At 59.5% G+C, this 115,343-nt stretch carries 106 protein-coding genes and 2 riboswitches (2 of these 108 only partly in view); of the genes, 37 read left to right on the plus strand and 69 right to left on the minus strand.

The features are described from left to right. From gcvT to apbC, 11 genes are all read right to left on the minus strand, one after another. Positions 1-371 carry the beginning of a glycine cleavage system aminomethyltransferase GcvT gene (gene gcvT, locus CAL20_RS22315; protein ID WP_094823289.1) on the minus strand. Its footprint begins 730 nt before the window's first position, so only the first 371 of its 1,101 coding nucleotides appear in the window; the start codon lies at positions 369-371; its stop codon lies beyond the left edge, outside the window. A gap of 83 nt (positions 372-454) precedes the next feature. Further along, positions 455-568: riboswitch (glycine riboswitch) on the minus strand. A 36-nt stretch (positions 569-604) separates the two neighbouring features. Continuing rightward, a riboswitch (glycine riboswitch) is annotated at positions 605-707 on the minus strand. A gap of 823 nt (positions 708-1,530) precedes the next feature. Beyond that, positions 1,531-2,424, minus strand: a complete 894-nt coding sequence (locus tag CAL20_RS22320) for a ZIP family metal transporter (RefSeq protein WP_094823721.1) — start codon at positions 2,422-2,424, stop codon at positions 1,531-1,533. Between the two features lie 37 nt (positions 2,425-2,461). Continuing rightward, positions 2,462-3,076 (minus strand): superoxide dismutase, encoded by a 615-nt coding sequence (locus CAL20_RS22325; protein ID WP_094823290.1) that lies wholly within the window; start codon positions 3,074-3,076, stop codon positions 2,462-2,464. Between the two features lie 117 nt (positions 3,077-3,193). Then, positions 3,194-3,670: a DUF2753 family protein gene (locus tag CAL20_RS22330; RefSeq protein ID WP_094823291.1), complete on the minus strand. Its 477-nt coding sequence runs from the start codon at positions 3,668-3,670 to the stop codon at positions 3,194-3,196. Between the two features lie 196 nt (positions 3,671-3,866). Then, the gene (locus CAL20_RS22335; protein WP_373558318.1) at positions 3,867-5,087 is read right to left on the minus strand and encodes an NAD(P)/FAD-dependent oxidoreductase; all 1,221 of its coding nucleotides are present in this window, start codon (positions 5,085-5,087) and stop codon (positions 3,867-3,869) included. Positions 5,088-5,217: 130 nt separating this feature from the next. Continuing rightward, positions 5,218-7,479: an arginine/lysine/ornithine decarboxylase gene (locus CAL20_RS22340; RefSeq protein ID WP_094823293.1), complete on the minus strand. Its 2,262-nt coding sequence runs from the start codon at positions 7,477-7,479 to the stop codon at positions 5,218-5,220. A gap of 124 nt (positions 7,480-7,603) precedes the next feature. Continuing rightward, positions 7,604-8,050, minus strand: coding sequence for a hypothetical protein (locus tag CAL20_RS22345; RefSeq protein ID WP_094839042.1), 447 nt, complete (start codon positions 8,048-8,050; stop codon positions 7,604-7,606). A 113-nt stretch (positions 8,051-8,163) separates the two neighbouring features. Next, entirely contained in the window at positions 8,164-8,727 is a 564-nt protein-coding gene (gene dcd, locus CAL20_RS22350; protein WP_094823295.1) for a dCTP deaminase, read from the minus strand. Positions 8,728-8,769: 42 nt separating this feature from the next. Beyond that, complete coding sequence (locus CAL20_RS22355) at positions 8,770-12,618, minus strand: translocation/assembly module TamB domain-containing protein (protein ID WP_094839043.1); 3,849 nt, start codon at positions 12,616-12,618, stop codon at positions 8,770-8,772. Further along, positions 12,615-14,486 carry an autotransporter assembly complex protein TamA gene (locus CAL20_RS22360; protein ID WP_094839044.1) on the minus strand — a complete coding sequence of 624 codons (1,872 nt, stop codon included), beginning with the start codon at positions 14,484-14,486 and terminating at the stop codon, positions 12,615-12,617. The genes CAL20_RS22355 and CAL20_RS22360 overlap by 4 nt, the downstream gene beginning before the upstream one ends. Positions 14,487-14,489: 3 nt before the next feature. Further along, a complete protein-coding gene (apbC, locus tag CAL20_RS22365) occupies positions 14,490-15,596 on the minus strand; it encodes an iron-sulfur cluster carrier protein ApbC (RefSeq protein ID WP_094839045.1) in 1,107 nt (368 codons plus the stop codon). A 98-nt stretch (positions 15,597-15,694) separates the two neighbouring features. Here apbC and CAL20_RS22370 point away from each other — a divergent pair, with 98 nt between their 5' ends. After that, positions 15,695-15,997 carry a hypothetical protein gene (locus CAL20_RS22370; protein ID WP_094839283.1) on the plus strand — a complete coding sequence of 101 codons (303 nt, stop codon included), beginning with the start codon at positions 15,695-15,697 and terminating at the stop codon, positions 15,995-15,997. 218 nt (positions 15,998-16,215) lie between these two features. Further along, on the plus strand, positions 16,216-18,291 hold the full coding sequence (metG, locus tag CAL20_RS22375) for a methionine--tRNA ligase (protein WP_094823299.1): 2,076 nt from the start codon (positions 16,216-16,218) through the stop codon (positions 18,289-18,291). Between the two features lie 140 nt (positions 18,292-18,431). Here metG and CAL20_RS22380 read toward each other — a convergent pair whose 3' ends face one another. Continuing rightward, positions 18,432-19,187 (minus strand): sulfurtransferase, encoded by a 756-nt coding sequence (locus CAL20_RS22380; RefSeq protein WP_094823300.1) that lies wholly within the window; start codon positions 19,185-19,187, stop codon positions 18,432-18,434. Between the two features lie 87 nt (positions 19,188-19,274). Then, positions 19,275-19,802 (minus strand): META domain-containing protein, encoded by a 528-nt coding sequence (locus CAL20_RS22385; RefSeq protein ID WP_094823301.1) that lies wholly within the window; start codon positions 19,800-19,802, stop codon positions 19,275-19,277. A gap of 282 nt (positions 19,803-20,084) precedes the next feature. Here CAL20_RS22385 and CAL20_RS22390 point away from each other — a divergent pair, with 282 nt between their 5' ends. Further along, entirely contained in the window at positions 20,085-20,915 is an 831-nt protein-coding gene (locus tag CAL20_RS22390; protein ID WP_094839046.1) for a winged helix-turn-helix domain-containing protein, read from the plus strand. A 78-nt stretch (positions 20,916-20,993) separates the two neighbouring features. Here the strand turns inward: CAL20_RS22390 and CAL20_RS22395 are convergent, their stop codons facing one another. The 6 genes from CAL20_RS22395 to tssJ are packed head-to-tail and all read right to left on the minus strand — an operon-like array spanning position 20,994 to position 30,280. Next, on the minus strand, positions 20,994-22,739 hold the full coding sequence (locus CAL20_RS22395; RefSeq protein WP_094839047.1) for a PEGA domain-containing protein: 1,746 nt from the start codon (positions 22,737-22,739) through the stop codon (positions 20,994-20,996). A 29-nt stretch (positions 22,740-22,768) separates the two neighbouring features. Beyond that, entirely contained in the window at positions 22,769-23,473 is a 705-nt protein-coding gene (tagF, locus tag CAL20_RS22400) for a type VI secretion system-associated protein TagF (RefSeq protein ID WP_094823304.1), read from the minus strand. Between the two features lie 12 nt (positions 23,474-23,485). Then, positions 23,486-27,094: a type VI secretion system membrane subunit TssM gene (gene tssM / locus CAL20_RS22405; RefSeq protein WP_094823305.1), complete on the minus strand. Its 3,609-nt coding sequence runs from the start codon at positions 27,092-27,094 to the stop codon at positions 23,486-23,488. Next, positions 27,091-28,374 (minus strand): DotU family type VI secretion system protein, encoded by a 1,284-nt coding sequence (locus CAL20_RS22410; RefSeq protein ID WP_094823306.1) that lies wholly within the window; start codon positions 28,372-28,374, stop codon positions 27,091-27,093. The genes tssM and CAL20_RS22410 overlap by 4 nt, the downstream gene beginning before the upstream one ends. Positions 28,375-28,394: 20 nt before the next feature. Continuing rightward, positions 28,395-29,729, minus strand: a complete 1,335-nt coding sequence (tssK, locus tag CAL20_RS22415) for a type VI secretion system baseplate subunit TssK (RefSeq protein ID WP_094839048.1) — start codon at positions 29,727-29,729, stop codon at positions 28,395-28,397. Positions 29,730-29,785: 56 nt separating this feature from the next. Beyond that, on the minus strand, positions 29,786-30,280 hold the full coding sequence (gene tssJ, locus CAL20_RS22420; protein ID WP_094823723.1) for a type VI secretion system lipoprotein TssJ: 495 nt from the start codon (positions 30,278-30,280) through the stop codon (positions 29,786-29,788). 261 nt (positions 30,281-30,541) lie between these two features. Here tssJ and CAL20_RS25800 point away from each other — a divergent pair, with 261 nt between their 5' ends. Continuing rightward, the gene (locus CAL20_RS25800; RefSeq protein ID WP_256981704.1) at positions 30,542-31,912 is read left to right on the plus strand and encodes an FHA domain-containing protein; all 1,371 of its coding nucleotides are present in this window, start codon (positions 30,542-30,544) and stop codon (positions 31,910-31,912) included. 24 nt (positions 31,913-31,936) lie between these two features. Here the strand turns inward: CAL20_RS25800 and tssH are convergent, their stop codons facing one another. The 12 genes from tssH to tssA all read right to left on the minus strand — a co-directional run bounded on the left by tssH (position 31,937) and on the right by tssA (position 44,779). Further along, positions 31,937-34,711 (minus strand): type VI secretion system ATPase TssH, encoded by a 2,775-nt coding sequence (gene tssH, locus CAL20_RS22430; protein ID WP_094839284.1) that lies wholly within the window; start codon positions 34,709-34,711, stop codon positions 31,937-31,939. Between the two features lie 98 nt (positions 34,712-34,809). After that, the gene (locus CAL20_RS22435; RefSeq protein ID WP_179266723.1) at positions 34,810-35,196 is read right to left on the minus strand and encodes a DUF2195 family protein; all 387 of its coding nucleotides are present in this window, start codon (positions 35,194-35,196) and stop codon (positions 34,810-34,812) included. Further along, positions 35,186-35,710, minus strand: coding sequence for a DUF2778 domain-containing protein (locus CAL20_RS22440; protein ID WP_094823309.1), 525 nt, complete (start codon positions 35,708-35,710; stop codon positions 35,186-35,188). The genes CAL20_RS22435 and CAL20_RS22440 overlap by 11 nt, the downstream gene beginning before the upstream one ends. Continuing rightward, positions 35,707-36,792, minus strand: coding sequence for a type VI secretion system baseplate subunit TssG (gene tssG / locus CAL20_RS22445; protein ID WP_094839285.1), 1,086 nt, complete (start codon positions 36,790-36,792; stop codon positions 35,707-35,709). The genes CAL20_RS22440 and tssG overlap by 4 nt, the downstream gene beginning before the upstream one ends. A 105-nt stretch (positions 36,793-36,897) precedes the next feature. Then, on the minus strand, positions 36,898-37,554 hold the full coding sequence (locus CAL20_RS22450) for a DUF3540 domain-containing protein (RefSeq protein WP_094823310.1): 657 nt from the start codon (positions 37,552-37,554) through the stop codon (positions 36,898-36,900). Positions 37,555-37,586: 32 nt separating this feature from the next. Next, the gene (gene tssF, locus CAL20_RS22455) at positions 37,587-39,491 is read right to left on the minus strand and encodes a type VI secretion system baseplate subunit TssF (RefSeq protein ID WP_094823311.1); all 1,905 of its coding nucleotides are present in this window, start codon (positions 39,489-39,491) and stop codon (positions 37,587-37,589) included. Then, positions 39,491-40,054: a type VI secretion system baseplate subunit TssE gene (gene tssE / locus CAL20_RS22460; protein WP_094823312.1), complete on the minus strand. Its 564-nt coding sequence runs from the start codon at positions 40,052-40,054 to the stop codon at positions 39,491-39,493. Before tssE ends, tssF begins: the two co-directional genes overlap by 1 nt. Further along, positions 40,054-40,869 (minus strand): type VI secretion system accessory protein TagJ, encoded by an 816-nt coding sequence (locus CAL20_RS22465; protein WP_094823313.1) that lies wholly within the window; start codon positions 40,867-40,869, stop codon positions 40,054-40,056. Before CAL20_RS22465 ends, tssE begins: the two co-directional genes overlap by 1 nt. Positions 40,870-41,041: 172 nt before the next feature. Then, a complete protein-coding gene (locus CAL20_RS22470) occupies positions 41,042-41,527 on the minus strand; it encodes an Hcp family type VI secretion system effector (protein ID WP_176456594.1) in 486 nt (161 codons plus the stop codon). A 57-nt stretch (positions 41,528-41,584) separates the two neighbouring features. After that, on the minus strand, positions 41,585-43,087 hold the full coding sequence (tssC, locus tag CAL20_RS22475) for a type VI secretion system contractile sheath large subunit (protein WP_094823314.1): 1,503 nt from the start codon (positions 43,085-43,087) through the stop codon (positions 41,585-41,587). Positions 43,088-43,105: 18 nt separating this feature from the next. Next, positions 43,106-43,663, minus strand: coding sequence for a type VI secretion system contractile sheath small subunit (tssB, locus tag CAL20_RS22480; protein WP_094823315.1), 558 nt, complete (start codon positions 43,661-43,663; stop codon positions 43,106-43,108). 45 nt (positions 43,664-43,708) lie between these two features. Continuing rightward, complete coding sequence (gene tssA, locus CAL20_RS22485) at positions 43,709-44,779, minus strand: type VI secretion system protein TssA (protein WP_094839050.1); 1,071 nt, start codon at positions 44,777-44,779, stop codon at positions 43,709-43,711. A gap of 481 nt (positions 44,780-45,260) precedes the next feature. On the opposite strand from tssA, the gene CAL20_RS22490 reads away from it, so the two are divergent. Beyond that, the gene (locus CAL20_RS22490; RefSeq protein ID WP_094839051.1) at positions 45,261-46,247 is read left to right on the plus strand and encodes a tripartite tricarboxylate transporter substrate-binding protein; all 987 of its coding nucleotides are present in this window, start codon (positions 45,261-45,263) and stop codon (positions 46,245-46,247) included. 60 nt (positions 46,248-46,307) lie between these two features. Here the strand turns inward: CAL20_RS22490 and CAL20_RS22495 are convergent, their stop codons facing one another. The 4 genes from CAL20_RS22495 to CAL20_RS22510 all read right to left on the minus strand — a co-directional run bounded on the left by CAL20_RS22495 (position 46,308) and on the right by CAL20_RS22510 (position 51,150). Then, entirely contained in the window at positions 46,308-48,638 is a 2,331-nt protein-coding gene (locus CAL20_RS22495; RefSeq protein WP_094839286.1) for a xanthine dehydrogenase family protein molybdopterin-binding subunit, read from the minus strand. Positions 48,639-48,655: 17 nt separating this feature from the next. Continuing rightward, complete coding sequence (locus CAL20_RS22500; protein WP_094839052.1) at positions 48,656-49,135, minus strand: (2Fe-2S)-binding protein; 480 nt, start codon at positions 49,133-49,135, stop codon at positions 48,656-48,658. Positions 49,136-49,290: 155 nt separating this feature from the next. Further along, positions 49,291-49,710 carry a WG repeat-containing protein gene (locus CAL20_RS22505; protein ID WP_094839287.1) on the minus strand — a complete coding sequence of 140 codons (420 nt, stop codon included), beginning with the start codon at positions 49,708-49,710 and terminating at the stop codon, positions 49,291-49,293. 111 nt (positions 49,711-49,821) lie between these two features. Further along, positions 49,822-51,150, minus strand: a complete 1,329-nt coding sequence (locus CAL20_RS22510; RefSeq protein ID WP_094839053.1) for an aspartate aminotransferase family protein — start codon at positions 51,148-51,150, stop codon at positions 49,822-49,824. Between the two features lie 229 nt (positions 51,151-51,379). On the opposite strand from CAL20_RS22510, the gene CAL20_RS22515 reads away from it, so the two are divergent. The 8 genes from CAL20_RS22515 (at position 51,380) to CAL20_RS22550 (ending at position 59,676) form a co-directional block, all read left to right on the plus strand. After that, a complete protein-coding gene (locus CAL20_RS22515; protein WP_094839288.1) occupies positions 51,380-52,273 on the plus strand; it encodes a MurR/RpiR family transcriptional regulator in 894 nt (297 codons plus the stop codon). Between the two features lie 219 nt (positions 52,274-52,492). Beyond that, positions 52,493-54,016 (plus strand): amidohydrolase family protein, encoded by a 1,524-nt coding sequence (locus CAL20_RS22520; RefSeq protein ID WP_094823320.1) that lies wholly within the window; start codon positions 52,493-52,495, stop codon positions 54,014-54,016. A gap of 51 nt (positions 54,017-54,067) precedes the next feature. After that, a complete protein-coding gene (locus CAL20_RS22525; protein WP_094823321.1) occupies positions 54,068-55,162 on the plus strand; it encodes an ABC transporter substrate-binding protein in 1,095 nt (364 codons plus the stop codon). Positions 55,163-55,172: 10 nt separating this feature from the next. Then, positions 55,173-56,018: an ABC transporter permease gene (locus tag CAL20_RS22530; RefSeq protein WP_094823322.1), complete on the plus strand. Its 846-nt coding sequence runs from the start codon at positions 55,173-55,175 to the stop codon at positions 56,016-56,018. After that, positions 56,015-56,830 carry an ABC transporter permease gene (locus tag CAL20_RS22535; RefSeq protein ID WP_094839054.1) on the plus strand — a complete coding sequence of 272 codons (816 nt, stop codon included), beginning with the start codon at positions 56,015-56,017 and terminating at the stop codon, positions 56,828-56,830. The genes CAL20_RS22530 and CAL20_RS22535 overlap by 4 nt, the downstream gene beginning before the upstream one ends. A gap of 14 nt (positions 56,831-56,844) precedes the next feature. Continuing rightward, positions 56,845-57,717, plus strand: coding sequence for an ABC transporter ATP-binding protein (locus CAL20_RS22540; RefSeq protein WP_094839055.1), 873 nt, complete (start codon positions 56,845-56,847; stop codon positions 57,715-57,717). Positions 57,718-57,760: 43 nt separating this feature from the next. Continuing rightward, positions 57,761-59,119, plus strand: coding sequence for an LLM class flavin-dependent oxidoreductase (locus CAL20_RS22545; RefSeq protein ID WP_094839056.1), 1,359 nt, complete (start codon positions 57,761-57,763; stop codon positions 59,117-59,119). A gap of 134 nt (positions 59,120-59,253) precedes the next feature. Beyond that, complete coding sequence (locus tag CAL20_RS22550; RefSeq protein ID WP_094839057.1) at positions 59,254-59,676, plus strand: organic hydroperoxide resistance protein; 423 nt, start codon at positions 59,254-59,256, stop codon at positions 59,674-59,676. A gap of 59 nt (positions 59,677-59,735) precedes the next feature. On the opposite strand, the gene CAL20_RS22555 is transcribed toward CAL20_RS22550, so the two are convergent. The 4 genes from CAL20_RS22555 to CAL20_RS22570 all read right to left on the minus strand — a co-directional run bounded on the left by CAL20_RS22555 (position 59,736) and on the right by CAL20_RS22570 (position 62,417). Beyond that, on the minus strand, positions 59,736-60,272 hold the full coding sequence (locus CAL20_RS22555; protein WP_094823327.1) for a chromate transporter: 537 nt from the start codon (positions 60,270-60,272) through the stop codon (positions 59,736-59,738). A 1-nt stretch (position 60,273) separates the two neighbouring features. Then, the gene (locus tag CAL20_RS22560) at positions 60,274-60,846 is read right to left on the minus strand and encodes a chromate transporter (RefSeq protein ID WP_094839058.1); all 573 of its coding nucleotides are present in this window, start codon (positions 60,844-60,846) and stop codon (positions 60,274-60,276) included. A gap of 105 nt (positions 60,847-60,951) precedes the next feature. Then, positions 60,952-61,752 carry an ABC transporter permease gene (locus CAL20_RS22565; protein ID WP_094823329.1) on the minus strand — a complete coding sequence of 267 codons (801 nt, stop codon included), beginning with the start codon at positions 61,750-61,752 and terminating at the stop codon, positions 60,952-60,954. Then, entirely contained in the window at positions 61,749-62,417 is a 669-nt protein-coding gene (locus tag CAL20_RS22570; RefSeq protein ID WP_094839059.1) for an ABC transporter ATP-binding protein, read from the minus strand. The genes CAL20_RS22565 and CAL20_RS22570 overlap by 4 nt, the downstream gene beginning before the upstream one ends. Before the next feature lie 102 nt (positions 62,418-62,519). On the opposite strand from CAL20_RS22570, the gene CAL20_RS22575 reads away from it, so the two are divergent. Beyond that, on the plus strand, positions 62,520-63,422 hold the full coding sequence (locus tag CAL20_RS22575) for a LysR substrate-binding domain-containing protein (RefSeq protein ID WP_094839060.1): 903 nt from the start codon (positions 62,520-62,522) through the stop codon (positions 63,420-63,422). Positions 63,423-63,431: 9 nt separating this feature from the next. Here the strand turns inward: CAL20_RS22575 and CAL20_RS22580 are convergent, their stop codons facing one another. Together CAL20_RS22580 and CAL20_RS22585 are read right to left on the minus strand one after the other, a co-directional pair. Beyond that, positions 63,432-64,427 carry a Bug family tripartite tricarboxylate transporter substrate binding protein gene (locus CAL20_RS22580; RefSeq protein ID WP_094839061.1) on the minus strand — a complete coding sequence of 332 codons (996 nt, stop codon included), beginning with the start codon at positions 64,425-64,427 and terminating at the stop codon, positions 63,432-63,434. 141 nt (positions 64,428-64,568) lie between these two features. Then, a complete protein-coding gene (locus CAL20_RS22585; protein WP_094839062.1) occupies positions 64,569-65,480 on the minus strand; it encodes a dihydrodipicolinate synthase family protein in 912 nt (303 codons plus the stop codon). A 142-nt stretch (positions 65,481-65,622) separates the two neighbouring features. Between CAL20_RS22585 and CAL20_RS22590 the strand changes: the two genes are divergently transcribed. The 5 genes from CAL20_RS22590 to CAL20_RS22610 all read left to right on the plus strand — a co-directional run bounded on the left by CAL20_RS22590 (position 65,623) and on the right by CAL20_RS22610 (position 69,712). Beyond that, positions 65,623-66,099, plus strand: coding sequence for a hypothetical protein (locus tag CAL20_RS22590; RefSeq protein WP_256981706.1), 477 nt, complete (start codon positions 65,623-65,625; stop codon positions 66,097-66,099). Positions 66,100-66,251: 152 nt separating this feature from the next. Continuing rightward, on the plus strand, positions 66,252-66,923 hold the full coding sequence (locus CAL20_RS22595) for a DedA family protein (protein ID WP_094839063.1): 672 nt from the start codon (positions 66,252-66,254) through the stop codon (positions 66,921-66,923). 173 nt (positions 66,924-67,096) lie between these two features. Next, positions 67,097-67,975: an RNA polymerase sigma-70 factor gene (locus CAL20_RS22600; RefSeq protein ID WP_094839064.1), complete on the plus strand. Its 879-nt coding sequence runs from the start codon at positions 67,097-67,099 to the stop codon at positions 67,973-67,975. Between the two features lie 136 nt (positions 67,976-68,111). Then, positions 68,112-68,546 carry a cupin domain-containing protein gene (locus CAL20_RS22605; protein ID WP_094839065.1) on the plus strand — a complete coding sequence of 145 codons (435 nt, stop codon included), beginning with the start codon at positions 68,112-68,114 and terminating at the stop codon, positions 68,544-68,546. 131 nt (positions 68,547-68,677) lie between these two features. Next, entirely contained in the window at positions 68,678-69,712 is a 1,035-nt protein-coding gene (locus tag CAL20_RS22610) for a LysR family transcriptional regulator (RefSeq protein ID WP_094839066.1), read from the plus strand. Here the strand turns inward: CAL20_RS22610 and CAL20_RS22615 are convergent. The 3 genes from CAL20_RS22615 to CAL20_RS22625 form a co-directional block, all read right to left on the minus strand. Further along, positions 69,709-70,209, minus strand: a complete 501-nt coding sequence (locus CAL20_RS22615; protein ID WP_094839067.1) for an Ohr family peroxiredoxin — start codon at positions 70,207-70,209, stop codon at positions 69,709-69,711. The two genes, CAL20_RS22610 and CAL20_RS22615, sit on opposite strands and share 4 nt — an antisense overlap. Positions 70,210-70,282: 73 nt before the next feature. After that, positions 70,283-71,038, minus strand: coding sequence for an SDR family oxidoreductase (locus CAL20_RS22620; RefSeq protein ID WP_094839068.1), 756 nt, complete (start codon positions 71,036-71,038; stop codon positions 70,283-70,285). Positions 71,039-71,048: 10 nt separating this feature from the next. Further along, complete coding sequence (locus CAL20_RS22625; RefSeq protein WP_094823731.1) at positions 71,049-71,528, minus strand: carboxymuconolactone decarboxylase family protein; 480 nt, start codon at positions 71,526-71,528, stop codon at positions 71,049-71,051. 363 nt (positions 71,529-71,891) lie between these two features. Here CAL20_RS22625 and CAL20_RS22630 point away from each other — a divergent pair, with 363 nt between their 5' ends. Continuing rightward, on the plus strand, positions 71,892-72,635 hold the full coding sequence (locus tag CAL20_RS22630; protein WP_094839069.1) for an SDR family oxidoreductase: 744 nt from the start codon (positions 71,892-71,894) through the stop codon (positions 72,633-72,635). Between the two features lie 43 nt (positions 72,636-72,678). Here CAL20_RS22630 and CAL20_RS22635 read toward each other — a convergent pair whose 3' ends face one another. From CAL20_RS22635 to hydA, 10 genes are all read right to left on the minus strand, one after another. After that, positions 72,679-73,950, minus strand: a complete 1,272-nt coding sequence (locus CAL20_RS22635; RefSeq protein WP_094823341.1) for an MFS transporter — start codon at positions 73,948-73,950, stop codon at positions 72,679-72,681. Positions 73,951-74,012: 62 nt separating this feature from the next. Continuing rightward, positions 74,013-74,960 (minus strand): N-carbamoyl-D-amino-acid hydrolase, encoded by a 948-nt coding sequence (locus CAL20_RS22640; protein ID WP_094823342.1) that lies wholly within the window; start codon positions 74,958-74,960, stop codon positions 74,013-74,015. 89 nt (positions 74,961-75,049) lie between these two features. Further along, a complete protein-coding gene (locus CAL20_RS22645) occupies positions 75,050-76,477 on the minus strand; it encodes an FAD-binding oxidoreductase (RefSeq protein ID WP_094839070.1) in 1,428 nt (475 codons plus the stop codon). Positions 76,478-76,481: 4 nt separating this feature from the next. Next, positions 76,482-77,141, minus strand: a complete 660-nt coding sequence (locus tag CAL20_RS22650) for an aspartate/glutamate racemase family protein (RefSeq protein ID WP_094839071.1) — start codon at positions 77,139-77,141, stop codon at positions 76,482-76,484. 30 nt (positions 77,142-77,171) lie between these two features. Further along, entirely contained in the window at positions 77,172-78,107 is a 936-nt protein-coding gene (locus CAL20_RS22655) for a dihydrodipicolinate synthase family protein (RefSeq protein ID WP_094839072.1), read from the minus strand. A 104-nt stretch (positions 78,108-78,211) separates the two neighbouring features. After that, on the minus strand, positions 78,212-78,880 hold the full coding sequence (locus CAL20_RS22660) for an amino acid ABC transporter permease (protein WP_094823346.1): 669 nt from the start codon (positions 78,878-78,880) through the stop codon (positions 78,212-78,214). A gap of 15 nt (positions 78,881-78,895) precedes the next feature. After that, a complete protein-coding gene (locus CAL20_RS22665) occupies positions 78,896-79,573 on the minus strand; it encodes an amino acid ABC transporter permease (protein ID WP_094823347.1) in 678 nt (225 codons plus the stop codon). Beyond that, entirely contained in the window at positions 79,573-80,325 is a 753-nt protein-coding gene (locus tag CAL20_RS22670) for an amino acid ABC transporter ATP-binding protein (protein WP_094823348.1), read from the minus strand. The genes CAL20_RS22665 and CAL20_RS22670 overlap by 1 nt, the downstream gene beginning before the upstream one ends. A 29-nt stretch (positions 80,326-80,354) precedes the next feature. Next, the gene (locus CAL20_RS22675; RefSeq protein ID WP_094823349.1) at positions 80,355-81,209 is read right to left on the minus strand and encodes a transporter substrate-binding domain-containing protein; all 855 of its coding nucleotides are present in this window, start codon (positions 81,207-81,209) and stop codon (positions 80,355-80,357) included. Positions 81,210-81,261: 52 nt separating this feature from the next. After that, a complete protein-coding gene (hydA, locus tag CAL20_RS22680; protein WP_094839073.1) occupies positions 81,262-82,761 on the minus strand; it encodes a dihydropyrimidinase in 1,500 nt (499 codons plus the stop codon). Positions 82,762-83,014: 253 nt separating this feature from the next. On the opposite strand from hydA, the gene CAL20_RS22685 reads away from it, so the two are divergent. Then, positions 83,015-83,956: a LysR family transcriptional regulator gene (locus CAL20_RS22685; protein WP_094823351.1), complete on the plus strand. Its 942-nt coding sequence runs from the start codon at positions 83,015-83,017 to the stop codon at positions 83,954-83,956. Between the two features lie 75 nt (positions 83,957-84,031). Here the strand turns inward: CAL20_RS22685 and CAL20_RS22690 are convergent, their stop codons facing one another. From CAL20_RS22690 to CAL20_RS22735, 10 genes are read right to left on the minus strand one after another with little or no spacing between them, the layout of a single operon-like run. Further along, on the minus strand, positions 84,032-84,994 hold the full coding sequence (locus tag CAL20_RS22690) for a tripartite tricarboxylate transporter substrate binding protein (protein WP_094839074.1): 963 nt from the start codon (positions 84,992-84,994) through the stop codon (positions 84,032-84,034). A 49-nt stretch (positions 84,995-85,043) separates the two neighbouring features. Then, positions 85,044-85,811, minus strand: a complete 768-nt coding sequence (locus CAL20_RS22695) for an SDR family oxidoreductase (protein ID WP_094823732.1) — start codon at positions 85,809-85,811, stop codon at positions 85,044-85,046. Between the two features lie 17 nt (positions 85,812-85,828). Further along, positions 85,829-86,848, minus strand: a complete 1,020-nt coding sequence (locus CAL20_RS22700; RefSeq protein WP_094823353.1) for a cyclase family protein — start codon at positions 86,846-86,848, stop codon at positions 85,829-85,831. 43 nt (positions 86,849-86,891) lie between these two features. Further along, entirely contained in the window at positions 86,892-87,929 is a 1,038-nt protein-coding gene (locus tag CAL20_RS22705) for a zinc-dependent alcohol dehydrogenase (RefSeq protein WP_094823354.1), read from the minus strand. Positions 87,930-87,988: 59 nt separating this feature from the next. Continuing rightward, a complete protein-coding gene (locus CAL20_RS22710) occupies positions 87,989-89,242 on the minus strand; it encodes an ABC transporter substrate-binding protein (RefSeq protein ID WP_094823355.1) in 1,254 nt (417 codons plus the stop codon). A 41-nt stretch (positions 89,243-89,283) separates the two neighbouring features. Then, positions 89,284-89,994 (minus strand): ABC transporter ATP-binding protein, encoded by a 711-nt coding sequence (locus CAL20_RS22715; protein WP_094823356.1) that lies wholly within the window; start codon positions 89,992-89,994, stop codon positions 89,284-89,286. Continuing rightward, complete coding sequence (locus CAL20_RS22720) at positions 89,981-90,700, minus strand: ABC transporter ATP-binding protein (protein WP_094839075.1); 720 nt, start codon at positions 90,698-90,700, stop codon at positions 89,981-89,983. Before CAL20_RS22720 ends, CAL20_RS22715 begins: the two co-directional genes overlap by 14 nt. After that, the gene (locus CAL20_RS22725; protein ID WP_094839076.1) at positions 90,687-91,688 is read right to left on the minus strand and encodes a branched-chain amino acid ABC transporter permease; all 1,002 of its coding nucleotides are present in this window, start codon (positions 91,686-91,688) and stop codon (positions 90,687-90,689) included. The genes CAL20_RS22720 and CAL20_RS22725 overlap by 14 nt, the downstream gene beginning before the upstream one ends. After that, entirely contained in the window at positions 91,685-92,569 is an 885-nt protein-coding gene (locus CAL20_RS22730) for a branched-chain amino acid ABC transporter permease (RefSeq protein ID WP_094823359.1), read from the minus strand. The genes CAL20_RS22725 and CAL20_RS22730 overlap by 4 nt, the downstream gene beginning before the upstream one ends. A gap of 40 nt (positions 92,570-92,609) precedes the next feature. Then, positions 92,610-94,343, minus strand: a complete 1,734-nt coding sequence (locus CAL20_RS22735) for an acetolactate synthase catalytic subunit (RefSeq protein ID WP_094839077.1) — start codon at positions 94,341-94,343, stop codon at positions 92,610-92,612. A 147-nt stretch (positions 94,344-94,490) separates the two neighbouring features. On the opposite strand from CAL20_RS22735, the gene CAL20_RS22740 reads away from it, so the two are divergent. After that, positions 94,491-95,210 carry a GntR family transcriptional regulator gene (locus tag CAL20_RS22740; protein ID WP_094823361.1) on the plus strand — a complete coding sequence of 240 codons (720 nt, stop codon included), beginning with the start codon at positions 94,491-94,493 and terminating at the stop codon, positions 95,208-95,210. A 9-nt stretch (positions 95,211-95,219) separates the two neighbouring features. On the opposite strand, the gene CAL20_RS22745 is transcribed toward CAL20_RS22740, so the two are convergent. Both CAL20_RS22745 and CAL20_RS22750 read right to left on the minus strand, forming a co-directional pair. Then, positions 95,220-95,564 (minus strand): DUF1971 domain-containing protein, encoded by a 345-nt coding sequence (locus tag CAL20_RS22745; protein ID WP_094823362.1) that lies wholly within the window; start codon positions 95,562-95,564, stop codon positions 95,220-95,222. A gap of 37 nt (positions 95,565-95,601) precedes the next feature. Next, the gene (locus CAL20_RS22750; RefSeq protein WP_254924367.1) at positions 95,602-96,354 is read right to left on the minus strand and encodes a GntR family transcriptional regulator; all 753 of its coding nucleotides are present in this window, start codon (positions 96,352-96,354) and stop codon (positions 95,602-95,604) included. A gap of 106 nt (positions 96,355-96,460) precedes the next feature. On the opposite strand from CAL20_RS22750, the gene CAL20_RS22755 reads away from it, so the two are divergent. Genes CAL20_RS22755 through CAL20_RS22765 form a run of 3 tightly spaced genes read left to right on the plus strand, consistent with a single transcriptional unit; the run spans position 96,461 to position 100,354 of the window. Beyond that, entirely contained in the window at positions 96,461-97,816 is a 1,356-nt protein-coding gene (locus CAL20_RS22755; protein WP_094823363.1) for a class-II fumarase/aspartase family protein, read from the plus strand. 39 nt (positions 97,817-97,855) lie between these two features. Continuing rightward, positions 97,856-98,836 (plus strand): Bug family tripartite tricarboxylate transporter substrate binding protein, encoded by a 981-nt coding sequence (locus tag CAL20_RS22760; RefSeq protein WP_094839078.1) that lies wholly within the window; start codon positions 97,856-97,858, stop codon positions 98,834-98,836. A gap of 12 nt (positions 98,837-98,848) precedes the next feature. After that, positions 98,849-100,354 (plus strand): fumarate hydratase, encoded by a 1,506-nt coding sequence (locus tag CAL20_RS22765; protein ID WP_094839079.1) that lies wholly within the window; start codon positions 98,849-98,851, stop codon positions 100,352-100,354. 47 nt (positions 100,355-100,401) lie between these two features. On the opposite strand, the gene CAL20_RS22770 is transcribed toward CAL20_RS22765, so the two are convergent. Further along, a complete protein-coding gene (locus CAL20_RS22770) occupies positions 100,402-101,340 on the minus strand; it encodes a LysR family transcriptional regulator (RefSeq protein ID WP_094839290.1) in 939 nt (312 codons plus the stop codon). Between the two features lie 115 nt (positions 101,341-101,455). Between CAL20_RS22770 and CAL20_RS22775 the strand changes: the two genes are divergently transcribed. From CAL20_RS22775 to CAL20_RS22790, 4 genes are all read left to right on the plus strand, one after another. Continuing rightward, positions 101,456-102,394 (plus strand): dihydrodipicolinate synthase family protein, encoded by a 939-nt coding sequence (locus tag CAL20_RS22775; RefSeq protein ID WP_094823366.1) that lies wholly within the window; start codon positions 101,456-101,458, stop codon positions 102,392-102,394. A 39-nt stretch (positions 102,395-102,433) separates the two neighbouring features. After that, positions 102,434-103,399 carry a Bug family tripartite tricarboxylate transporter substrate binding protein gene (locus CAL20_RS22780; protein WP_094839080.1) on the plus strand — a complete coding sequence of 322 codons (966 nt, stop codon included), beginning with the start codon at positions 102,434-102,436 and terminating at the stop codon, positions 103,397-103,399. 7 nt (positions 103,400-103,406) lie between these two features. Continuing rightward, positions 103,407-104,111 (plus strand): SDR family NAD(P)-dependent oxidoreductase, encoded by a 705-nt coding sequence (locus CAL20_RS22785; protein ID WP_094839291.1) that lies wholly within the window; start codon positions 103,407-103,409, stop codon positions 104,109-104,111. Positions 104,112-104,504: 393 nt separating this feature from the next. After that, positions 104,505-106,349: an ABC transporter ATP-binding protein gene (locus tag CAL20_RS22790; RefSeq protein ID WP_373558319.1), complete on the plus strand. Its 1,845-nt coding sequence runs from the start codon at positions 104,505-104,507 to the stop codon at positions 106,347-106,349. Here CAL20_RS22790 and CAL20_RS22795 read toward each other — a convergent pair. Next, positions 106,325-107,023 carry a GntR family transcriptional regulator gene (locus CAL20_RS22795; protein WP_094839082.1) on the minus strand — a complete coding sequence of 233 codons (699 nt, stop codon included), beginning with the start codon at positions 107,021-107,023 and terminating at the stop codon, positions 106,325-106,327. The genes CAL20_RS22790 and CAL20_RS22795 overlap by 25 nt on opposite strands. A gap of 154 nt (positions 107,024-107,177) precedes the next feature. Between CAL20_RS22795 and CAL20_RS22800 the strand changes: the two genes are divergently transcribed. The 6 genes from CAL20_RS22800 to CAL20_RS22825 all read left to right on the plus strand — a co-directional run bounded on the left by CAL20_RS22800 (position 107,178) and on the right by CAL20_RS22825 (position 113,319). Further along, positions 107,178-107,924, plus strand: coding sequence for an SDR family NAD(P)-dependent oxidoreductase (locus CAL20_RS22800; RefSeq protein WP_094839083.1), 747 nt, complete (start codon positions 107,178-107,180; stop codon positions 107,922-107,924). A 10-nt stretch (positions 107,925-107,934) separates the two neighbouring features. Continuing rightward, the gene (locus CAL20_RS22805; protein ID WP_094839084.1) at positions 107,935-109,128 is read left to right on the plus strand and encodes an acyl-CoA dehydrogenase family protein; all 1,194 of its coding nucleotides are present in this window, start codon (positions 107,935-107,937) and stop codon (positions 109,126-109,128) included. Next, a complete protein-coding gene (locus tag CAL20_RS22810; protein WP_094839085.1) occupies positions 109,121-110,188 on the plus strand; it encodes a phosphotransferase in 1,068 nt (355 codons plus the stop codon). The genes CAL20_RS22805 and CAL20_RS22810 overlap by 8 nt, the downstream gene beginning before the upstream one ends. Before the next feature lie 183 nt (positions 110,189-110,371). Continuing rightward, positions 110,372-110,689 carry an NIPSNAP family protein gene (locus CAL20_RS22815; RefSeq protein WP_094823373.1) on the plus strand — a complete coding sequence of 106 codons (318 nt, stop codon included), beginning with the start codon at positions 110,372-110,374 and terminating at the stop codon, positions 110,687-110,689. A gap of 63 nt (positions 110,690-110,752) precedes the next feature. Beyond that, on the plus strand, positions 110,753-112,444 hold the full coding sequence (locus tag CAL20_RS22820; RefSeq protein WP_094839086.1) for an L-lactate permease: 1,692 nt from the start codon (positions 110,753-110,755) through the stop codon (positions 112,442-112,444). A gap of 65 nt (positions 112,445-112,509) precedes the next feature. Beyond that, positions 112,510-113,319, plus strand: coding sequence for an SDR family NAD(P)-dependent oxidoreductase (locus CAL20_RS22825; protein ID WP_094839087.1), 810 nt, complete (start codon positions 112,510-112,512; stop codon positions 113,317-113,319). Positions 113,320-113,430: 111 nt separating this feature from the next. Here CAL20_RS22825 and CAL20_RS22830 read toward each other — a convergent pair whose 3' ends face one another. Then, entirely contained in the window at positions 113,431-114,009 is a 579-nt protein-coding gene (locus tag CAL20_RS22830; protein ID WP_094839088.1) for a TetR/AcrR family transcriptional regulator, read from the minus strand. A gap of 110 nt (positions 114,010-114,119) precedes the next feature. Between CAL20_RS22830 and CAL20_RS22835 the strand changes: the two genes are divergently transcribed. Further along, positions 114,120-114,827, plus strand: a complete 708-nt coding sequence (locus CAL20_RS22835) for a glutathione S-transferase family protein (protein ID WP_094839089.1) — start codon at positions 114,120-114,122, stop codon at positions 114,825-114,827. 30 nt (positions 114,828-114,857) lie between these two features. After that, a protein-coding gene (yghU, locus tag CAL20_RS22840) for a glutathione-dependent disulfide-bond oxidoreductase (protein WP_094839090.1) crosses the window boundary here: on the plus strand, positions 114,858-115,343 show its 5' portion. It continues 393 nt past the right edge of the window; 486 of the gene's 879 nt are visible here — the first part of the coding sequence; its start codon is at positions 114,858-114,860; its stop codon lies off the right edge, out of view.

Genomic DNA, 115,343 nt, shown 5'->3' on the forward strand with positions numbered 1-115,343 from the left:
TCTTTGTCAGCCGTGCCGGCATTGACCACCACACGCCACTGATCCGCGGCAAAGAAATAGACGATCAAATCGTCCACAATGCCGCCCTGGGGGTTCAGCATGCAGGTATAGAGCGCTTTGCCCGGCACCGTCAGTTTGGCGACATCGTTGGCCACCAGACGCTGCAGAAATTCGGTCGCCTGGGGACCGGCGACATCGGCATTCAACATGTGCGACACGTCAAACATGCCCGCGTCGCGGCGCACGGCGTGGTGTTCTTCCAGTTGCGATCCGTACGCCAACGGCATATCCCAGCCGCCAAAATCGACCATGCGCGCGCCAGCGGCGACATGGGTCTCGGCCAAGGGGGTACGTTGAAGAACAGCAGACATGAACAGGCTCCAGGGTGGCGGCATCGCCTCGAGGTTACGGAATGCCGGTCTGGATGCGGAAAGCGCCAGAAACCAGCTGGATTTTCCGCCCCTCTGTCCTTTTGCCTGAGAGTTGCCCCGCGTTGTGCGGGTTTGCACCTTCGGCGCCTGGGCTACGCACGGAATCCGCGGCGCCAGGTCTCTCCAGAGTGCTGTGTCAGCGACCTGCCTTGGCCCAAGGCCAGAGAGGAAACTGATGCGTCGCGGTATGGGTTACCTGAGCGATTCCGGGCGAATTGCGCCTTCGGCGGCGACCCTATACCTTGGTGGTGGGCCGCTCTCTCCCGCGACGAACATGACAGCGGAGTGAAGCATACCGCGAAAAGCGGGGTGCCGACTAGCGGCGGCGTGCCGGTTTTCCATACTCGAGACAGTTGGATATCAAAAAGCCTCCGAGGGGGGCAGTAAGCCGTAAGGCGCGGCGTGGGGCTTTTTTGCCGCCGGGCCGCCCCGAGGCAAAAACGCCCCCTTGGGGGGCAGCAAGCCGAAGGCGCGGCGTGGGGGCTTTTTTTACGCCACGGTTGTAGTCTGTGGCATGCGTAGTGTGGAGTTCTTTTGGCGCAGGAGGTCGGCGTGTAAAAGCCCCACCGGGCCTATCGCCGCGACTCGGCCCATGACCAGGGGCCTCGGCCCGCTTCGCGGGCTAAATCGCGGCTCAACGGCCCGGTGGGGCTTTTACACGCCAACCTCCTGCTCGCAATGTCTTCCGGTGACGGATGTCATGCGCTTTGCTGCATCAACTCTGTTGTGTTGAGTTCACGATGGCCGAATGGCACTAGCTCAACCCACCGCATTGCCAAAGTCGGTTTCGAAAAACACGGATGGCAATCAGCCCTCGTTGCATTCCCTCATCATGAGTCCCTGTCGCGTGCCTGGGCGTGGTGCCGGGCCGTTGAGCACGGATTCAGTCCGCGCAGCGGACCGAGGCCCCTGGTCACGGGCCGAGTCCGTGCGATAGGCCCGGCGCCACGCCCAGGCACGCGACAGGGACGCCTTCAAAAAGACAATCTAAGAGCAGCAAACGCCCACAACACCAACAGCGATAAAAAAATGCCACTCAGCGCTTCACTGACCAGCATTTCCCGTTTGGGCGAGGCGAGCTGCATTTGGCGCAGCTGATTTACCCCAGCGCAGTATCCAGCAACATCATCAGGACAAAACCGATCATCAGGCCCCCGGTCGCAAAAACCTCGTGGCCCTTGCGGTGGGATTCCGGAATGATTTCATGACTGATGACAAACAACATGGCGCCCGCCGCAAAGCCCAGCCCCCAGGGCAGCAGCTCCGCGGACCAGCCGACCACGAGGGCTCCTACGACCGCTCCCAAGGGCTCCACGAGCCCCGACAGCATGCCGAGCGCCACGGAAAACGCCCGGCTATAGCCCGCCGACAGCAACGCCAGCGCCACCACCAGCCCTTCGGGCACGTCCTGGATCGCGATCCCGGTCGCGAGCGCGCTGCCTTGTACCGGGTCATTACCCACATATCCAACGCCGATAGCCAGGCCCTCGGGCAGGTTATGCAGCGCAATGGCAAACACAAACAGCCAGGTGCGGCGCAAACGGTGCACCTCGATGCCTTCTTTGCCTTTGATGAAATGTTCGTGGGGCAAGAGACGATCCATCGTCAACAACACCGCCGCACCCAATAGAATCGCGCCGCCGACGATGAAACCCGAGCCCCAGGGCCCATGCCCCAACTGGCCGGCGGCTTCCAGACCTGGCGCCACCAGGGAAAAGGCGCAGGCCGCCAACATGACGCCCGCGCCAAATCCAAACATCGTGTCCTGGACCTTGTCGGACAGGGTTTGCGAGAACATCACCGGGACCGTCCCCAGCGCCGTCGCGCCCGCTGCCAGCAATCCGCCCGCCAATGCATTGGCGACATGCGGCGCACGCGGCAACAGATATTCCCACAACGCGTAGGCGCCCAGACACGCGACCAGAACAGCCAGTGTCCAGATACTGACGCTGGTCAGTTGCGGGCGAATACGGTGACGGCTGAATGTGTTCATCAAAACCCTGCGCAAAGGATGCAGCACAAACCGGTACTCAGGCCACGGCGGCCTCGTAGCGGCGGGCCACTTCGGCCCAGTCAATCACATTGAAAAACGCACCGATGTATTCCGGGCGGCGGTTCTGGTATTTCAGATAATACGCGTGTTCCCAGACATCGAGGCCCAACACCGGAGTATTACCCTGCATCAGGGGGCTGTCCTGGTTCGCCGAGCTTTCCACCACCAGCTTGCCTTGCGGCGTGACGCTCAGCCAGGCCCAGCCACTGCCGAAACGAGTCAAGGCCGCCTTGGTAAAGGCGTCACGGAACGCCTCGACGCCACCCAGATCAGCGTCGATCGCGGCCGCCACGCGGCCCTGGGGCTGGCCGCCGCCTTTGGGAGACATGACCGTCCAGAACAAACTGTGGTTGGCGTGGCCGCCCCCGTTATTGCGGACGGCGCCGCGCACGGCCTCGGGCAGGCTGTCGATACGGGCGATCAGTTTCTCGACCGGCTCATCCGTCGGCAGGCCGGCGCCTTCCAATGCGGCATTCAGGTTGTTGATATAGGTCTGGTGATGCTTGGTGTAGTGAATCTCCATCGTCTGCGCATCGATGTGCGGTTCGAGCGCATCATAGGCATAGGGTAGATCGGGCAAGGTATAGGGCATGGCAAATCTCCTGTTCGAGCTCCCGAAGGAGCGGTTCGGATGCCGAGATCAATCGGCCGTAGTGAAATACGTAGCGCCTCTGGCAACAACTGGAGGCGCTGGATATTTCCTTGAGATTCAATGCTGCGGCTGCGTCTGGTCGCGCCACACCAGCGCGGCGGCACGGCGGGCGCGATCATGATCCGGGTGACGCTGCAAAAACTGCAGCAGCTCCGCATAGGTCACACGCCCATGGCGCCAGGCTGCCTCGCGCCAGCACTCCGGCAAGACATAGTCCAACGCGATTTCATGCAGCAATTCATGTGCCCGACAGGCGTGGGCGGCGGCCAACTCAAACTGGCCGGTCTGCTCGTATAGCGTCAACAGGTTGTGATGCGACACCACGAGCGCGGCCAATGCGGCTTCAACATCGTCCGACTGCCCCGGCAAGGTATCGGCCAGGCTCAATGCCGCACGGTATTGCGTCAGCGCCGCAGCGTAGTCGCCCCGCTCATAGGCACGATTGCCGCGCAACGTCGCCCGTTGCCAAACGCCAAGGCAAGACGTCGTCGCAGGAGGCGGCACAGTGGCGGGCCTGGGTTGAATTTGGACCATCGAGACTCTCCGTCAGGATGAAATTATCAATAAAGATAACTCAAATGATAGTCATTTTTATTTAATAAAACAACGCGACGCATCCTGCTCGCGCTCACGGCGCTCAGATTCGAACCGACCTTGGCCGGACGGATTTCGAAGTCGGAAAAAGATTTGGGTGATGCAGGGCGGCACAGCACCTATGCCGGCCGCGCCCTCACAACGCGCGGCCGCACGCCACGCCAGAGGCCCAGGCCCATTGGAAGTTATAGCCGCCCAGCCAGCCGGTCACATCGACCGCCTCGCCTATGAAGTACAGGCCCGGCACGGCGCGCGCCTGCATGGACTTTTGATCCAGCCCGCGCGTATCGACGCCGCCGCGCATGACTTCGGCCTTTTTATATCCGGCGGTGCCGCTGGGCACGAGACGCCATTGATGGATGCCGTCGGCCAGGGACCGCAGAGTTTTATCGGGAATGTCAGCTAAACGCTGTTCGGCCAATTCGCTCCTGCCGGCAGTGCTGACCGTTTGCCGCCCTGCCTGTCTGGTTTGCCCGGCGGCCTGATGTCCTGATTGTCCCGCTAAACCCAGCCATTGATCGGCCAGGCGCCTGGGCCATAGTCCGCCCAGGACCGTATGCAATTGCTGCCGGTTACCCGGCTTGGCTGCGATCAGTTCGGCAGCCAGGTCACGGCCCGGGGCGAGATCGATCACGATGGCCTCGCCGGGTTGCCAAAAGCTGGAGATCTGCAAAATCGCCGGTCCCGACAAACCGCGATGCGTGAACAGCAGGTCCTCCAGGAATTCTCCACGTGCACGGCCGGCGCCTGTGACCAGGGATACCTCCAGCGCCACCCCGGACAATTCGGCAAAAGGCTTCCACTGCGCAGCATCAAACGTCAGCGGCACCAACGCGGGACGCGGCTCGACGACTTTCAAGCCGAATTGCCGCGCAATCTTCAGGCCAAAATCCGTGGCGCCCAATTGAGGGATGGCCATTCCGCCGCTCGCAATCACCAATTTGGCAGCGCGGATCTCGCCCTGGCTGGTGCGCAAGGTATAGCCCGCCTCGGAGCGGCTGATCTCGTTCACGCTGCAGGGCATGCGCCAATGCACGCGTCCTGTCTGACATTCCGCACGCAGCATCTCGATAATCGATTCGCTGCTGTCATCGCAGAACAACTGCCCGCGATGCTTTTCGTGCCACGCCACGCGGTGGCTGCGCAACAGCGCCAGAAAGTCCTGCGGGGTATAGCCCGCTAATGCCGACCGGCAAAAATGCGGGTTATCGGACAGGAAATTTGCTGGCCCTGCCCCCAGGTTGGTGAAATTGCAGCGGCCGCCGCCCGAGATGCGGATTTTTTCCGCCAGGCGCTCGGCATGATCGATCAATACCACGCGCAACCCACGCTGCCCCGCCACCGCGGCGCACATCATGCCCGCAGCGCCCGCGCCGATGATGGCTACGTCGAACACAGGCGGCTCCCCAGCGATGGACAGTGGTCCACGCCGACATTACGGAGCCTGCCGTGCTCCGAGTCCAGCACGGCAGTCACTAACACGGCGCTCACTCTTCGATCAGGCAATCCACGTAATACCGCTTGCTGCCATCGGGCGCGGTCTCTTCGGCCAGGCCGTGGATATAGGTTTCGAATCCCGGGAAACGCTCGTTGAAGTCACGAGCGAACTGCAGGTACTGCACGATGGTGCGGTTAAAGCGTTCGCCCGGGATCAGCAACGGAATGCCCGGCGGGTACGGCGTCAGCAACACGCCGGTTACGCGCCCTTCGAGCTGCGAGACTTCTACGCGCTCGACTTCGCGGTGCGCCATGCGCGCGAATGCATCCGAGGGCTTGAGCGCCGGCACCATGTCGCTGAGATACATCTCCGTCGTCAAACGCGCCACATCGTTGGCTCGATACGCCTCGTGAATCTGCTGGCACAGATCACGCAAGCCCATGCGCTCGTAGCGGCGATGATCGCGGCAGAACTCGGGCAGGATGCGCCACAACGGCTGGTTGCGGTCGTAGTCGTCCTTGAACTGCTGCAACGCGGTCAGCAGCGTGTTCCAGCGGCCTTTCGTGATGCCGATGGTGAACAGAATAAAGAACGAATACAGGCCGGTCTTTTCTACGACCACGCCGTGTTCGGCCAGGTATTTGGACACCAGCGCGGCCGGAATACCCGTCTCGCCAAAGCTGCCCGACATGTCCAGGCCCGGGGTGACCAAGGTCGCCTTGATCGGGTCCAGCATGTTGAAGCCGTCAGCCAACTCGCCAAAGCCGTGCCAGTGATCGTTGGCCTCCAGCACCCAATCCTCGCGATTGCCGATGCCTTCGGACACGAGGCGATTCGGTCCCCAGACCTTGAACCACCAATCGTTCTTGCCGAACTCGGACTCCACCTTGCGCATCGCGCGACGGAAATCCATCGCTTCGCGGATGCTTTCTTCGACCAGCGCGGTGCCGCCCGGGGGCTCCATCATCGCCGCCGCCACATCGCACGACGCGATGATCGCGTACTGCGGCGAGGTCGACGTGTGCATCAGATAGGCTTCGTTGAAGATATTGCGGTCCAGTTTGCGCGCCTCGGATTCCTGCACAATGATCTGCGATGCCTGGGAAATACCGGCCAGCAATTTGTGCGTCGAGTGCGTGGCGAACACCATCGGGCCATGTGGACGCGGACGGCCTTGACCGATAGCGTGCATGTCCTGGTAATACTCATGAAACGCGGCATGCGGCAGCCACGCCTCATCGAAATGCAAGGTGTCGACGTAATCGCCGAGCTTTTCCTTGATCATCTCGACGTTGTAGATCACGCCGTCGTAAGTGCTTTGCGTCAAGGTCATGATGCGAGGCTTTTTATTGACAGCCTCGCGTGCAAACGGGTTCGCCTCGATTTTCTTTTTAATGTTCTCGGGGTCGAATTCCTCCAGCGGAATCGGCCCGATAATGCCCAGGTGGTTACGCGTAGGACGCAGAAACACCGGGATTGCGCCCGTCATGGTGATGGCGTGCAGAATCGACTTGTGACAGTTGCGGTCCACGACTACCACGTCACCGGCAGCTACGTTGGCATGCCACACGACTTTGTTGGATGTGGACGTGCCGTTGGTCACGAAAAAGCAGTGATCCGCGTGGAAAATCCGCGCGGCGTTTAACTCCGACTCAGCCACCGGCCCAGTGTGATCCAGCAACTGTCCCAATTCGTCCACGGCGTTGCACACATCGGCACGCAGCATGTTTTCACCGAAGAACTGGTGGAACATCTGGCCCACCGGGCTCTTCAAGAACGCCACGCCGCCCGAGTGCCCCGGGCAGTGCCACGAATACGAACCGTCTTGCGCGTAATTGACCAGCTCGCGGAAAAACGGCGGCGGCAGGCCATCGACGTAGCTGCGGGCTTCACGGATGATGTGACGCGCCACGAACTCAGGCGTGTCCTCGAACATGTGAATAAAGCCATGCAGCTCGCGCAGGATATCGTTGGGGATGTGCTCGGACGTGCGCGTCTCACCGTATAGGTAAATCGGGATGTCGGCATTGCGGAAACGCAACTCGCCGATAAAGCTGCGCAGATTCTTGATCGCGCTGGCCACATCCTCGGGCGAAGCGACGTCGAACTCCTCGTCGTCGATCGACAAGATAAACGCGCTCGCCCGGCTCTGCTGTTGCGCAAAGGAACTCAGATCACCATAGCTGGTGACCCCGATCACCTCGACGCCCTCGGCCTCGATCGCCGTCGCCAATGCACGAATTCCCAGACCCGAGGCGTTCTCGGAACGGTAGTCTTCGTCGATGATAAAAATAGGGAAGCGGAATTTCATGCGGGCGCTCCTGAGGCAAGGCCAAAACGGACGCGAGTGTACAGCGATAAGGAGGCAGCAGGTTGACATCCCGTCAACCTGGCAGGGAGATTTACATCTGGATAGCGCCGATCGAGCAATGACACTAGCTGATCGTCACCGAGGCACGCGTATTCACCGCGCTGACATACCGTTGAAAAAAGGCCGGCAGCGCTTCGGTGTGGCCATCGCGAATCCGCCGTTCGACCTTGGAGATTGCGCACAGGCAAACGTCGAATTCGGGCTCGCCCGTCACCAGAACCACGGGATCCTCGTCGTCGCATACCTCATACAGACCGCCAAAGTGCCGCCGAGCCACCTCGTACAGATAGGCGGCAGCGCCAACGGTTTGCATCGGAGTCAGAGTGAGGCGCCCGTGGTGAGCGTCGGCCAGCACCGAATCCAAGGCATCGATGCTTTGGAGGGAGTAGTCCAGGGCGGACTGATCAGACACTGCCGTCAAAAAGTCCTCGGCTGCTGCATTGACGCGCTCGACAAACTCATCTTGCGCGTCTTCGTCCACATGTTGGGGGTTTTTGAGGAAACCGAACATCGTAGGCTCCTGCGCCGGCAACCCGCGCGATAAGGAAACCCCATTATATTCCGGCCACCCGCGTAAAGTTGCAAAAAAGCAACACAAAACTGCCCCGCAAATCCGGCGCGCCGTCAGGTGCGCGGCAAGGTCACCCCACGTTGGCCCTGGTATTTTCCGCCACGGTCACGGTACGAGGTCTCGCAGATCTCATCGCTTTCCAGGAACAACATCTGAGCGCAGCCTTCTCCAGCGTAGATTTTGGCCGGCAGCGGCGTGGTGTTGGAAAACTCGAGCGTGACGTGACCTTCCCATTCCGGCTCGAGCGGCGTGACGTTGACGATGATGCCGCAGCGAGCATACGTGCTCTTGCCCAGGCAAATGGTCAGCACGCTACGCGGGATGCGGAAAAACTCCACCGTACGCGCCAGAGCGAACGAATTGGGCGGGATGATGCACACGTCGCCCGTGAAATCCACAAAGGATTTCTCGTCGAAATTTTTGGGGTCGACGATGGTGGAATTGATATTGGTAAAGATCTTGAATTCGTTCGCGCAGCGCACGTCGTAGCCATAGCTACTGGTGCCATAGCTCACAATACGGCCGCCATTGGCCGTGCGAACCTGGCCGGGCTCGTAAGGTTCGATCATGCCGGCCTCGGCCGCGCGTCGGATCCAGCGGTCGCTTTTAATGCTCATGGTAATAACTTGCTCAGGTTGGTTAGCAGGTATTTTATCGCCTCAATCGGCAAAGAACGTCCGGTACACCAATGCCAGCCCGTTGACTGCCCCACCCTTCAGGTCCAGCGACCAGCGGCGAGACAATTGATAGCTGGCACGCCCCACGGTTTCCGACCCGGCCATCGCTTGTTCGACGCTCAGCGTGATTCCATTGGCAAAGCGCTTACTCGCCACCAGGAATTGCGTCGCCAAATCGCTGTCGCTGTCTGCGTTGACCGCACTGGCCACGGTACGGTCGGGCAGCAAACTGCCCGAGCTGCCGATATCGCCAGAGCGAATACTCACGTCGTCCAAGCCGAACTGCTTGTAAAACGGCTGTCCACCGCCCAGCAACGCCGCACCTACCGACAACATCAGGGCAGCGTCATTGCCGCTCTCGTCCGGCCCGCGGCCCAGCACCAGCCAGGACAATTTCTCAACATCGCTGACATCCGGATACGACACCAGATCGATCCTGGGACGCTGCGCGGTGCCTCCTACTTTGACGCCGGCCTCGACCTGATCGCCGACACGCAACGCCTCGATATCCAGCAGCGGATTATCCAATCGTCCCTGGAACGTGAGGGTGCCGCGCCGCAGGCGCAGTTTTTGGCCATATGCCTCGATGCCACCGCCTCGCGTGCGCAATGCGCCGATACCCGTCAGGCGGCCGTCGGCCATGTGGATCTGAATCGAACCCAATAAGCCCGCATCCAGCCCCATACCCGTAATGTAGAAACGCGGTCCCATATCGAATTTCAGCGTCATGGACATCTGCATCGGCGAATCCGACGCCTGGTCCGTCTCACCGGCCTTAATGACATGGACATCCTCATCCAGGCTCGGAACGCCCTGCAGGATCTCCAGGCTGAACCAGCCCGCGTCCGCAGTCAGATCGCCGGTAATCGCTATGCGGGGCAATTGCGCATCGACATCGACAGTCCCCGACACCATGGCATACCGGTCAGAACGCTGCAACGCAGGAAACCGATGCAGTTTCAGATGAATCGCGCCTTGCATCGTCTGCAGATCCCACTGCCCCGAGGCCTCGGCATAGCCGTTCTTGGCGTCTGGATTCTGAGTCACCCATTCCTTCGTGCGCCACTCGTCCGGCATTACGCGCAGCGAAGCCGGGAATTTCAACGAGTCCAACACCAGACGCGTGCCGTCCAGGCGTGCATTCAGCGTGCCGTCGATGAGCCGCACGCCATCATCGATGCGGACAATGCGCAACGCTTCACCGCGTATCGTTCCCGCCGTACTCCACTTGCCATTGAGCGTACCTTGCGCGTCGAGCTTCGCCTGGACTTTGCCACGGACCTCCATTGTGTCGCCGACAAACAAGTCTACCCACGTCAGATCGGCAATGTCCGCATCGAGATTGGCGCGAATCGGACGTTTGGCATCCAAGGCCATTGCACCGCCCGCGCTGCTCACCAGCACCGCCGAGGCGGAACCAGATATCGTGCCCATTTTCTGAGTACGCACATCCAGCGTGGCATCCAGGCGGCTGGCGTTGCCGCCAGTCGGCGTTGCTTTGACATCGATTGCGAGATTGGTCAGTCCCAAAGGAATCGGAGGATCCCCAGGAATGCGTAGATCCCCATCACGGCGGGCGACACGCGCGGTGCCCGACAATGCCCCTGCGAATTTCAGATCCCAAGCAGCATCCAGCGCAATGCGGCGCTGCCCCTCCGATGGGCGGGCATTGACACGCTGCTGGCGGGCTTCGGCCGCTGTGGGATCCAGCGCCCGCATGATCTGGCGCAACATGGACGCGGTAATCACGAGATTATCCGCACGGCCAGCCGTCTGCCACCGGCCTGGGGCGCCACGCGACCCTTGATGCGAAAGCACGGCACGCTGTTTGTCTGGCAAGGTCATGGTGAGCTGCGTCGCCCCCACGTCCCATTGCCAATGAGGGGCCTTGGCATCGGGCAAGAACGACAACGTCACGGGCTGCAACGCCGCCGCGAATTTCATCGATTCCGCCGTCAAGCGCTCTATCTTGCCGCGCCAGCCAATGAGGTCGGCAGCAACGTTTTCCGCGGGTCCAGAGTGTGTGTTCGTCTGCGCCGCAGGTGCAGTTCCTGAAGCGTGTGTGGGGCGTCCCGGCCCCCAACCGCCGCTAAAAGCAAGATCTGCCTGCATCGGTGCTCGGCCCAATGTATCGGCGCGGGAATCTCCGGGCGTATAGCGGGCCGAAAGCTGTCCCTGGTGCTGATCCAGCCTTCCGGCCAGCTTGGCCTTCAGCGATGCGCCACCGGGCAGATCCGGCCAGAACGCATCCAACCGCGGCGTATCGGCGTCCAACGTCAACGTGCCCTCGCCCCGGCTCAATCCGCCCTGTGCTTTCACTCGATTCGGGCCCACCGTGAGATCCAGCAGCAGATCGCGAAGCTCAAAGCCGGCCAGGGGATCATCGGAATGCGACGCGGACGCTTGCGGTGCTGGTGTCGATGTTGATGTTGATGTCGATGTCGATGTCGATGTCGATGTCGATCCAGATGTTGCCTCAGACGCCACACTCCGCAGCGCGTCAATGCGGCCTGTCAGACTCCCGGCCAATACCTGCTTATTCCAACGGCTGTCCTTGGAAATCGTGGCCTGTACATAGGCGTGCTTCAGGTCATAGACATTTTCGAGCTGTGCATCGATGGCCATACGCGCGCTCAGCAACGCAGGCGGGATCACGTCACCGACAAAATCGCCGATATTCAGCCGCTCGGCATCGAGCGTCGCCACGACCCGATCCATACCGGGCTGTAATGGCAGAGGTTGACGATCCACCGTTACGACGACACCTGACTGATCCGCCAAACGCATATTCACATTGGCCGTACGCAGGGGAAAGGGCTGATCAAGCTCCAGGCCGGCCTGTGCCAACAATTTCAACGCGCCATCAGCGGTTGCGCCATCCAGGCGCACGTCCATCTGCTGTAGCGAACCTTCTGCCTGCAACTGCACCGTCGCTTCGCAGATAGCCGACGACGTAGCGGGAGCTGCGGCCGTCGATGCGGCGTCCGTTGAGCCTGCCGTTTTTGGGCCGCCCTCTTGTGATGCCGCCGCTTTCGAGCCAGACGCCTTCGATGCCGCCGCTTTCGACTTGGACGCCTTGGTCGCAGCGCTCCTCGACGCCGCTGCTTTCGCCCCGGCAGCTTTATCGGATTTGGCGGCCAGCATCTGGCTGGCACATAGCGGAGAATCGTCGCCCCTTCCCTGAGCCCGGATATCCAGCGCTGCCTGCAACGGCCAGGGTTGAGCCATCCCCAACAATTCGACCTTGCCGTGCATATCAGCAAGCACCTGATCGTGCGCCACATGCAAGCTATGCAGATTCAAGCTGGCGCCCTTTTGATCCGCGCCCAGGCTGACAACAAAATCATTCACAGCGACAGGCAGGGGCTCACCGTCCATCGTCACGTCCAGCGCGCCCACGGCAAACCGGTCAACCTGTGCTTTCACAGGCAAATCCGGCATGACGAAAGGCTCGTCAACCGCCGGCGGCTCCGGCTCGTCCGGCGTCGTCGTCAAAGCCACCTGTACTTTACCCGCAGACAGCTCCTGTACATGCACCAGACGCTGCCCCAAGGCACTCCAGCGTATATCCAGACGCAGATCAGATAGATCGACCGCCGTCCCGGGAAACGCCAACTGCAGACGTCCGACCTGCAACTTACCGAGGATCGTACCGTTGACGTCCTCTGCCCTTCCGTCAAACTGCTGCGCCACCGCGCCCAGCAACGTGCGCGTTCCCGATTGCGTGCCTGTCAGCCACAATGCAAAGCCGCACAGCAGCACCACCAACGCAATCGGCAGCGGCAACCACCACACCAACAGGTGACGCAACAGCGCTCGCAGGCCCTTCAAAACGCGATCCCCAACGAAAAGTGCAGCCGCAGGTCACGCTCTTTTTGACCGTACGCCAGATCCAGAAAAATGGGGCCCGCCGGCGTGCGCACGCGCAGCCCGGCCCCGTACCCCACATGCATTTCCATCTCGCCGAAAGACTCGGCCGCATCGCCGGCGTCGACAAATACGCCCATCCCCCAACGCTCGTCAAAATAATGGTCGTATTCAATACTCGCGACGGCCAACGTGGGCGCCCCTACCACCGCGTCATCTTGCTCCACACCGATACTCTGGTAGCGGTAACCCCGAATCGTACGGGCGCCGCCCGTGCGGAACCCGAAATCATCCGGCACCCGGGTCTTCGAATCAGACCAGATGCGGCCGACCTCGCCACGCAACGTCAACACATCGCGTTCGCCGATGGGCCACCATTTCTGACCGCGTAAGCGGGCGCGGAAGAACGGCTTGCCAGTATCCAGCACAACCCCGACCCCGCCGCCGATGGCAATCAAATTACCTTCACGCGGATCATATTTATTATCGACATCCCGCCGCAGCCATTCCGATGTCACGGTTGCCGTGGGCAAATCGTATTCGTCGCCGCCATCGATTTTTACCTTGTCATAGGCCAACAATGCGCCCCAACGGTTTTCGTATTCGACCCGGCTGTCGCCTGCTCCCTTGCGTTCGCGCAACCGCGTCGCCCCCAGGGCAACACGACGGACGTCCAGCCCTTGGATATCCGAATGGCTCGCCAATACGCCAATCGAGTCCTTCTGACCTTTTTCGTCGGGCGGCAGATGGAAATCAGCATAGGCTCGCTGCTCCTGCCGGTCCAGGCTGATGCCGCTCTCGAGGGTCACCGGCAAACCGAACACAACGTTCTGCTGGTATGTCACTTCACCACGCACGCCCACGGCGTCGTCCACGCCGATGGATGCGGCCAGGCGGCGCGCGGGCCCCTCGACCACGCGCACATCGACTGGCAAAGTCACGACACCGTCGGAATCGCGCGCTGGCGCGGGCGCTGCCGCGGGTCCACCTGACACAGCAGGATCACCTCCCGGCGTCGCTGCCGCCAGATCGTCCGCCCCCGACGACCGCGCCTGGTCGTCAGACGACGCTGCCCCCAAGGTCACAAAGGCCCCCCGGAAAAACGAGGTAGCCTGCAAATCCTGCTGCCAATTATCGAGCTTGTCCTGACTGTAGGGCTCGCCTTCGTCATAGCGCACATAACGGCGCGCCAATGAATCGGGCACGCGCTTGAAGCCCTGTGTCTTGAGCGGCCCCATGCGCACCAGCGGCCCGCTGTCGATAGTGACCGCCAAATAGACCTCAGCCGTGTCGGCGTGCACAGCCGCCTCTGACGCCGCCATATAGGCCAGCATGAAATCGCGCGAAGACACCGAATCCAGCAACTCCGCCTTGGCCTTGTTCCAATCACTATTAATAAAAGGCTGTCCGACCGCCAAGGACCAGCTCTTGCGCAGCTCCTCGATGCGCGCCGCGTATTCCGGGCGGGTCACGCGCCCGGTGAACTTCAGATCCACCGCAGCCACCACGGCACGTTTGCCGGGCTGAATCGTGATATCCCAGGTCTCGCCGCCAACATCGGTTCCGGCCTCGAGCGTGACCGTAGGCGTGAAATACCCCTGCGTGGCCAGCGCGGCCAATGCGGCATCACGCGCGCGCCGCCGCAGCCGATTGATCTCGCCACCGTCCTGGTCTTCGGCCAGGCGCGTAATCGCGGCAACCGCCTCGGTGATAGAAGTCAGTGCCGCAGGCGGTACGCCCCCAGGATCAATAATGACCTCGGGTCCCTGCGCGCGAGCGCTGCCCATCACGCCCAACAGGCCTACGAGTAACAGTGCAACCCAGACCCGCATATGTCAGGTCGGCGGCTGTACGACGATAGAAGGCAATTTGCCCGCCATGTCACGCGGCAGCGCCGCAACCGCTCTGGCCAGCTTACGCGCGATGTCACGATAATGCCGGGCTGCTTCACTGTCGGGATCCGACACCATCGTGGGGCGGCCGGAATCCGTTTGTTCGCGAATGCGCATCGTCAACGGCAGGCTTCCAAGCCAGGGCGTCTGATACTGCTGCGCCATACGCTGGCCGCCGCCTTCGCCGAAAATATGTTCGGCATGACCGCATTGCGTGCAAATGTGCACGGCCATGTTTTCCACAATCCCCAGAATCGGGACATCGACCTTCTGGAACATACGCAACCCCTTACGGGCATCCTGCAACGCCAGATCTTGCGGCGTCGTCACAATCACCGCCCCCACGACAGGCACCTTTTGAGCCAGAGTCAAGGCCAAATCTCCCGTCCCTGGCGGCATATCGATAATCAAATAATCCAGATCGCCCCAGTTCGTCTGCCGCAACATCTGTTCAAAAGCCCGCGTCACCATTGCACCTCGCCAGATAGCGGGGGCGTCGGCATCGATCAGAAATCCGATCGAGTTCGCCTGCAGGCCATGGCCCTCGAGCGGCTCCATCGTCTTGTTGTCATGGCTGGCCGGGCGACCCGAAATCCCCAGCATGGTGGGCACGCTAGGACCATAAATATCGGCATCGAGCATTCCCACCTGGGCACCATCTGCGGCCAATGCCAGCGCTAGATTGACTGCTGTCGTACTTTTGCCAACCCCGCCTTTACCAGAGGCTACTGCGATGATGTTACGCACATTGGGCAGCGGTTTCAGGCCACGCTGCACGGCATGAGGCTTGACGGACCAGTTCACTGTCACTTGCGCCTGCTTTGCCCCAGCCGCGATCAAGGCCTGCCGCGCCGCCTGCTCTATGCGACTGGCGGCATAGGCAGCGGGATATCCCAGCGTCAGAGTGAGCGCCACCGAGTCGCCGGCCACGTCTATGTCACTGTCTCTTACAAACGTCGCCAACGCCTGCCCCGCCATCGGGTCGGAGGAGCCTGCCGAATCTGTAACTGTTCGCAACACCTCGCGAACTTGCGCTATCGTTATACTCATTACTCTAATTCCATAGGCAGGAGAGCTTTGCGCTCGCCGCTACCCGCAAGGATAGCGGATACAAGGGAACCTTTTCTCCTGTTTTGCATCGGATGATCATGATCGACACAATTTCCCGATTTCTACGTGCTGTCGCGTTCGCGGTGCTGGCTCTGTTCGGCATGGCCATGGCGCTGGCCTTCATGATATCGACCGCCATCGCGATCGGTATCCTGTATCTCGTCGCCAAGGTCCGTGGCAAGCCCTTTGGCGTACGCGCCTATTGGAGCCAGCGCACGAACGGGCGCCCGAACGCTTTCCGGCCTGGCGGCCAGACCGCATCGTCGTCCACGCGCTCTGCATCGCCTTTTGCGACGCCGCGCGGCGAGGTCATCGACGTCGAGGCCCGAGAAATCCACTGACGCGGGTCCTTGGCACGGCGCGACCGCCAGCATGCCGCGCCCCTGGCGTACCCGGCCTTTCCGGCCACGTCACAGATCTCTGCGTCCGGCGCACCAATCACCAGCCCCTGTCCTGGCACGAGCCTAGGCGGGGGCATCGCTTTTTTCACCTCTGCCACATGACCCTGACGGGGCCGGTAAAATAGCGCCACTCTAGTCCTCAAACCGTCATCCACGATATGTCTCGCACTCTGTTCGTCACGACCGCGCTTCCCTATGCCAACGGATCCTTCCATATCGGCCACATCATGGAATACATCCAGGCCGACATCTGGGTTCGTTCGATGCGTATGGCGGGTCACACCGTGCATTTCGTGGGAGCGGACGACGCGCATGGCGCGCCCATCATGCTCAAGGCCGAAAAAGAAGGGATCTCGCCGCGCGACCTGGTGGCCCGCTATGCTGCCGAGCGCCCGCGCTATCTGGACGGCTTTCATATCCGTTTCGACCACTGGCATTCGACCGATTCGGACGAAAACGTCGCCTTGTCGCACGACATCTACCGTGCGCTCAAAGCACAGGGCCTGATCGAAACGCGCGCCATCGAGCAGTTCTACGATCCAGTCAAGGGCATGTTCCTGGCTGACCGCTACATCAAGGGCGAATGCCCCAAGTGCCATGCCAAGGACCAATACGGCGACTCCTGCGAAGTCTGTGGCGCCGTCTACGCCCCGACCGAACTGATCAACCCCTACTCAGCCCTGACCGGCGCCACACCGGTACTGAAATCGTCCGAACATTTTTTCTTTAAGCTGTCTGACCCCCGCTGCGTCGAGTTTCTGCAAAGCTGGACGACCGGCACCAACGCCATGGGCCTGAAGCACCTGCAACCCGAGGTGCAGGCCAAGACCCGCGAATGGTTGGGCGGCGACGACGGCGAAGCCAAACTGGGCGATTGGGATATCTCGCGCGATGCGCCCTATTTCGGTATCGAGATCCCCGACGCACCGGGCAAGTATTTCTACGTCTGGCTGGACGCGCCGGTGGGCTACCTGGCTTCGCTCAAATCCTATTGCAACAAACAAGGACTCGATTTCGACGCGTTGCTGGACCCGCAAGGCAGCACCGAACAAGTGCACTTCATCGGCAAAGACATCATCTATTTCCACGCGCTGTTCTGGCCGGCCATGCTCAAATTCGCCGGCCGCAAAACACCTGACTCGCTGAATGTGCACGGCTTCATCACCGTCAGCGGTGAAAAAATGTCCAAGAGCCGGGGCACTGGCATCTCGCCGCTGCGCTATCTGGAAGTCGGCATGAATGCCGAATGGCTGCGTTACTACATCGCCGCCAAGCTCAACGCCAAGGTCGAAGACATCGATTTCAACCCCGATGACTTCATCGCACGCGTCAATAGCGATCTGGTGGGCAAATACGTCAATATCGCCAGCCGCGCCGCCAACTTCATCACCAAGCACTTCGACGGCGCGTTGGCCTACACCGGCGATACCGATGCGCTGTCGGCCAGCTTTGCGGCCCAGGCAGAGACCATCCGTGCCGCCTTCGAGGCCCGTGAATACAACCGCGCCATCCGCGAAATCATGGGCTACGCCGACAGCATCAACCAGGCGTTCGACACGGCCCAGCCCTGGGTTCTGGCCAAAGGCATCGGCACCGCTGACGCGGCGCAAAAGGCCGCGCTGCAAGATATCTGCTCGCGGTCGCTGGCTGGCTTCAAGGCGCTGTCGGTCATGCTGACGCCTGTCCTTCCCGCCTTGACCGATCGTGTGGCGCGCGAGTTGTTCGGCGCCCAGCAGGGATATACTTGGGCCGACGCCGCAGTGCTGCCCCAGCACGTGGCGCCCTTCAAGCACCTGATGCAACGGGTAGACCCTGCCATGCTGGATCAGCTCTTCGAGCCGCCGGCAGCGCCGGAGCCAACCGCTCCCATGCCGGGTGGCGAAGCCATCGCGGACACCATTACCATCGACGATTTTGCCAAAATCGACCTGCGTATTGCGCAGATCGTCGATTGCCAACACGTCGAAGGCTCGAACAAGCTGCTGCAACTCACCCTCGACGTCGGCGAGGGCCGTCATCGCAACGTGTTTTCCGGCATCAAGTCTGCCTACAAACCTGAGGATCTGGTCGGCAAGCTCACCGTCATGGTCGCCAATCTGGCGCCACGCAAGATGAAATTCGGTGTCTCCGAAGGCATGGTGCTGGCCGGCAGTCATGCCGATGACAAGGTCGATGCCGGCATCTACGTCCTGGAGCCCTGGCCTGGCGCCAAGCCCGGCATGCGGGTGCGTTAAAACATCGCGCTGGGCGCCGGGGCTTCCCGGCGCACCAGATGAAAAAGCCAGGGGCCGAATGCGTTGCAACCGGCCCCTGGCTTTTTATAGATCATTAGGCGTCAGACGGAACGCTCTGCGCCACACCGGCTTCGACTGTTCTAGCCTGCTGAATCGTCCGGAACAGCAGCCGGCTCCAGCGCCGGATCCAGCGCGATACGTTCGTCGAACACAAAACAATTGCCGCGAAACCCCTTGCCGCCGGTTTCTTCGAAATATTTCAGGATGCCGCCATCGAGCTGATAGACATGCTCGACCCCAGCTTCTGCCATGTACAGGGCGGCTTTTTCACAGCGAATGCCGCCTGTGCAGAAACTGACCACCGTCTTGCCCTCCAGACTGTCGCGGTTCGCCTGCACCGCATCGGGAAACTGCGTAAACCGGTCAATGCGCCAGTCGATGGCCCCTTCGAAAGTCCCCTCGTCGACCTCGAAGGCATTGCGCGTATCCAGCATCACCACCGGACGTCCCTCGTCGTCCGCGCCTTGATCCAGCCAACGGGCCAATGTCGCCGGCGCGACCGCGGGGGCGCGCCCGGTCCGTGGTTGAATCGCCGGATGATCCATGCGGATGATCTCGCGCTTGATTTTGACCAGCATCTTGCGAAAGGGAACATGCGCCGAATAGCTGAATTTCACCTCTAATTCAGCAAAGCGTGAGTCGGACTGCAGCCATTGCAGCCACGCCTGGATACCGCTGGCAGACCCTGCCAAAAAGAGATTGATCCCCTCTTCGGCCAACAGCACAGTGCCTTTCAGGTCTGCCGCTTGAGCCTGAGCCAACGCCTCCGCCCTCAGATCGGGGAGATCCTGCAAAGGGACAAATTTGTAAGCGGCAATATTGACGATGGAAGACATGGCAAATAAAACAACGGCATAAGCGGAGCGGCGTAATAGTAAACGAGTCCGCCCCGAATGACGTCTTTCATTTTTTACCCGGGTAAATTATTGCGGCGTCGGAGGGTCTTGCCTGCGCACGAACTCCAGCACATCCCCATTTCGCACGTTGAATGTCAGATGACGCGGCGCACCGCCACTATCCAGGGTAAACGACCGAATATCCGACAAAGCACGCAAATACGAGGCTTCCAGCTGGGCACGGTCCGGCGACGCACACGCCATGCGAGTCGCCCCCTGTATAGAAATCGACAGTTTCCCATCCTGCAAGCGATAATTGCCCATATAGCGATTACACCCGGAAAACCCATTGACCCGATATGTTTGGCCTTGGGCCAAAAATACCAACTGAATAGGTTCACCATTGTCACCATGCGGAATCGCCCGTTGATCACCTGGCGCGCTCACCCAGCGGGTCAGCTCCCAGCTGGTCTGGGCCAACGAATCTGCACTGGTGGCCGCATTGCTGGCCGCAGCGCCCTCTGCCGTAGCATGGCCGGTTGTGCTGGCACACCCCGCCATCCCGACAAGTAGACCGGCAAGTATCACGTTACGCACATGCAACCAAGTGAACATCTTTGCACTCCAACTTATTTGTACACTTATTAACTGTAACGCGGACTTCGGCCCGCATCGCGCCATATGACACACAGCGTCACACAAGATTGCCCTTCACATCTCGTCTGTTACAGCCTGGCGATCTATCCTTGATCCGCGCGAATTGGACATTAGCTCAGATTTGCCGCGTGCATCCTGCACGGCTCGTCCTGAGCCATAACACAAACAAGTCCCTCGCCGGGGTTGACCGGGCAAGGCCCTATTATTGATGGGTCTCGACGCCCTATTCGGAATGGAATCATGAACACATCGCCGGACGTCCTTTTTCTAACTGGCGACGACACCGCCTATCCACAGCAGATCACGGAGCTATCGCGCCTGGGATTTCAGATACATCGTTATTCTGGACTCTCAGAGCTATATCTGCACCTGTCCCAGCAGGCCATTCCCTTAGTGGTGCTCGCAGGTCCGTTGGCCATTATCGATATTGCAGCAGCGCAGCTGCGCGTCATGCGTCCCGGTATCGGCATCGTCGCCCTCGCACAGTTTCCCGATAGCGATGCTCGGGTGCGCACACTGTTAAGCGGCGCCGATGCTTGCCTGGATACCTATATCAACGGCCTGGAATTGGCTGCCGTGTTTCAGGCCCTCATGCGTCGGATGCCCGACGCGACGCAAGCCCCTGTCGCGGCGGATGCCGCATCGGCCCAAACGCCGGCGCCCCCTGCGCCGGCGCCGGACGCTGCGTACGCGTCAGCCGAATCCGTTCCGTCCCCCTCGGGCGGTTGGCGCCTGACCAGCAAAGGCTGGGCATTGATGGCGCCCAGCGGACAGACCCTTTCTCTGACCACCGCCGAACGCAGCTTGCTGCTGCGATTTGCCCACGAACCCGACAAACGTATCAGCCGCGATGCGTTGAGCCTCGACACCGCTACAGGCGAAGGCTCCGAAAGCGATCGCCGTGGTCGTTTTATTGACGTCATGATCAGCCGCATGCGGCGCAAGGCCGCCGCTCAGCGAGTACGCCTGCCCATCAAAGCCGTGCACGGTTGGGGTTATATGTTCACTGCCGATCTGCTCGTCGACGCAGACATTCCCGATTATGAGGGGACGATGGCGGACTCGAATTAAGCGCAATGGCACGCCGGCGGCGAAGCCCCACGTCCACTCATGTTGGCCCCCCCCAGGCGCCAACATCCTCAACCGCCGTCACTCAAAGACGTGAGAAATACCCGCTGAACCACCAGCGGTGACGTTAATCGTCGTCTGATAATCGCTTGACGCAGGATTGCGAATCGTGACCTGGTGCCGGCCTGGCGCCAGCATAACTTGGCCCAATGGCGGACTGATGCCCCGCGAGCGGCCATCAATGATCACTTCACCCCAGGGACGTACGCTGACCCGCACCGCCACCTGTGCGGCGGTAGTCTTGGCCTGCTCTGCCGCCTTGGCGTCTGCGGCGGCTTTCGCTTCTGCAGCGGCCTTTGCCTGCGCAGCAGCGTCGATATCCTGGCTGAGGGCCTGATTGTCGTCCGTAACCGTCGACGCGTTTGCGGCGTCGGGAGACGCTCCGGGCGCGGGCGACGCCGGAGGGATCGAGGTGGAAGCGCCATCTGGCGTCGCGCCTGGGCCAGTACCCGCTCCCGCCACACTCGCCCCGGTATTTGTGGGTGCCTGAGTATTGGGCGCAGTTTCAGTACCCGATGCAGCCCCCGGGCTCACGACACTGCCCGGATTCGATAAGACGCGCGGCGCAATCGCGCCTCCTGGCGTCGCAGCGGCGGACGTTGACGCCGTCCCCACAGCACTAACGGATGAGCCTGAATTGACGGCCCCGGTCTGCCCGCCTGCGCTACTCGCGGTGCCTGCAGTCGGTGACGCGCCGGAATCCGTGGCAGCAGATGGGTCCGGCGTAGCCGCGGGCGAGGCGCCAGGCGCCGTTCCTTCCGTCCCCTCACTGGGCCGCGCATTGCGTCCAAGATCGGACAAGGCGGGTGGCGTCGGGATCGGCGGCTCCGGTTTGGTTTCCGTGGGAGGCGGTTCGGTGCCAGCGCTGGGAGCAGGCTTCGACCCGTTGGAAGCAGACAGCAGGCCCTCGGGACGCAACCACATATAGACCGCCAACGCGATCGCCGCCAAGACCCCCAATAAAACAAGCAAGGGCACACGCGGTCCCGACTTGGCTCCTCCTGTTACCGCCGGAGCCACCGGAGGCAGTGCTGCAGACGCCTCAGTGGCCTCGGCAGGCGAAAGGGGCATCTGAGTTTCTGACTGCGCCTGCACGGCTGGCGCTGCCTGATGCGCAGGTGTCGCCGCGGCAGGCTCAGGCGCCTGCGTCTGTGCGGCAACTGTCGCTGCGGCGGGCGCAACAGCCGACACAGCCGGCTCCAAGCCAAACGCGCGGGCGAATGCCTCGATACTCGCTGGACGCGCGGATGGCCTCATCGACAATCCGCGATCCACTGCCTGAAGAAACTCGGGATCGTAGGCGCCGAGATCGCGGCCCGCCAAGGGAGCAGACTCGTCTTTGACGCAGCGTTCCAGCGCCGACGGCGGCGCCTCTCCCACCAGCATCGTGTGCGCCACTGCGCTCAAGGCATAAATATCTGTCCACGGCCCGCAGGGCGAATCTGGATCATCGGTGTATTGCTCAAAGGCCGCATAACCGTCGATACGGGCGGCGCTCTCCGCATCGGCCGCGGGCGTCAGCGGCGGAATCAACAAGTGAGCCTTGCCCGACGCATCCAAACCAATAGTGCTCATCGCGATGCCGCCATGCACGCCGCCCTGCGCATGCAATGGCTTGAGCGATTCGGCGACGTCGGCCAGCACCCTCCGGATCCGCGCCTGCGGAACGCCGCCTTTAGCCGCAGCGGCAATCACATTCAAAGATCGCAATCCAGGAGCATCGCTCGCAGACGCATCGCGCTTGGGCAAAGGGGTAGTCGCACTCATACTCCGAACTCCGGACACCTGCTACGTCGCTAGCGCCACGCGGGCAGCGATGCAAACAATCGGGTAAACAACGTGGCATTGAAGGCCCCGCCGTGTATATACGTCTGTAATGCAGCCCCATCAATCTGATTCGTCCACCAATAACTGGTATGCGAACTGGGGTTAAAGCAAAAGGGCAAATCGGGCCATGCCGTCAAACTGCGTGCGGCCACCGGCTCAGCGGCCGTCTCCAGGCCCGCATTCAATATATCCATGATGTCACTGCCGCTGGAGCGGGCCACCGGCTGCACGGCACCCGGTATCTGGATCGTCTGCAACTCGCGATCAAACTGTTCCGTTGCACACCCATGACGCACTGCTGTCAGGATGCTCGCACCGATCTTGCGGTAATAGTCGCTCGCGCCATCCAGAATGCTGCTGTGATAGTCATTCTCGGCAATCGGCATGATCACGCACAAAGGATAGGCTCGTCCGACTCTGTCCCGGCTAGGTGCCAGGCATCCTAATTGCGCACCGCGGCCGCTGGGTCCGGCCGGTATTGCGAAATTCCAGATCGGCGCCGACGCAAAACTGCGCGCCGCGCTGTCATCGGGCGCTTGTTTCATCGCCGCCAATCCATATTGCAGCCACCGATCCCACCAGGCAATGAGCTCACGCGACAAGCGACGATGGACAAAGTCCCCCGATGCGGGAATCTTGCCATACCACCCCAACTGTCCTCTTGCGTCGTCCATGGCGAGTCTCATCTAGCGGCCCGGGCAGGCGAAACCCTGCATCTCGGCGAGATTGAAAGGGCTTTTCGCACTGCTCGCAGTGATCTCCAACACGACCTTGCGGCCGTTAATATCAAACGTCGCTATCGTAATCTCAGGCGATGGGCCGCGGCTTAACTGCGCCTTGTCCAGCAAACGATTCAACGCCCACGGCCCGGATGCAGACAGGCCTGCGCCACCCGTCTGCGGCGTCAGTTCGATACGCACCTGATTCGATCCTCTCGACCCCGGCCATTGCACTGTGGTTGCGATCTGCGGACCATGAGCATAGCGCACGGCCTGGCCATCCACGTCCATCACGAATTGCGTAATTTGCGCATCCATTTCGATCGGACGAATGGCGACGCGATAAGACGGTAGCGGGTTGCTCGCCATGAAATACACATCGCGAATCACCCCTGCGCGCTGAAACGAATCCAGATACGACGCGCGCTCGCCTTTTTCGCCGTCGATGCCGGGCTTGAATCGCCACCGCGAACCCGACACATCGATCTGTGTGGCCAATTCCTTCTGGAAAAATTCGTCCATCATCCCATTGGGGCCGAACAGCCGCGCCATATCGTTCGGCGCCACATCACGCGACGAACTGCGCGCAAACGGATAGCGTCCCGCAATCGATTGCCGGCAGAACAATCCTATGGTCGCCGACATCGTCTCGCCCATACGCTGGCGAGATGCACCGGAGATCTCGTCTGAAGCATTCACCGACATCGTATTGAGCACGTCACGTATCGGCTCAGGCAATCGCCCCGCCTCCGCGCGCAGCTTGGTCACAACATCCGAATTGGGTGCGGGACTGGCACTGCGCAGAGCCGCATCTGCGGCCGTCAGATACGTGTAGAGATCATTGATCAGACCTGTCGTAGCGGTAATCAGCGGCGGGCCGCCCTGCGTTTCACTCTGAGCCAGGCGACGATAAGGCTCAAAATGCAGGTCCACGATGCGCTCGAGCTTTTCATCCGTCGCGTCGCTACGGACTGCCGAATTGGGCCCTGTGGGACCGAACATCTGCTCTAACGCATCCCGTGTGCTGCTCACGCGCTCGCGGGCCTGATCCATCAGCGAGCGTCCGTCACCGGTATCTCGCAGCAGATTCGTCTCTCGCGCGACGCCTTGCACCAGCTTGACCAACGGCGAGTCCGGCGCTGACAAGGTGCGGGCAATCTGAATATTCTGCAGCAGCGATGTCGCAGGCGTCAGCTTCAGATCATTCAAGTAGGCATCCCACTGGTGTACATAGTCGTTCATGTACAGCCGCTTGATATCGACGATCAGCTGCTGCTGGGCTGCCTGGTCCAAGGCTCCCGGCGGCGCGATATTCAACACCCAGGCATCATCCTGACGCAGCAGTTCGGCAACCCGGTTCACCCGTTGATTAAAGACCTTCCAATAACCGTCGTAGCTATAGAGCGATGGAATCCCGTCCGTCAGCGGCTTGCCGCTCTTGCGCACAAACACGGAACTGGCCTGAGGCCCACCCAAGGTCACCGCTGTCTGCTCCGGACCTTGATCCGTATTGGACAACAACCGGCGAAGCCGGCTATACGAGCGTTGCGCCAAGGTGTAATGCGCCAATCTCTGACGCATCTGAGTCACCAGCTCGTCATCCCGCGGGAACGGCGAGGACAACACGCGCCCCTGCACCAGATTGCGCAGATGCAGCGACATCAAATCATACTGACGCCGCGTATAGCCCTCAGGCAAGGTCTTTTGCATATCGGACAGCAGCCATGCATGCATGAACTCCGCATCATAATGATCAGGTTCATACAGCATCAGATAGGCACGCAAGGCCTCGTACGAAAACTCCAGATCATTCGGCGCCGACGTACGCAATGCACTTTCTACACGCCGGGCTATCTGCGGCAGCAGTACTTGCTCCAGCGTATTTCGATACACCCCTTGGGCCGCAGACTGCATTTTTTGACCTTGATACAAGCCAAACTGATACGTCAAGGGCGGCGAGTCCAACTCAAAACTCGCATCGCGCGGCAAATACCACAGACTATCCAGAAAGGGCATCAACCCCAGTACATCGCCAGCACGCGTAATCTTGATGTCGCGCCCCAGTTTCTCCACGGTAGGCACGCGACGTTCGACTTCGGCGACATACGTCTTGTTATTGCGATAGCTGATACCCCATCCGATCAGCAAGGCAATCAACAACACAGTGATCAAGCCATAACCCGCCCAATGCAAACGCCGATAGCGGCGTTCCCAGCGTAGATTCCGGCCGGCCAGACCGGCCTCGCGAAAGATCACATCCTGCAGCACGCCTTTCAAGAAATAGCTGCGCCCATCTTCCTCTGGCGCAGGGGTGGTCTGTGTCGCGCCACCATCAATACGCAAGTAGCGCTTCAGATACCCCGTTACCTGGTCAAACGTCTCGCCGCCCTGCGTGCCACTTGTGAAATACACGCCGCGCGGCACCAGCCGTGCCTCGAATTTCGACGTCGCGAACACATCGCTCAGGAATTGTCCCAACACCGTCTGCAGTCCGGCAAACTGCTGCGGCAGCATATAGGCCAGTGCCCGCCGGGCGGGATCCGTCTCAGCCGCCAACACCTCGGGCAACGCATCATGCAAGCGGCGCTGCAACAACTGATACTCGGCATGGAATGCCTCGTACAAATCGAAATCGGCTTCCTGAGTCCGGGTATAGGGCAAGGTAAAGCCCCACACCTGCGACAGATCCTCGCGGCTGAAGGACCCGAAATACTCCTCGAAACCCGACAGCAAATCGGCTTTCGTCACCAGCACATACACCGGAAACTGAATACCGAGCTGCTCACGCAGCTCTTGCAAGCGACGGCGCAACACCGCGGCATGCTGCGCACGCTCCGCATCCGAGGCAGCAAGCAGATCTTCCACACTGATCGTCAGCATGGCACCGTTGATGGGCTGACGGCCGCGATATTTCGACAGCAGGCCGAGGAATCCTTTCCATTCCTCTTCGTCACCCGTCGCATCGCTTTCGTGAGTGGTATAGCGGCCAGCGGTATCCAGCAACACCGCATCATCGGTAAACCACCAATCGCAATTCCGTGTACCGCCCACCCCGCGCAGCGCAACCTTGCCAAAACGATCCGCCAGCGGGAAATTCAGGCCCGAATTCACCAACGCCGTCGTCTTGCCTGCCCCTGGCGCACCGATGATGACATACCAAGGCAGTTGATACAGATGCTGCTTGGAAAAGCGAGAAAACGAGAAACGCCGCTTATCGCCATCAAAGCGCGTCTTGCGCAACAACTCCACGGCCTCGTTGAAACGCTCTTCAAGCTGGCGAATCTCGGGATTGCCCGGCTCGGGCTCGACTTTCTTTTTAGCCGCAGGCTTGCGTAGCTGGCCTAGCAGCTGCGCATTCAATCGGCCCTCGCGCCATTTGCGCCAGATGATGCGCAGCAACCAGAGCCCGAACAACACCGCAATCACAATGATGCGGGTCATCTCGCTTTCCAGAGGACGTGTCGTGCCAATGGCAAGCAGCGGCCCGGCTATCCAGATCAGCAGCGAGATCGCCACCAAGCCAAAGAAATTCCACAGCCCTCGGCTAAAGAGGAAACTAAATACGTTGTGAATCATTGCCGCGCACCCTCGACAGTTTCCCCTCGCGGCACCGGTGGCACCATCAGCGTGATCTCAACGCGACGATTGCGCGCGCGCCCTGCTGCGGTATCGTTGGGCGCCACCGGATCGGCGTCGCCACGGCCTTCTGCCCGCACGCGGTTTGGTTGATTCAATCGGGCCTCCAGCAGATCCTTGACCGCGTCCGCACGCTCTTGCGACAAATGCCAGTTCGACGGATAGCGCGCGCTGCGTATCGGAACATTATCGGAATACCCACGCACCAGAATATCGCCTTCCGTTTGACGCATGGCATCGGCCACGCGCGACAGCACCGGCAGGTATTGGTCTCTCACTGAGGCGGATCCCGACTCAAACAATCCGTCGCCGCGCAGCACGACAACACTGCGGTCAACCTCATCGCGCACGGTCACCAGATCATCCCGGATTTCCGGCGCCAAAAACACCGCCAACCGCGGCGAGGACGCTGGCTGGCGCGTCGGTGCGATCTGCACGGTAGGGGGTCTCAAGCCGTTCACTGCCGAAAACACGACATCAGACTGCCGGCTCAAACTCCAAGCCAGGGCCCAATAAATGGCCAGCGCCAACACCGCAGCCAGCGCTCCGAACACCCATAGCGGCACAGGCAACCGCCGCAATTGCGTTTGAGCCGGCACATCCTGCCAATGTGGTGACAAGGCGAGCGCGTATTCGCCTCGTGCACCGCGCAGAATCCTCAGCAAGCGTTGACGCAGCGTCTCCAGCTGCGAACGGCCGTTATCGAGAACGCGATAACGCCCTTCAAACCCCAGCGCCAAGCAAAAGTACAGCAGTTCCAACAAATCCAGATGCTGGCCGGGATTCTGCGAGAGCTTTGCCAGCAACTGAAAAAATTTCTCGCCGCCCCAGGTCTCATTGTGAAACGTCACGAGCAGGCTGTGCGCCGACCATACCCCATTGCCTCCCCATGGAGTCAGCGCGGCCGCCTCATCCAACGCGGTGCACAAGCAGTATCGTGCCCCGAGAATGGTTTCGTTAGGGATGCCGGCCTGCTGCGCTCGCAACTCAAACTGACGAATCTCATCGAGCAGATGCTCGCGCAGCATGGCTGGCGAAGGGTGCGACGTCGTCGCACGTATCTGGGGAATCAAATCCAGCAATGGATTCGCGGCGGCGACCAATGGATTAGAGCCGCTGATCACATACTCGTGCGGCCGCAATCGGCCGGAGGCCGAAGCGCCCCCTTCTGGAAGGCCTGACCCCATGGGGCCGGGTAATGCAGAATCAGATGCGTGCATGATATCTCCGGCGGGCTACCTTAGTCGCGCAATGCCCAGAACTCCATGGATAGGCCCGGGAACTCGCCCGCCAAATGCAAGGCCAGAGCGCCCGTGCGCTCCAGCTGTTTCCAGAAATCGCCGCCCTTGTCGAGCTCGAAATACACGTGGCCCGCGCTGTAGGGAATCTGGCGAGGCGCCACCGGCAGAGCCCGTACCGTCACACCGGGTAGTTGCAAATGCACCAGATCGCGAATACGTTCTACGGGTCCAATCTTGACCTGTGCGGGGAAGCGCGAGCGCACCGTATCCGACGGCATGTCCGCATGCACGGCCAGGATAAAGCCCGCCGTGCGCAGCAACTCCAGATCGGGAATCTGCGCCACTTTTACACCCTGGCCGCGATCCTGCAGCGGGATCTGCAAAGCGTGCTGCTCCAGCACCGCCGAGAGCGAACGGCGCAATTCATCCATCAGGGTACCGAACGTCAATTGCAGATCGTCATGCTCATAAGTCGGCAGCACTTCAGGACGCCGAGTTGCCGCGGTATAGGTCGCCAAATCGCAGGCCAGCATCAGCCAGTCGTGAAACAGGCGTTCGGGATGCAGCCACGCCGACTGGCGTGTGTGCCATAACGATCCGATATAGCGATTCACCGTCTCCAACAACATGAAGTCGGAGACCTCGGACACGCCGCCTCGGCCGGGTTGCGACAGGCGCATCGCCAGCGCCTCGCTGCGCGCCTGCAGCAAACCGTAGAGTTCCTGCACAAAACCCAGCAACAAGGGATGCGCGCCCACCGACAGCCATGGCGCAATGTAACGCTCGTCCAGCACGACCCGGTTGTCGGCGCGGCGCTCAATGACACGCACCACGCCCAGGCCCATCCACTCGTCGCCCATGTCGGTTTCGAGCATCAGGCGCAAGCGCAGGCGTCCCACCTGCAGCAATGCCGGCTCCAATCCCACTGATCCCGAATCGGCGACCTCCGCCTCTTGCACAAGGTAGCGCGCCAGCGAATCCGCTTCATCCTCGTACTGCACATCAGTGGCCCCAGGCCGCATACGCGGCAAAGCCAGCATGACCCGCACGTCCTGCGCCGAGCTGGGCACATCCAACGCTTGCGGCGCATCATCCGGATGAGAAAAGTCGAACGGCGTACCGTCCGGCAAGACGCCGCTGGCCTCCGTCATCACCAGCTTGCCAATCGCGAGCGCATCGCGATCCAGCACCAGATGGCTGAAACCCCAGAAAAACCCCTGCAGCGCTGCCGTGCGCTGCTTTAGCGCGTCCTCGAGATAACGTTCAAATTGCTGGAAATGCTGGGGACGCAGAAACATCCCCTCTGACCAAATGACTTTGTTCTTCTCTGCCATGGTTATGCTTGCAATAGGGTTGCGGAGTCAGACCGCGGGCAGCGCGAGCCGTGCGCCTAGAACGGCCACCACGATCTATCCCGATCCGTGACAACCACTTCGTTATCTTTGACCGAGACCTTAATCGTCTCTTCGTTGGGTGAAAACTGCCATACCTTGAAGATGTTGGTTTTCTGCGCCTCAGGCAACTCCACCGCCAGGCGCCACTGGCTTTTCTCCAAATCGCGGTAGGCCGCCACAATGCCCACCATGCGCGCCTCGGTGTTGCCGGCATAGTGCAGTGTCTTTGTTTCGCCGGGGCGCAGCACGACCTGATCCGAATTCAGCAGTTCCTTGCCCAACGCCACCTGGGCATCAGACTGCAGTGCAAAAAAATCGCGAGAGCTGAACGCGCTGGTGGAGCTCAATTCATAGACTGTGATCTGTACAGGAGAAGGCCGCCCGTTGATGTCGGGGTTCACCTGCTTATCCGCCGTCAGCTCAATCGCATACGGCACCGCAACACGGCTGGCGGTGGAAGAACAGCCCGCGATCACGAGCGCGAACATCATCAGCAGCCCTGTCTGCAGGACTCTCCCAAGCGCAGTCGAGGTATTACGGAACACCATCATTCGCGGCTCGCCTCCCTAGCTTATGAATAAACCGACTATATCAAGCGAAAAATAGGAAACTGTCGTGTAAATACAGAAACAGTTACGACTGTTACGCTCATGGCGAAAAAACCCTGAGCCAATAAATTTTCATCACTGCCGGTCATCACTTCCACCTATAAGGGTCGTTATCATTGAACAATCTGCACTGGAGATCCCTGCATGAAACTCACCGTTCAGCAACATCCCAACGACTCCGGCTTCATCACGCCCTGGTCCGCGGTATTCGAAGCCCCAGGGGGCACGGTGGGACGGTCGGCAGACAACCGCCTCATCCTGCCAGATCCTGAACGCGGCATATGCCGTATTCAAGCCGCCTTGCGTATCAGCAACGATGCCTGCTACCTGGTAAATCTCAGCAGCATGAGCAGCGTCAGCATCAATGGCCGCGCAATCCAGCGAGACCAAGAGGTGCCGCTTTCTCCAGGCGACGAATTGGTGATCGGATCCTATACGCTCAGAGCAGAAGACCCGCTTGCCCCCGCAGCCGAGAACGCCGCTGCATCACCAGGCGGATTCGCGACGCTGAGCGCCGTGGCGCCGGACCCGCTCCTGGCAGAACCGGATCCCCTGCTCGAAAGCCCATTGCTGGACCCTGCAGCGATCACGCCAAAATCCGCAGCACCTCGGGAAAACCCGACGCCTATCTCGCGGGTTACGTCTGCACCTGCCTCGCCACCGCCCCCGACATCAGCCCCGGGCGTCATCGCGGCAGCAACCGCAACGATGTCCGCTGCCGCAGAAGTGGCAGCCCCACTTGTCACCGCCAAACCCGAGCCAGGAACCGCCCCTCAATCCGAAAGCGCAAATTCCTCCGATACCTCGACGAACACCTCACCAACTGCCGATATCCCCAACACAACCGCCCCTGCTGCAGAGACTGCAGCAGCAGCCCAGTTCACCGAGGATGTCCCGCCACAGTCAACCGTTGAGCCCGTTGCTCCGCCTGCGCCGGCAAAAGACTTCGCTGCCGCCTCGGCCACGGACGCATTCGCGCCGGCAGCACCAGCAGACAATCCCTCCGCCGCCGAGGAAAGCCTTTTCGACGAGCCGTTTGCCGCTACGTCATCTGCTGATAACTCATCCACTGACGTTTTCAGCGACCTGTTCGGCCCCGGCACGCTTCCCGTCGGCAGCGTACCCGATGTTTCCGCACATCCCTTCGATATGGAATCCGCGCAAACCCGCAATCCGGAAGATCCGCTGCGTCATTTGCCGCGCGGCGATGCCAATGTTTCAGGGCCGCTGCGCGATCCTCTGGACCTGCTGGACTCTCACGAAGGCGAAGGCGTGCACAACGTATTTTCTGATCAAACGCCCTCGACCCTGCCCTCACATGATCCGCTCGCCCCGCATCGCCTGGACCCTGTCAGCGAAGCCTTGCGCAGCACGCAGGATCACGATAATCAGGGGTGGGCGGCGCGCGATCATTTGCGCGAATATGGCGGCTACCTGCGCCCGGCGCGCGTACAACGGCCCGCCCCCACGTCCGACGACACAGACAGCGAGCCAGACACGCCCCGCCGCAAATAACGCACGGCGAGTATCTCCAACGGCTCAAGGCTGCGTCTCGTACTCGTACTGAAACTCTCCATCAGCCGCTTGCAAACTGACGGCGTTCACGCGGCGCCCGTCCATTGAAGCAGTCAGTAGTTCGCGGCTGATCTGCGGCAACACCGTGTTGGTCAGAATCGCGTCCACCATGCGTCCGCCCGATTCAACTTCGGTGCAACGCGCCACCACCAGCGCCGTCGCCTCGGGGCTGACCGTCAACGTGATGCCATGGTTATCCCACAGCCGTTGGCGAACCCGCTCAAACTGCAGATCCACGATCCGGGCCAGCATCTCGTCAGAGAGCGGCAAATAGGGCACCGCCACCAGACGCCCCAGCAACGCTGCAGGAAACGCCTTTAATAGCGGTTCGCGCAGGGCAGAGGCCAGGCCATCGGCATCCGGCATCAGATCCGGATCCTTGCATAGGCTGGTGATCAAATCGGTACCGACATTCGAGGTGAGGATGATGACGGTATTGCGAAAATCGATATAGCGGCCTTCGCCGTCTTCCATCCAGCCTTTGTCGAAGACCTGGAAAAAAATCTCATGCACGTCCGCATGGGCTTTCTCTACCTCGTCGAGCAGTACGACGCTATAGGGACGCCGCCGCACAGCCTCGGTCAGCACGCCGCCCTCGCCGTACCCCACATAACCCGGCGGCGCACCCTTGAGCGTAGACACCGTATGCGATTCCTGAAACTCGCTCATATTGATCGAGATCAGATTCTGCTCGCCGCCGTACAGAGCCTCGGCCAAGGTCAAAGCCGTCTCGGTCTTGCCCACCCCGCTGGGGCCGCACAGCAAAAACACACCCACCGGCTTGTTGGGATCGGTCAGGCGCGCACGGGACGTCTGAATACGCCGCGCGATAGCCTCCAGCCCATGCCGTTGCCCAATGACCCGCTGCTCCAGCGTATCTGCCAAACGCAATACCGAATGAGCCTCGTCGCGCACCATGCGGCCCACGGGAATGCCGGTCCAATCCGCGACGACCGACGCGACTGCCGCTGCATCCACGGCGGGATAAATCAAGGCATGCTCACCCTGACGGCGAGTCAGCTCCTCTTGAGCCTGCGCCAGCTCGGATCGCAATTGCGCGGGGTCCGCCGTGGCCACAGGGCGCTGCGCCGATGCATCAGCCAAAGCCGTAGCACTCGCTCCCGCGGCATCCGTCGCATCAGTGGCACGCGCCGTCGATGCCTCACCCGCAACAACCACGCTGCCAGCAGATGCGCCGGTGGACCCACTATCATGCGCACTCGACGCATCCAGCGCCTGCCGCAACGCAAACACCCGCTCGGCCAGCTCACGCTCGGCCTCCCAGCGTTGCACCAGTTCGCGCTCTTGGGCACGCGCCTGCTCGAGATCCGTGGCGACCTGCGTCACCCGGCTTTCCTCGCCCGCCCCCAGATGCGCCTCGCGCATGGCGATACGCTGCTCGATTTCCAGGGCCTCGATACGGCGACGCGCGTCTTCCAGTGCAGCAGGCACCGCATGTTGGCTCACCGCAACCCGGGCACACGCCGTGTCCAGCAAGGCAACCGCCTTGTCAGGCAACTGCCGGGCAGGAATATATCGGTGCGATAACGACACCGCCGCCTCGATCGCCTCGTCCAGCAACAGCACCTGATGGTGTGCCTCGAGTGTCGCTGCCAGGCCACGCAGCATACCTACCGCACGAGGCTCGGCCGGCTCATGGATCTGCACCACCTGAAAACGCCGCGTCAGCGCGGGATCTTTCTCGATGTATTTTTTGTACTCGGACCACGTGGTCGCGCCGATCGTGCGCAACTGGCCGCGCGCCAATGCGGGCTTGAGCAGATTCGCCGCATCCCCGGTCCCTGCTGCACCGCCTGCGCCTACCAGCGTGTGAATCTCATCGATAAACAACACGATCGGGCGCGGGCTGGATTGCACTTCATCGATCACGCTGCGCAGCCGTTGCTCGAACTCGCCCTTGACACCGGCCCCTGCCTGCAACAGGCCGATATCCAACAACAACAGAGAAACCTCGCGCAGCGGAGGCGGCACATCGCCGCTGGCCAGACGCAGCGCCAGCCCCTCGACCACTGCCGTCTTGCCTACACCGGCTTCACCTGCCAGCAACGGATTGTTCTGCCGGCGCCGCATCAGAATATCGACAATCTGGCGAATTTCCTCATCCCGTCCGGACACGGGGTCGATTTCGCCCGCACGCGCCTTGGCAGTCAAGTCGACCGCATACTTCGCCAATGCCGAGCCGCCGCCCTCGGCTGATGGCTGACCGCCCGCATCGGTCTCCACCGGCTGCGCCGTGGCATCCTCGGGCGATCCGCGCACGATGTCGTCCAACTGCTCCAGCAGCACATCCGGCACGATGCGTGAGAACTGGTCAGACATTCCCAGCAGCACATTACGCAAGGCATAGGTCTTTACCAACCCCGCGATCAAATGCCCGCCGCGAATGCGCCCGGCGCCATAGCGCAACGATCCAAGCACCCAGGCTCGTTCAACGGCATGATCGATATGCTCCGACAAGTCGGACACCGACCCCGCACCACGCGGCAGTTGATCCAACGCCTGTGTCAGATCGGCCTGCAGCATCCCCATATCGACATCAAACCGCCGCGCGACGCGATGCAGATCGCTGTCCTGCGTGTGCACGATCTGGTGTATCCAGTGCACCAGTTCCACATAGGGATTGCCTCGCAGCTTGCAAAACGAGGTCGCGCCCTCCAGCGCCTGGTATAGCAGCGGATTGAGCTTGCCAAACAAATCTATGCGGCCAATGTCAGACATATCGTTGTGTAGTACCCAGCGTGAAAACGAACCCGCCCGCCAGCACAATCTGGCAGGATCAAACAGGAAAATCAATCAAGCGCCATGCTTGAGCACCGTCAATCCGGTCCCGCACAAGCCAACGACAGCACCAGGCCTCGATCCCCCAGCAGTTGTGCACTGCTGGCCAACGTCAGCGGCTGCACGCCCGACTCCTTGACCAGCAAGGCGCCGCGCTGCAAAAAGCTGCGATACCCTCCCTCCATCTCCACCTGCGAGGTATAGGTCGCAATGGCAGACTTGCAACCGCACTCTCCGATCGATTTCTTGACAGTCAGGGTCGCCTCAGTCATCACCTGCTGTCCGGTGGTCGTGCGTACGCCTGGTTGCAACGCGACGCATTGCGCCAGGGCGTTCTCGACTTTGATCGGCCCGGCCGCTTGCGCTGCCGTGCCGGTCAGGGCGGCTGCCAATAGCACCCCCAGGCATCGTGCATTATTCGACAAGCGTGCCTCCATTGGTCGCGCGGCCGGCTACATACTCGACCTTGATGATCATCGTCGAACGCCCTCTACCGCCACGCGCATAAGTGCGCAGCAGCGGAAAAATACGGCCATCGACCTCGATGCACCCGTGACTGAAACCCTTGGTCGAATCGTGCAGGTAAAAACCGCCGCGAACTGGGGAGCAGCGATTGCGCGTAGCCGTATCGGCCGGCTCCATCCGCGCACGATTGACGCCCCAGTTGGCCCAGTACGGCTCGCACGCCCCCGCAGCAGCGCCACGCGGGATCGTCTGAATCCCCCACGCCGGCTGCAACGCGCAAGCGCCGCGTCCGTCATCTTTCGCCACGCCCTGATCCGCCAGGAATATCTTGTACAAGCCAGGCGGCACCGGGCCTGCATCCGGCGTGCATGATTCCGACGGAATCTGTGAGCCGCGCATGCCGCTCGTCGCACGGAATTTTCCATGGCCTGGCCAATGCAATACCTGACCATCGTAGAACATGTCATGCGTCACGATCTCACCTCCTCGGGTTGTGATGTTGCAGCCGCCTGGCGTGCGTCACGCTTTGCACGGTCACGGCCTTCGTAATCCAGTAATAAATCGCGGGCGTCGCCTTGTTCCGTCCGGCGCTTACCCAGCCAGGACGACAAGCCCAAAGGTTGCGGCTCGCCCAGTTTGACGCCGCGCACGTCCTGCCGCCTTAGCACGGGCCGGACATCCCACGCCAGCTCGACACCGATGTAGTCTCGGACCCAATGCAGCAATTGTCTGGCACGCCGGCCGCCGGGCAGAAAACTGGCGTAATCGGCTCGCGTCAAGGGGCCGAGTTCGATGCGGAACTTGTGCTGCGCGTCACGCACCGCCGCCCCCAGAATGGTGTCCTGCCCCAATCCCATAGCACCGCCCAGCCCCAGCCGTTGCGACGGATCCAACCGTATCCACTGCGGCACAAACTCTGCAATACGTACCGGCACGGAAAAAAAAGTCTGCAGGATCTGTTTTAACCCTTCGGGATTCCGGGTCTGGCGCAGCAGCTGGCCCGCCATGAAAAATTTGGCATGATCCATCACCGCATCGCGTCTGGCCAACGACGGCATGCCCATATGCAGCAGACTCGCCACATAGCGGGTAAAGCGGGCTTCCTTGCGATCCAGGCTGACCGTGCTCTGTGCATCGGCCCATGCCCGATAAAACAACAGGATCAACCGATGATGAAACACATCGGCAAACCCGGACAAGGTGCGATCGCCATAGTGATGCATGCGCTCGCGTGCATACTCGGTCAAATGCAGCGGCAGCGGACCATTCGGACCGAACAGGCCAAAGCTGTAGATCGAGAGTTCCGGCGGCCGGTTTCCGCGCCCGAGCCTGACAGAAGCTAGCGTCGACGGCGCAAAAGCCATCGAGGGTTCTTGTCGCAAGCGTACAGGTTCATTGCGAGCGACGGTATCGCGCCCTAGCGGCAAACGGGCGCCGGCCCGCGCATCGATCCAGCGCAACGTATGGAACAGATCGTGGGAATACGGATCCTGCGACAACGCCCGCCAGAACTCGGCAGGCATGCCCGGCAAGGTGCCCGTAGAATCTGGCAGCATCTGCGGCGCCTGCTGGCCAGCTTCGGTCGCAGCGGGTTGCGACCCGGACATTTCGTCGGCCGTCGCGTGTACCACCCCTGCCTGCGCCATCGTGTCTGTCATCCGTCAGCCCATATGAATCTGCTTGGCGTCCACCTTCACGAGTTTCTCGCCGGTCACCATGGTGTATGACGCATGCAAACGCGCGCTCTTGTCGGCGCGATAGTCCAAGGAACCGGCGCGCACGTGTTCGACCTCCTCCGCCGCGCGGAACGTCACACGCGAGAGAAACGACAATCGATCCATGATGGCCTCATAAACCTTGCCGACCACACGTGTAGTGCCTACCGTGGCGGTCACTTCGGCGCCGAGATATTTCATTTTTTCCGTGACAAAGCTGGCCTCTTTCGCCTGCAGTGTCAGCGACGCGGTATCGATCTTGACCGCGTTCTGCCCGGACACATGCACGTCAGTGGCTCCCTCCAGAGACACGCTGCCCGTGCGCGATCGCAATACGACATCGCCCACCGTCTCCAGCTGCGTACGCTGCGGATCTGCCTGCTCCACGACGGCGATCAGATATACGCGCGACGCCTCGGGGCCGCTGATCAACACATGATCGCCCGCTTGCGGCATCAGCAAGCAGCTGGCGGCCAACCGCGTGCGCCACTGGTGCCCGTCACACTCGACAACAAAAACGCCGTCGTCATCACGATGCAACACCGTGCCAATCAAATGCACCGGGTCGTAGACCGGATACTGACGTTTCGCAGCGGTATTCATGGCACGACTCCTTTCATTCAACCTTGACAGCCCTATACGGCGGGCCGAGCCCCCATGCGGGGCTTCCAGCGGGCGATATCGCCACGCTGCAATGTGGACAACACCAATTCCGACATCATATTGATCGATACGTGCCGGGCAAAAAACTGTTCCAGTACGGCGCCAAACAAATACGGGCTGATGCCCGAAAACGCAGCCTCATCGACTTGCAAACTGATGCGCACGCCTCGTCCATACACAATAGGACCCGGCAGGGGCAGTCGGTGATGCATCGGATCGGCGCGCACGTGACGCACGCCGCCTATATGCTTGCGCACGACTGGGTCGGCCAGGTTGCCGTACACGTTCAACATTTCGCGCAGCGTCTGGGCGCCTTGCTCTGCATCCAGGTCCATCAAGCTCAGGTAATTCAAGCCCAAGTGGCTAATCAGATGCCACGTCGCCGCATTCTCTGCCAACGCCGCGTGCGGACGGGTGGGACCATGCAGCACCTTGACTGCGCCCACTGGCGCCGATACGCGCAAGGTGAAATCCGTATCCGTCCCCAGCGGCAACAACATCGCCAGATCCCGATTCGTGCACAGCGTGTCCAGGGTCAAATGACGCAGCTGACCGGAAAACGGCACCTCGTTCCGATCCACCAGCGACACAAACACCTCGCTGCCGATGTAGCCCGTTCGCGTGCCATTGCGCTTTGCCTGCTCAGATAACAAACGCGGCTCGCGGCGTGTCGAGTAGTAGGCACCGTAGTCATCCGGATCGGAGCCCAGAGTGCCGTAAAAAGGCCGGAACTCTTGCTCGGGCCGCTCGGCAGAAGCATGGCCCAACACCTGCGTCACGCCAAACACCTCGTAATCGAGCGGACGCGTACGGTCCACGACCAGGTGGTATTCGCTCGTGCGCGAGGTCACTGCGATACGATCAGCACGCTTGGGAAACAGATTGATGACCGGCGCACAATGCAACGCCAGATGTTCCGCCGCAATAGCGCCTTCGAGTTCCGGCGCAGCGACGGAGAACAAAAACGTCAGGTCAAAGCTGCGCGTCTCCCGGCGCGTGCCCCCAGGCAAAGGCGGCGTGCGCAAGCCGCGCTTCAGGTCATTCACGCTAAAAAACAGGAATCGCCGTGGAAACGCAAAGTACTCCTGCAGCAAGCGATAGCCTTGGAACACGCGGGAATCCGTCGGCAGCAGAGCTTGATCGTCATCGAACCCCTCATGACGTATCGACGAGGGAGATAGCTTGTTAATCCAGCTGACCGGCCGCTGCGTATCGTGACCCAGCACCGCGACGGTATGGCCCATCAGGATTTCCAGCAAGCGCTGCATCTGCAGATCCTGACCCGCCAGATGAAACACCAACTGGTCCAGGTCCATGTCTTCCAGACGCACGCCGCCGCAGACCTCGATGCGAATCCGCAAGGCGCTCAGTACGCGGCTATTGCGTCCGCCCAATCCGAGCCGTGCCAATGGCAGGTCCGGCGGCGTCCCTGTGAACTCGGCCTGCGTTACACGCAGCGGCCACAGACGCACCGCATGGCCCGTCATGAACTCGCACGGTGTCTGCTCGCCGCGCGGCACGCGGCCACGCAACAGCGTACCTCGCGGCAGATCGAAACCGCGGGCCAGCGTGCCCTCATTCATGCTGGGAGAGAACTGCACTACCGCCATCGCAGGCGTAGGCGCCAGGTAATTGGGGTACACCACCTCCAACAGGCGCTGCGAAAACCGCGGAAACTCGGCGTCCATCTTCAGATGGATACGCGCAGTCAGAAAACTGAAACCCTCAAGCAGCCGCTCGACATACGGATCCGCCACTTCGGTGCCGTGCATCCCCAGACGACCTGCCACCTTGGGGTACATCTGGGCAAATTCGGCGCCCATTTCCCGCATGTACACCAATTCGCGGTTGTAATAGTCCAGCAAGCGCGAATCCATCAGGCAACACCCCCCAGGTCGCGCAAATCCATATGGCCGCTTTCCAGGTCAATATCTGTGCGAAACAGGAATTCCATGGGATGCGGCACGCACCACAACATGCCCTTGATTTCCAGGCTCAGCACATTGTGATGTTCCAGGGTGCCCGTGTCCGTCACACAGCGGACCTCAACCGAGGAATCCAGAATACGAGGCTCAAACGCCGCTATCGCATTACGAATCGAATCCTCGACATCGATCCAGTCGATCTCAGACATGCGCTTGCCCGCCATGGCCCGCACGCCGAAATTCAATGTCGATTCCGGCACCGCAGGGTACGACGACAAATCATCCGTGGTTTGCAGATTGACCGTATTGAGCAGCCACCGCAGATCCCTCAACACTGCGACCCGCAGTTCCTCATGGGTCAGCATCGAGGCTTCGCGAGGCTCCTGCCGTTTGGACGGATCGTTATCCATCAAGCGATCCAACAGCGACGGCTGCAAACGGTCCCGAGCCACACGCTCACTGCGTGGCAATTGCTCCCAGGGACGCAGGCTAGCCGTCGACTCAGATACTGCCATCAGCGCATCTCCAGCGACCGGATATCGAGCAATGCGTACTCCCCTTGATCGGTCATCCACATTTTTTGCCCCACGCCGGCATACATCTCGCCTTGCAAGGGATGCCAATCTGTCATACGCCCGAGTTTGACGCCATCCGGCAGGTCGGCGAACACTTGTCCCGGCAGAGCCGGATAACGCGCTGGGATCAAACCGTATTGTGTGCGGCCTTCGTCGAGCGTCACTTCCGCTTGTGCCCACACCACATCGCACAAGCCTTCGGGAGGCAGCAGCCGCACCTCGCGCAACGCCGAGAACGGGACCCAGCCATAACGCCCCGCCGACATGAATTCAAAAACCGGGCCCAGGCGGCTGTCGCCATCGCTGATCCACTCGAACGTCGCCGCAGCATCGTCCATGGACACCGTCAATGTTCCGGCTCGCGATTCGGCCGCCTCATAGGCTCGTGCACGCAACTGCGCCGCATCTTCCGGCGCATCGACATCGCAACTCAAGGCCCGCCATAAATCAGCGAACCACGCGGGCGCCTGGCCAAACACGGCGGGTTGCTCCTGGCCAAGCAACACGCGCTCGCGTTGACGCTCAGCAGCGATCGCCTGCTCGTACAAGATGGCGGTAGGCTGCGCCTGCGCGTTCAACTGGGCAGACAGCTTCAATTGTTCGGATGCTCGTCCCCAATCACCCTGCACAACCATCAATTGGAACAACTGCGCCCGCAAGTCAGCGTCCGCCGGTTGACGACGTATCTGCGACTGAATCGTCTCCAGATGCTGGGACAAGCTGCTTTCACGCAACGCAACGGCAGGTCTGATCATAAGAAAGCACCGCAGACAAAAAACAAAGTCGACGGTCGATCCGAAAATCGCCCGTCGCCATGAAACGGAGAGACTCCACCACAAAACACTTCCCGCAGTGGCGCCAGCTCAAGGGAGCAAGAATGACGTGGACGGACCCGACATCGGCAGACGTCAGTTCCGTACCGACGTCTTAACCAACTTCCTGGTTCTTCTTGATATCCCAAGCGACCACGCTTTCCGCGCCCTTGCCGCCTTGTTCCGTCTGCTCCCAGTATTGCTGTTTGACCTTGGCCGCTTGAAAAGCGAAGTTCACCGTCACAGACTCCTGGTTGAGTTCACCCGTCAACTGCACGGACGAGACCAGTACGTCTTCCAGCGTGATCTTCGTGTATTCAATCTGCTGGCCACCGGCCTTGCACACCGACAATTCGATCTTGCTCAAGTGTTTGCCGCTGGCGCAATGCTTCATGACAGCCGGAGCGGCCTTGTCAATACGCGCCACGACATGCAAGTCGTTAAAGCTGGCTTTTCCAGCACCCAGGCCTCCACCGCTAGCCATGTTGCCGGGCTGTGTGGCACCCCACGAGAACGAAATGATATCGGTCCAATTCTTGTGATTGGCATCTTTCGACTCGCCGTTGGCACCGTCGATCTTCATGAACATGTCAACAGACACTTCTCTCTCCCTAAGTTGCTGTCACGGCACGAAGTGCCCTGAAAAAAAAGCATCCAATCAACCATCATTCTTTTTCAACGATGGCAGCTTGGACACAAGACGCAGCGACACTGTCAGCCCTTCCAACTGATAGTGAGGCCGCAAGAAAAACTTCGCGGAGTAATAGCCGGGGTTGTCCTCGATCTCTTGCACCTGGACCTCGGCAGCCGCGAGCGGCTTGCGTGCTTTGGTCTCTTGGGACGAGTTCGCAGGATCACCATCGACGTAATTCATGATCCAGTCATTGAGCCAGCGTTCCATGTCATCACGCTCACGGAACGAACCGATCTTGTCGCGCACGATGCACTTCAGATAGTGCGCAAAACGGCAGCAGGCAAACAAATACGGCAGGCGCGCCGACAGCTTGGCGTTGGCCGAGGCATCGGCATCGTAGTATTCGTGCGGCTTTTGCAGAGACTGTGCGCCGATGAACGCCGCAAAGTCAGAGTTCTTGCGATGCACGAGCGGCATGAAGCCATTCTTGGCCAACTCGGCTTCGCGGCGATCGCTGATCGCGATCTCGGTGGGACACTTCATGTCTACGCCACCGTCATCGGTGGGGAACGTATGGCACGGCAGGTTCTCCACCGCCCCGCCTGACTCCACACCGCGAATCGACGTGCACCAACCGTACAACTTGAACGAACGGTTGATGTTGGCGGCCATGGCATACGCCGAGTTCGCCCACGCATAACGATCGTGATTCGCGCCGTCGGTGTCTTCTTCGAAGTCGAACTCATCGACAGGGTTCGTACGCGCACCATAAGGCAGGCGCGCCAGGAATCGCGGCATCGCCAAGCCGATATAACGCGAATCTTCCGACTCGCGCAGGCTGCGCCATGCAGCGTATTCGGTGTTCGTAAAAATCTTGGTCAAATCGCGCGGGTTCGCCAGCTCTTGCCACGAATCCATCTGCATCACATTGGGCGATGCGCCTGCGATGAACGGGCAATGCGCTGCGGCAGAGATCCTCGCCATTTCGCTCAGCAGCTCCACATCGGGCGGGCTGTGATCAAAATGATAATCGCCGACCAGGCAGCCGATCGGCTCGCCGCCAAACTGACCATATTCCTCTTCGTACACGCGCTTGAAGATCGGGCTTTGATCCCAACCCACCCCTTTGTGGCGCTTCAAGGTACGGCCCAGTTCTTTTTTCGAGATGCACATCACCCGGATCTTCAGCAGCTCGTCCGTTTCGGTGTTGGTCACTAGATAATGCAGACCGCGCCAGGCGCCTTCCAGTTGCTGGAAATCAGCATGGTGCATCACCAGATTGATCTGATCCGACAACTTGCGGTCGATCTCGGCGATGATGGCCTGAATCGTTCGATAAGCATCGGCGGACACTGCCACACCACTGTTTTCCAGCGCTTGATGCGCTAGCGTACGGACAGCGTGTTCGACGGCTTCGCGAGCCTGCTCGGTCTTGGGTTTGAACTCTTTCTTCAGCAACGCTGACAGGCCATCGGCCTCCAGCGTTTCGGTGCTGCGGGCATCTGCGTGTTTGGCTACTGCAGTCATCGCGATCTCCGTTATCGTTTATTTCGCGGCCGGATCAGATTCGGGCGTATCGGCGCCCGTCGTCGGCGCATCCGGATTCGGTGCGGCAGCCAACGCATTCATCAGAGCGGGGTTTTTCAATACCTTGCCGATCAATTCCTCGGCGCCTGTCTTGCCATCCATATAGGTCAGCAGGTTCGCCAACTGCGTACGGGCCTCCAGCAGTTCGTTCAACGCGCCTACCTTGCGTGCCACCGTGGCAGGTGAAAAATCGTCAATGCTCTCGAACGTGATATCCACATTCAGATTGCCTTCGCCGGTCAACGTATTAGGCACCTGGAACGCTGCGCGCGGCTGAATGGCTTTCATGCGCTCATCGAAGTTGTCGATGTCGATATCCAGAAACTTGCGTTCGGCCACATCAGGCTGAGGCTCCACGGACTTGCCGGCCAGATCTGCCAACACACCCATCACAAAAGGCAGTTGGATCTTGCGCTCCGCACCATAGATTTCCACGTCATATTCGATCTGCACGCGCGGGGCTCGGTTACGTGCGATGAACTTCTGCCCGCTACCCTTTAGTGTCGTCGTTACCATGTGTGCTCTCCTGTCCAGCTATATGTGTGCCTGCATTACGTCACCTCAGTTGCCAGGTCCGCCATTGGCGTCCCTGGGCAACCAGGCCTCGAACTGCTCAAGACCTTGCGGCGCCAGATTTTTAACAATGTCGTGAAAACTCATGGAAATCAATTGCTGCGCCCGCCGTATCAAATACGGTGCCGGATGGCTGGGCTCATACACTTCAAAATACGCGCAGACCTTGGACAACATAGCTGCCGCTTCTTCGCGTGATTGAATCTGGGCGTCTTGCCAACGCATCACGGGCACTGGAGCAGCGGGCGATGAAGTCGGCTCTGCCGAGGTCTGCGCAGCCGTTTCCTGCTGAGCCACAGGGCTTGCGTCCCCAGTTAACGCGCCCGCACCGTTCATCGGGGCGTTATCACCCAGGACCTGCATCACCACGTCCAGCGTCCGCAGGATGCCCACGTAATCCGGCACCCATTCTTGCCCGAGCTTGTCGGCGACTTGATTCTGGATGCGGCGCAACGCCTGTATCGCAGCGGACAAGGCAATCAAATCCGCATCTTGCTGCAGCCATGCTTGACGCAAATGTTCGATCAAGCGCGTACGGCCGCCAGGATAGAAATCCGGATCCGAGCGACTGCCGTCCAGCAAGGACTCGGCATCGCGCAACGACAATTGTCCGTGCACGCCATTGACCAATCGGCTGGAACGCGCACTGCGTGCACCACCGGCATGATCACCCAGCGATACCAACGCATTGATACGCGGCATCGGATCGTGATCGTCCACACTATCCAGACGGGGATGCACCGCGTCCCAATAACGCTCCAACGTGTCTGCCACCAACGTCAGGCCGTCGGCATAGCCCGGCAGACCGCGAGTCTCTGTCCAGGCTTGCGTCAGATAACCCATGATGCGCACGTCGCGCGTCCGGTCCAGCAACCCGCGCGCAAGTCGTTCGACTTCGCGCCAGTCAGGCGGCTGGGCCGGGATGATCGTCGACCCGAATTGCTGCTCGCTACGCTCGACCGCAGCTTGCTGCAACTGCAGAAACTCGGCGTCGTATTCCAGGTCTTCACCACAAGGTAGACGTGGATCGAGAGCGGTCAGAATATCGGCAAATTCCATAACTATCGTTCATATTCGGGATTACCCTGGGACTAAAACAGCCCATCTTCGCTTATCTCCCGCAGAAGTCGGAATTCTAGGCACAGCCTGTGCGCATCCCAATGACACCTAACAGCTACTGTTTTTTCTTACGATTCATTAACAAATAAGAAAATCTTCGAACAAATGCCGCACAGGTAATTTCAATAAATTGAAACAATACTGCCACGCCAGAACGGCCTCTATCCCCGCAGATGGCCATGCTTTTTCAGCACCAATTCAGGCTTATTTGTGACACTTATTTTTAATTCTTTCCTTTAATAGGGCGCTAACACCGCAATATATTTATGGCTCTAATTAAAGCCATAGCTTTTGCTAAATTTTTCCGCAATGCAGCACCAGGGTTTACCCGACTTTCCTCGCTCCAAACCCTTGGTTCCAAAAAATCAAATTGCTGAACTGAAGCGGTTCGGAAAACATAGTGCCCCTAACAGGAGACAGTATGCTTTTCCAACGCCCTATAAATATTGCTTTGTCCGCGCTCGCGCTTTCCTTTTCCTTTGCATCGAGCGCACAGGCCGCGGACTATCCTTCCCGACCCATCACGCTGGTCGTTCCCTTCGCCGCAGGCGGACCCACTGATGTCGTCGCCCGTTCGCTCGGCGCTGAACTCGGCAAAATACTCAAACAGCCCATCGTCGTAGAAAACCGTACCGGCGCAGGCGGCACCGTTGCTGCCAACTATGTCGCCAATGCGGCGCCTGACGGCTATACGTATTTCATTCACCACAATGGCATGGCGACCGCCACTGCGCTCTACCCAGCGCTGAAATACGATCCGTTGAAAAGTTTCGAGTACGTCGGCGAAGTCATCGATGTTCCGATGACCTTGTTGGCCCGTAAAGACTTCCCGGCCAACAACATGGCGGAATTCATCACCTATGCCAAAGCCAACGCCGACAAAATCAACCTCGCCAATGCCGGCCCGGGGGCAGTCTCGCAACTGTGCGGCTCGCTGCTGCAACAAGCACTCGGTGTGAAATTCACCACCATTCCTTATCAAGGCACCGGCCCCGCCATGTCTGCGCTGCTAGGCGGACAGGTCGATGTGCTGTGCGACCAGACCACGCAGACCATCCCGCACATTCAGGCAGGCAACGTCAAGTTCTATGGCGTCACCACACTGAACCGTATCTCGAAACTGCCGGACGCCCCCACGCTGAACGAACAAGGGCTCAAGGATTTCGAGGTAAAAGTGTGGCACGGCATTTACGCGCCGAAGGGCACGCCTGCCGCAGACATCGCCATCTTTAATAAAGCACTCAAGGCCGCGCTCAAGTCGCCGGACTTCACCGCCAAGATGGCCGACCTGGGAGCAGAAATCGTCTCCGAGGACCGTCAGACTCCAGAGTCCCTCAAAAAATGGGTGCAATCCGAAATCAACAAATGGACGCCCATCCTGAAAGCAGAAGGCATTAACGTCAACTGATCGCCATCGTGACGCGAACTTCGGCCCAGGCACATCGCCTGGGCCGAAGCATTTGCTCCATCATGCCTTGAGCTGATCCCGGATAGGCAGATTGCGAATACGCTTGCCTGTTGCAGCAAAAATCGCATTACACAAGGCCGGCGCAAACGGCGGCACAGCCGGCTCGCCTACGCCGCCCAAGGGCACATCAAAGCCGTGCTCGACAAGATGCACCTTGATCGCCCGCGGGGCCTCCGACATACGCGTGACCTCATACTGGTGAAAGTTCGTTTGGTTGGTGCGGCCCTTTGCAAACGAAATCTCACTACGCGTAGCCAGGCTTTGCCCCATGATGCATGCCCCTTCCACCTGGGCACGCACCCGATCGGGATGGACTTGCGGACCACAATCGACCGCTACGTCCACTTGATGCACGATGAGACTGCCATCCTTGCCGACCTCGACCTCAACCACCGTGGCCACGTAGGTCACAAAGCTATATGACACTGCCAAGCCCAGCCCGCGGCCAGCCGGCAACTGGCGTCCCCACCCCGCGGCTTTGGCGGCCACCTCGACCACATGCCGCATACGGCCGGTGTCCAGCGGATAAATCTCGGGCGACTCGCCATAATTCCAGCTGTCGGACATATCTGACGGAGAAATCTTGCGCGCAGGTCCGATGAGCTCCAGCAAATAATCCTTCGGATCGCGCTTGAGGGCATGCGCCATTTCCGCGACGAAACTCTGCACCGCAAAAACGTGTGGAATATTCGACACGGAACGGAACCAGCCTATACGCGTATGGGCGGGGACAGGCACCGACTCGACCCGAAAATTCGGAATGGCAAATGGGATATTCACGGCCGACATCCCCAGCTCGAAAGGCTGCTGGCCTTGTGCATTCGCGACAAAGGTCGACCCTATGGTCGGCGCGGCAGTACGATGCAGCCATGCGACGGCCTTGCCGTTGGCGTCGATACCTGCCTCCAGCCGCTCGACCGATACGGTATGGAAATAATCGTTGGTGATGTCATCCTCGCGCGACCAGGTGACCTTGACCGGTTTGCCGTCCATGGCGCGCGATAGCAACGCCGCTTCGACGGCGTAATCCGACTTGGACTTGCGGCCAAAACCACCGCCCAACAGCGTTTGATGAACCGTGACGGCCGAGATATCCAGCCCCAGCTGCTTGGCCACATTCTCGCGCGTACCGTATGGCGACTGCACACAAGCCCAGACCTCGCACTTGCCATCGGCCACACGCGCCGTCGCCGCAGGAGGCTCCATCGTCGCATGCGCCAAATGAGGCAGGTAATATTCGGCCTGAATGCGTTGTGCGGCGCCCTCCAGGGCTTTCATTGCATCGCCATCATTGCGCACCGCTGGAGCAGGCTTATTCGCCCCTTCGCTCAAGGTCTTGCGAAACGCCTCTGAGTCGTAGCTGGCGTTAGGGCCATCATCCCACTCGATTTCCAGGGCATTACGTCCTTTCATCGCCGCCCATGTATCGGCTGCGATCACGGCCACACCGCCCAATGCGGCAAACACCGGCGGCATCGGGCCCGCAGGAATCTCCACGACCTTGAGCACACCCGGCACTTTCATGGCCGCATCGGCCTTGTAGCTCTTGACCTTGCCGCCCAATACCGCCGGCCGCGCGACCGCGGCATATACCATGCCCTCCAGGCGGGTATCGATACCAAAATGCGTGGTGCCGGACACAACGTCCTGAATATCGACGCTGCGCGTACTTTGCTTGCCGATATAGCGGAACTGCTCCGGCTTTTTCAACCGCAATGTATCGGTGGCGGGCACCGGCAGCGCAGCCGCCGCCTCGGCGAGCTCGCCATAACCGAGCTTGCGTCCGGACGCCTCGTGCAGGACTTCGTGATTGCGCGCCACGACCTCGGTCACGGGCACATTCCATTGCTTGGCCGCCGCGATTTCCAGCATCGCCCGCCCCGACGCACCGACACGCCGCATGGGCTCAAAGAAATGCCGCGTACTGCGCGAACCATCCGTATCCTGGTTGCCATAGCGCGGCTCATCGCCTGGCGCCTGGATCACGCGGACTTTGCTCCAGTCGGCCTCGAGTTCATCGGCCACCACCATCGGCAAGCCTGTCCGTACCCCCGTACCCATCTCGGCGCGATGCGCGATGATCGTGACAATGCCATCCTTGCCGATCGATACGAACACAAGAGGATCATCCACCGTACCGTGCGGCATGCCGTCCGCGCCGTACTTCTTTTCTTCTTTAGCCGCCTCGGCGGCGCGCACCATGCCGCCTGCGCCCACCATCAGCACCAGACCGGTCAACGCGCCTGCCGCTTTCATCCAATCGCGCCGGCCCGGCGAGGCCAACTGGTCTGCACGAGCCATATCAGCCATCGCCCCGGACGGCTGCGTCATCAAATGAGCAAAATGGTTCATTTCGCGGCTCCCGTGCTGGCGGCCTGTTTAATGGCCACTTCCTTGATCGCCGCCCGGATGCGCGGATAGGTGCCGCAGCGGCAGATGTTGCCGCTCATGGCGGCGTCGATGTCCTCATCGGTAGGTTTGGGGTTGCCCTTGATCAACGCGGTCGCAGACATGATCTGGCCCGACTGGCAGTACCCGCATTGCGGCACGCCGACCTCTACCCAGGCTTCTTTGACAGCCTTGCCGACGGCATCATCGCCGATCGCCTCGATCGTGGTGATCGGCTTGCCGGCCGCAGCCGCGACCGGCGTAATACAGGAGCGTATCGGCTGCCCATCCAGATGCACCGTACAGGCGCCGCACATGGCCATGCCACACCCGAATTTCGTGCCGGTCATTCCCAGCCGGTCACGAATCACCCATAACAGCGGCATATCATCGGGAACGTCCACCTCTTGGGATTTGCCATTGATCGTCAGACTAGCCATACGAGCTCCTTGTTCGGCAAAGACATCGACTACGAAAGATGTCTGCCGAGTGTACTCGTGTTCACTGTCAAATCAAGGGATCATGCAACGCAGCAATCCGGCGTTGCGCATCTATCGCAAACACGCACGCAAAAGGCTGCCGGGACGTTGAGCCGCTATCTGGCACCCGCGCGGCGCATCGGATTGCGAACTGTTTTCCATTGCTGGCAAGATACGCTCGAATGCTCAGCCGCGCGATGAAAGGTGCAGTTCGTCCCGGCTTGGGCCGTTCCGTTCTCGAATGGAAAGACAAAGTCGTATACCGCCGGAATCACCACGTGCAAGGCCTCGTCGTGAAAACCCATTTTGCCGTTATCGACAAAGCGGGCCAGGCCTTCTTCGTAGTAATCCGGGCCGTTATCGAAGATATACGGCCGCAATACAGGGCGCTGATCCCGATCGACATAGACCCAGCCCTGCTTATCCTGGATCAACGCATGGCCATAGCGGTCGAATTCCTGCGCTTGGGACATGGCCGGCAGGATCGCCGCCATCAGCAACGAAAACACGCCCGCATATTGAATATTTCTCGTCATGGCGAGAGCATACCCGACCGCCTGAAAGCCCACCCTGCGTACCTCATCGCAGCCATCGGATGCACCAACTCGATGCATCCGCTAGCTGCCCGCCCATAAGCAGTCTATGTGTCACGCCACCGGCAGGACTTCGCGCACGGACTGAGCAAACCGGTCAATGATCCGGTCGATATCTGCAGGCGTGCAGATAAACGGCGGCGCCAGCAGGGCGTGGTCGCCCCGGACGCCATCTACCGTCCCACCCATGGGGTACACCAGCAAACCGTTCTGCTTGGCCGTCGCTTTGAGTTTGGCATGGGTCTTTTGGGCAGGATCCAGCGTCTCTTTGGTACTGCGATCCGCCACAAACTCCACGCCCACAAACAAGCCCCGTCCACGCACGTCCCCGACATTCGGATGATCTGCCAGCGCAGCCCTCAGCCCCGCACGCAGTTGTTCGCCTCTAGCCAGGACGTTGGCCAGGAGATTGTCTTCTTGAATCACACGCTGCACCGCCAGCGATGCCGCACATGCCGTCGCATGACCGATATAAGTATGTCCATGCTGAAAGAAACCGCTGCCGCCCACAATGGCGTCATAAATACGGTCGGTACACAAGGTCGCGCCGATCGGCTGATACCCTGCTCCCAAGCCCTTGGCGATCGTGATCAGATCCGGCACGACACCGTCTTCTTCGCAAGCGAACAGATATCCCGTACGCCCCATCCCTGACATCACTTCGTCCAGGATCAGCAACACCCCGTATTTATCGCACACCGCGCGAATACGTTTGAGATAGTCGCCTACCGGCGCCAACGCACCCGCCGTGGCGCCCACCACCGTCTCCGCGACAAAGGCTGCCACCGTATCGGGGCCCAGCTCCAGAATCTTGGCCTCCAGCTCGTCGGCCAGCCGTTGGGCATATTGCACATCGCTCTCGCCCTCCCTGCGTTCGCGGTAGGGATAGCAAGGCGACACATGATGCGCCGGCACCAGCAATGGCAAAAACGGCTCGCGCCGCCAGGCATTGCCGCCTATCGCCAGCGCCCCCAGCGTATTGCCGTGATAACTCTGACGCCTCGCAATGAAATGGCGGCGCGACGGCTGGCCGACTTCCACGAAATATTGGCGCGCGAGCTTCAACGCCGCCTCGACCGCCTCCGATCCCCCAGAGACAAAATACACATGGTTCAAATCCCCGGGCGCAGACTGGGCCAATCTGTCGGCCAGGGTTTCCGCCACCTCGGTCGTAAAGAACGACGTGTGCGCGTACGCCAGCGACTCCACCTGCCGTTTGATCGCATCGATCACAACAGGGTGGCCATGCCCGAGGCAAGATACCGCTGCCCCGCCCGATGCGTCGATATAGCTCTTGCCGTCCTGATCGAACAGTTCGATCCCTTTTCCGCCAACAGCGACGGGGAGCTTTTGCTTGGGCTGACGATGGAAAACGTGCGTCATGGTCGAGTCTCTATATATAGGGAAAGCGGTAGCGGATGACGATAGCGTCGTTCGGCCAGTATATGGATTCTTTTTCATCAAAGCAACACTTGTTTCATAAACACAAACTACGGGAACAAACGAATCATTTCCATCGCCCATCCAGCGCATTCTTCCCCGACCATACCTACCCGCCTGCAACGGCAGCGCACTTATGCAACAATCGTTTCACATCAACGGCATTCCAACTATGCATTCCGATAGCCCGCCCCCGCCCGAATCACTCGATCAATTGATTGATCATTTACGACAGGTGTTCTCCGCCCTCACCCCGCAATTCAAAAATGCGGCGCGGTATCTGCTCAATCATCCGCGCAACGTCCCTATTATGTCGATGCGCAAGATCGCCACTGAGGCTCGCGTGCAGCCAGCGACGCTCGTTCGACTGGCGCAACACCTGGGCTATTCCGGCTGGCAAGACCTGCGCGAACTCTTTGTCGATGCCATTCACGGCAGCTCTCAGCCTTATGCCGAACGCGCCCGCAAAATCATCGGCACTGGCAAAGCATCACGGCGGCAGGCCGAGATGCTGGCCACACAATTCAAAAACCTCGAGCAGACCAGTGCCCAGAACACCGAGACCCTGCCCGTCGCCGTAGAGATGCTGACGCGTGCCGCAAACGTCTATATCGCCGGCTTTCGCGCGAGCTATCCCATCGCATTCGGTTTCCACTATGTCTATCGACTATTTCGCAGCAGCACATTTCTCATCCGCGGTGACGCCGGCACGCTCGAATTAGAGCTTCGCTCGCTGAGCGCCAACGATGCCATGGCGCTGATCAGTTTTGCGCCGTATTCACAAGAGATCAGCCAGATTGCACGCACCGCTCGTGCGGCAGGTTGCAAGATCGTGGCCTTGACCGACAGCAAGGTCTCTCCCATTGCGTTGGATGCGGATTGCACGCTCTTGTTTTCCACAGACAGCCCATCGTTTTTTCCGTCCACCACTGCCGCCACGGCCTTGACCGAAGCCCTGCTCGAACAACTGCTCGCCAAGAAAGGCAAAGGCGCCATCAAAGCCATCGAGCATGCCGAAGTCCAATTGCATCATTCGGGTGCTTATCTTCCGGCGCGCCGTCCGTAGCCTGCGCGTCGTTTAGCCCTCGCGTGTTTTCCACGCCGGCCGTATCCCGTACACATGGAATTTACTCATAAGCAGTAGATAAGAACGAAATCTTCGTTTGGCATCCCGACGCCTGCCCTTAGAGTTTTGAACTATGCATCGCGCATACGTCTACGCCTTTGTCCCCAGAGGCCGGACGTGTCCGCATCAGCTGCGTTCACCTCGTTTCGGAGATGCCCCATGAATGACCGCTTGAACCGTATTCACGCGTCCCGCTCGGCAGCCGTCAAAGCCACGCTGGATTACCCGGTGATAGACACCGATGTCCATGTCAACGACTACGCGCCGATTCTCGAAGACTATGTTCAACACTACGGCGGTGCCAAGCTCGTCGACTCGCTGCGGCGCGCATTGGGATCGCGCTTTTCCACCAAGAGCAATGGACGCGACTGGTATGCGCAGACCCCGGAGGAACGGCAACACCATCGCACGTTGCGCTCACCGTGGTGGGCACGTGTCACGCGCAACACACTGGACCTGGCCACCTACACGCTGCCAGAACTACTCTACGAACGCCTCGCCGAACAGGGGGCCGACTATTCGGTATTATTCCCGAATGATGTACTGGCCCCGCTGGCAGCTCGCGATGACACTCGCCAGGCCTTGCACCGTGCGATCAATCACTTCCATGCGGACCAGTACCGGAAATACAGCGATCGCCTGACACCCGTGGCAGGCATCCCGCTCAATACCCCCCAAGAAGGCATTGAAGAACTGGAGTTCGCCGTCAAGACATTGGGCCTCAAGGTCATCAATATCGCAGGCGGCGTGCGACGCCCGATCAAGGCCATTGCTGAAAAATACCCGGCAGATCAGTTTCCCGATATTGCCAAGCATGCCCACTATATTGATTTTTACGGTATCGACAGCGAATACGACTACGATCCGTTCTGGGCCAAGGTCGTCGAACTCGGCGTCCCCGTCACGACGCACTATGGCAGTCAGGGCTGGACGGGCCGGCACTCGATCAGCAACTACATGTTCAATCACATCGGCCATTTTGCCGATGGCTCGCAGGCATTTGCCAAAGCCCTGTTCTTCGGCGGGGTGACGCGACGTTTTCCCGGATTGCGCGTGGCGCTGCTGGAGGGCGGCGCGGATTGGGGTTCACATGTTTATACGCACCTGGTCGATCGATGGGAAAAACGTAATCGACATGCGGTTCAAAACTACAACCCCGCCAATGCAGATCTAGGCCTGCTGAAAGACCTGTTCGAACGTTACGGCGCAGACTTCATCCGCGGCCGGGACATCGATCCGGCGCAACTCCTGCGTGACAGCCTGGGGATCTCGGCGCTGCCCCATAGTCGCGAGCCCAATCCCGACGAACTCGATGACTTCGCATTGGCGGGCATAGAAAAGGTCGAAGACATACGCGATCGCTGGGTCAACAGCTTCTACTTCGGCTCGGAGGCAGACGATCGCACAGTGGCTGCCGCCTTCAACGAAAAAGTTCATCCACTAGGAACCAAGATCAACGCGATCTGGTCCTCCGACGTGGGGCATTGGGATGTCCCCGACCTGACCGAGCCCCTGGCCGAAAGCTGGGATCTGGTCGAGCACGGCGTCTTGACCGAAGCCGATTTCAAAGCCTTTGTTTTCGGTAACCCCTACCGTTTCTACACCGAGGCCAACCCTGCATTCTTTGCGGGGACCGAAGTCGAACGCAAACTGAACGCGATTCCACAAGCCCGCGCGGCTTGATGTTGTGACTATTCTCCCCGGCGTGAGCGCCGGGGATTTCCGGAGTATCTAATGAATTTTCTGTCCACCTTGGCAGCGCGCGCAGCCGTCGTGCTGACGCTGGCCAGCGCCGCCGCGAGCGCACATGCCGCTGACGTTATTCGAATCGGTGTCGCGACCGCCGGCGGCGGCGACCCCATCACCTGGGGCGGTTCACCAGGCGGCGTCGTTCGAGCGAACCAGGCATTGGAAAAGGCATTCCAGGCCGACGGCGTGAAAGTTGAATGGCTGTTCTTCAAAGGCGCAGGGCCTGCCGTCAACGAAGCGCTATCGAACAAGCAAATCGACTTTGCCTATCAGGGCGATCTGCCCTCCACAGTCGGCCGTGCCAACGGACTGAAGACCAAAATCCTGTTGGTCTCGGGCGCACGCAACAATCTCTACGTCGTCGTACCGCCAAACTCCAAACTCAATCGCATCGAAGACCTGAAAGGCGAGCGCGTCTCGATCTTTCGCGGCACCAATGGGCATCTGGTCGCCAACAACGTCCTCGCCGCGCATGGCCTGACCGAGCGCGACCTCAAGGGCGTCAATCTCGATTCCGGCAGCGCGCAGGCCGCCCTGGTATCCAATGGCGTTGACGCGGCCTTTGGCGGCTACGAGTGGTTCAAGATTCGCGACCAGGGCCTGGCGAAAATCATCTACTCCACACGCGGGCAAGACCCCGCCTATACGCGCCAAGCCTCGCTACTCGTGCGCGAGGACTTCGCAAACGACAACCCCGCACAGGTACAAAAAGTTGTCGATGTCTTCGTCGATGCCGCACGCTGGGCCTCTGACGAAAGCAATCGCGATGCGCTTTTCAGAATTTGGGAGAAAAGCGGTGTTCCCTATGCGTCCTGGGCAGCCGAGTTCGATCAGCAAAGCCTGGCATCTCGCAACTCGCCCATCGTTGATGACTTCATCATCGCGCGTTACAAGGCCGTTGCCGCCGATGCGCTCAAGCTGAAACTGATCCGCCGCGAAGTCTCCGTCGACGACTGGTTCGACACCCGCTATCTGGAACAAGCCCTCAAGAACAAGGGCCTGGACCAATACTGGGCACGTTCCGATGCCAGCGGAAAAACCATAGCGACGACCGCACCGAATCAGGTCAGCGCTCGCTAGGAGACCAGCCATGAGCATCCTGACGTTGCCCGCACGCCATCTCGCGTCAGCGTACGCGCCTGCGTGGAACGCACGTGCGGCGATCTGGTTTATTGCCCCGTGGCTATTGCCACTGTCGCTCTATGCCCTATGGCACTTGGGCGCAGAGCAAGGCTGGATCTCCCCACAAGTCCTGCCTCCGCCGTCGTATGTCTGGGACACGCTCAGCGAGCTGACCACCAGCGGAGACCTGTGGTTGAACCTGAAGGCCAGCCTGCTGCGTGTCCTGGTCGGCTTTGCCGTCGGCAGCCTGCTTGGGCTGATACTGGGGACGGCCATGGGCCTGTGGCGTCCGCTGCAAGCCTATCTGCTGCCGACATTCAATGCGCTGGTGCAAATTCCGGTGCTGGCTTGGCTGCCGTTCGTACTCTTGTTGGTCGGCATCGGGGAGCCGTTGAAATACATCCTCATTGCCAAGGCTGCATTGGTCCCGGTCACGCTCAATACCTTGCAGGGATTCCGGCTTGCCAGTCCCGCACTGCGCGAGGTCGCCCATGTATACGGCTACACACGGCGGCAGGAGGTGGTGGAGGTCGTGCTGCCGTTGGCCACGCCCACCATCTTTACCGGTCTGCGGCTCGGTTTCACCAAGGCCTGGCTGTCGTTGGTCGTTGTCGAACTGGTCGCCTCAAGTGAAGGCCTGGGCTACCTCATCGTCTATGGCCGCCAGCTTTTCCAGCTGGATCTCGTCATGGCCGCAGTCATTGTGGTGGGTGCCATTGGCTACCTCATCGATCGCCTGCTCGACTGGTCAGAAGCGCGTTTCATCGGCGCTCGCGCCGCGTCGCGGCTGGGCACCCAAGGAGAAGCGCCATGAGCAACGCTGCAACAACCACCAACGGCGCCACTCCAGTTCCTCTCGACGACAATGGCGACACTCGCCGCTGGCGGGGCCTGGTATTGCCAGTCGTTGCCATCCTGCTGTGGTGGGCGCTGTCCCGTGCCGACCTCGTCAACTCGGCCCTGCTCGTGTCCCCGGGAAAAGTCCTGACCACAGCCGCTGACCAGATCACGACAGGCAAGCTCTGGCGCGCACTCGGCGCCAGCCTGACACGAGAACTCACGGGTTTTGTCATCGGCACATCGGCGGGCTTGCTGCTCGGCGCGCTGCTTGGCGTCTCTCGTTGGTTCAACAGACTGGTGGGGCCGAGCTTCAATACCTTTAAGCAAATATCGCTCTTTGCCTGGATTCCCTTGATCTCGGTGTGGTTCGGCTTGGGAGACACCGCCAAAGTCGTCTTTCTCTCGTTGGCGGCGCTGGTGCCGGTCGTCGTGAACACCTGCGACGGCATTCGCGGCACTCCAAAACCCTTGCTGGAAGTCGCCGAAGTCTACGGCTATACGCCCGTCCAGACGTTCTTTCACGTCGTACTTCCTGCCGCCACACCCGCAATTTTCACCGGCGTCTATCTCGCCTTGATCTATTCGTGGTTGGCCACCATCGGCGCGGAATATCTGCTGGTTGCAGGCGTCGGTATCGGCAATCTGCTGATCGAAGGCAGCGAGCATTTCCAGATGGATCTGGTGATCTTCGGCATGTTCGTCGTGGGCTTGGTCGGTTGGTTGATGAACGCTCTGGCCCGCCACGTCGAACGCCGTCTCGCGCACCTGCGCGGTGCCGCGCAATAACTACAGGAACGTATATGACCGAATCCGCAACGTTAGAACTCGATCTCGACCTGCATGGAGTAGGAAAACGCTACGCCAGTGCACAAGCCGCGGGCGGTGTACTGCAGGTCCTGGACGGGATTGACCTGAACGTCCGCTCGGGAGAGTTCGTCGCCGTCGTCGGCGCCAGCGGCTGCGGCAAATCCACGCTGCTGCGCCTGATACTTGGGCTGGACGATCACTACGAAGGCCACATCACCCTAGGCGGCACACCCGTACAGGGCACGGGACGCGAACGCGGCATCGTTTTCCAGGACCATCGTCTATTTCCCTGGCTCACCGTCGAACAGAACATCGCCGTGGGCCTGCGCAACTCCCCGCACACCGCGGCACAGAAACGCGATCTGGTGGCCGAGCACGTCGCACTGGTGGGCCTGGAAGGTTTCGAGCGATCCTATCCTCACCAGATCTCGGGGGGCATGGCGCAACGCGTCGCCATTGCGCGAGGCCTCGTCAATCGGCCGCGCGTGTTGCTGCTGGACGAGCCTTTCGGTGCGCTCGACGCCCTGACACGGGCGCGTCTGCAGACCGAACTGCAACGCATCTGGGAAAAAGAACGCATCACCATGATTCTCGTCACCCACGATGTAGAAGAGGCCGTCTTTCTGGGCGACCGCGTCGTGATCATGCAGCCTCATCCGGGCCGCATCCGCCGCATCGTTCCCGTGCCGCTCGCTCATCCTCGCAATCGCAGCGATCCTCGATTCATCCGTATCCGCGATGACGTTCTTTCGGATTTTCTCGCTCCCGATGGCGCGCCAGCAGAGGCTGATAGCGTCCCCGCCGAGCAGACCGATCTCTACCTGCGTCCCATCCCCTCTTTAGCCTCGCTGCAAATGGCGTGGTGATCGATCCATTATCCCACGGCATACATCCTACGGAGCCACGACAGTGACCACCTCTCCCCGGCAAATCAAGCTCGGCGCATTTCTCATGCAGACCGGGCACCATATCGCCGCCTGGCGTCACCCGGATGCCCAAGCCGATGCTGGCGTCAACTTCAAACATTACGTTGAACTCGCGCGCCGTGCCGAGGCCGCGAAATTCGATGCGGTGTTTCTGGCAGACGCCGTCGGCGTACGCAATCGCAACATTGATTCATTGTCGCGTACCGCACGCAGCGATCATTTCGAACCGCTGACACTGCTATCGGCGCTGGCTGCCGTGACTGAGCAGATCGGCCTGATCGCAACCGTCTCGACGACGTACAACGAGCCCTATCATGTTGCACGCAAATTCGCGTCGCTCGACCAGATCAGCGGCGGCCGATCAGGTTGGAACCTCGTCACCTCCAGCGGCGAAGGCGAAGCGCAGAACTTCAACCTCGACGCCCACGTCGATCATGCCCAGCGTTACGCCCGCGCAGCCGAGTTCCACGATGTCGTACTAGGCCTGTGGGACAGTTGGGAAGACGATGCCTTTATCCGTGACAAGGATAGCGGCGTCTATTTCGAACCGGAGAAACTGCATCCATTGAATCACCGGGGCGAGCACTTTCGCGTGCGTGGCCCCTTGAACGTGGCACGCTCTCCACAAGGCCGCCCCGTCGTCGTGCAAGCAGGCGCCTCACCTGCCGGCCGCGATCTGGCCGCTCGCACCGCAGAGGTCATCTTCGTCGCCCACCAGACTTTCGAAGAGGCCCAATCGTTCTATCGCGACATCAAGCAACGCGCACGTGACTACGGCCGCGACCCCGATCAAATCAAAATCATGCCGGGCATTTTCCCCGTCATAGGCCGCACACAGGCCGAGGCCGAGGAAAAATTCGCCCGGCTGCAAGACCTGATCCACCCCATCGTAGGTGTGCAACTGCTCTCCAACATGATTGGAGGTTTCGATCTCTCTGCCTATCCGGTAGATGGCCCCTTGCCGGATCTACCTGAAACCAATGGCGGAAAAAGCCGCCAGCAACTACTAATAGACCTCGCTCGCAGGGAAAACCTCAGCATTCGCGACCTTTATCTGCGCATTGCCGGCGCGCGCGGACACCAGCAGATCATCGGCACTCCGCAAAGCGTGGCTGACCAACTACAGCAATGGTTCGAAGAAGAAGGCGCCGACGGTTTCAATATCATGTCCCCCTGGCTGCCCGGCGGGCTTGACGACTTCATTGACCTGGCGCTGCCAGAATTGCGCCGCCGAGGGCTGGTGCGCACGGAATATCAAGGACACACATTACGAGACCACCTCGGGTTACATCGCCCCGAGCACCGTGCTGTAGTTGGACACCGCTTGAGTCAGGCGGCTTGATGCATTTGCATGCAGATCATGCGCCGGGCGCCACGCAAACACTGTCATACAAAACCCTCATAGCCGGGACACACTGCAGATACACAAGCACGCTGAAATGACGGCTCGAATCAACCACTCTGAAGAGAGCCATCATGACCCAACAGCTTGAACACATTCTTTATACGGCATATACCCACACGACGGGCGGACGAGAAGGCACAGGCAGCTCCAGCGACGGGGCTCTGGCCGTCAAACTCAGTACTCCAGGCTCGAACAAGCCGGGAACCAACCCCGAGCAATTATTCGGCGTGGGCTATTCCGCCTGCTTCATCGGCGCGATGCAACTGGCCGCACGCAAACTCGATATCAGGTTGCCCGAGAATACGGCCGTCAATGCCGACGTGTCGCTAGGGAAAACCAGCGCCGACGCCTACGCCCTGGCCGTCACCTTGCATATCGATTTGCCAGGTCTGGACGCAGATCAAAAACAACAACTCGTCCAAACCGCTCACCAGACGTGCCCGTACTCTGCAGCGATTCGCGGAAATATCGAAGTCACGTTACTCACGGCCTGACTTGGTGTTCATCCGCTCACCCGCCCTGGGCTGCCGCACCGGCAGCCCAGGGTGTTTCGCTATACCCACCCCGCGACATGTGCGGCACTCAACGCACCGGCACCACAAGCGATCAACAAGAGCGGGTTCAAGCGCGTTCGCATCATCAAGACCGTCGCAATAACAGCAATTGCGCGGGCCCACCATCCGCCTTCCAGCGACATGAACAGCACATACACGGCCGCCAAAATCATTCCGGCAGCGATGGGCCGCAGACCCGCTTCCAGCGCCAGCTGCCAACGCGCGCCTTGGTGACGGCGCCAGACGTACGCCACGGCATAAATCAGAAACGCCGTCGGGCCAAAAATCGCGATGGTCCCCACCACCGCCCCCCAGAGGCCACCCACGTCCCAACCGATCAAGGTCACCAGCAACGAACCCGGCCCAGGCGCGAGCCGGGCAATCGCAAAGGTATTCAAAAACTCCTGGGGCGTCATCCACTGGTGTACGTCCACCACTTGGCGATGAATCTCCGCCACAGTGGCCTGCCCTCCACCAATCGTCACCAGCGAAAGCGGCGCGAATACTCCCCACAGTGTCCACAGGATATTGCCCATCTCAGGCCCCCTTTCTCCGCAAACGGGCATATTCGATGCCGACACTCAGGGCGCCTTCGGCCAACACTACCCACAGCAATGGCCATTGCAATATCCCCACCGCCACAAATGTGGTCACGACGAAAATCCATGGCAACAATCGCCTCGGCACACGAATCGCCGTCGTGATCGCCATACTCGCGGACAAACCAATCGCGGCCGCCGCTGCGCCCGCCAAGGCAATGTTCGTCATAGAGTATTCAGTCAGCGCCGCGAACACCGTCGCCAGCAGGATGATGAAAATCGCCGGAGGAACGATAATCCCCATAAACCCCGCTGCCGCCCCACGTGCGCCGGCCAAACGGTATCCGATCCAGATCGCCATATTCTTTACATTGACGCCCGGCAAAGCCTGAGACAACGCAAGACCGTTGAGGAAGTCCTCTTCGCTCATCCATTTCCTGTCCTGGACGAACTCGCGGTAAAACCATCCGCTCAACCCGCCGCCGAAACTCGACAATCCGATGCGGGAAAAGATCAGGAATAGGCTCCATGCGCTCGGCTTAGGATCCACATCGACGTTATCAATCTGCATGATAGGGACGAAAAATTGGCGCGTCCTCGAATTTCAGAGGGAACAGCGCCTACACAATGGACGCGCATTATGACTCGAGGTCGATAACAAATACCTAAACGCCGGTCAGATCTCTTCTCGAAACCGGTCCAGACGCAAGCGTCCGCGTTCATCCGTCAACCGACGAACTGCACCATACGCAGCGCCCATGGCAGCCATGCTGCTCGCGCCACAAAGCAGAAACATCAACAAAATCTGATATTTGGCTGCGTCCGTGGGGTCCATGCCCGCCAGGATCTGTCCAGTCATGATGCCGGGCAGCGTGATAATCCCGGCGGCAGCCATCTGATTAATGCTGGGAACGATGCCGCGGCGCACTGACTCACGCAACAGGGTAGAGAACGCCTGGCGCACTGTCGCCCCTAATGACAAGCGAGCCTCGATCGCCAGGCGCTCTCGCTTTACACCGGACAATACGGCATCCAGTGCCAGACTGGCCGCATTCAACGCACTGCCCAGCACGATCCCGACCAGCGCCACGACATAACGCGGGTCGTACCATGGCGTCGGCTGTACCGCCGTATTCGTGATGAAAAACACACAGATCAACGTCGCCGCCGCTACCGCGACAGCGCTGATTACCAGGTTGCCATGCTGTATCAAGCGGGCCTTGGGCCGCGCCGCCACTTCGCGGATCGCCAGCGCCATCATCACCGCGATAATCAATAGCGTCAGCCAGGGATTGGCATGCGTGAAAACCACACGCAACAAATGCCCTACCAGCAGCAACTGCAATACGGTCCGAATCGCCGCCCAGAGAATCTGCCGCTGCAAATTCAGTCGTAGTACGAACGATACGCCCGCACATAGCACGACCAGACAGGAGGCGATCATCAAATCCGACGCATGTAACGGAATCACGTTCATAGCGGCTCCAGTTTGCCTGCTTCCATACGGAACTGCCGATGCCCCATACGGTGAGCTTGTTCCTGGTTATGCGTCACCAGCACAATAGCTGTCCCCTGCTGCATACAGCGCTGCCATTCTTGCTCGACCAGTGCCGTCGCCTGCTCATCCAGGGCTGCCGTGGGTTCATCCAGCAACAACACACGGGGCTTGAGCAACAGCGCCCGCACCAACCCCAGCCGTTGCCTCTCGCCCGTCGACAACTCCAGCACCTGCGCGTCGAACTTGGCCGCAGACAAGCCCAATCGCTGCGCGATGACGCGTGCGCCGTCCAGATCCGCAAAATGCGCCGCAACGGCGTCGTCCCACCAGCCGGCCTCGGCCTGGCAATACACCACCTGGCGCCGCCATTCAAAACCTCGCATTCGCGTGCGATCCCGGCCGTCTACCTCGGCAGTCCCCTGCCCGGGATCCAGATCAGCGATCTGACGCAGCAGCAACGACTTGCCCGAGCCCGATGGGCCGACGATGGCGATACATTCCCCCGCGGCGACATTGAGCGTGACTGGCGCGAGCCGCGAACTATGAAGCGCACGCAGCCGCAATGCAGGAACAGCCGTGCCGACATCGGAGGCAGGATTGCGGCCAGATACGGCGAACGTGGGTTTATCAACTGATTGGGACATAGGGGAAAACAGAGGCCAACTGCGATAGGAACCTGTCGCACCTATCAGACCGGGGCGGTTCCTCAAAGTTAGCTAAGATAACGCTTTTACTTCACCCATGTCATGTTCCAGCTCAGTCAATTGCGTTGCTTTGTCGAAGTCGCGACCGAACTGCATTTCGGCCGCGCCGCCGAACGCCTGAACATGACGCAGCCCCCGCTCAGCCGGCAGATCCGGCAGCTGGAACACGAACTGGGCACTCCGTTGCTCGAACGCACGCGACGTAGCGTGCGTCTGACCGCGGCCGGCAGGGCGTTTTTACCCGAGGCGCGCGATATCCTGCAGCGCTGCGTCACAGCAACGAGCAAGGCCCGCTATGCCCTGCAAGGCGAGGCGGGACGAGTTGTCCTGGGTTATTCGGCGGGCGCGAACTACGACCTTCTGCCACGCGTGGTGGCTGCCGCGCAGCAACAATTACCAAACATTGATCTCGAACTGCGTGAGATGGTATCCGACGACCAGCTGGAGGCCTTGCGCACTGAACGCATCGATCTGGGGCTTATCCGCTTGCCCGCCGACTTGCAAGGCCTGGAAATGACCTGCGTCGTACGTGAGCCGATGTCATTGGTGCTGCCTCGCGCCCACCCGCTGACCCGCCGCCGGCGAGGCTTGCGGCTGAGCGACCTGCACGATGAACCGTTCATCATGTATCAACCAGGTGACGGCCGCTATTTTCATGAAATGCTGCAAGCGCTATTTCATGAAACCGGCGTCGCGCCGCGCTTTATGCAACATGTACGGCACACCCACTCCATGATTGCACTGGTCAACGCGGGCATAGGTCTGGCGCTCGTCCCCGCGTCCACCGCGCTCATGCGCCTGGATAACATGACCGTGCGCGACATCGATCTGCCAGACCACATCCGTGCCGAGATGCATCTCGTCTGGCGGCGCAGTGCAAGCATCGCCAATCCAGCGATGGAACGCATGCGAGCCTTGCTCATCGAACAAGGCGGGCTCAGCTGACCTAGGTGATCAGTCCACGGTAATGTTGCCGTCCTGGATCACTTTTTTCCAACGGTCTGCTTCCGCAATTTGAAACTGGGTTGCGCTATCGGGTCCGTCGGCTACGACCTCAAAACCCAAGCCCGACATCTTTTGGCGAAACTCCTCCGATGTCAGGACCTTATGCAAGGCAGCCACCAGTTTTTCCTTGACCTCGGGCGGCAAACCCTTGGGCGCGGCAATCCCCTGCCAGGAATACACATCCATCCCCGGCACGCCGGCTTCGCCCGGTACCGGCACATCCGGGAACAATGCAGACCGCTGCGCCCCCGTCACGGTGATCAAACGCAAACGCTTTGCCTGAATATGCGGCGCCACCGCGCCTAAATTCGATACCAGAACCTCTGCATGGCCTGCCATCGTGTCAGTGATCGCCGGTCCGCCGCCTTTGTACGGCACATGAATGGCCTGCGTACCACTATTCTGTAAAAAGAGCGCCAAGGTCAAATGCTCGCTCGAGCCGGACCCTGATGTTGCAACCGGCACATTGCCCTTTTCCGCCTTGAGATGCTCGATCAATTCGGGCAAGGTCTGCACCGAAGACGATGGTGTCACCGCGAAAGCGTTCGGGGTACGTACCGCAATGGTGAGCATGTCAAAATCCCTGCGCGGTAAATAGCTCAGCTGCGGATACAGACCCTCATTGATGGCCAACACGCCCAATGCACCGATCAGGATCGTATGTCCGTCTGGCTTGGCGCGCGCCAATTGCGTCGCGCCGATCGCGCCATTCCCGCCCGCCTTATTGTCCACGATCACCGTGGTGCCCAACGCTTCGCTCAACGGCTGCGATAAATGACGGGCAATCGCGTCTGACGAACCGCCAGGCGCATAAGGCACGATGATAGTGAGAGGCTGACTGGAAAAATCAGCGGTAGCAGCAGGAACAACGCTGGCGCCAACAGCGGCAGCAACAAAGGCAGCCGCCAGACGCGCCATCCGGGCAGTATGAGAAAAAACAGACATGAAGTCTCCTACTCCTATGATTGGATTTCTGGTCGCACGGCAGCGACGCGCAGCAGTACGCCACGCCGTATCAAAGACAGGCGCACTCTCACGTCCGGCCTGCAGAGTCTCAGGCCGGCGTGAACATCAAAAACACGGAAATTAGATCAAGCCCCACTGGCCGAGCAGGCGGCGCAGCGTGTCGTCGGCTTCGTTAGACAGGGGCCAGGCACCCGGCGCGCGCACGGCACCGCAGTCATTGCCCATCAACTGCAATGCACGCTTGACCACGGTCACGTTGGTGCCGTTGCGTTCGAGCGCACGCAACGCCTCGAACTCGGCCATGCTGCGTATCAGTTCCATGGCACGCGGATAATCCCCCGCCTCCAAAGCGGCATGAATCGCGACCGAGCGCTCGGGCAGGACGTTGATGAGACCTGAGGTAAAACCACGGGAGCCGACCGCATAAAACGGCGGCGCCCAGTGTTCGGCCAGGCCTCCCACCCACGCGATATCACGCTCACGCGTGCGTTCAATGATCTCCGCCAAACGCAATGGCGTGGGCGACGCCCATTTCACACCTACCACGCCGGGGATCGCGCAGAGCGTCTCCACCGTGTCCAGACCGATCCCGTCATCGCGCAGGTACAACACCAACGGCAGGCCGTCGCCTGCCTCGGCAATACGCGTGACATACTGCACCACACCTCGCGGCGCCACAAAGGGATCTGGCGGCTGATGCACCATCAATGCACTGGCGCCGGCCGCGCGGGACGCACGCGCCAACGCAATCGCATCATGCAGGCTGCGTCCCACCCCAGCCAGCAGCGGTACACGCCCCGCCACATGCTCAGCGGCCGCATGCACCATTTGCTCGGCTTCGCTGGTCGTCAGCCCGTAAAATTCGCTGGTATTACCGTTGGCCACCAACACGTGCACCCCGGCATTGACCGCACGGTCCACAATGGGCGCGAGGCGAGCGGGCGCCAACTTGTCGGCGTCGTCAAAAGGAGTAACCAGAATGCCGGAAATCCCGTTCAGGGCGGCGCGCAGCTTGTTAGGGGCCTGACTCATGATGTCTCTCATATCGTTGACAGATCCGGCCGGGCGGACGCGCGGCTGGACTCTGGTAGATTGAACACCTTTACCTTCAAGCCGTCCAATGCGAAGAGGGTATGCAGTGATACAAAAATTGAATTACCGAGAAAGCCCCCACATGATTCCTACCCCACTCAAATGGATTGCCAGCATACTGTTTGGCCTATTTGTCGGACGCGCGAGTTACGGCTTCATCCACCCGGCTCTATTTAGCGTATTCGGGTTCGCCACTGGCGCCGCGGACGGAACCGTGGCGGCCCCCAACACGACCGACTATGTGTTGATAGGCGCCTCGATCCTATCGTTATTGACGGCTATTGCCGTCGCCGCTTTCCTTTTGCGTAGCACGACCCTGTATCAGTTGTTTGGCAGGGGCTTCATCCCTCTCGGCATTTCACTACTACTCGGTCTGCTCGCTGCCGTGCTGATGATGGACACCGGCGCGCTCAGGGGTGAGGGAGGCAACGACGGCCGTGTCGCGCTCTTTTTCTGGTCGCTGATTTTCGGGTTGCCCATGCTGATCTCCGGACTGGGCCTGACCATCGGCGGATGGGTATTGCTGCGAAAAGCCCGGAAAACCCCGATGACAAACTGATCCAGGCACATCACAGCCATCCGGCCCTCATCGCCAATACGGATTGTTGCCGCCCGCGCAACACGACGCGTCCCTCGTCAGGGCTACTGCCCTGCGTCTCCCATCGATACGATTTGGTCTCAAAGAGCAGACTTGCGTCAAAGGAGACCGTCATGGTGTCGCATGAACTCATCGCCCACTATGGCGTACTGGTGGTGTTTCTCAACGTACTTGGCGCGTCTCTGGGCTTACCCGTGCCGGTAATGCCGACCCTCATCACGATCGGCGCCAGCTGCGCGATCGCAACACCCAGCGCGTCGGCAATGCTGCCCCAGATGGCCGTCATGCTGGCGGCCGCCGTCGCCGGTGGCGTATTGGGCGATCTGATCTGGTTTCAGGGAGGCAAGCGCTACGGTGAACGAACGCTTCATACGGTGTGCAGCCTTTCTCTTTCCCGGGAGAGCTGCATTACGCGAACCGAAAACTTCTTTAGCAAATGGGGAGTGCGACTGCTCATCGTTGCCCGCTTTGTTCCGGGGTTATCACTCGTGTCTGTGCCGCTCTGCGGAGCCATGGCCGTCAGACTCCGGTCTTTCCTGTGGCACGATTGCGCGGGTGTCGCCCTGTGGGCGTCAGCCGGACTGATGATTGGAGGAATTTTTGCGTCCCAGATCGAACAGATTTTTGCCATGCTGTCTGACTTGGGCTGGCACGCATTGCTCATCGCCGGCAGCGCGTTAGCACTCTACATCCTGTATCGCTATTGTCGTCGCGCCATGATGGCCAGAACGCTCCGGAAAGCACAGATCGGCGTAGAAAGCCTGCAAGAATTTCTTGAACATTGACATGCGCCCGTTCGGAACATGACGGGCAACGCACAACCGGGCAAACAGTCGGAAGCATGGGGCTGACCATGGCGCCATGAGGATTATTGGGGACACCCTTGCCGTTTTCTTGAGGAGACCGCAAAATAGCGGCCGTTCCGGTCCACTCACGCCCTGGCAGCGGCCCCATTCCCATGACCGACTCCACCAGTCTGTTCAATCGCCATCGCCCCCGTTTGCAGGCGATCGCGTATCGCATGCTGGGCTCCGTCGCCGACGCCGAGGACATCGTCCAGGACGCCTGGTTACGCTGGCACGAGGCTGATCATTCGACGCTGGACAACCCCGAGGCGTGGCTGGTCACCGTCACCACGCGGCTATCCATCGATAGCCTGCGCGCGGCCAAGACCCAAAGGGAAAACTATACCGGCGTGTGGTTGCCGGAGCCGACCCTGATGGCGCCGCCGTCCACCCCCGAGGAAATCCACGAGTTCGCGGACGATGTTTCGGTCGCGTTCCTGTTCATGCTCGAACGCTTGTCCCCTGAAGCCCGCGCGGCTTTCCTGATGCGCGAGGTCTTCGACGTTGACTACGAAGATATCGCCAAGGCCCTGGACAAGACCGAGACCGCCTGCCGCCAACTGGTTCGGCGCGCCAAACAACAACTGCAACAATCGCCCCCGCGCCATAAGGTATCGCGCGAAACGCATCATCGCCTGATGCTGGGTTTTGCCGACGCGATGCAGCGAGGTGATTTCCATGGGCTGTATGCCCTGCTCAATGACAACGCGGAACTGATCGGCGACGGCGGCGGCAAAGTGCCCAGTTTTGCCAGCCTGGTCGGCGGCAAACGCCTGGCCCAGCTGTTTTATGCCGGTCAGCGACGCTATCGCGATACGCTGCGCGTCGAGGTCGCACTCGTCAACGGGCAATGGGCACTGCTGCGCTATATCCAGGGTGCGTTGGAATCCGTGCAGTCCTATGAAACCGACGGACAGCGCATCACCCGCGTGCTCGTCCAGCGCAATCCGGACAAACTCGCACGCATCGCCGCCTCGTATTCCCCGAGCTAGCCCGTGGCACCATGGTGGTCTGCGCCCGGACATTGGTGCCGTCCGGGCAACATCGTGATCCCTTTCGCCTATCTACCGGCGCAACGCCCGCCCCCCTACGATGGACCTGTCACCTCAACCAACACAAGGACAGGTCATGCGCAATATCTTCAAGCACGGACTACTCGCGAGCGCCGCTGGCGTTCTGGTCACCACTATCGCAGTCGCCGCACCGCCCCACGGAGGCCATGGCGCCGGCGTGCCAGAACCCATCGTTACGCCGTTGATGACCAAGGCTTTGCCTGACTTCCCGGGTAAAGAGGCGTTGACGATCACGGTCGATTACCCGCCCGGCGCCGCCGATCCCATCCACCGTCACGACGCGCACGCGTTTGTCTATGTCTTGGAAGGCAGCATCGTGATGCAGGTAGAGGGCGAAAAGGAAGTCACGCTGACCCCGGGCCAGACGTATTACGAAGGCCCTAATGACGTGCACACCGTCGGACGCAATGCCAGCAACACCAAGCCGGCCAAATTCGTCGTGGTGCTGATCAAGCCGCAAGGCGCGCCGGCACTGATACCTGTGCAATAAGCCCTCAGACGCCACGCTCCGTGTGGCGCCATGCGGCCTCACCATCTAGGGTATACCCTAGAGCAAGAGTCGTTTTGAAAATTTTTTCAAAAGTAACGTCACAAATCCGATAGCCCGCACGTCTTAGGGGTATGGAAAACACAGCCTCCCCTGACGACGGACTATCGGCCAGATCCGTCGAGAGTTCTGCGATCGCTGCATCGGGTACCGGTGCCGACTCGTTGGCCTACAGCTTCGCGACCAGCTACGCGGGCGTCGTCGCCTTTATCGCGGTGGCATCGGAAGGCAACTTTGCCAAAGCCGGCGACCGCCTCGGCATCGGCCGATCCGCCGTCAGCCGCAGCGTACAAAAGCTGGAAGACCAACTTGGAACAAGGCTGTTCCTGCGCACCACGCGCAGTACGTCCCTCACTCGCGAAGGCGAACGGTTTTACGAAAACTGTCATACAGGGGTCAAACATATCGTGCAGGCCTTGGACGACATGCGGGAACTGCGAGAAGGCCCGCCGGCAGGACATCTGCGCATCAACGCCACCACCGGCTTTGGACGAAAAATCGTGGCGCCGTTACTGAAAGGGTTTCGCACGGCTTATCCCGACATTTCAGTAGAACTGCTGTTGGATGATGGCCCGACTGATTTCACGGGAAACCGGATCGACGTCTCATTCCGTGATGGCCGCATGGAGGACAGTCAAGTCATCGCCAAACAGATCGTCCCGATGCAGATGCTGTTATGCGCCGCGCCCAGCTATATAGCAACGCATTCCATGCCCGCAGAGATAGAGGATCTTGCCCGGCATTGCTGCATCAATTTCCGGCTGCCGTCGGGTCGACTCTATGACTGGGAATTCAAAGTGAATGGCCTGGCGCGCAAATTCACGCCACAATCCATGCTTTCGTTCAACGACGCTGATCTCATACTGCAAGCGGTCCTCGAAGGACAGGGAATCGCTCAAATGGCAGGCTACCAAGTAAGCGAATACCTGAGAAAGGGAACGCTCGTCCCTTGCCTGCCGCAGTACGCTCCCGATGATCGGGGGCATTATCTGTGTTATCTGAGCCGGCAGCACCTGCCTGGCCGAATTCGCGTCTTCATTGACTACATGACGGCTCAAATCCGCGCTCTGGATCTGTTGAGCGTGGACAATTTTCTGCTCAAAGGCTAAATCGGATCATTCACCGTAACGACACTGTGGATGCCCTGCCGTGTCATCTTGGCATAGGGGCATAAACGCTCGGCATTTCGCACCAGCTCTTGTGCAGCAGCCTTGTCCAGGCCTGGCAAATGCACGTGGACGTGCGCAGTCAGCGCATGCAAGCCGTCCACAGGATCTCGACCGAAGCTCACCGAGGCCTTAACCTCCACGTCGCGCAGCATCACACCTGCTTTGAGCGCCAGCAAACTCAGCACGCCATGAAAACAGGCCGCATAACCAGCGGCAAATAGCTGTTCCGGGTTTGTCCCGCCTCCGGGACCATCCAATTCAGTGGGCAGCCGCAATTCCACCTGTAAAGCACCATCGTCAGAACGAGCAACACCTGACGCCCGGCCGTGCTGTACTTCGCCCCCGTTTACGGTGACATTAGCGGTATAGACAGCTTGGAAATCGTCCCCACGATATTTATCTAATAACGTTAACGGCGGGGGTTGCAATTTACTCATACTTGTCTCATTTCGGATCTGAGGATGGAGGCGGTAACGGATGCTACCACCTCCACCGGTCTTCCAAATCGGCTTACAACGTGGCTCGCGATCGGCGAAACCACGTATCGAAATTAATCGCCCCCAAATGGGGATCGCGGACCGGCACGAGCGTATCGTCCTCAAGCAAGGCACCGAAATAACGGGCCTGCTGATCCGCAATAACCGGACGGGCATCTCCCGTATTGGCCAGATAACGCTCAACCAATGCGGCCATACGCACCTTTTCTGGCCCGGCGATTTCAATGGTCCCGTTCACCGGCGGTGCCAGTGTGGCGTCTGCCATCGCTCTGGCCACATCGTCCGACGCAATAGGCTGTACGTAAGCCGCGGGCAAACGAATATGATCGTCTTCAGCGCCTGACTGCACGATACCGCCCAAGAACTCGAAAAACTGCGTGCTATGGACGATCGTGTATGGAATACCGCTGGCCTTGATCAATTTTTCCTGGGCGATTTTTCCGCGGAAATAACCGCTTTCCGCAAGTCGATGCGTACCCACGACCGACAATGCCACGTGATGGCGAACGCCCGCTGCGGCTTCGGCGGCGAGCAGGTTCCGCCCCGAGGTGGCGAAAAACTCCAGCACAGCCTTGTCTTCGAACGAAGGGGAATTCGCCACATCCACCACGACCTGCACGCCCTCTAGCGCCTCGGACAAACCCTCGCCCGTAATCGTGTTCACACCCGTGGCGGGCGATGCCGCGATGGCATTATGGCCATGCTGAAGCAGAATGGCGACCAGCTTGGAACCAATTAAACCGGTACCGCCGATGACTAGGATTTTCATGATGAATGCCTTAGCTCAGATTGGCTTTATCCAAGCCGTAGGCCTTGTCGGCCGACCCCGGAACAGTCTGGAATCCAACGTTCAGACGGTTCCAGCCATTGATTGCCATGATGGCGAAACTCAATTCGGTCAGTTCTTTTTCCGAATATTGCGTACGCACGCGCTCATAGATATCGGCAGGCACGCCCTGTGCGGGCAGATGCGTCAGCACCTCCGTCCAAGCCAGCGCGGCGCGCTCACGCGGCGAAAACAAGGTAGATTCACGCCAAATGGCGACGTGGTGCAAACGCAGCTCGCGTTCACCCTGGATCTTGGCCTGCTTGACGTGCATATCCAGGCAAAACCCGCAGCCATTGAGCTGCGACGCACGGATATCAACCAGATTGAGAATCTCGTGCTCGATAGAGCCCGACTTCACGAGCATGCCGAACTCGACGAATTTCTTGAACAACTCTGGGGATTGCGCAAACGCGTTGATACGCTGAGTCATGATGATTCCCTCGATGGATTGGCGCCGCCGCCTGGCGGCTTGAAAGCGGTCGTTGCGGCGACACAGGCAACGGACAGCCCCATCGTAGGGGGACAGGGAATCTGCCGGTAGGCCCGGCAAAGGGATCATGATGTTGATTGAAAAGCACCAATCGCTGGCCGCATTGCACGGCAACGTTTTACAGCACACGTCAGGGGCTGATTTGATAAACAAACATCAGCAGCGTGCGTAGTGGAATTACCTCAAGCCGCCAATTATTCAATTGGTTGAATAGTCATTACAAATTTTGCCCGATTATCCAACGCAGAATAACGAATAAAGTGTCTTTAAGCCGTTACGGCATACAACCGAGGACATTTCAATATGAACACAACTTCCCCATTGCGCGTCGCCCTGGTCACCGGCGGGTCCCGCGGCATCGGCGCCGCCATCTCGGAGCGCCTGGCAGCCGACGGCTACGCGGTGGTCGTCAATTATGCTGGCCGCCAGGACGAAGCAGCACAAGTCGTAGCCCGTATCCGTGCATCAGGCGGAGAGGCCCATGCCCTGCAAGCCGACGTCAGCGACAACACCGCGGTCGAGCAGTTGTTCGACGCCATCGAGTCCCGTTACGGCGGCATCGACGTACTGGTCAACAATGCGGGCGTGATGCATCTATCGGCCATCGCGCAATTCGACGATGCTGAGTTCGATCGTCTGGTCAATATCAATCTGAAAGGCAGCTTCAACGCCATGCGCCAGGCCGCACGGCGCGTGCGTGACGGCGGACGAATCATCAATTTCTCGACCAGCGTCATCGGCCTGAGACAGGAGGGCTATGGTGTGTACGCCGCCACCAAGGCCGCGGTCGAGGCCCTGACCGGCGTGCTATCCAAAGAACTGCGGGGCAAGTCGATCACGGTCAATGCCGTCGCCCCCGGCCCTACCGCGACCGATTTGTTTCTGGAGGGCAAATCCCCCGAACTGATCGACCGGCTGGCCAAACTGAATCCGCTGGAGCGGCTCGGAACACCGGAGGACATTGCCAACGTCGTGTCGTTTCTTGCGAGCCCGCAGGGCTCGTGGGTGAATGGACAGACCCTGCGCGCCAACGGTGGAATGAATTGACGCGTTGAACATCGCTGTGGCGCCACAGCGATGCTCGTACGGCTTATTCCAGTTCGGCCCCCTTTAGCTCGGGAATCAACCAGATCGTCGCAAAGATATCAATCAGATAAATCACGGCCAATGCTGCGATGGCAACGCCGAAGGAATAATAAGAAGCCAACGCGCCGATCACTAGTGGACTGAAGCCCCCTACTCCTCGCCCGATGCTCCAAAGCACGTTCTGGGCAGTTCCACGCGCATGAGTCGGATAAAGCTCGGCCAATAGCGCGCCATACCCTCCCATCATACCGTTGACGAATACGCCCATCACCACTCCACCGATCAACAACGCCTCCGGAGATGTCAGGGTCGAATAAACGAACACCATGACAAGCGCGCCAATCTGATAGCCGATGAATGTAGGACGCCGCCCTATCCGATCCGCCAATTGGCCGAAAATCCAGATACCCACCAGCATCCCGATGATCGATGCGCCTGTCCACACCGCCGATTTTGCCAGACTATAGCCAAACATTTTTGACAAATAGGCCGGCATCCAGACAATGAGTCCGTAGTACCCGAAGTTCTGCACGGAACATAGAATGATCACACCGATGCTGCGCTTGGTCGTCTCAGCATCACGGAACAATGTCTTGATCGGAAACTCGCGCTTTTTCTTCTTGGCAGAACGCAGGAATATTTCGGATTCGCCAATGACCTTGCGAATGATGAACGACCCCACTGCCGGAAAGAGCCCTACGACGAACATGCCGCGCCACCCGATGTGAGGCAAGAGCAAGGGCGTCAATACCGCCGCGCCCAACACGCCCAATTGCCACCCCATTCCCACATACGAAGACACGCGGCCACGTTTTTCCGCAGGCCAGGCCTCGATGGCCAGTGCCATACCGATTCCGAATTCGCCGCCCAAGCCGAGGCCCGCCAGGAATCGATACGCCATCAAGTCCCAGTAGCCGACGGCCAACGCGCAAAGCCCCGTGAATATCGCAAACATCAGGATGGTGTACGTCAACACCCTGACCCGCCCGTAGTAATCGCTGAGGATACCGAAACCGATTCCACCGAAAATCCCGCCGATCAGCGTCGCAGTCACCAAGGACCCGCTTTGCGCTTCGGTCAGCCCGAGCTCGAGTCCAATGACATTCAACATGAACCCGAGGATCAGGAGATCAAAGCCATCCATGGCATAGCCGGAGACCGCGGCGATCAATGCCCGCATCGGACTGCTGCGCCCAGTATCGTTTTGGGTATCGGCATCATGAGGCGTCTGGGCAGCACTCAAGGCCTCGGTACCCGAGGTATTGTATTGACTCATTTATTTCCTTTTTTTTGCTGGCTGGCGGCACACACTAGTCCGCCAGCCCAAAGGCGAGCAGATCAGATTTTCGGAATCGGCAAAGGCTCGCCTGCTCCGGTGCGCTCTACGATGATCTTGTAATGTTCCGGCCGGCGATGCTTGGCGAAATTGAAGACGTGATTTCGGAAATTCTCGACCCAGGACAGATCTGCCGATGTCACAATGACCTCGTCGTCTTCGGATATGGCGCGAGCCACAATCTCACCGGTCGGCGCGACAATGACAGAGCCGCCAATCATGTGATGCCCGTCTTCCGATCCGCACTTGGCGGCAGCGGCGATCCACATTGCGTTCTGATACGCACTGGCCTGCAGCGACACCAGATGAGTCGACATGCGCAGATGCACAGGCTCATTCCAATGAATATTGACAGACGGAGTGTTGTAGCCCAATACTCCGACCTCGGCGCTCTGCAACGACATCACGCGCCAAGTCTCGGGCCAACGACGATCGTTGCACAGGCACATGCCAACACGCGTATCGAATGCCTCAAACACCGGAATGCCCACGTCACCCACCTCGAAGAATTTCTTCTCGAGGTGCTGAAACGGCGCATCCACCTTGTGATCGGAATGCCCCGGCAAATGGATCTTGCGATACTTTCCGATGATATTGGCATTCGCGTCGACCAGGATGCTGGTATTAAAGCGTTCGCCGCTGGGTGTCAGCTCTGCATATCCCAGATAGAACCCGACGCCCCGAGCCTTCGCAGCATCGAACAAGGGCTGCACGTCCTTGTTCGGCATGGACCGTTCAAAAAATCTTTCGACGGCCTCTTCTTCGGTCATCCAGTAACGCGGAAAGAACGTGGTCAGCGCCAGCTCTGGGAACACGACGAGCTTCGCCCCTCTGGAGGCGGCCTCGTTCAACATCTCGACGAGCCTCTTCACTACGGCGGCACGGCTATCGTTCAAATGCACCGGCCCCATCTGGGCAACGGCGATTCCCAAGTGTCTGCTATTACTCATACTTATCTCATCTAAAAAATGCACGACATTGAAAACAATCGTGCGGCACTGCGAAAAAATTTCATACCCGCGCGCTTTCGCCTATGCGGTCAAAGCAACTTTCCGGGGTTCATGATCTGGTTCGGATCGAGAGACTGCTTCAGCTGCATCATCAGATCCAGCTCGACGGCGGATTTGTAGTTACGCAGTTCATCGCGCCGCAGTTGCCCGACGCCGTGTTCGGCGCTGATGCTCCCGTTGACCTGGTGGACAAGGTCATGCACAACGCGATTGAGCAGCTTCACAGTTTGCGACATTTCAGTCGGGGGCGTATCCAGCGGCATCAGCACATTGAAATGCAGATTGCCATCACCCATATGGCCAAAATTAATGATGCAAGCGTCGGGTTTGACCTTTTTCACGGCGGCGTCCGCATCAGCGACGAATCGAGGCAACTTCGATATAGGCAGAGCAATGTCGTGCTTGATAGCCTTGCCAGCCCGGACTTGCGCTTGCGAGATTCCTTCACGGATTTTCCAGAACGCCTGCCGTTGCGCAATATTGAGCCCGACGGCGGCGTCTTCGACGTATCCCGCGGCCATGGCCTGCTCGAGTGTTCCTTCCAACATCTCTGCCAGGCCATTCTCATGCGTATCGGCCAGCTCGACCAAGGCATGGAACTTATGCGCATTTGCCAACGGCCGTCTTGCATCCGTGATGTGCTGCATGATGAGATCCACCGACGCCTGCGTCAGCATCTCGAATGCGACAAGGCGGTCTCCGCAGGTATCCCGGCTCAGTGCCAGCAAGGCCAGCAGGTTTTCCATGCTGTCGCAACCGACCCACGCCGCTACACGCGCCACAGGCCGCGGAAACAGTTTGAGTACGGCGGCAGTCACGACGCCGAGCGTCCCTTCCGATCCGATGAACAGATCCCGCAACGCGTAGCCGGTATTGTCTTTGCGTAACGCACGCAAACCATTCCAGATGCGGCCATCGGGCAGTACGACTTCCAGCCCCAGCGCCAGATCCCGGGTATTGCCATAACGCAGTACCGCAACACCCCCGGCATTGGTGGCGAGATTGCCTCCTATGGTGCAGCTGCCTTCCGAGCCCAGGCTCAGCGGAAAATAGCGATTCACCTCCTGGGCTGCCTCTTGAACATGCGCGAGCAACACCCCTGCTTCAGCGGTGATGGTGTTATTCAGCGGGTCGACTTCTCTGATGCCCCGCAGCCGGGACGTGCTGAGAATCAATTGCGCACCGCTCTCATCGGGCGTGGCCCCGCCACTCATTCCCGTATTGCCTCCCTGAGTCACCACCGGAATGCGTGTTTCATGACAGAGGCGCATCACCTGTGCAACCTCCTGAGTACTCGCGGGTCGCACCACCGCGCAGCTGCGGCCGTGCCATTTCTTCAGCCAATCAGTGTCGTGATCGTCCTTTTGCTGCGCGTCGCTGACGAGTCCCGGCTCTCCGACGATTTCGGATAACCTCTGCAAGAACTGGGACTTGAGGTGGGGGATGGATCGGCTCATGCGCTCACCATCCCAGACGCAGTCGTCCCAGCGCCATGGCGACGGTTGCCTGGCTAGGCTCGACGACGGGCAGCCCGACGGCTTGTTGCAACGACTCGCGATAGCGCGCCATCCCGGCGCATCCCATGACCAGGACGTCGGCGCGATGCTTGTCTCGCAGCGACTTGCCGGCCTCGATCATGGATTTCAAGGTCGCTTCGCTGTCGGACAACTCCGCCACCGTCCGCCCGATCGCGACTTCGCCTGCCACACGATCATTGATTCCCATCGCGGCCCAGGCCCGCATATGCCGAGGAATGGATACATCCAGGATGGCGATGACGCCAAATTTCTGGCCTAGAGTCATCGCCGTCAGCGCCGAGCCTTCGCTGATACCCAGTGACAAAACACCTGGTATCTCTCGCAGCGAATGCAGCCCGGGATCGCTGAAGCAGGCCGTCACAAATCCCGCAGCATCCTCTCGATGCTGCTCGGCGAACTCCCACACCAGCACTGCCGCCAGATCCACGTCGCGCTGCGTCTGAATTCCCGGCGGCCCGTCTTTTAATGTCACACACTCAATTATCGGCGCATCGTCTTGGCGCAGAATATCCAGCGCAGCGTCAATCCCCGCAGTCACGCCTGTGTTGCTGTTAGGATTGATCACATAAAGCTTTTTCTTCATGGTTTGTCCTTTCGCCGTCGCTTTCGCTTATCAGGCCAACGCCTTTTCCTGGCGTGCGATCAGACGACTCAGTTCTTCGTGATCCCGAACATCCAGCACGGGGCCGGGCTTGCGCACGAATGCCGAACGGATCGCGCCGCGGCGGCGCAAGGTTTCCTTGCGCAGGGCCAAGCCGATGCCGTACTGGAATTCATGGCGCAGCAAGGGCAGATAAATATTGAACAGATCTTCTGCGGCCTCGGATTTCCCCTCGCTGAACAGCTGGCATACCTGAACCAGCATCTCGGGAAACGCGAATCCCGTCATCGCGCCGTCGGCGCCGCGCAGCATCTCCTGGGGCAGGAACAGTCCGCCATTGCCCACCAGAATACTGATGCGCCGCCGCCCGCCCGCCTCACTGTCATGCCTGACCTGGCTCAGCTTGCGCATGCCGGGAAAGTCCTCGTGCTTGAGCATGACCACTTGCTCGAACTCGTCGATCAGACGGTTGATGACCGATACCGATGTGTGAACGCCCGTTGCCTGCGGGAAATCCTGCAAGCAGATCGGTATGTCCCGCCCCAGCAACTTCGCAATACTGGCGTAGTAGCCGTAGACCTGCTCGTCAGTCTTCAGATTGGGCACCGGGGCCACCATGACTCCCGCCGCGCCCAGATCCATTGCCTCTTTGGATAGCCGTTCGATGTGCCGATTCGACGAATGGCTCACGCCCACCACGACCGGCACCCGGGCGTCAACGCGTTTGAGGATACGTTCCATCACCAGCGTCGTTTCCGCTTCGCTGAGCTTGGGCGCCTCGCCCATCATGCCCAGGATGGTAAAGCCGGTCACGCCTTTCTCGAGATAAAAATCGGTCAGGCTGTCGATACTGTACAGGTCAACCTCGCCTTGGTCATCAAACGGCGTCGCCGCAATGATGTACACGCCACTGGCCTGTTCTGTGAGGCGATGCGATTGGGTAGCCATAGATAGAATCACTCCAAAAAGTCTTGATCAGCCCATTCAGGGCGTAGTTTCCCCACGAGGACGTATCAAAGCGTCCTGGAATTCGTGAATAGTGTCTTTATCGTCTAGCGCGACCGCCTATGCTCCAGCCTGCCCAGCCAGCGAGTCAGCGGCCACAACAACACCAGATACATCAGCGCCGCGAGCACAATGGGCGACGGGTTATAGAGCAATGCCTGAGCATCTCTGGCAGAACGCAGCAGCTCCGGCAGCGCCACGACGCTGGCGATGGTCGTCAACTTCAACACCTCGATACTGTTGCCCACCAGGTCAGGCAGCACGTTGCGAGCGGCCTGCGGGATCAGGACATAGCAAAGCGCCTGCCAGCGAGCCAGGCCGGTCGAACGAGCCGCTTCCATCTGCCCTTTCGGCACAGCCTCGAGACCGGCTCGAAACACCTCTGCGTAATAGCTGGCGTTGTTCAACACAAACGCAATGACGACAGCAGTCAGCTTGTCCAATTCCACCCCGAGGAACGGCCAGCCAAAGTAGACCAGTATGAGCAACACCAACGGAGGAAACGCTCGAAAGAAATCGATATAGGCGATCACTGCCCATCGCAGCCACCGGCGGCTGGATTGCGTGACGATCACCGCCAGCACCAGCCCTGATATCGCGCCTAGCGGAATCACGATGGCCGACAACCAGACGGTGGTCCAGAGGCCCTTCATCAAATACGGAAAAACATCCGCATAGACAGGCAGATTAAAGAAGTTCTGGATCAGGTTTTCCATCGTGTCACCCAGCGCTCAGCATCGAACCCAATTTCTTTCCAGCCATCTGGATAGAATCACCAGCGGCAGAAAGATCACTACGTACGACAAGGCCGCCATCATCAAAGGCGTAGGATTACCGGACAAACTGCTCGCGCCCTGCGCCGCATTGAGCAACTCGTTCAGCGACACCACCGATCCCAATGCCGTGTTCTTCGTGATGGAAATAATGCGATTGGTCAACGTAGGCACGGCACGCCGCAGCGCCTGCGGCAGCACGACCCATCGCATCGCGGACCACCATGACAAGCCCGTCGATCGCGCCGCCTCCATCTGGCCGTCAGGCAATGACGAGATTCCCGCCCACACGCTCTCTTCGGCATAAGCAGCCAGCACCAGAGAGAGCGCAAACCATGTCACGAACAACGCCGACAAGGGCAAGCCGACCTCGGGCAGGCCGAAGTACATCACGATCAGAATCACCAAAGGCGGCAACGACCTCAACACATCGGCAAACGCCACAATCGCCAAGGTCAGGACCCGGCATTCCAACGCTCTGAGTATGGCCAGGGCCACGCCCAGAATAGTGCCCGTGAGCACCACTGCCAGCCCGGTACCCAACGTCACCGCCGCACCGACAGCGAGCGCCGGCAGATACTGGACGGCGATATCGACGTTGAAGAACGTAAAGAAAAATCCGCTGGACGTCCCCATCAGTGAACGAGCCTATTCGCGTAGCGAGCCAGAAAGCTGCGGGTCCGTGTTTCTTTCGGATGCTCGAAGATGTCGGCCGCGCTGCCTTGCTCTACAACCACCCCGCCGTCCATAAAGACGACTTTGTCCGCTACAGCATGCGCAAATGCCATTTCGTGCGTGACCACCAGCATCGTCATTCCACTTGCGCGCAGCTCTCGCATGACCCCCAGCACGTCTTCGACCAGCTCCGGGTCCAACGCACTGGTCGGCTCGTCAAACAAAATGATCTGGGGCGCGAGCGCAATGGCTCGTGCGATGCCGACACGCTGTTGCTGACCGCCCGACAGCTGTGCCGGCATGGCATCTGCCTTGTGTCCCAAACCAACGCGCTCCAATGCCGACATGGCAATCCTGCGTGCTTCTTCCGCGCTGTGTTTTTGCACTTTGCACAGCGCCAGCTTGACGTTATCCAGCGCATTCAGATGGGGATACAGGTTGAACTGTTGAAACACCATCCCCACATCCTGACGCATCCGGTTGATATCCGTCTTCGGGTCCAGCACGTTATGGCCATTGGCTACGATGCGGCCAGAGCTGGGGACTTCCAGCAGATTGCAGCATCGCAACATCGTGCTTTTCCCAGACCCCGAAGGGCCGATCACACACACGAGTTGCCCTTTATTCACCTGCAGGTCTATGCCGCGCAACACCTCGGTCTGACCATACTGTTTGCGCAGACCGGAGATTTCAAGAATGGCATTGGTACTCATGACATACCTCCTCAGTTCTCGTCTGCTGCTCAGGCGCACTTGGGCTGTACCGGTGCGGGGTCATAGCCTTCCATATCGGGCACGCCCGTTCCCGGCGCGACGTGAACGGCGGCATCTTCTGCCGCAGGCTTGAACCCGAACCACTTCTCGGCCAGTTTTGACACCGTTCCATCCTGCTTCATGCACTTCAGGACATTCGATACCTGGAGGCGTCCGTCCTGGTCATCCTTGCGAAACGCCAGTGCCCATACCAGACCTGTCTTGATGGTGTAGCTGGTCACCAGGCGCGGGTTCTGCTTCGCCACCCAGGCAACCACAGTGGTGCCCGCCAGGTTGAAATCCGCGCGCGATGCCTGCACCGCTTGCACCGCATCGGCATTGCCGCCATAAACGTCATAGCGAAAACCATATTTCGCAGCGTTGTCGTGCGCCCAGGCCTCGTAATTGGAGCCCTTGTTCACGGCGATCACCTTGCCCTTCAGTTGCTCCAGTGACTCGAGGGGCGGTTCATTCTTGCGGCCCAGAAACGTGTAATCCGTGTCCAGATATCCCTCTGTGAACAGCAAGGCCTTGGCGCGCTCCGGTGTCACGGTGACCGGTGCAATCAGGAAATCGTATCGGCGGCTGTTCAGTCCCGGCACCAGCCCGGAAAACTCCGCGGGCTCGATGGTGATCTCGCGGCCCAGACGTTTTGCGATCTCTTTGCCGAGATCTACGTTAAATCCCTGCAGCCCTCCGCCCAGACTGGCCATCGCATGCGGCGCAAACGTCGCATCCACAGCCGTCCGTATGGGTGCGGATTGCGCAGCGCTCTGATTTGCCAACCCGACCAACAACGAACTTCCGATCAAGCAACTACCAAAAATCAGTTTCAGACCTTGCATGAACATCCCCTTGTTCTGTCAGGAATTCACCGGAATACCGGCTTGTGTGAAACTACTCAGTTGCGGTTGCGGATTTCAGCCCTATAAATTGACTGAATATTCCGCGGCCTTCGGCAGGCGCGCGGCGGTTCAGCACGGGGTCGGGACGAGACCTCGCGATAAATTGGCCGCTGCCGCGCTCGACTTGGAGCTGATTGTCTTTGATGACACAGCGCCCGCGGCTGTAGACCTCGACCGGCCAACCTTGGATTTCCCGGCCTTCATAGGGCGTGTAGCCGACACGGTCGTGCAGCATCTCGGCAGACACCACCGTCTTGCGATTCGGATCCCAAAGCACCAGGTCGGCATCCGCGCCCACAGCAATCGCTCCTTTTCTGGGAGCCAGACCGTACATGTGCGCATGATTCGTCGACGTCAAGGCCACGAACTCTTCGAGCGTCAAACGGCCTTTCATCACCCCTTCGGAAAACAGCAAGGGCAGGCGCAGCTCGATCCCCGGCACGCCATTGGCCATTTCTTTGAACGTGGTTGCGTCTCCTTTGGGCAGCTTCCCCGATTCGTCAAAACGATAAGGCGCATGGTCAGAGGAATAGACATTCAATGTCCCATCCTTGAAACCTTGCCACACGGCTTCTTGCGACGCTTTGTCTCCAGGAGGCGGGCTGCAGCAGAACTTCGCGCCCTCGAATCCCGGCAAATCGGAGTCCTTCGCCTCGAGAAACAAGTACTGCGGGCAGCTCTCGGCATACACCTGAGCCCCCAAATGCTGCGCCTTGCGAATGATGTCCACGGTCTCGGCGCCTGCCACGTGCACGATGAGCACCGGCACATTGATCAATCGCGACAAGGCGATGGCGCGATGCGTCGCCTCTGACTCCGCCAGCGGGTCGTGCGATACCGCATGAAACTTTGGCGCCGTATGGCCGCGTTCGAGCAAGCGGCGCGCGACCCAACGGATCATGTCGTGATTCTCGGCATGCAACATGACCATCGCCCCGCGCTCACCTGCCACCGCCAGCACATCCAGCAGTTGGTAATCATCGAGCTTGAGCTTGTCATAGGTCATGTAGACCTTGAACGAGGTAATGCCGGCATCGATCACAGCAGGCAGATCGTGCATCAGTGCCTGTTCGTCGGGATTGGCCAGGATCAAATGGAATCCGTAGTCGATCACGGCTTTTTCTCTGGCCCGGCGCGAGTAGTCCTCCAGCACATCGGGGATACGGTCGTTTCGATGCTGCGCGGCAAAGGACAGAATCGTGGTGGTGCCGCCAAAAGCGGCCGAAACCGTACCGGAGTAAAAATCGTCCGCGCACATCACACCCATGCCGGACAATTGCTCGATATGCGTATGGCTGTCGATGCCGCCCGGCAGTACCCACATTCCACCCGCATCCACATCCTGCTTGCCGGCGGGCAGCCCCCGCGCGACCTCAACGATGACACCGTTGCGCACGCCGATATCAGCGAAAAAAGTGCGGTCCGCATTGCTTATCCGCCCGTTGCGGATAGTGAGGTCGAATTCGACGGGAGGCGTGTCTGAAGGCTGCATCAGCGTATGGCTCAGGAAGTTCCAATTGAGAGAATTATTGGACCTCCGTTACCCTTATGCCTATTGCTTCTTTAGCCCCATTGCTTAACATGAGGTTAAGGAATTTCAGCTGGCGCGGATATTTTTCTAGGGAAAACCCTTAATTAACAGCGCCAAATTCGCCCTTTGTACAATTTTGGGCACCTGCCATTGGCATAAGTGTTAACCCTGAATTGCCGCCGAAAAACCTGGACCGGCCCCGATACGCCATTCTATGAAGCTCAATATCCGACAGATCGAAGTGTTTCGAGCCGTGATGATTACCGGGTCCATCCGGGGCGCTTCCGAAATGCTGTTCGTCTCGCAGCCTGCCGTCAGCCGGCTGCTTTCGCATACCGAACAACGCATCGGTTTTCCGCTATTCAATCGGATCCGCGGACGCTTGCAGGCTACGCTGGAAGCCAAGAAACTGTTCCATGAAGTCGAGGTCGTGTACGAAGGCGTGCAACGCGTAAACGATATGGCGCGCGAACTGTTTGAGCACCAGGAAGGGATTCTCAACATTGTCGCCAGCCCGAGCCTTGGCCAGATGCTCATACCGGTCGCCATTGCGAGCTATCGGCACACGCACCCGCATGTAAAGCTCACGTTCCATTATCTGAATCACAACCCCTTGACCGAACGGCTGCTGAAACGGCAGGCCGACCTCGCCGTCACGATTCTGCCCATCAAACACCCCAGCCTGGAACAAGAAGAAATCGCGCGCGCCCAGTTGGTGTGCATCTGCCCATACAACCATCCGCTGTCGCGCAGGGCCGTCCTGGAGATCAAGGACCTGTTGGCTTATCCATTCATCTCGTACGAAAAATCGTCGCCGTTCGGGCGCATGGTGCAGGGCATGTTCGAGGAAAGCGAGCTGCCGCTGCGCCCCGTCGTCGAGGTAGGGTCGCCGCAAAATGCGTGTGCGCTTGTCCAAGCCGGCGCAGGCATCGCCCTCGTTGACCAGTTCTCGGCCCGCAGCTGGTCGGCCAGCAGATTTGTCACGCGTCCCATTGCAGAGAGCCCAACCCTCAGGGCTCACCTGGTTCGACTGCGCGATGAGCCTGTCTCGCAACTATCGCAGTCCTTTATTGATACGCTGAAGGACGTCATTCGGAAAGAAGGCCATTCAGGGATCGAGATACCAGGTACAGAATCTATTGCCCAGCGATCCTGAACCTGCTGCGGCAAATATCGGACCCCGAGGGCATAACAACGCCGGCCGCTTCACACGGCGCCTGCAAGTATGCGCCTATCGATCTTTCACAGGAGCCCCCGCCGCCTGCAGGCGCGGCAACATGAGCGTGTATTCCTGTTTGAGGAGTTGGGCATACTCCTTTCCGCTGAGGTAGGCGGGGTCTATGCCCATCTTGCTCAAGCCAGACACCAGATCGGGATTCTGCATCGCCGCCGCCAAGGCCTGTTCCAGCCTCGTACGTACAGCCGCAGGCGTTCCTTTCGGTACGGCGACACCCATCCAGGAACCGATTTCGACATCCACGCCGGCTTCTTTCAAGGTGGGCATGTCGGGCGAGGTCTGCCATCTATCAGGGCTGACCGACGCCAATAAGCGGACTTTTCCCGACTCTACGAACGGCGTTATCTCCGAAGGAGTCTGTATTACCGCGGCAATCTGTCCCGCGGCTAACGCCGTCACAGCTTCAGTGCCCGACTTATACAGTACTTGCTCCAGATTGGCGCCAGTCTTCTTGGCCATGTCGAAGAAAGCGAGATTATTAGGCGCTCCCGGCGTGCCGAAAAATAGCGGTTGTCCCTTTGCTCCTCGTGCGGTTTGCACAAATTCCTGCACCGTTTTGTACGGTGCGTTTGCCTGAACCGCCAATCCATATCGATATCGGCCTGAACCACCGATAAATTCGAAATCGTCGATCGTATAGGGAACATCGATCATGTGAGGCGTAATCGACACGGCAGACAGCGTGATAATGCCCAGGGTATAGCCGTCAGGCGCCTGCCGCATCAGATGGGCAGGCCCCAATGTTGCCTGTGCCCCTGCCTTGTTTTCCACGACGACAGGTTTCTTCAGTTCCTGTTCCAATGCTTTCGCCAACAGTCTGGCGGCGACATCCGTGACGCCCCCCGCGCCATAATTCACGATCAGACGCACTTCCCGATCGGGATACGATGCCGCACAGACCATCGGCATCGAAAAGCTGAGGCACAATCCCGCAAGCAGATATCTCATCCAGCTCATTTTTGTCTCCTGTTATTGTGCGCGTCGGTCAAAAGCGACGCGCATCGTGCTAGCCCATAAACGAGCCGCCATTCACATCAAGTACCGCGCCGGTAACAAAACCGGCCTCCTCCGAGGCCAAGAACGCCACTGCTGCTGCAACGTCCTCCACCGTTCCCAACCGTCCGACCGGGATGCGAGTCAAATACTGAGCATTGACGTCAGCGCCTGCCGCATTGGCCATCGGCGTCACGATGCGGCCGGGCGCCACGCAGTTCGCCGTCACGCCGTATGACCCAGCCTCGCCTGCGAGATTGCGCGCCAAGGTCACCAGTCCGGCCTTGGACGCCGCATAGTGGCCTCCAGCGACCGTTGACAGCGTGCGTGCGGCTTGAGACGAGATATTCACTATTCGTCCATAACCCTGATTTCTCATGAGAGGCAAGCAAGCCTGTGCACACAGGAACGCGCCGGTTAGGTTGACCTCGATAACCTCGCGCCACTCGGTCACATCGACCGTTTCCATCGACGCCCGTTTGCCGCCGTGCTTTGGTGATATGCCTGCGTTGTTGACGAGAATATCGACTCTGCCAAATCGATCGGCGACGGCGCGAAAAGCCAATGCAACGGCCTTACTTTCGGCCACGCTGCCCGAAACGGCCAATGACCGCTGCCCGCCCGCGTCCAGTTCTTCTTGCGCCCGACGCGTCTGTGCCTCGTCCACATCCCACAGCACGACAGAAGCGCCCTCTGCATAAAGACGTCGTGCAACGGCATATCCAATCCCCTGGCGGGCGCCCGTCACAATCGCAACTCGGCCCTCGAAACGAGGTTTCATGATGTCTATTGCCATAGCTAGACCGTCGCCACGGGAGTAAGAGGAGAACCGAACGAGCCCGGCAGTCGGAGCGGCGGGCTGGTCAGCATGAAGTGATGCCGGTTATTGGCGCGCAACCAACGCGCAAGCGGCGTGAGATACCAGAGTTCGCCCAGATGGATACCCAACCGGAACAAACAGACCTGATGCAGCGGCAATCCCTCGCAATGGTCGCAGCCCTGGTGATCATAGGGATAAGCCTCGACAGCAAAATTATCCGCGATCAAGACAGAGATGCCGCTATCCTCTATCCATTGCGCGAGCCGCTTGTCACGACCGTCCAGCACCGCGCACGAATGATGCAATACATGAGGATCCGGATCGCCTTTCATATCGACGAGTTTCTGAGCGAATCCAGTATGCAGGCACAACATATCGCCAGGAGCGACATCGATCTTATCCGTATCGATGACCCGCTTTAACATTTCATAGTCGACGAGCGTCCGTGCATCGCCATAGTGCGCATGCAGGTCTATCAACACGCCCCTGCCTTGAACACAAGTCTCAGCCATCTTCTCGATGCCCAATCGGTGGGCATACGCCGGCTGGCCTGACTGCGGTGGCCTGATGTGTTCGTCCGCACGAAAGCCGTTGTAGTACATCGGCTGCGCCGTGCCGTCACCCTGTGCGTCGAAATATTGACCCACGTGAGACAACGCGTCCCATTGCGTCGAATATTGGGTAAATAGCGTTACCGAGTCATCGCTGGAACAATCCACATAACGATGGTCTTCCAGTTTCAACGGGTAGTTGACGCTGGGCTTGCCTTCTCTGCGAGTAGCCACGTGACGTTGCGGCGGATGCCGATTGGGATTGAGCGCCGTCCCTCCAGGCAAATCCAATGGCAGGCTCAGGCAGAACGCAATCCCCTCGCGGATTTCCCGGGCTGCCGCCAGGCGCTTTTCAGGCGTGAGAAGATTCAGCCGCCCCAGTTCATCGTCCTCGCCATAATCCCCCCAGTTCGAACCGGGTGGACGCACTTTCCAACGCTTCGACATTTTCCTTGTACTCCTGTTGTGAGTAGCGTTTTGCCCCGCCGCGTCAAGGACGCAGGATGACTTTCGACACTTCCCGATTTCGACAAAGGTCAAAGCCCAGCAATCCGTCGGACAATGGCATTTCGCGCGAGATCATGGCCCGCATGCTCTCTGGCTCGTTCGCAATCCGGTGTGCCACTGCGTGCCAAGAGGAACGGCGCGACGCGTGCGCTCCTCGTATTTGCTGACGATTTCGGACTAATGACGTCACATCGAACGTGGCTTGCTCTGCGTGGATCCCCGCGCATACCAGCACGCCCTCTTTACGTAGCAGGCCCAACCCATCGCCGATACTGGAGGCGCGCCCCGTCGCTTCCAACACCACGTCAGCCAGTCGATTACCCGTGAGCGCCAGCACCGCGGACCTGATATCCGGCGTCTCGTTCAGATCGATGACATGGGTCGCCCCAACCTGCAATGCCGTTTTCAAGCGGGACTCATCACCTTTTCCCACCACGATGACCTGGGACGCCCCCCGCCATCGAGCGCTTCGTGCAATAGCCTGGCCGATAGTCCCCGGCCCTAGTACGACCACGGTGTCACCCATGGACACTGCGCCGATCTGCGCGGCGTTATCTCCCACACTCAGCGGCTCCATGAGCGCGGCGAGCGCCATATCGATGTGCTCTGGCAATCGAATGCAGCTGATGGCGGGAACGCGGACATAGCGCGCAAACGCACCATCCCGAGTCAGCCCCACCGTGCTTCGCTGCATGCACCGCTGTGGATATCCGGCAAGACAATGCTCGCACTTCATACAACTGGTGCTGGGGATGATCGCTACCAGATCGCCGACCTTCGAACTGGAAACATCGGCCCCTATATTGACTACGCGCCCGGAAAACTCATGGCCCAGCGTGACGGGAAGACGCTCACGCATGAACTCATAGTTCTCGCCCCAGTCGTACACATGAAGATCCGAACCGCAGATTCCCACAGCAGCAACCTCGACCAAGACCTCGTCGGGCTGCAGGTCGCGAGGCTCCTCCACGTGCTCCAGATTCAATCCATGGGCTGGTGCCGTTTTTCTCAATGCGAGCATGGCGACTCCTCATCTTTCAAGATATTGATCGAACGAATGCCCTCTAGGCAGCGATCGCCCTATTTGCCCACGTCCGCACGTTTTCCCCACTCTGGCAGAGGCATGGTGATATTGCTGGTCACCCCAAATTCCGGCGGGTAAATCGTGCGGATTTGCCGCTCCTGCCACTGATCTATCATCGGGAATGCACGCGTGTTGTTCCCCGTCTGAGGATCGAATTTCAAGCCCCAACCCACAATGGTCGAGCCCACGGGCTTATCCAACGCGAGGAATGCCGTCCGCACTTTTTCTGGATCAGTACCGCCAGCGGCAGGCAATATTTCCGACAGCAGCACCCACATGGCGTTAAAACCCATCGCGGAATGCGCCGACGGTTTTCGTTGGAATTTCTTTTCGTAGGCGGAATGAAAGTCTTTGAACAACTGCGCCGCCTCGGGGCTCAAGCCCTTCGGATTGAAATAGGCGGACGTGCCGGCATTGAACAGTCCATTGACATCGTCGCCCAAGGCTTCAGCAAAATCGGGAATATTATGGGCGCCGCCGTTGCCGATCAGCGCCTTCAGTTCCAGCTTGGCTTCACGCGCCTGGCGCCAGAAAAGGATGCCATCAGGGGTATAGGAACACGCAATGACAATGTCCGGCTTGGCCGATTTGAAGCGCTGCACCACCGACGAAAGATCAGTCGTTTTGTAGCTATAGCTGGCAGTATCCACCACCTGCACGCCTTTGTCCTGCAGCCACTTCTTTGCCCCTTCGGCAACGGCCGTGCCATAGGAGCTGTCCTCGTTCATGATGGCCACGCGGGCATCTTTCAACGGGATGTTGAGTTTGGGCAGGATGATATCAGTCGCATACTGAGCACCGCCACGGCCCAGCTCCGTAGCCGGGTAGATAAAACGGAAAAGATTCTTGAAACCCCGTTTGGTAATGTCATCGGCAACAGCGCCTTGCTCGACATAAATGACACCATTTCGTTCGGCGACCTGGCTGGCGGCAAATGAGATCGAACTCGCGTACGACCCAACGATCACCTGCACCCGGTCCCGTGTAATCAGCCGCGTGGCTTGTGACGCAGCCTCGTTCGATCCTGGCACATCACTGGTCGCAAATACAACTTTTTCACCATTCACGCCGCCCTTATCGTTCACCATGTCCCGGGCGAGTTCGAAGCCGCGATTGACGTCATTGCCCAATGATGAAAGTGGGCCAGTCAAGGGCAACAGCACGCCGATCTTTACATCCGCGACCGCGCTGGCCGATGCCGCCACGACCAGCATACCCAGGGCAAGACGGATGCTTTTATGTATGCTCATATCTCCTCCTTGTGGCGATTGACCCTCGCCTCTGTGTTCGACTACATGCCCAGATAGGCCTTTCTTACTTCCGGATTTCCCATCAGTTCATCGCTGCTGCCCGATAGCACCACTCGGCCATGTTTGATGACGTAGCCGCGGTCTGCCGCTTTGATAGCCTGGCGTACGTTCTGCTCGACCAACAGCACGGTCGTGCCCAACTGCCTGATCTGCGCAATAGCTTCGTAAACCTTGGAAACGATGACAGGCGCCAGTCCAAGCGATACTTCGTCGACCATCAGCAACCTCGGCTTTGACATCAGGCCCCGGCCAATTGCACACATCTGTTGCTCGCCACCCGACAACGTGCCGGCAAGCTGAGACTCGCGTTGTTTGAGCACGGGAAATAACTGAAATATCGTTTCCAGTGTGGCGTCGCGCTGGTCTCTCGCTCGCGGGCTGTAAGCGCCGAGTTCCAGATTTGTTCGCACAGACAATCGCGGAAACAGACGCCGACCCTCAGGGACATACACCAGTCCCTGTTCAACCGCCTCGTGCGTCGCCAGGGGACTCAAGCTTTTCCCTCCGAACCAGAGGTCTCCGCGGTTTGCCGGCATGAGTCTGGCGATCGTGCGCATCAACGTTGTCTTTCCCGCGCCGTTCGAGCCGACGATTGCGACGACCTCGCCTTCGTCGACCTGCATATCGACACCGAACAGAACTTCCGTATCGCCGTAGGAGGCATGCACGTCTCGCACTTCAAGCAACGGCATAGCCATCTCCCAGGTATGAACGGATGACCTCCGGCTGGCTCAGCACCTCACGCGGCAAACCGTCTGCGATTTTTCGCCCCTGATCCATGACAATGACCCGATCGGCAATGTTCAGAACGGCATCGATATTGTGCTCGACCAACAGAATGGTCATGCCCCCTGCGCGCAACTCTCGGATCATCTCCAGCAATCCGTTCACCTCTGATAGATTCAGTCCCGCCATGACTTCATCCAACAACAGCACGCGAGGTTGGGTGGCCAGGGCTCGTGCGACTTCCAGACGTTTTTTTCCACTGATGGTCAATGCCGAGGAGGCCTGGTCTTCGCGCCCTGCCAGGCCGACCCGAGCCAGTACATCCATAGCTTCGATGCGGGCTAGACGGATTGATGAGCCGCGGCACAAGCCCGCAACCAGCACGGTGTCCAGCACAGTCATTGAGGTAAACAACTGCGGAATCTGGTAGGTTCTGGCAAGGCCGGCCAAACAGGTCGCGGCACTGCCTTGATGAGGTAGATTACGACCGTCGAATAGCACCTCGCCGCCATCCCTCGGCATCGCCCCGGCAATCAGATTGAATAGCGTGGTTTTTCCGGCGCCGTTCGGCCCGATGAGCGCCACGATCTCGGCCTTGGCAACCGACAGACTGACTTCGTTTACTGCAGTCAAGCCGCCAAATCGCTTCGATAGTTTTTTAACCTCGAGCATGCTGGCCTCCGTGCCGGCGGCGTTTGGCGCTCCGGTCTTTCCACGCCCCCACGATTCCCTGCGGCAACAGCATGACGATCACCACCAATAGCGCGCCGTATACCACCAGGTGAGCCCCCGCTCCCGCCGAGCCCAGCCAGTCTCTGAGGAATTCCTGCAACGGCATGGTGACAGCCGCTCCGAGCAATGGGCCCCAGAGCGTTCCTATCCCACCCAATATGGACATCAGCGCCAGATCGATGGAGATAGTCGTGTTGAATACCGTGCTAGGTTCGATATAAAGCACATACTGCGCCATCAGCGTTCCTCCCAGCGACGTAAAAGCCGCACTGATCAGAAACGCAATCAACTTGTATCGCCGCAGATCTATGCCCACGGCCTGCGCTGCGTCTTCGTTATCGCGCAAGGCTTGCAGATAGTAGCCAGCCCGGCTGCGAGACACGGCATAACAGACCCCAACAACGAGCAGCAGAAACATGCCTGCCATCAACGCATAACTGCGCGGCTCAGCAAAAATCATGCGGCCAAAGCCGGGCTTGTAGTCAATGCTGATACCGTACGGAATATCTGCAATGCGGCGATACCACAACAGCACAATACGTACGGTTTCCCCGACAGCAATCGTCGCCATCGCAAAGAACACACCACGCAGCCGGAATACGGGGTAAGAAATCAAGAAAGCCAGTGCCATCGAGATCGCCATACCTCCCAACGCCCCTAGCCAGGGGGAAACACCCGCCATCGTGTAAAGCAGCGTCGAACTGTACGCCCCGATCCCAAAGAACGCCGTATGCCCGAGAGAGAACTGCCCCGCATAGCCTCCGAGAAGATTCCAGGCCGAGGCCAAACCTCCGTACAGAAGGATCAGAAACAGCAGGTTCAGATAAAACCTGTCCGCCACGGCAAATGGCAAACCGATCGCAATCGCCACAAGCAAGACGGCGCCGAGCGCATCGCCATCACGGTAATCAATGCGGTGTAAATTCATTTGAGCCCCTCTTTCTCGGCACCGCCTACGCCAAACAATCCATTCGGCAAAAAGGCCAGCAACACAATCAACAGGACGAAATGCGTCGCCTCTTTCAAGTCGGGCTCCAGATATCCCACCAGCGTTTCAATCACTCCCAATATCAATCCACCCGCGACCGTTCCGGCTACGTTGCCTAAACCACCCAGTACGACGGCGACAAACGAGATCAGAACAAAACTCGATCCCACGGTCGGAAAGGCGTAGAAACTGGGAACCAGAACGCCTCCCGCCAAGACAGTCAGACCTATACCGAGCGCAAACGCAACCGTCAGGACTTTATTGACGTCGATGCCGACCAACCGGGCAGCAGACAGGTCCTGCGACACGGCCTCAATGGCGCGGCCGGTATAGGTGCGCTTCATGAAGAGCAGCGTGAGGACCATCGCCACGGCGGCAAAGAGGAACGAAACCAGCCGCGTGGTACTGACGTAGCCACCCAGGAAGGGTATGGACTCCCAATCGGCGGTAAAGACCTTCACCGTCAAGAAGTCCGCCGAAAACAACATCAGCGCGAGGTTCTGCAAGACGATGGACAAACCCAGTGTGGCAAACACCTGCGTCATCTCGGTCTTGTAGATGGTGTAGCGAATCAAGCAGCGATAGAAAACCCAACCTATCGCCGCCCCGAACACGAGGATGACAGGCGCGCCAGCGTAAGGGTTCAATCCGGTCAGCTTCCACAGCCAATATGCCGCGTACATGCCGATCATCAAAAATTCGCCATGAGCGAAGTTGACCACCTTGGCCACGCCAAAAATCAGATTCAACCCCATCGCGCCCAAGGCATAGACGCCGCCTAACAGTACGCCAGAGATCAATAGTTGCAGAACCGTTTCCATTCACCCTCCGCAGTGGGGCACGCTTATGCAGTGGATGAAATCAGTTCGATTCGTACCACGTCACCGGTGGAAAAGCATTGGGGTCGGTGATGACGTCGATGAGGGTCACCGTATCTGACGACATGGCTCGGTCCAAGGCGGCACCGAGATCCTCTGCTTTTTCCACACGGATACCCTGAGCGCCCACCGCTCGGGCGATGGCAGCATGATCGACGGGGCTGAACTCGCAGGCGCTGGTGTATTCGCCGAACTTGATGTTTTCCGCATGCTTCTGATAGCCCAGGATCTGGTTGTTAAGCACGACCAGCACCACGGGCAGTTTCATCCGTACGGCGGTTTCGAGTTCTGCCCACGCATGGGCGAAACCGCCATCACCGACGACGCAGAATATCGGTGCCTGCGGCCGAGCCACCCGTACGCCCAACGCCATGGGGAATCCCCATCCCAGGCCTGCCAACCCACGAGGCGTAATGAACCGGCTGCCGGCTTTGCGCGCGCGCATATAGTTGGCAATCCAGATAGACGAGTAACTGGCATCCGCGACCACGACCGATTCGGCGGTCAATCGCTTGTCGATTTCGCGCATGATGCGTTCCGGACGCATGGGCGCGGAGTCACTGCCGACGAGAGCGGCGACTTGTTCTTCGTGCTGTTCTCGGCCACGTTTGATCGCCGATTCGACCTCGGCGCGTGCCCGCCTTCTGGCCGAGGTGTCTATCGAAGCAAGCTGATCGCATAGCGCCTCCAAGGTGGTACGCGCGTCCCCGATCAGCCGCAGTGCCTCATAGTTCCGGCCAATTTCCTGGGCGTCTACATCGATGTGAATAAACCGCGCGCCCGACGGATAGAGTTTCCAGGAGTCGGTGCCATTCTGATTGGTGCGATTCCCCACCAACAGCACGACGTCAGCATCCGATATCAAGTGGCGCATGTATCGGGCGGAGCCATTCTCACCCATAAAGTACGAAGCCACACCGATCGACAGGGGATGTGTCTCATCCACACTGCCCTTGCCCATCACGGTGGTCGCCACAGGCAGGCTGTACTGTTCCTGCAGGAGAGCCAAGGCCTGCGCTGCGCCTGATAAATGTATACCGCCGCCCGCAATCACTACCGGGCGCTGCGCTGAAGCCAACAGTTCGGCCGCCTCCTTCAGCGCCGCACTATGGGGCAGTGATCGGTCTAGCGGGAACTGCCCCAAATTCGCCTTGCGTGCCGCACTTGCCTGTGCGGGCTCCAACAACAAGTCCGCTGGCAACAGCAAAACCGCCGGACCCGGACGGCCGCCGCAGGCTGCAGTGAATGCCATATCCAGATAGTCATCAATCCGGCTGGCCTCGGTCACTCGTCTGACCCATTTTGTGACCGGACGGAACATCGATTCATGATCCAGTTCCTGGAATGCATTCTTGTCCGTCTGGTCTCTGGAGACCTCCTGGACCAAGGCTATGACTGGCACAGAAACCTTGAGGGCTTCGGCCAGCGGAGCCACCAGCAGCGCAGCCGCCGGGCCGTTTTGAGCCGTCACGATGCCTACTTTGCCCGTGGCTCGCGCATAGGCATCGGCCATATAGCCGCCCGTATTTTCCTGGCGATAGGCGATCTGCTTGATCCCGAATTCCCGCCCTGCCAGATGCACCAGCGACGGCAGGCTTTGGCCAAACAAGCAGGTCACTCCGTGCCGCTTCAGCCCCTCTGCCAGTCGATGCGCCACGGTGCCTTGATACAAAAGCCCGCGCGAAACCAATGCGTTACCTGCCGCCGATGCCGCCATGAGAGATGTCTCCGAGTCAGTGTTGTGATGTTTTTTTAAGTATTTTATAAAATATAATTTCCGTCAACATCTCTTTCAAAGTCGTCGAGTAGCCTGAGTACCCGTGTGGATGTGGTATGAAGCAGTACTGACAAGACAACCCACCCTATGCGACTAGTCGATCCCACCTCCTCCTCGGACCAGCCAGACAGTCTGTCCGCGGCTCGAATCAGCCACTCGAACCTGTCATCCAAGGTTTATCAAGCATTACGATCGTCGTTAGCGATCGGAGAATTAATGCCGGGCCAAAAATTGACCGGCCGGATGCTCTCTGAAAAGCTGGGCGTCAGCCAGACCCCCGTGCGTGAAGCCATGTTGCAGTTGGTGGCAGAGCGGGCATTGACGATGAACATCAATCGTTCCGTCACCGTGCCGACGCTTTCACGCGAGAAGTTCGTGGAACTGCGCGACATGCGTGTCGCGCTAGAGGGCTTGGCGGCTCGCTGCGCAGCAGAACATGTTCAGGCGCAGCACATCACCGCGCTAAAAGCTCTGCATAAGAAAATGATTGCGGCCAAGCGAGAGGGTCAGTACTCGACCACCTTGCGATTAAACCGGGAAATTCACTTCGGCGTATACGAACTGAGTCAACGCCAAGAACTCGTGGCGATGATCGAATCGCTGTGGGTACGCACGGGGCCTTACCTCAACCTGATCTACAAGAACGTTGATCCAAACAAGATCGAGCCTCACGAGCACGAGGCCTTGTTTTCGGCACTGAAGGCTCGTGATGCGCAGGCGTGCGAGGCCAGCATCGTGCGCGACATCATCGAAGGCGGGCGACCCATCCTCGCCCACCTTGTCACGGCAGCCAACGTCGGCGGCTAGAGAGGCAGGTTACGCATCCGCCCGGCAAAACGTAATCTGAAAACTGCCTGGCGACTCGAAAGCCACATGGTGTTGAACCTGTGGCTCGATGACTACCTGCTGCCCAGCCGTTAATACCACCTCGGCATGGGGGACGCTATCCCGGACATAGCGTAGTGCGCCGCTTTGCACTTTCAGCAACCCCCAAGTGCCTGCTTTGACAGTGTGTGCTGTTTTCAATGCCTCCGGCAGATTGTCTGGGGTGAAAACCGGGCTGACGCTGTAGGGTTTTATGCCAGCGGGCAATGTGTCCGTCAGGTTCGGCAGGGACTGCCCAGACGGTGGAGAAGGCTCATCGCGCATTTTTTCAGACATGACTGAACTCCCGTGTGGTTCGGCACCTGCTTTCGTATCACTGCTCTCGAATCAGCGTCGTAGAAAACTCATACCGTCCTGCAGGATGGTAGGAACACGACGCTTCGACCAATTGACCGGCCTGATCCTTGTACTGCCTGCGAATCAACAGGCCAGGAGAATCTGCCGGCACCTCGAGTTCCTTTGCTACCAGCGCCGGAATCGCGACTGCCGAAATCGTTTGCTCGACTGAGGCAATGCGGCGGCCGTAATGCTCTTCGATCAACTCCGATACCAGTCGATCTGGATGTTCGCGGGCCAGCTTGCGTACGCCCTTGTAATGGGTGTCGACATAGAGATCTGTCCACGCTACGGGCGGAGCTCCAGCAACGCCGCGTGTCGACGAAAACTTCAACCATCGCGTCCCAGGCCCCACGCCCAGATAAGCGGCCAGTTCAACGTCCACCACGACCTCTTGAACTTGCTTGATCGTGCGTGGGCTGCGCACCGCCAACTGGACGAGATCCTCCAGCGAGCTCAACGACTGGCTGAAACCCGCCTTTGGTCTGGTCGCAATCACCACCGTCCCACTACCGCGGCGGCGCGCGATCAAGCCCAGATCCTGTAACTGACGCAGCGCGGCACGCACCGTATGGCGGCTGGCGTCGAACTGCTCGGTCAACGTGTGCTCGGCAGGCAGCACCGTGCCCACGGGATACACGCCATTTGCGATCAGCCGTGCGAGTTCTTCTGAGATGCGGGTGTACAGCGTAATTGACATGGCGTAGGGAAAATCAGCAACAGCCTCCATTCTATCTGTTGCCCCAAACGCCGCCCCTCTACGGGTAATTCCCGATATTGACGGGCAAAATCGTGCCTGCTTAAATGTACGTACAATTTTCTATGAGCGTACATTTATGCCGGTCTCCGTTCTCGAATCCTCCCTATTCAAAGACATGTTCGGCACCGGCGCGATGCGCGCGGTGTTCGACGACGACGCCACCGTACGGCGCTATGTGGAAACCGAAGTCGCGCTGGCTCGTGTGCAAGGCCGGCTAGGCGTCATCCCGGCGCAGGCCGCCGACGCGATTGCTGCGCGCTCGGACGCGGCAGCCATCGATATGGAAGCGCTGCGCATCGAAACCGAAATCGTCGGCTATCCCATTTTGCCGCTCGTACACCAGCTGTCGCGAATATGTGGCGCCGAAGGGGAATACCTGCATTGGGGCGCCACCACTCAAGACATCATGGACACGGCCACTGTGCTGCAGGTGCGTGATGCGCTGGAGATCATCGACGCCGACCTGGCCGCACTGGACGACATACTGGACAAGCTCGCGCTCCAGTATCGCGACACACCGATGGCCGGCCGCACGCATCTGCAACATGCCTTGCCCATCACCTTCGGCTACAAGGCCGCTGTGTGGCTGCTAATGGTGCGCCGCCATCGCGAACGCCTGGCGCAATTGCGCCCACGCGTGTTGATCGGCCAATTTGGCGGCGCCGCCGGCACACTGGCCTCGCTCGGGGACCAGGGCCTGGCCGTGCATGCAGCGCTCATGCAAGAACTGGGCCTCGGAGCAACGCCCATCACGTGGCATGTGGCCCGGGACGGCCTGGCGGAAACCGTGCAGTTTCTGGCGCTGGTCGCCGGATCGTTGGGCAAGATCGCTGTCGACATCATGTTGATGATGACCAACGAGTTCAGCGAAGCCTTTGAACCGTTTGTGAAAGGCCGCGGCGCATCCAGCACGATGCCGCAAAAACGCAATCCGATTTCTTGCGAGCTGATGTGGAGCGCCTCCAAAACAGTGCGTCAACATGCCGGCCTCGCCTTGGATGCCATGTTGCAGGATTTCGAACGCGCGACAGGTCCGTGGCATATCGAATGGTCCGCCGTACCCGAAGCGTTCGTCCTGACCGCTGGCGCGCTGCATCAGGCGAAATTCATGCTGGGAGGCCTGGAGGTCGACACCGCACGCATGTCGAGCAACCTGGATATTTCCGGGGGCCTCATCGTGGCCGAAGCCGTCATGATGGGCCTGGCCCCGCACATCGGCCGCCAGACCGCGCATGACGTGGTCTATGACGCCTGCCGCTATGCCGCGACTTCACGCCGCCGCTTGGCGGATGTCCTGAAGGAGGATGCCCGCGTCACCGAGCGACTGGACGGTACGGCCATTGAACGCCTGTGCGACCCCGCCAACTATCTGGGCGCAGCGCCCGCCATGGTGGATCGCATGCGCGCCTATTCACTCTCAGGGCGAGCCTAATCATTCGCCTCCACCACACATAACAGGACGGAGACACGCATGAAAAACTTGATAGCAGCACTCACCATAGCGGGCGCATTCGCCCTGCCCATGTCATCCCAAGCCCAAGACGACTATCCCAACCGGGCTATCACCTGGATCGTGCCCTTTGCCGCAGGCGGTCCCACGGACGCGATGGCGCGCAACGTCGCCAATCGTGTTTCGCAGGAGCTGGGGCAGACCATTCTAGTCGAGAACGTCGGCGGCGCAGGAGGCACGATAGGCGCAACCAAAGCCGCCAAATCAGCGCCGGACGGCTATACATTCCTGGTCGGCCACATCGGCTATATGGCGGCAGCCCCTTCCCTCTATTCCAGCTTGCCTTACGATCCGGTCAAGGATTTCAAGGCCGTGTTTCGATTCCCAGACACTCCCTTGGTGTTGTTGGTAGGCGCATCCTCGCCCTACCAATCCGTGTCCGACCTGGTCGCCTATGGCAAACAACATCCCGGGAAACTTAACTTCAGCAATGCAGGCGTAGGGTCCACGTCGCACTTGGTGGCAGCGATGTTCGCCAGCCAGGCCGGGATAGAGATCACTCCTATCGCCTACAAAGGCGCCGGCCCCGCATTGAACGATCTGATGGGTAATCAAGTCGATGCCATGTTCGACCAGACTAATACCGCCTTGCCGCAAACCAAGGGCGGCAAAGTGCGGGCCCTGGGCCTGACCTCGCCGGACCGCATGGCGCAGTTTCCCGATGTGCCTACGATAGGAGAAAAAGCCATTCCCAAATTCGAGGTCGCGACGTGGTTTGGCCTATATGCACCGAAGGGCACGCCGGATCAAGTCGTACAGACCTTGTATCAAGCATGGCAAAAGGCCGTGCAAGACAAAGACTTCACCAGCAAAATGAGTGACCAAGGCATCAAATTGCTGCCACCCGAACAGTATGCCCCCGCGGCATTCCAGCAGTTCACCGCAAACGAAGGCAAACGCTGGGCAGCGGTCATCAAACAAGCCGGTATCACCCTGCAATAAGGGAAAAACACCATGCGCCGCGTGTCAGCAGCCGATATCGAAACCAGCATTGCTGACGCCCTGCAAGCGATCAGCTACACCCACCCCGCGGATTTCGTGCAAGCCCTGAAGACGGCACATGCAACGGAAAGCAAAGCCCCCGCGCGCCACGCATTGCTGCAGTTGCTGATCAACAGCAAGCTCAGTGCGCAGGCTCGCCGGCCCGTCTGTCAGGACACGGGCGTTGCGCATGTCTACGTGACCATGGGCATGGATGTCCGCATCTGCCATGATGAGCCGGACCCCACGCCCAGTCTGCAAAGCATTGCCAATCGCGCCGTCGCTCGCGCCTATGGCTGTCCGGCAAACCCTTTGCGAGCGTCGATGATCCAGGACCCGCTCGGAACACGCCGCAACACGCGAGACAATACTCCCGCCATTGTCCAAGTGGACCTTGTCGAAGGCGATGCATTGACGCTCACCGTCGTCGCAAAAGGGGGTGGCGGTGACGTCAAGACGCGCTACGCCATGCTCAATCCCAGCGATTCCGTCGCGGACTGGGTCGTGTCCCAGCTACCCGGCATGGGTGCGGGATGGTGCCCGCCCGGCGTACTGGGCTTGGGTATTGGCGGCACACCCGAACAAGCCGTATCGATGGCGAAGCGCGCGCTGTTCACCCCCATCGACATGCAAGACCTGCTCCAACGCGGCGCACGTGATGCAGAAGAGCGGCTCAGGATGGAGGTCTTTCAGCGCGTCAACGCGCTGGGCATTGGCGCGCAGGGCCTGGGCGGCGACACGACCGTCCTGGACGTCAAGGTCGCTACCTCGGCCTCGCATGCAGCGCTCTTGCCCGTCGCCCTCGTACCAAACTGCGCGGCGACGCGCTTTGTTTCGTTTGATATGCCTGCAGAAGGTCCCGCGCGCGTGCCGCAAACGGATCCTCATGTCTGGGACGGCATCCCCGATGCACTACCCGTACAAGAAGGCAAACGCGTTGATCTCAATACCCTGACGCCGAGCGATGTCGCGCAATGGACAGCTGGCGAGACACTCTTGTTGTCGGGCAAACTCCTGACCGGACGCGATGCGGCACACAAGCGCATGGTGGATTTGCTCGCTCAGGGACTGCCCTTGCCGGTGCCATTATGCAACCGTGCGCTCTATTATGTCGGCCCCGTGGATCCCATCGAAGGCGAAGCCGTCGGTCCGGCCGGCCCCACTACTGCCACCCGTATGGACAAATTCATGCCGCGGCTATTGGCCGAGACCGGCTTGCTCGTGACCATAGGCAAGGCGGAGCGCGGCCCTATTGCGATAGATGCCATCAAGGCAAACGGGGCCGCCTACCTGAGTGCGGTGGGCGGCGCCGCCTATCTCGTGGCGCGCGCGATCCAGGCGGCGCGTGTCGTCGCCTTCGAAGACCTTGGCATGGAGGCGATCTATGAATTCGAGGTGCGCGACATGCCCGTTACGGTGGCAATCGACGCCAGGGGCGAACGCGTTCACACCGTTTTCCCGCTGAAGGCCGTTAGCTGAGACGTTGAAATCTGCTGTGCGGTGCAGTCAAAGGAGACAGTGCCCACTCAATTTTCAGCGCTCGCCAACTGCCATACTTTCTCCGCAGATGGCGCCATTTCAAAGGGCTGCCGATACAGGCGAATATCCACGGGAACATATGCCGAGGATGGCGCAGCAGCCACCAATTCGCCTTGGTCCATTTCCCGGCGAATGAGGCTTTCGGGCAGCCACGCCACCCCACGGCCGGCTTGAACCATGGACTTGAGCAACAAGGCATGATGCGCCGTGAACACGACAGACGCTCCAGGATGCGCAATCGCTTCTGAGCTGCCCCCGAACCATTGGCGCATCTCCGCACGCAATATTCGTCCCAACCCAGCACCTTCGCTATAGGCCAGCAAAGGGGGAACACGCGTGGCGTCCAGGCTATATCGGGCCTGCCCTTGCTCATCGGGTGCAGATACCGGCATCAAGACGTCTTGTGCCAGGATCAATTTCGGATAATTTGCCTCATCCAATCGATTGACCATCCGGGCATGGCCATGGCAGAGCATAAATTGCACACGACGCTGCAGCATGGCGTCCTCGCAAGTTTGCGCACTGTCAGACATGGTCTGGATCGACCCGAGGTGCAGTTGTCCCTCCAGGCGGCTCAACCAGGACGGGAAAAACGTCAATGACAACACGTGCGTCGCAGCAAATCGCAGGCTGGCGGCGGCCACATCATGCGCAATCTGCGCCTTGATGCGCGCGGCTTGCAAACTGGCAAGAATGTCCTCCAGCAACGGATGAAAACGCTTGCCCGCCGCTGTCAGTGCGGCAGGATGCGCACTGCGATCGAACAGATCTACCCCCACCCATTCCTCCAGCGCCCGAATATGCCGGCTGAACGCGGGTTGTGCAATGCGGCGAGCCTCGGCTGCCCGCGAGAAATTGCCGCATTCCGCCAGGGCCAGAAAATCTTCTAGCCATTCGAGATCGAGAGGTCGGTTTCCGGGGCCCATCTTTGCCGTGAATAGTTCTATGCGATTCGAGTATTGGACGGACGGCAGGCGGATGAGAAACCATAGCGGCATCCGAGTTCGAACAGAAACTCGCTATCTACACCCGGAGACGACTATGCCTTCCATTAATAATTATCGGGGAATCATACCTGCTATTTCCTGCCCTTTTACACCCGATCATCGCATCGACGAACCTGCCCTGCGCAAGCTGGCCTCCTGGCTCGCTGGTCATGAGGGAGTCGTTGCCGTCATGACTAACGGCCACACCGGCGAAGTCTTCGCGCTGACGCCGCACGAGCGAGCCGAAGTCACCCGTATCGTCGCCGACGAACTGAAAGGCAAAATCCCCGTCATTTCGTCGATCGTGTGCGAAGGGCTCGCCGATGCCGCAGACCACGCCCGTGCCGCCAAAGAAGCAGGCGCGGCCGCGCTGGACGTCATGCCGCCGCACCATTGGCTGCGCTTTGGATTCACCTCCGGCCATGCGCTGCAATATTTCGAGGCGATTCACAATGCTGCACCGGACCTCGACCTGGTCTGCCATGTCTATCCCGCCTGGACACGCGCCTCGTACTCGTCTCAGTTATTGGCGGATCTGGCTCGTCTGCCCTATGTACAGGCGTTCAAGGTCGGCCAACGCGACATGAACAAGTATGCCCGCGACATTCAGGCCATCCGCGAGGCCAACGCCAGCAAGGCCATTCTGACCTGCCACGATGAATATCTGCTCGCGTCGATGGTCCAGGGCGTGGATGGTGCACTGGTCGGTTTTGCCACCTTTATCCCGCAACTGATCATTGACCTGTGGAATGCCGTCAAGGCAGGCGACCTCAAAAAGGCGGTGGAAATCCAGGCCGTCATCACCCCCCTGAAAGACGCCGTCTATGGCGGCGGCGAGCCTACAGGCGAAGCCCATGCGCGCATGAAGGGCGGCATGTATCTCGCCGGCGTCATCGACGATGCCACGGTGCGCCCGCCTACCGAGGCGCCTTCCAAAGGCGAACTCGACGCATTGCGTGCCGCGGTCGAACAGGCGGGGCTACTCGCACGCTGACACCATAACGGCCAACATATAACAAGGAGGAAGACAATCATGCACATCAAGACCTTGCTCAGCGCGTGCGTCACAGCAGTGACTCTGGCGGTGTCTGCTCAAGCCAGCGCAGCAGACTATCCCACCCGCCCGATACGTATGATCATTCCCTTTCCGCCCGGCGGCACGCTGGATATTGTTGGCCGCATGCTCGCGGAAAAACTGGGCACGCAGATGGGTCGATCCATCATTGTGGAGAATCGCCCCGGCGGCAATGGCATCATCGGCGGCGACGCCGTTGCCCGCGCGACACCCGACGGCTATACCCTGTTGTTCAGCGCGTCGACTTTTACCACGACGCAAATGACAATGAAGTCCGTTCCCTATCGGGTCGAAAAGAATTTCACTCCCATTGCGTTGGTCGCAAAGGCCCCGCTCTCCGTGGCCATCAATAAAGACCTTCCCATTACCGACATCAAGTCGCTCATCAGCTATGCGCAGGCCAACCCCGGAAAAATGACCTTTGCGGTGGGATCCATAGGATCAGCCGGCCACCTGGCCACCGAATCACTCAAGCGTGCCGGTCATCTGGAGTATTTGACGGTGCCCTACAAAGGAACCGCCCCAGCATTCAATGACCTGATCGGCGGACAGATCAATGGCTTTATTGACCCTATTCTCGGATCACTGCAGTACCACAGGACGGGCATGCTACGGGTCATCGCCGTCACGTCCTCGGAACGCGCAAGCAGTTTGCCGGATGTACCGACCGTCGCAGAAACGATTCCCGGTTATGCGTTCTACAGTTGGTATGGACTGTGGGGGCCGGCCAATCTACCCGACGAGGTCACCGAGCGTTTGAATAAGGAAGTCAACATCGCGCTAGCCTCCGATATGCGAGCCAAGCTCACCGAACAAGGCCTGATGTTCCAGCCCGGTTCGGTAGCAGATTTCGCGAACTTTCAACGCGAGGAGATGGCGCAAGCACAAAAAATTGTGACCGAGGCCAATATCCGTGCGCAATGATCGATATGTGAATGATGAGGCCCCGCAAAAACACGCCGTCGTAACCGGTGCCAGCGCAGGAATCGGACGAGCGATCGCCGAGTTTCTGTTGCAGGCTGGATGGCGTGTGACGGGGGTGGACCGCACAGCACCGACGCTGGAGTCCGAACACTTCCGCTCCGTCACGGCCGACCTAGGCATCGGCGCTGAAGTCGAAAGCATAGCCTCCCAACTGCTTGATGCCGATGCCTTGGTACATGCAGCAGGCATGCTGCGGGTGGGACGCATCGGTGCGTTGGATCGCCATGCAGCCGAGCTGATGTGGCGTCTTCACGTCGACGCTGCCAGCATATTGTGTAATGCCATCCTGCCAGCCATGGTGGACCGCCGTGACGGCAGGGTCGTATTCATCGGCAGTCGCGTCGCGCAAGGCATGCCGGGCCGTGGCCAGTACGCTGCAACCAAGGCCGCATTGATTGCGCTATCGCGCAGCTGGGCGGCAGAGGTCGCCGCACAAGGCGTCACGGTCAACGTGGTTTCGCCCGCTGCTACCGCGACAGGCATGGTGAACGACCCGGCGCGATCTGCCAGCTCAGCGCAGCTGCCGCCTATTGGCAGGTTGATCGAGCCTGGTGAAATTGCACAATTGGTTGGATACCTGCTGTCGCCGGCAGCGGCCGCGATCACCGGGCAGGACATAAGCATCTGTGGAGGCGCATCGCTGCAACGCTGAATGACGCGGACTGTGCACTGCCTCCACGTGCTCATCTCAAAATGGAGTTTCCGCACGCTATAACGATCGACAGGTATAGACTGCGCCTACAATTCAGCCTTTACATCTAAGGACGAACACAATGTCCTCCTCTGATCGCAACCCGGCTCAACTCACAACGCGCGAACCTATCCTTCAACTCATCGAGGATGCCACGGCCGGCCTGGCTGATGTAATAGCCCACCGAGTCAAGGACGCTCATCGCACCCTATCCGCGATGAAATACGAACGTGCCATGCGAAACGATACGAGGCGACGTTAGAAAGGGCCACGGAGCCCCCGCCATGAAATCGGGCACTCGAATACGACCATCGAATGTCGTAAAGTCTCCTTTTCCCTGCATTACCGGAGGCTATCTTGCCCCGCCCGATTGAACACCTGCTAGACCCCTTTCCCGCCGAATCCCCCGCCATCGCTCCCAAGGGGCTGTTGCGGTTTCTATGGGCGTGCTCGAAAGGCGCCCGTGGCTATCTCGCCCTGCTGGCGCTGTTCAGCGCCAGCGTCTCGATCTATGAGGCTTGGTTATTTGCCTTTCTCGGCCAGATCGTGGATTTTCTGGCCGATTGGCAGACGGACGCGATATCCGCCGAGGAAACGCGGGTACTGTGGAGCATAGGTATCGTGCTGGTCGCCAGTATCGGCCTGGTTGCGGCACGGACCCTCATCCAGCATCAGATATTGGCGATCAATCTGCCGCTGCGGCTGCGCTGGAACTTTCACCGCCTGATGCTGCAGCAAAGCCTGTCGTTCTTTGCCGACGAGTTTGCCGGACGTGTCACCACCAAGGTCATGCAGACCGCTCTCGCCGTACGCGAGGTGCTGTTTACGTTTTCCGAAATAGTGCTGGGCATCGGCATTTATTTTGTGACCATCATCGCCTTGGCCGGGGGTTTTGACAGCCGGCTGATGATCCCCTTTCTCGCCTGGATCGTCCTGTATGGGCTGACGATGCGATATTTCATCCCGCGATTGGGCAAGGTATCGCAGGAACAGGCACACGCGCGCTCGTCCATGACGGGCCGGGTGACAGATGCGTATTCCAACATCATCACGGTTAAGTTGTTCTCGCATACCAACCGCGAGGCGCATTTCGCGCGCGCCGCGATGGAGGACTTTAAGCTGACCGGTTATAAGCAGATGCGCCTGGTCAGCCAATTCGAAATTATTAATCAGGCCTTGGTTGTCGGGCTGATTCTTTCTGCTGGCGGATATGCCTTGTATTTGTGGCATGCTGGTTCAGTGGGCCCCGGCGCGGTGGCCGCCGTGACGGCAATGGCCTTGAGGGTCAACGGCATGTCGCACTGGATCATGTGGCAGATGACGTCGCTCTTTGAGGCTATCGGCACGGTACAGGATGGCATCGGGACGTTTTCCCGCAAAGTCAAAGTCGAGGATCAACCTGGCGCAACGGCGCTGCAAATCACCAAGGGCGAAGTCGTATTCGACCAGATCTCGTTCAACTACAACGGCAACCGTCAGGTGCTGGATGGCCTGAGCCTGACCGTGAAACCGGGCGAGAAAATCGGTCTGGTCGGCCGGTCGGGCGCAGGCAAGTCCACACTCGTCAATCTGCTGCTGCGCTTTTACGATGTCGATGCGGGCCGCATCTGCATTGATGGGCAAAACATTGCTCACGTCACGCAGGACAGTTTGCGGCAAGCCATCGGCATGGTCACCCAAGACACCTCATTGCTCCATCGCAGTATTCGCGACAACATTGCCTACGGTCTGCCCGAGGCCAGCGACGCGGATATACAAGCCGCCGCCATGCATGCCCAAGCCAATGATTTCATTCAACGCCTGAGCGACCCGCAGGGCCGCACAGGCTACGACACCCAGGTCGGCGAACGCGGGGCGAAGCTGTCGGGCGGACAGCGCCAACGCATCGCGATTGCACGGGTCATGCTAAAAAATGCCCCAATCCTGTTGCTGGACGAGGCCACCAGCGCCCTCGACTCGGAAGTCGAAGCCGCGATACAGGAGAGCCTGAGCGAAATGATGCAAGGCAAGACGGTGATTGCGATCGCGCATCGCCTGTCCACGATCGCAGCGATGGACCGGCTGATCGTGATGGACCAAGGACGCATCATCGAACAAGGCACTCACGCTGAACTGCTGCAGCAGAATGGCGTCTACGCCAATCTGTGGCAACACCAAAGCGGCGGCTTTCTGGGTCAGGACGACTTACCTGCGGCATAGGCGGCCTGAATCGTCGTGCGCACATGGTTCACGTGCGCACTGGCTGCCGCCTCGGCCTGCTCTGGCTTGGCTTCCAGTACCGCCAAGGCAATGCGCCGATAATCGTCAAGGCGCATTTTCTGCAGGCTGGGCAAGCGATGCTGGGCGTGCACCACCGGCATCAGAATCGTAGGAAACAGGCGCTTGAGCTCCAGGTTTCCTCCCATATCCAGCAGTACCCGATAAAACCGCCGGCGGGCGCGGGCAAAAGCAATGCTGTCCTGCGTCTGATCGGCCTGTTCCAACTGCTGCAAGGTCTCTTGTAACGATGCGCGGACAGACGGCTCGCCCACGCCTCGAACCGCCGTACGCGCCAACAGGCCCAGCATCCGCTCGGCCACGTCCAGCACATCCAGTGTTTCCTGCTGGCTCAACGACCGTATCGCCGCCCCCTTGTGCCGCGAGAGCTCGATGACCCCCTCTGCCGCCAGCCGCTGCAAGGCTTCGCGCACAGAGTTGCGGCCCACCCCGAAATGGGCGGCCAGATCGACCTCGACCAGACGTTGGCCTGGCACCAAGGCATGCGCCTCGAGCTCTCGCAAAATGCCCTGAAACACCACATCGGAGGCGCTTTTGGCTTTCTGTTGTAGCGACGGCAACTCGCCGGTGTCAGCAATCAGGGCAGATGGGCTCATAAGCAAGTTCCGGGCACACAAAACAAAGGTCTGGTCACGAGAAAAAAATCATCCTACAATTTTATGGAACAATTTTACCTTACGGGTGAAAAAACATCGTCCTTCCCCCCGAATTAAGGCGGCAGGGCCAATAGAACCAGAGGAGACCAGCGCTATGGCGTCATCACTATCCGTCGCGAACAAACGGGTGCTCATCACGGGCGCCTCCAGCGGCCTGGGACAGCACTTTGCCAAGACCTTGGCCGCCGAAGGTGCGCAATTGATCCTCGCCGCCCGACGTCTGGACCGGCTGCAGGCCTTTGCCGACACGCTATCGTGCAGCGTAGCCCCGCTGTGCCTGCCCTTTGATGTCACGGATGCCTCCAGCCATGGAGAGCTGGTCAAGCACATCGACACCCTGGATGTGCTGATCAATAACGCCGGCATCGTGCGCGAAAGTGCCGCAGCCAAGCACAGTTCAGAGGATTGGGATGCCGTGCTGGACACCAACCTCAAAGGGATGTTTTTTCTGGCTCAGTCCCTGCTGCCCGCGCTACAGGTCAATGGCGGCAGCATCATCAATGTGGCCTCCATTCTCGGCCTGCGCCAGGCAGGCGGCGTCGTGTCGTATGCCGTATCCAAGGCTGGGGTCATTCAGCTGAGCAAGACGCTGGCGCTGGAATGGGCGCGCTATGGCATTCGCGTCAATGCCTTGGCGCCCGGTTATATCGAGACCGAGATCAATGCCGATTTTTGGCAGTCCGACGCGGGCAAAGCGTTGATCAAACGCATTCCGCAACGGCGCCTGGGCCAACTCGAGGATCTCGACGGCCCCTTGCTGCTGTTGTGCAGCGACGCGTCGCGCTACATGACTGGCTCGGTGATCGTCGTCGACGGCGGCCATCTCGTCAACACGCTTTGAGGAAACAGGCATGTACACACCCTACCCCAGCGAACGCAGCCGCGAAGTCGGCGAACGTGTCGAGGCATTTGTGCGTAACGTCGTCGTCCCGTACGAGAACGATCCGCGCCGCACCGCACATGGCCCGACACAGGAGCTCGTCGAAGAACTGCGTGCCAAGGCTCGCGCGGCCGGCGTGATGACGCCGCACATCCTGTCCGATGGCAGCCACATGACGCAGTTGGAAACCGCAGCCGTGCTCAAGCGTTCAGGTCTGTCGCCGTTGGGGCCGATAGCGGTCAACACCATGGCGCCCGACGAAGGCAATATGTTTTTGCTAGGCAAAGTCGCCACCCCAGCGCAAAAAGCCAAGTACCTGGACCGCCTGGTCAGCGGACATGCACGCTCGGCCTTTTACATGACCGAACCTGCTGTGGATGGCGGTGCGGGATCGGACCCATCGATGTTGCAGACGACCGCCGTTCAACAAGGCGATCGCTGGGTCATCAATGGCCGCAAGATGTTCATCACCGGCGCAGAAGGCGCCGAAGTCGGCATCGTGATGGCGCGCAGCAATACCGGCGACAAAGTCCAGGCCACGATGTTTCTGGTCTCATTGCCCCACCCTGCCATTCGTATCGAACGCATTCTCGATACGATCGACAGCTCGATGCCCGGCGGCCACGCCCTGATCGTCATCGATAACCTCGTCGTTCCGCAGGAAGACGTCCTAGGCGAGGTGCACGAGGGATTCCGCTACGCGCAGATCCGCCTGTCTCCGGCCCGCCTGTCGCACTGCATGCGTTGGTTTGGCGGCGCCGCGCGTGCGCACGAAATCGCGACCGCCTATGCGGTAAAACGCAAGGCCTTCGGCAAGCCGTTGATCGACCACGAGGGTGTAGGTTTCATGCTGGCCGACAACCTGATCGATCTGCAGCAAGCCGCCTTGATGATCGATTGGTGCGCTGGCGTGTTGGATTCCGGATCTCAGGCCACGACTGAAAGCTCCATGGCCAAGGTCGCGGTATCGGACGCACTATTTCGCGTGGCAGACCGCTGCGTGCAGGTCATGGGCGGCACCGGTGTCTCGCGCGACACCATCGTCGAGCAGATATTCCGCGAAGTCCGTGCGTTCCGCATTTATGACGGCCCGACCGAGGTCCACAAATGGTCGCTGGCGAAAAAGATGAAACGTGATGCACTGCATGGAGGCTCGCATGACTAAAGCGACTGGCAATTTCGCTGGCACCACCGCCGTGCGGCCCGAGCATCGCATTGACCAGCCTGCTTTAGAGGCCTGGATGCAAGCCAACGTCGAAGGATACCAAGGACCACTGACGATAGACCAGTTCAAAGGCGGGCAATCCAACCCGACCTATCGCCTGCAGACACCGGCCCGCAACTACGTCCTGCGACGCAAGCCGCCGGGCGTACTACTCAAGGGTGCCCACGCCGTCGAACGCGAGGCCCGCGTGATGAGCGCACTGGGCACCGTAGGTTTCGCAGTACCGCGGATCTATGGCCTATGCACAGATGACAGCGTCATCGGCAGCTGGTTCTTTGTCATGGCCATGGTGGAGGGGCGCGTATTCTGGGATGCCAGTTTTTCCGACGTACCGCGTGAGGCACGCGCTCAGTACATGGATGCTATGAATGCCACCCTGGCAGCGCTGCACCAAATCGACTACGCCGCTATCGGCCTGGGTGATTACGGCCGGCCAGGCGGCTACGTCAAACGCCAAATCGACCGCTGGTCCAAGCAATATCTCGAGGACGATCTCGCAGGCCGTTATCCGGCGATGGACCAACTCGTCAAATGGCTGCCCAAACATCTGCCCGATGCTGAGGATGTCACCATCACTCATGGCGACTTTCGAGCAGACAACATGATTTTCCATCCGACAGAACCCAAGGTACTCGCGGTGCTGGATTGGGAATTGTCCACCTTGGGCGACCCTCTCGCGGATTTTGCGTATCACGCCATGATGTTCCGCATGCCTCCGGACATATTGGGCGGGATCGGGGGGCTGGACCTGCAGGCCTCGGGGTTGCCCGATGAACAGGCCTATGTGCGAGCCTATTGCGAACGCACAGGGCGCGCGGGGATACCTGACCTGGATTTTTACGTCGTCTTCAACATGTTCCGTTTTGCCGCCATCCTGCACGGGATCAAGGGCCGCGTGCTTCGGGGAACCGCAGCGAACGCGGATGCAGAGGCGATGGGGAATCGGTTTACGCGAGTCGCCGATATCGCGTGGGAACAGGTAAAGACCCGAATCGCCTGACCGGCAGTCCCCTCCCTCACCTATACTCTGCAAAAAAGTCCTAGACGACGTCTGATCTGTCCTAACGCGTTGTTCCTCTGACTGCGTACAGTACCACTCGTACTAATTCGCCATCCCACGGCAAAAAGTGCAAGTGGCTGTCGCAGCCTGGCATCAATACTCATGCTACACGAAGGAACACGCATGCTTTACGACGTCCGTACCTACACCTGCCGCCCCGGCACGATCAAAAAACATCTCGCCCTATATGCGGAACATGGCTACGAGATACAGAGCCGGCACCTGGGCAAGCCCCTGGCCTATATGCAGACCGAGACGGGCAATGTGAACAGCTACATGCACATCTGGGTCTACCAAGACGCCGCAGACCGCGCCACCCGCCGCCAGGCCCTGCAAAGCGATCCCGAATGGGCAAGCTACCTGACCAAGAGCGCCGAAGCAGGCTATGTCGTCAGCCAGGAAAACCGCCTGATGACTCCCGTACCTTTCTTCAAACCCTGACCTTCCGCGGACCACGCCTCGGCGGACAGAAAAGCAATCACTGCCGGGGGTGAAGGAGACACCATGTTCCAACAGGTATACGACCCCGTCGGCGGGTCGCTTTTGTTGTCGGCGCTTTGCGCCGCGCTGCCCTTGCTCACCATGTTCATCCTGCTGGGATGGTTTCGCGTGACGCCGCATCGGGCCGCACTTGTGTCACTGCTGGTGTGCATCGGCGTAGCGCTATTTGGTTACGGAATGCCGATCAGCACGACCTTGAATACCGGCATCTACGGCTCGGCCTTCAGCGTATTGACGGTGCTGTGGATCATTGTCAATGCAATCTGGCTCTATAACCTGACGGTTAAATCCGGACATTTCGCCACGCTCAAGGACAGTTTTGCGCTGATCAGTCCCGATCCGCGTATTCAAGCCATTCTGATTGCGTACAACTTTGGCGCCTTGATGGAGGCCCTCGCGGGCGCGGGCACTCCTATCGCCATCTCGGGCGCCATGTTGCTGGCCATCGGTATGCGCCCTATCAAAGCTGCGGTACTGGCCCTGGTCGCCAATACTGCGCCCGTGGCCTTTGGTGCGCTGGCCGTGCCGATCACGACACTCGCGCAAGTTACCGGCATTCCGTTTGAGCACCTGGGCGCCATCGTCGGACACCAGACGCCGCTCATCGCAGCCTTCGTGCCGCTGATCCTGGTGTGGTTGACAGATAGCAAGCGCGGCCTGACTCAGGTATGGCCAGCTGCCGTCGTCGCGGGCGTCGGTTTTGGCCTGAGCCAATGGGCCAGTGCAACGTTTATCTCGGTTGCGCTTGCAGACGTGATCGGTGCATTAGGTTCGGCGTTCGCATTGATTCTGTTCTTGAAAGTCTGGCGTTGCCCGAGCCCTGACTCAGCGAGCGACATGGATGCCTCCTCGTCGACGGCCGAGCATTCACGGGGCGCGCGAGACACCGCAGCACCGGTGCACGAAGCCATTCCTCATAGTGTTGGAGCGTATTTGCCTCCAGGCACCGTCGTGCGGCCAACCACAGGCTCCATGTTCCAAGCCTACCTGCCTTACATCCTGATCATCGCCATTTTCTCGCTGGCACAAATGCAGGTCGTAAAGCAGTGGCTCTCGGTAGGGACGTTCAGCTTTGCCTGGCCAGGATTGAGCATCACCAACGCTGCGGGCGCCAAAGTCGGCACCATGTTTACGTTGAATAGCCTTTCCGCCACGGGCTCGCTGCTGCTGTTGTCCGGCATCCTGTCTGCCATCCTGCTGCGCATCGACGCCAGGACTGCCATCGTCACCTATCGTGAAACCGTCTATCAGTTGCGATGGGCGATACCCACGGTGTTGTGCGTGCTGGCCATCGCTTTCATCATGAATTATTCCGGTCAAACCGTCACCCTGGGCGTCTGGCTGGCACAAACGGGATCGGCGTTCGCCTTCCTGTCGCCCGTCATCGGTTGGATCGGCGTGGCGGTCACGGGATCGGACAACTCGGCCAATGCCTTGTTCGGCGCTTTGCAAGTCGCCGCGGCGAACGCTACCGGCCTGAATCCCGCATTGCTCGCCGCCGCCAACGCATCCGGCGGCGTGCTGGGCAAAATGATCTCGCCGCAAAGCCTTGCCGTTGGCGCGGCGGCAGTGGGTATCATTGGCCAAGAGGGATTGATTTTCCGCAAAGTCATCGGCTGGAGCCTGCTGTTGTTGGCCGTCCTGTCTCTGCTGGTGTATCTGCAAACGAATGTACTTGCGTGGATGGTGCCTTAAGCACTTCCTGCCAGCACCACCAAGCGACCTCAGTAACCCCGAACGACCTGTATTACGGATTTTCTATGATCAACTACCCAGAACTTTTCAACCTGCGCGGCAAGATTGCGGTCGTGCTCGGTGCGGCATCGGGCATCGGCCAGGCATCAGCTCACGCGCTGGGCGCCATGGGGGCTCATGTCTTGTGCGCGGACCGTGACAGCGACGGTGCACGTGCTACCGCAGAGCAAATCAGCGCAAACGGCGTAGCCACCTGGATGCAAACGGACGCCGCCAGCGGCGCCGACATCGCCGCGCTCGCTGACAAGGCGTTGGCCGAGCATGGCCGCATTGATATCGCGGTCTCTACCCCGGCCCTGAACATCCGCAAACTCATCGTCGATTACACAGAGGAGGAGTTCGATCAGGTGATGAATCTCAACCTGAAGGGCGCTTTTCATTTCATGCGCAGTTTCGGCCGGCCGATGATCAAGCAGGGCTCGGGCAGCATGATTCTGTGCTCGTCCATGCGTGCTGTAACGATCGAGCCGGGCCTGGGTATCTATGCCGCTACCAAAGCCGGTATCGCCCAGATGGTCAAAGCCTTTTCTGCCGAAGTCGGCAGCTACGGCGTACGTGTCAATGCCGTCATGCCCAGCATTATCGAAACGAGACTGACAGCGCCGCTAAAGGAAAAGCAGGACATCTACAACACCTATGCCGGCCATACCGTGCTGAACCGCTGGGGCCAGCCCTCGGAGGTTGGCGCCGCAGTAGCATTCCTGGCATCCGATGCTGCCAGCTATATTTCGGGTAGCAGCTTATCGGTGGATGCCGGATGGACGGCGATTGATGGGCCTCCTACAGGGCTGACGCAAACGCGGCCGTCGGAGTAACAGGCCTGCGATAAGAGCATGGCGCGAAGTACTGCCAGGAGTATTGTTCAGCACTTCGCGTCGTGCGTTTTGGCTACAGTCAGGACAAGCAACGAACTATTGCCTGATACGCTAATTTTTCAGCAAGGCTAAGGCAGTTTCAACTGCCCCCTCCAGCAGCGCCTTTTCCGGCCGAGCACGCGCCAATACACGCACGCCCATCAAGACACTGAGCAAATGGCGCGCCAACTGCGCTGCGGGTAGCACACGCGTGATCGTCCCATCGGCCTGCCCCGCAGTGATGCAACGTAGAAAGAACCTCTCAATGTTCTTCAATGCATCGGCAATGACCTTTCGAAACTCGGGATCATGAGGGGCGAGCTCCAACGCGGAGTTCACCAACATGCAACCCTTGTGTTCGCGATCATTCAGCGAGCGGCTCAGAATCTGTTCAAAGAAATAGGCGATGGCTTCGCTAGGCGGGAGCGTTTCGCCCTTTTGTATGCGCTCTGTGATGTGCACGACGTAGCGATCGAGCGCGACCCGGAACAGCCCTCGTTTATCCCCATAGGCATTGTAGAGACTGGCTGCGGTGATGCCCGTCTCGCAGGTGAGGTCTTTCACCGACGTTGCCTCATAGCCTTGCGACCAAAAGCAATGCATCACTGCATCGAGCAGTGCGTCTTCGTCGAACTCTCTGGGCCTTGCCATATCGCTTTTCTAGATCCCGTTATGGCATCGCAGCGCTTGCCATTCTTGTCGTGTTGGGCCATTATAGAATGGTCGTACTAAAACTCAAAACCGTTGCTCGGAGCAAAAAGATGATCCGATTCTATTTTCACCCTACGCCCAATCCCGCAAAGATTTCCCTCTTTCTCGAGGAGGCGGGCGTGCCCTACGAAGTCATCCCGGTCGACACCAGCAAGGGCGAGCAACATACGCCCGCGTTTCGGGCGATCAACCCTAATGGCAAAGTCCCTGCCATCGTCGACACGGCCGGGCCCGATAGCAAAGAAGCGCGCGTCTTTGACTCCACCGCGATCCTGCTCTACCTCGGAGAAAAGACCGGCAAGTTCATGGGCGCCGCCCAAGACCGGCCCGAGCTGCTCTCGTGGCTGCTGTTCCTTGCGTCCGGCCTGGGCCCGTTTTCGGGACAAGCGGTACATTTTCAGTTTGCCGCGCCAGAGGGCCTGGACTATGCCGTGAACCGCTATCGGCGCGAAGCCGAACGGCATTACCAAGTGTTGAACGATCACCTCGAGGGACGCACCTACATCGTCGGCGACACATACACCATCGCAGATATGTCGGCCTGGGGCTGGCTCGATCGCGCCTCGCGAGTGCGCAAAGGCGCAGATGATCCGCTTGCGCCCTTCCCTAATCTCAAGCGTCTCTTTGAAACCGTTGATGCACGGCCTGCCGTGGCGCGAGCGCGCGCCGTCGGCCAGAACCACGAGTTCAAGCGCGTCAACGACGAGGAAACCAAACGCGCGCTGTTTCCTTCCAACTATCCCCCAGCCGCCGCCTGAGCGGCCTCGACGCTATCCCGGAGCATCAGCATGGCAGACTCCCCCGAATATGTTCCTCCAAAGGTCTGGACTTGGACCCAACCCAGCGGCGGCCATTTCGCCAGCATCAACCGGCCCATCGCGGGGCCTACGCACGACAAGGAATTGCCGGTCGGCCGGCATCCGCTGCAACTCTATTCGCTAGGCACACCCAATGGCGTCAAGGTGACGATCCTGCTGGAGGAACTGCTGGCGTTGGGGCACACCGGCGCCGAATACGACGCGTGGCTGATCAATATCCGTGACGGCGATCAGTTTGGCAGCGGATTTGTCGGCGTCAATCCCAACTCCAAGATCCCCGCCCTGCTCGATCGCAGCGGCCCTGAGCCGATTCGCGTGTTCGAGTCGGGCTCGATCCTGTTGTACCTGGCCGAGAAATTTGGCGCCTTCATCCCCAAAGACATCCAGGGGCGTACCGAGACGTTGAACTGGTTGTTCTGGCAAATGGGCAGCGCCCCTTATCTGGGCGGCGGTTTT

It is taken from the genome of Bordetella genomosp. 4 (genome assembly GCF_002261185.1).
In the GTDB taxonomy this organism is placed as follows: domain Bacteria; phylum Pseudomonadota; class Gammaproteobacteria; order Burkholderiales; family Burkholderiaceae_B; genus Bordetella_A.

Excerpts from the sequence above, each read along its gene's own strand:
- CAL20_RS22825 (WP_094839087.1), top strand. The coding sequence starts at position 112,510 with ATGATCAACTACCCAGAACTTTTCAACCTGCGCGGCAAGATTGCGGTC.
- CAL20_RS22780 (WP_094839080.1), top strand. The coding sequence starts at position 102,434 with ATGCACATCAAGACCTTGCTCAGCGCGTGCGTCACAGCAGTGACTCTG.
- CAL20_RS22570 (WP_094839059.1), bottom strand. The coding sequence starts at position 62,417 with ATGTCCCAATCAGTTGATAAACCCACGTTCGCCGTATCTGGCCGCAAT.
- CAL20_RS22495 (WP_094839286.1), bottom strand. The coding sequence starts at position 48,638 with ATGACGCAGCCGTCCGGGGCGATGGCTGATATGGCTCGTGCAGACCAG.
- CAL20_RS22830 (WP_094839088.1), bottom strand. The coding sequence starts at position 114,009 with ATGGCAAGGCCCAGAGAGTTCGACGAAGACGCACTGCTCGATGCAGTG.
- CAL20_RS22750 (WP_254924367.1), bottom strand. The coding sequence starts at position 96,354 with ATGGAGGCTGTTGCTGATTTTCCCTACGCCATGTCAATTACGCTGTAC.
- CAL20_RS22640 (WP_094823342.1), bottom strand. The coding sequence starts at position 74,960 with ATGAGTAATAGCAGACACTTGGGAATCGCCGTTGCCCAGATGGGGCCG.
- CAL20_RS22690 (WP_094839074.1), bottom strand. The coding sequence starts at position 84,994 with ATGAGCTGGATGAGATATCTGCTTGCGGGATTGTGCCTCAGCTTTTCG.
- CAL20_RS22615 (WP_094839067.1), bottom strand. The coding sequence starts at position 70,209 with ATGAGTAAATTGCAACCCCCGCCGTTAACGTTATTAGATAAATATCGT.
- CAL20_RS22745 (WP_094823362.1), bottom strand. The coding sequence starts at position 95,564 with ATGTCTGAAAAAATGCGCGATGAGCCTTCTCCACCGTCTGGGCAGTCC.
- CAL20_RS22520 (WP_094823320.1), top strand. The coding sequence starts at position 52,493 with ATGAATGACCGCTTGAACCGTATTCACGCGTCCCGCTCGGCAGCCGTC.
- CAL20_RS22800 (WP_094839083.1), top strand. The coding sequence starts at position 107,178 with ATGGCGTCATCACTATCCGTCGCGAACAAACGGGTGCTCATCACGGGC.
- CAL20_RS22705 (WP_094823354.1), bottom strand. The coding sequence starts at position 87,929 with ATGCTCGCATTGAGAAAAACGGCACCAGCCCATGGATTGAATCTGGAG.
- tssB (WP_094823315.1), bottom strand. The coding sequence starts at position 43,663 with ATGGTAACGACGACACTAAAGGGTAGCGGGCAGAAGTTCATCGCACGT.
- CAL20_RS22700 (WP_094823353.1), bottom strand. The coding sequence starts at position 86,848 with ATGTCGAAGCGTTGGAAAGTGCGTCCACCCGGTTCGAACTGGGGGGAT.
- CAL20_RS22320 (WP_094823721.1), bottom strand. The coding sequence starts at position 2,424 with ATGAACACATTCAGCCGTCACCGTATTCGCCCGCAACTGACCAGCGTC.
- CAL20_RS22565 (WP_094823329.1), bottom strand. The coding sequence starts at position 61,752 with ATGAACGTGATTCCGTTACATGCGTCGGATTTGATGATCGCCTCCTGT.
- CAL20_RS22560 (WP_094839058.1), bottom strand. The coding sequence starts at position 60,846 with ATGCAGATTGATAACGTCGATGTGGATCCTAAGCCGAGCGCATGGAGC.
- CAL20_RS22390 (WP_094839046.1), top strand. The coding sequence starts at position 20,085 with ATGAACACATCGCCGGACGTCCTTTTTCTAACTGGCGACGACACCGCC.
- CAL20_RS22765 (WP_094839079.1), top strand. The coding sequence starts at position 98,849 with ATGCGCCGCGTGTCAGCAGCCGATATCGAAACCAGCATTGCTGACGCC.
- CAL20_RS22510 (WP_094839053.1), bottom strand. The coding sequence starts at position 51,150 with ATGACGCACGTTTTCCATCGTCAGCCCAAGCAAAAGCTCCCCGTCGCT.
- CAL20_RS22625 (WP_094823731.1), bottom strand. The coding sequence starts at position 71,528 with ATGACTCAGCGTATCAACGCGTTTGCGCAATCCCCAGAGTTGTTCAAG.
- CAL20_RS22345 (WP_094839042.1), bottom strand. The coding sequence starts at position 8,050 with ATGTTCGGTTTCCTCAAAAACCCCCAACATGTGGACGAAGACGCGCAA.
- CAL20_RS22550 (WP_094839057.1), top strand. The coding sequence starts at position 59,254 with ATGACCCAACAGCTTGAACACATTCTTTATACGGCATATACCCACACG.
- tssE (WP_094823312.1), bottom strand. The coding sequence starts at position 40,054 with ATGGCAGTATCTGAGTCGACGGCTAGCCTGCGTCCCTGGGAGCAATTG.
- CAL20_RS22575 (WP_094839060.1), top strand. The coding sequence starts at position 62,520 with ATGTTCCAGCTCAGTCAATTGCGTTGCTTTGTCGAAGTCGCGACCGAA.
- tssA (WP_094839050.1), bottom strand. The coding sequence starts at position 44,779 with ATGGAATTTGCCGATATTCTGACCGCTCTCGATCCACGTCTACCTTGT.
- CAL20_RS22810 (WP_094839085.1), top strand. The coding sequence starts at position 109,121 with ATGACTAAAGCGACTGGCAATTTCGCTGGCACCACCGCCGTGCGGCCC.
- CAL20_RS22675 (WP_094823349.1), bottom strand. The coding sequence starts at position 81,209 with ATGCAAGGTCTGAAACTGATTTTTGGTAGTTGCTTGATCGGAAGTTCG.
- CAL20_RS22360 (WP_094839044.1), bottom strand. The coding sequence starts at position 14,486 with ATGCGGGTCTGGGTTGCACTGTTACTCGTAGGCCTGTTGGGCGTGATG.
- CAL20_RS22740 (WP_094823361.1), top strand. The coding sequence starts at position 94,491 with ATGCGACTAGTCGATCCCACCTCCTCCTCGGACCAGCCAGACAGTCTG.
- CAL20_RS22620 (WP_094839068.1), bottom strand. The coding sequence starts at position 71,038 with ATGAAAATCCTAGTCATCGGCGGTACCGGTTTAATTGGTTCCAAGCTG.
- CAL20_RS22340 (WP_094823293.1), bottom strand. The coding sequence starts at position 7,479 with ATGAAATTCCGCTTCCCTATTTTTATCATCGACGAAGACTACCGTTCC.
- CAL20_RS22505 (WP_094839287.1), bottom strand. The coding sequence starts at position 49,710 with ATGACGAGAAATATTCAATATGCGGGCGTGTTTTCGTTGCTGATGGCG.
- CAL20_RS22380 (WP_094823300.1), bottom strand. The coding sequence starts at position 19,187 with ATGTCTTCCATCGTCAATATTGCCGCTTACAAATTTGTCCCTTTGCAG.
- CAL20_RS22775 (WP_094823366.1), top strand. The coding sequence starts at position 101,456 with ATGCCTTCCATTAATAATTATCGGGGAATCATACCTGCTATTTCCTGC.
- CAL20_RS22500 (WP_094839052.1), bottom strand. The coding sequence starts at position 49,135 with ATGGCTAGTCTGACGATCAATGGCAAATCCCAAGAGGTGGACGTTCCC.
- CAL20_RS22525 (WP_094823321.1), top strand. The coding sequence starts at position 54,068 with ATGAATTTTCTGTCCACCTTGGCAGCGCGCGCAGCCGTCGTGCTGACG.
- CAL20_RS22585 (WP_094839062.1), bottom strand. The coding sequence starts at position 65,480 with ATGAGTCAGGCCCCTAACAAGCTGCGCGCCGCCCTGAACGGGATTTCC.
- CAL20_RS22540 (WP_094839055.1), top strand. The coding sequence starts at position 56,845 with ATGACCGAATCCGCAACGTTAGAACTCGATCTCGACCTGCATGGAGTA.
- CAL20_RS22670 (WP_094823348.1), bottom strand. The coding sequence starts at position 80,325 with ATGAGTACCAATGCCATTCTTGAAATCTCCGGTCTGCGCAAACAGTAT.
- hydA (WP_094839073.1), bottom strand. The coding sequence starts at position 82,761 with ATGCAGCCTTCAGACACGCCTCCCGTCGAATTCGACCTCACTATCCGC.
- apbC (WP_094839045.1), bottom strand. The coding sequence starts at position 15,596 with ATGAGTATAACGATAGCGCAAGTTCGCGAGGTGTTGCGAACAGTTACA.
- CAL20_RS22735 (WP_094839077.1), bottom strand. The coding sequence starts at position 94,343 with ATGGCGGCATCGGCGGCAGGTAACGCATTGGTTTCGCGCGGGCTTTTG.
- CAL20_RS22385 (WP_094823301.1), bottom strand. The coding sequence starts at position 19,802 with ATGTTCACTTGGTTGCATGTGCGTAACGTGATACTTGCCGGTCTACTT.
- CAL20_RS22635 (WP_094823341.1), bottom strand. The coding sequence starts at position 73,950 with ATGAGTCAATACAATACCTCGGGTACCGAGGCCTTGAGTGCTGCCCAG.
- CAL20_RS22805 (WP_094839084.1), top strand. The coding sequence starts at position 107,935 with ATGTACACACCCTACCCCAGCGAACGCAGCCGCGAAGTCGGCGAACGT.
- CAL20_RS22605 (WP_094839065.1), top strand. The coding sequence starts at position 68,112 with ATGCGCAATATCTTCAAGCACGGACTACTCGCGAGCGCCGCTGGCGTT.
- CAL20_RS22600 (WP_094839064.1), top strand. The coding sequence starts at position 67,097 with ATGACCGACTCCACCAGTCTGTTCAATCGCCATCGCCCCCGTTTGCAG.
- dcd (WP_094823295.1), bottom strand. The coding sequence starts at position 8,727 with ATGAGCATTAAAAGCGACCGCTGGATCCGACGCGCGGCCGAGGCCGGC.
- tssG (WP_094839285.1), bottom strand. The coding sequence starts at position 36,792 with ATGCTGCCAGATTCTACGGGCACCTTGCCGGGCATGCCTGCCGAGTTC.
- CAL20_RS22595 (WP_094839063.1), top strand. The coding sequence starts at position 66,252 with ATGGTGTCGCATGAACTCATCGCCCACTATGGCGTACTGGTGGTGTTT.
- CAL20_RS22395 (WP_094839047.1), bottom strand. The coding sequence starts at position 22,739 with ATGAGTGCGACTACCCCTTTGCCCAAGCGCGATGCGTCTGCGAGCGAT.
- CAL20_RS22835 (WP_094839089.1), top strand. The coding sequence starts at position 114,120 with ATGATCCGATTCTATTTTCACCCTACGCCCAATCCCGCAAAGATTTCC.
- CAL20_RS22820 (WP_094839086.1), top strand. The coding sequence starts at position 110,753 with ATGTTCCAACAGGTATACGACCCCGTCGGCGGGTCGCTTTTGTTGTCG.
- CAL20_RS22645 (WP_094839070.1), bottom strand. The coding sequence starts at position 76,477 with ATGAGCCGATCCATCCCCCACCTCAAGTCCCAGTTCTTGCAGAGGTTA.
- CAL20_RS22330 (WP_094823291.1), bottom strand. The coding sequence starts at position 3,670 with ATGGTCCAAATTCAACCCAGGCCCGCCACTGTGCCGCCTCCTGCGACG.
- tagF (WP_094823304.1), bottom strand. The coding sequence starts at position 23,473 with ATGGACGACGCAAGAGGACAGTTGGGGTGGTATGGCAAGATTCCCGCA.
- CAL20_RS22515 (WP_094839288.1), top strand. The coding sequence starts at position 51,380 with ATGCATTCCGATAGCCCGCCCCCGCCCGAATCACTCGATCAATTGATT.
- CAL20_RS22665 (WP_094823347.1), bottom strand. The coding sequence starts at position 79,573 with ATGGGGACGTCCAGCGGATTTTTCTTTACGTTCTTCAACGTCGATATC.
- tssJ (WP_094823723.1), bottom strand. The coding sequence starts at position 30,280 with ATGATGTTCGCGCTCGTGATCGCGGGCTGTTCTTCCACCGCCAGCCGT.
- CAL20_RS22580 (WP_094839061.1), bottom strand. The coding sequence starts at position 64,427 with ATGTCTGTTTTTTCTCATACTGCCCGGATGGCGCGTCTGGCGGCTGCC.
- CAL20_RS22630 (WP_094839069.1), top strand. The coding sequence starts at position 71,892 with ATGAACACAACTTCCCCATTGCGCGTCGCCCTGGTCACCGGCGGGTCC.
- CAL20_RS25800 (WP_256981704.1), top strand. The coding sequence starts at position 30,542 with ATGAAACTCACCGTTCAGCAACATCCCAACGACTCCGGCTTCATCACG.
- tssM (WP_094823305.1), bottom strand. The coding sequence starts at position 27,094 with ATGATTCACAACGTATTTAGTTTCCTCTTTAGCCGAGGGCTGTGGAAT.
- CAL20_RS22450 (WP_094823310.1), bottom strand. The coding sequence starts at position 37,554 with ATGAATACCGCTGCGAAACGTCAGTATCCGGTCTACGACCCGGTGCAT.
- CAL20_RS22755 (WP_094823363.1), top strand. The coding sequence starts at position 96,461 with ATGCCGGTCTCCGTTCTCGAATCCTCCCTATTCAAAGACATGTTCGGC.
- tssH (WP_094839284.1), bottom strand. The coding sequence starts at position 34,711 with ATGTCTGACATTGGCCGCATAGATTTGTTTGGCAAGCTCAATCCGCTG.
- CAL20_RS22720 (WP_094839075.1), bottom strand. The coding sequence starts at position 90,700 with ATGCTCGAGGTTAAAAAACTATCGAAGCGATTTGGCGGCTTGACTGCA.
- CAL20_RS22610 (WP_094839066.1), top strand. The coding sequence starts at position 68,678 with ATGGAAAACACAGCCTCCCCTGACGACGGACTATCGGCCAGATCCGTC.
- CAL20_RS22335 (WP_373558318.1), bottom strand. The coding sequence starts at position 5,087 with ATGATGTGCGCCGCGGTGGCGGGGCAGCGTGGGTTGCGCGTGGTATTG.
- CAL20_RS22465 (WP_094823313.1), bottom strand. The coding sequence starts at position 40,869 with ATGATCAGACCTGCCGTTGCGTTGCGTGAAAGCAGCTTGTCCCAGCAT.
- CAL20_RS22655 (WP_094839072.1), bottom strand. The coding sequence starts at position 78,107 with ATGGCTACCCAATCGCATCGCCTCACAGAACAGGCCAGTGGCGTGTAC.
- CAL20_RS22370 (WP_094839283.1), top strand. The coding sequence starts at position 15,695 with ATGATCGACACAATTTCCCGATTTCTACGTGCTGTCGCGTTCGCGGTG.
- CAL20_RS22660 (WP_094823346.1), bottom strand. The coding sequence starts at position 78,880 with ATGGAAAACCTGATCCAGAACTTCTTTAATCTGCCTGTCTATGCGGAT.
- CAL20_RS22490 (WP_094839051.1), top strand. The coding sequence starts at position 45,261 with ATGCTTTTCCAACGCCCTATAAATATTGCTTTGTCCGCGCTCGCGCTT.
- tssF (WP_094823311.1), bottom strand. The coding sequence starts at position 39,491 with ATGGATTCGCGCTTGCTGGACTATTACAACCGCGAATTGGTGTACATG.
- CAL20_RS22685 (WP_094823351.1), top strand. The coding sequence starts at position 83,015 with ATGAAGCTCAATATCCGACAGATCGAAGTGTTTCGAGCCGTGATGATT.
- CAL20_RS22710 (WP_094823355.1), bottom strand. The coding sequence starts at position 89,242 with ATGAGCATACATAAAAGCATCCGTCTTGCCCTGGGTATGCTGGTCGTG.
- CAL20_RS22325 (WP_094823290.1), bottom strand. The coding sequence starts at position 3,076 with ATGCCCTATACCTTGCCCGATCTACCCTATGCCTATGATGCGCTCGAA.
- tssK (WP_094839048.1), bottom strand. The coding sequence starts at position 29,729 with ATGGCAGAGAAGAACAAAGTCATTTGGTCAGAGGGGATGTTTCTGCGT.
- CAL20_RS22715 (WP_094823356.1), bottom strand. The coding sequence starts at position 89,994 with ATGCCGTTGCTTGAAGTGCGAGACGTGCATGCCTCCTACGGCGATACG.
- tssC (WP_094823314.1), bottom strand. The coding sequence starts at position 43,087 with ATGACTGCAGTAGCCAAACACGCAGATGCCCGCAGCACCGAAACGCTG.
- CAL20_RS22760 (WP_094839078.1), top strand. The coding sequence starts at position 97,856 with ATGAAAAACTTGATAGCAGCACTCACCATAGCGGGCGCATTCGCCCTG.
- CAL20_RS22650 (WP_094839071.1), bottom strand. The coding sequence starts at position 77,141 with ATGAAGAAAAAGCTTTATGTGATCAATCCTAACAGCAACACAGGCGTG.
- CAL20_RS22555 (WP_094823327.1), bottom strand. The coding sequence starts at position 60,272 with ATGGGCAATATCCTGTGGACACTGTGGGGAGTATTCGCGCCGCTTTCG.
- CAL20_RS22535 (WP_094839054.1), top strand. The coding sequence starts at position 56,015 with ATGAGCAACGCTGCAACAACCACCAACGGCGCCACTCCAGTTCCTCTC.
- metG (WP_094823299.1), top strand. The coding sequence starts at position 16,216 with ATGTCTCGCACTCTGTTCGTCACGACCGCGCTTCCCTATGCCAACGGA.
- CAL20_RS22815 (WP_094823373.1), top strand. The coding sequence starts at position 110,372 with ATGCTTTACGACGTCCGTACCTACACCTGCCGCCCCGGCACGATCAAA.
- CAL20_RS22410 (WP_094823306.1), bottom strand. The coding sequence starts at position 28,374 with ATGCACGCATCTGATTCTGCATTACCCGGCCCCATGGGGTCAGGCCTT.
- CAL20_RS22695 (WP_094823732.1), bottom strand. The coding sequence starts at position 85,811 with ATGAAACCTCGTTTCGAGGGCCGAGTTGCGATTGTGACGGGCGCCCGC.
- CAL20_RS22730 (WP_094823359.1), bottom strand. The coding sequence starts at position 92,569 with ATGGAAACGGTTCTGCAACTATTGATCTCTGGCGTACTGTTAGGCGGC.
- CAL20_RS22530 (WP_094823322.1), top strand. The coding sequence starts at position 55,173 with ATGAGCATCCTGACGTTGCCCGCACGCCATCTCGCGTCAGCGTACGCG.
- CAL20_RS22590 (WP_256981706.1), top strand. The coding sequence starts at position 65,623 with ATGATTCCTACCCCACTCAAATGGATTGCCAGCATACTGTTTGGCCTA.
- CAL20_RS22795 (WP_094839082.1), bottom strand. The coding sequence starts at position 107,023 with ATGAGCCCATCTGCCCTGATTGCTGACACCGGCGAGTTGCCGTCGCTA.
- CAL20_RS22725 (WP_094839076.1), bottom strand. The coding sequence starts at position 91,688 with ATGAATTTACACCGCATTGATTACCGTGATGGCGATGCGCTCGGCGCC.
- CAL20_RS22770 (WP_094839290.1), bottom strand. The coding sequence starts at position 101,340 with ATGGGCCCCGGAAACCGACCTCTCGATCTCGAATGGCTAGAAGATTTT.